At 42.4% G+C, this 98,143-nt stretch carries 95 protein-coding genes, 5 tRNA genes and 1 pseudogene; 54 read left to right on the top strand and 47 right to left on the bottom strand.

Annotated features, from left to right (window positions below; all coding sequences use genetic code 11):
- Nucleotides 1-2,654 (bottom strand): beta strand repeat-containing protein (locus AB8P51_RS02235; protein ID WP_369747139.1); only part of this gene is annotated, 2,654 nt, incomplete at its 3' end.
- A gap of 311 nt (nucleotides 2,655-2,965) precedes the next feature.
- Between AB8P51_RS02235 and AB8P51_RS02240 the strand changes: the two genes are divergently transcribed.
- The 6 genes from AB8P51_RS02240 to AB8P51_RS02265 all read left to right on the top strand — a co-directional run bounded on the left by AB8P51_RS02240 (nucleotide 2,966) and on the right by AB8P51_RS02265 (nucleotide 8,385).
- Complete coding sequence (locus AB8P51_RS02240; RefSeq protein ID WP_369747140.1) at nucleotides 2,966-3,715, top strand: carboxypeptidase-like regulatory domain-containing protein; 750 nt, start codon at nucleotides 2,966-2,968, stop codon at nucleotides 3,713-3,715.
- Nucleotides 3,702-4,502, top strand: coding sequence for a carboxypeptidase-like regulatory domain-containing protein (locus tag AB8P51_RS02245; protein WP_369747141.1), 801 nt, complete (start codon nucleotides 3,702-3,704; stop codon nucleotides 4,500-4,502). The genes AB8P51_RS02240 and AB8P51_RS02245 overlap by 14 nt, the downstream gene beginning before the upstream one ends.
- A gap of 55 nt (nucleotides 4,503-4,557) precedes the next feature.
- Complete coding sequence (locus AB8P51_RS02250) at nucleotides 4,558-5,052, top strand: DUF6702 family protein (protein ID WP_369747142.1); 495 nt, start codon at nucleotides 4,558-4,560, stop codon at nucleotides 5,050-5,052.
- A gap of 69 nt (nucleotides 5,053-5,121) precedes the next feature.
- Nucleotides 5,122-7,431, top strand: coding sequence for a M1 family metallopeptidase (locus AB8P51_RS02255; protein ID WP_369747143.1), 2,310 nt, complete (start codon nucleotides 5,122-5,124; stop codon nucleotides 7,429-7,431).
- A gap of 91 nt (nucleotides 7,432-7,522) precedes the next feature.
- Nucleotides 7,523-7,804: a twin-arginine translocase TatA/TatE family subunit gene (locus tag AB8P51_RS02260; protein ID WP_369747144.1), complete on the top strand. Its 282-nt coding sequence runs from the start codon at nucleotides 7,523-7,525 to the stop codon at nucleotides 7,802-7,804.
- Nucleotides 7,805-7,812: 8 nt separating this feature from the next.
- A complete protein-coding gene (locus AB8P51_RS02265; RefSeq protein ID WP_369747145.1) occupies nucleotides 7,813-8,385 on the top strand; it encodes a phosphatase PAP2 family protein in 573 nt (190 codons plus the stop codon).
- On the opposite strand, the gene AB8P51_RS02270 is transcribed toward AB8P51_RS02265, so the two are convergent.
- Nucleotides 8,345-8,992 carry an O-methyltransferase gene (locus AB8P51_RS02270; protein ID WP_369747146.1) on the bottom strand — a complete coding sequence of 216 codons (648 nt, stop codon included), beginning with the start codon at nucleotides 8,990-8,992 and terminating at the stop codon, nucleotides 8,345-8,347. The two genes, AB8P51_RS02265 and AB8P51_RS02270, sit on opposite strands and share 41 nt — an antisense overlap.
- 63 nt (nucleotides 8,993-9,055) lie before the next feature.
- Here AB8P51_RS02270 and AB8P51_RS02275 point away from each other — a divergent pair, with 63 nt between their 5' ends.
- The 3 genes from AB8P51_RS02275 (at nucleotide 9,056) to AB8P51_RS02285 (ending at nucleotide 12,041) form a co-directional block, all read left to right on the top strand.
- On the top strand, nucleotides 9,056-9,520 hold the full coding sequence (locus AB8P51_RS02275) for an N-acetyltransferase family protein (RefSeq protein ID WP_369747147.1): 465 nt from the start codon (nucleotides 9,056-9,058) through the stop codon (nucleotides 9,518-9,520).
- A 64-nt stretch (nucleotides 9,521-9,584) separates the two neighbouring features.
- The gene (kynU, locus tag AB8P51_RS02280; protein WP_369747148.1) at nucleotides 9,585-10,853 is read left to right on the top strand and encodes a kynureninase; all 1,269 of its coding nucleotides are present in this window, start codon (nucleotides 9,585-9,587) and stop codon (nucleotides 10,851-10,853) included.
- 30 nt (nucleotides 10,854-10,883) lie between these two features.
- Nucleotides 10,884-12,041 (top strand): MFS transporter, encoded by a 1,158-nt coding sequence (locus AB8P51_RS02285; protein WP_369747149.1) that lies wholly within the window; start codon nucleotides 10,884-10,886, stop codon nucleotides 12,039-12,041.
- A gap of 2 nt (nucleotides 12,042-12,043) precedes the next feature.
- Here the strand turns inward: AB8P51_RS02285 and AB8P51_RS02290 are convergent, their stop codons facing one another.
- On the bottom strand, nucleotides 12,044-12,712 hold the full coding sequence (locus tag AB8P51_RS02290) for a hypothetical protein (protein WP_369747150.1): 669 nt from the start codon (nucleotides 12,710-12,712) through the stop codon (nucleotides 12,044-12,046).
- 296 nt (nucleotides 12,713-13,008) lie between these two features.
- On the opposite strand from AB8P51_RS02290, the gene AB8P51_RS02295 reads away from it, so the two are divergent.
- Nucleotides 13,009-13,557: a ClpP family protease gene (locus tag AB8P51_RS02295; protein WP_369747151.1), complete on the top strand. Its 549-nt coding sequence runs from the start codon at nucleotides 13,009-13,011 to the stop codon at nucleotides 13,555-13,557.
- Between the two features lie 135 nt (nucleotides 13,558-13,692).
- Here the strand turns inward: AB8P51_RS02295 and AB8P51_RS02300 are convergent, their stop codons facing one another.
- From AB8P51_RS02300 to AB8P51_RS02315, 4 genes are read right to left on the bottom strand one after another with little or no spacing between them, the layout of a single operon-like run.
- Nucleotides 13,693-15,225 carry a cryptochrome/photolyase family protein gene (locus AB8P51_RS02300; protein WP_369747152.1) on the bottom strand — a complete coding sequence of 511 codons (1,533 nt, stop codon included), beginning with the start codon at nucleotides 15,223-15,225 and terminating at the stop codon, nucleotides 13,693-13,695.
- 14 nt (nucleotides 15,226-15,239) lie between these two features.
- Complete coding sequence (locus AB8P51_RS02305; protein ID WP_369747153.1) at nucleotides 15,240-16,535, bottom strand: DASH family cryptochrome; 1,296 nt, start codon at nucleotides 16,533-16,535, stop codon at nucleotides 15,240-15,242.
- Nucleotides 16,532-16,717, bottom strand: coding sequence for a DUF2256 domain-containing protein (locus AB8P51_RS02310; RefSeq protein ID WP_369747154.1), 186 nt, complete (start codon nucleotides 16,715-16,717; stop codon nucleotides 16,532-16,534). The genes AB8P51_RS02305 and AB8P51_RS02310 overlap by 4 nt, the downstream gene beginning before the upstream one ends.
- The gene (locus tag AB8P51_RS02315; RefSeq protein WP_369747155.1) at nucleotides 16,671-17,315 is read right to left on the bottom strand and encodes a flavin reductase family protein; all 645 of its coding nucleotides are present in this window, start codon (nucleotides 17,313-17,315) and stop codon (nucleotides 16,671-16,673) included. Before AB8P51_RS02315 ends, AB8P51_RS02310 begins: the two co-directional genes overlap by 47 nt.
- Before the next feature lie 130 nt (nucleotides 17,316-17,445).
- Here AB8P51_RS02315 and AB8P51_RS02320 point away from each other — a divergent pair, with 130 nt between their 5' ends.
- A complete protein-coding gene (locus AB8P51_RS02320; RefSeq protein WP_369747156.1) occupies nucleotides 17,446-18,798 on the top strand; it encodes an FAD-dependent oxidoreductase in 1,353 nt (450 codons plus the stop codon).
- 5 nt (nucleotides 18,799-18,803) lie between these two features.
- Here AB8P51_RS02320 and AB8P51_RS02325 read toward each other — a convergent pair whose 3' ends face one another.
- The 3 genes from AB8P51_RS02325 to AB8P51_RS02335 all read right to left on the bottom strand — a co-directional run bounded on the left by AB8P51_RS02325 (nucleotide 18,804) and on the right by AB8P51_RS02335 (nucleotide 21,178).
- Nucleotides 18,804-19,223 (bottom strand): DUF4174 domain-containing protein, encoded by a 420-nt coding sequence (locus tag AB8P51_RS02325; RefSeq protein WP_369747157.1) that lies wholly within the window; start codon nucleotides 19,221-19,223, stop codon nucleotides 18,804-18,806.
- Nucleotides 19,224-19,300: 77 nt separating this feature from the next.
- Nucleotides 19,301-20,080: a zinc ribbon domain-containing protein gene (locus AB8P51_RS02330; RefSeq protein WP_369747158.1), complete on the bottom strand. Its 780-nt coding sequence runs from the start codon at nucleotides 20,078-20,080 to the stop codon at nucleotides 19,301-19,303.
- 3 nt (nucleotides 20,081-20,083) lie between these two features.
- Nucleotides 20,084-21,178, bottom strand: coding sequence for a Nif3-like dinuclear metal center hexameric protein (locus AB8P51_RS02335; RefSeq protein WP_369747159.1), 1,095 nt, complete (start codon nucleotides 21,176-21,178; stop codon nucleotides 20,084-20,086).
- 47 nt (nucleotides 21,179-21,225) lie between these two features.
- Between AB8P51_RS02335 and lpxK the strand changes: the two genes are divergently transcribed.
- A complete protein-coding gene (gene lpxK, locus AB8P51_RS02340) occupies nucleotides 21,226-22,218 on the top strand; it encodes a tetraacyldisaccharide 4'-kinase (RefSeq protein WP_369747160.1) in 993 nt (330 codons plus the stop codon).
- On the opposite strand, the gene AB8P51_RS02345 is transcribed toward lpxK, so the two are convergent.
- The 9 genes from AB8P51_RS02345 to AB8P51_RS02385 form a co-directional block, all read right to left on the bottom strand.
- The gene (locus AB8P51_RS02345; RefSeq protein WP_369747161.1) at nucleotides 22,213-24,438 is read right to left on the bottom strand and encodes an ATP-binding protein; all 2,226 of its coding nucleotides are present in this window, start codon (nucleotides 24,436-24,438) and stop codon (nucleotides 22,213-22,215) included. The two genes, lpxK and AB8P51_RS02345, sit on opposite strands and share 6 nt — an antisense overlap.
- Nucleotides 24,435-25,445, bottom strand: a complete 1,011-nt coding sequence (gene gap / locus AB8P51_RS02350) for a type I glyceraldehyde-3-phosphate dehydrogenase (RefSeq protein WP_369747162.1) — start codon at nucleotides 25,443-25,445, stop codon at nucleotides 24,435-24,437. The genes AB8P51_RS02345 and gap overlap by 4 nt, the downstream gene beginning before the upstream one ends.
- 65 nt (nucleotides 25,446-25,510) lie before the next feature.
- Nucleotides 25,511-26,386: a lipoyl synthase gene (gene lipA, locus AB8P51_RS02355; RefSeq protein WP_369747163.1), complete on the bottom strand. Its 876-nt coding sequence runs from the start codon at nucleotides 26,384-26,386 to the stop codon at nucleotides 25,511-25,513.
- Between the two features lie 60 nt (nucleotides 26,387-26,446).
- Nucleotides 26,447-27,010 carry an RNA polymerase sigma factor gene (locus AB8P51_RS02360; protein ID WP_369747164.1) on the bottom strand — a complete coding sequence of 188 codons (564 nt, stop codon included), beginning with the start codon at nucleotides 27,008-27,010 and terminating at the stop codon, nucleotides 26,447-26,449.
- 41 nt (nucleotides 27,011-27,051) lie between these two features.
- Nucleotides 27,052-27,258, bottom strand: coding sequence for a membrane or secreted protein (locus AB8P51_RS02365; protein ID WP_369747165.1), 207 nt, complete (start codon nucleotides 27,256-27,258; stop codon nucleotides 27,052-27,054).
- 75 nt (nucleotides 27,259-27,333) lie between these two features.
- Nucleotides 27,334-28,092 carry an anti-sigma factor domain-containing protein gene (locus tag AB8P51_RS02370; RefSeq protein WP_369747166.1) on the bottom strand — a complete coding sequence of 253 codons (759 nt, stop codon included), beginning with the start codon at nucleotides 28,090-28,092 and terminating at the stop codon, nucleotides 27,334-27,336.
- Nucleotides 28,092-28,655 (bottom strand): RNA polymerase sigma factor, encoded by a 564-nt coding sequence (locus AB8P51_RS02375; protein ID WP_369747167.1) that lies wholly within the window; start codon nucleotides 28,653-28,655, stop codon nucleotides 28,092-28,094. The genes AB8P51_RS02370 and AB8P51_RS02375 overlap by 1 nt, the downstream gene beginning before the upstream one ends.
- Nucleotides 28,656-28,893: 238 nt before the next feature.
- Nucleotides 28,894-29,907 carry a UDP-N-acetylmuramate dehydrogenase gene (murB, locus tag AB8P51_RS02380; protein WP_369747168.1) on the bottom strand — a complete coding sequence of 338 codons (1,014 nt, stop codon included), beginning with the start codon at nucleotides 29,905-29,907 and terminating at the stop codon, nucleotides 28,894-28,896.
- Nucleotides 29,904-31,097, bottom strand: coding sequence for a pyridoxal phosphate-dependent aminotransferase (locus tag AB8P51_RS02385; protein ID WP_369747169.1), 1,194 nt, complete (start codon nucleotides 31,095-31,097; stop codon nucleotides 29,904-29,906). The genes murB and AB8P51_RS02385 overlap by 4 nt, the downstream gene beginning before the upstream one ends.
- A 224-nt stretch (nucleotides 31,098-31,321) precedes the next feature.
- Between AB8P51_RS02385 and AB8P51_RS02390 the strand changes: the two genes are divergently transcribed.
- Entirely contained in the window at nucleotides 31,322-32,590 is a 1,269-nt protein-coding gene (locus tag AB8P51_RS02390; protein ID WP_369747170.1) for an aspartyl protease family protein, read from the top strand.
- A 40-nt stretch (nucleotides 32,591-32,630) separates the two neighbouring features.
- On the opposite strand, the gene AB8P51_RS02395 is transcribed toward AB8P51_RS02390, so the two are convergent.
- Nucleotides 32,631-33,017 (bottom strand): DUF1573 domain-containing protein, encoded by a 387-nt coding sequence (locus AB8P51_RS02395; protein WP_369747171.1) that lies wholly within the window; start codon nucleotides 33,015-33,017, stop codon nucleotides 32,631-32,633.
- 193 nt (nucleotides 33,018-33,210) lie between these two features.
- Here AB8P51_RS02395 and AB8P51_RS02400 point away from each other — a divergent pair, with 193 nt between their 5' ends.
- The 5 genes from AB8P51_RS02400 to AB8P51_RS02420 all read left to right on the top strand — a co-directional run bounded on the left by AB8P51_RS02400 (nucleotide 33,211) and on the right by AB8P51_RS02420 (nucleotide 39,344).
- Nucleotides 33,211-35,847: a valine--tRNA ligase gene (locus tag AB8P51_RS02400; protein WP_369747172.1), complete on the top strand. Its 2,637-nt coding sequence runs from the start codon at nucleotides 33,211-33,213 to the stop codon at nucleotides 35,845-35,847.
- Nucleotides 35,848-35,918: 71 nt separating this feature from the next.
- On the top strand, nucleotides 35,919-36,581 hold the full coding sequence (locus AB8P51_RS02405) for a hypothetical protein (RefSeq protein WP_369747173.1): 663 nt from the start codon (nucleotides 35,919-35,921) through the stop codon (nucleotides 36,579-36,581).
- A 76-nt stretch (nucleotides 36,582-36,657) separates the two neighbouring features.
- Nucleotides 36,658-37,248: a hypothetical protein gene (locus tag AB8P51_RS02410; RefSeq protein ID WP_369747174.1), complete on the top strand. Its 591-nt coding sequence runs from the start codon at nucleotides 36,658-36,660 to the stop codon at nucleotides 37,246-37,248.
- A 53-nt stretch (nucleotides 37,249-37,301) separates the two neighbouring features.
- Nucleotides 37,302-38,570, top strand: coding sequence for a sterol desaturase family protein (locus AB8P51_RS02415; RefSeq protein WP_369747175.1), 1,269 nt, complete (start codon nucleotides 37,302-37,304; stop codon nucleotides 38,568-38,570).
- A 6-nt stretch (nucleotides 38,571-38,576) separates the two neighbouring features.
- Nucleotides 38,577-39,344: a creatininase family protein gene (locus AB8P51_RS02420; RefSeq protein ID WP_369747176.1), complete on the top strand. Its 768-nt coding sequence runs from the start codon at nucleotides 38,577-38,579 to the stop codon at nucleotides 39,342-39,344.
- Nucleotides 39,345-39,346: 2 nt separating this feature from the next.
- Here the strand turns inward: AB8P51_RS02420 and AB8P51_RS02425 are convergent, their stop codons facing one another.
- From AB8P51_RS02425 to rsfS, 6 genes are read right to left on the bottom strand one after another with little or no spacing between them, the layout of a single operon-like run.
- Nucleotides 39,347-39,616, bottom strand: a complete 270-nt coding sequence (locus tag AB8P51_RS02425; RefSeq protein ID WP_369747685.1) for an acyl-CoA-binding protein — start codon at nucleotides 39,614-39,616, stop codon at nucleotides 39,347-39,349.
- A complete protein-coding gene (locus tag AB8P51_RS02430; protein WP_369747177.1) occupies nucleotides 39,603-40,274 on the bottom strand; it encodes a phosphatidylserine decarboxylase family protein in 672 nt (223 codons plus the stop codon). Before AB8P51_RS02430 ends, AB8P51_RS02425 begins: the two co-directional genes overlap by 14 nt.
- Nucleotides 40,264-41,064: a phosphatidate cytidylyltransferase gene (locus AB8P51_RS02435; RefSeq protein ID WP_369747178.1), complete on the bottom strand. Its 801-nt coding sequence runs from the start codon at nucleotides 41,062-41,064 to the stop codon at nucleotides 40,264-40,266. Before AB8P51_RS02435 ends, AB8P51_RS02430 begins: the two co-directional genes overlap by 11 nt.
- Before the next feature lies 1 nt (nucleotide 41,065).
- On the bottom strand, nucleotides 41,066-41,680 hold the full coding sequence (locus AB8P51_RS02440; protein ID WP_369747179.1) for an LUD domain-containing protein: 615 nt from the start codon (nucleotides 41,678-41,680) through the stop codon (nucleotides 41,066-41,068).
- Between the two features lie 52 nt (nucleotides 41,681-41,732).
- A complete protein-coding gene (ftsH, locus tag AB8P51_RS02445; protein WP_369747180.1) occupies nucleotides 41,733-43,736 on the bottom strand; it encodes an ATP-dependent zinc metalloprotease FtsH in 2,004 nt (667 codons plus the stop codon).
- A 3-nt stretch (nucleotides 43,737-43,739) separates the two neighbouring features.
- On the bottom strand, nucleotides 43,740-44,117 hold the full coding sequence (gene rsfS, locus AB8P51_RS02450; protein ID WP_369747181.1) for a ribosome silencing factor: 378 nt from the start codon (nucleotides 44,115-44,117) through the stop codon (nucleotides 43,740-43,742).
- Between the two features lie 97 nt (nucleotides 44,118-44,214).
- Between rsfS and AB8P51_RS02455 the strand changes: the two genes are divergently transcribed.
- Complete coding sequence (locus tag AB8P51_RS02455; RefSeq protein WP_369747182.1) at nucleotides 44,215-44,940, top strand: biotin--[acetyl-CoA-carboxylase] ligase; 726 nt, start codon at nucleotides 44,215-44,217, stop codon at nucleotides 44,938-44,940.
- 18 nt (nucleotides 44,941-44,958) lie between these two features.
- On the opposite strand, the gene AB8P51_RS02460 is transcribed toward AB8P51_RS02455, so the two are convergent.
- Together AB8P51_RS02460 and pyrE are read right to left on the bottom strand one after the other, a co-directional pair.
- Nucleotides 44,959-45,351, bottom strand: a complete 393-nt coding sequence (locus tag AB8P51_RS02460; RefSeq protein ID WP_369747183.1) for an SRPBCC family protein — start codon at nucleotides 45,349-45,351, stop codon at nucleotides 44,959-44,961.
- A 4-nt stretch (nucleotides 45,352-45,355) separates the two neighbouring features.
- Nucleotides 45,356-45,997, bottom strand: coding sequence for an orotate phosphoribosyltransferase (gene pyrE / locus AB8P51_RS02465; protein ID WP_369747184.1), 642 nt, complete (start codon nucleotides 45,995-45,997; stop codon nucleotides 45,356-45,358).
- A 7-nt stretch (nucleotides 45,998-46,004) separates the two neighbouring features.
- Between pyrE and AB8P51_RS02470 the strand changes: the two genes are divergently transcribed.
- On the top strand, nucleotides 46,005-46,604 hold the full coding sequence (locus AB8P51_RS02470) for an NUDIX hydrolase (RefSeq protein WP_369747185.1): 600 nt from the start codon (nucleotides 46,005-46,007) through the stop codon (nucleotides 46,602-46,604).
- Here the strand turns inward: AB8P51_RS02470 and AB8P51_RS02475 are convergent.
- The 4 genes from AB8P51_RS02475 to AB8P51_RS02490 all read right to left on the bottom strand — a co-directional run bounded on the left by AB8P51_RS02475 (nucleotide 46,601) and on the right by AB8P51_RS02490 (nucleotide 51,294).
- Nucleotides 46,601-47,005: a response regulator gene (locus tag AB8P51_RS02475; protein ID WP_369747186.1), complete on the bottom strand. Its 405-nt coding sequence runs from the start codon at nucleotides 47,003-47,005 to the stop codon at nucleotides 46,601-46,603. The two genes, AB8P51_RS02470 and AB8P51_RS02475, sit on opposite strands and share 4 nt — an antisense overlap.
- Nucleotides 46,992-49,646: a PAS domain S-box protein gene (locus AB8P51_RS02480; protein WP_369747187.1), complete on the bottom strand. Its 2,655-nt coding sequence runs from the start codon at nucleotides 49,644-49,646 to the stop codon at nucleotides 46,992-46,994. The genes AB8P51_RS02475 and AB8P51_RS02480 overlap by 14 nt, the downstream gene beginning before the upstream one ends.
- Before the next feature lie 181 nt (nucleotides 49,647-49,827).
- A complete protein-coding gene (coaD, locus tag AB8P51_RS02485; RefSeq protein WP_369747188.1) occupies nucleotides 49,828-50,283 on the bottom strand; it encodes a pantetheine-phosphate adenylyltransferase in 456 nt (151 codons plus the stop codon).
- Nucleotides 50,284-50,313: 30 nt separating this feature from the next.
- A complete protein-coding gene (locus AB8P51_RS02490) occupies nucleotides 50,314-51,294 on the bottom strand; it encodes a D-alanine--D-alanine ligase (protein ID WP_369747189.1) in 981 nt (326 codons plus the stop codon).
- Nucleotides 51,295-51,404: 110 nt separating this feature from the next.
- Between AB8P51_RS02490 and AB8P51_RS02495 the strand changes: the two genes are divergently transcribed.
- From AB8P51_RS02495 to AB8P51_RS02510, 4 genes are all read left to right on the top strand, one after another.
- Nucleotides 51,405-51,992, top strand: coding sequence for a PASTA domain-containing protein (locus AB8P51_RS02495; protein WP_369747190.1), 588 nt, complete (start codon nucleotides 51,405-51,407; stop codon nucleotides 51,990-51,992).
- 4 nt (nucleotides 51,993-51,996) lie between these two features.
- Nucleotides 51,997-53,022, top strand: coding sequence for an RluA family pseudouridine synthase (locus AB8P51_RS02500; RefSeq protein WP_369747191.1), 1,026 nt, complete (start codon nucleotides 51,997-51,999; stop codon nucleotides 53,020-53,022).
- Between the two features lie 94 nt (nucleotides 53,023-53,116).
- Nucleotides 53,117-53,878, top strand: a complete 762-nt coding sequence (gene yaaA / locus AB8P51_RS02505) for a peroxide stress protein YaaA (RefSeq protein ID WP_369747192.1) — start codon at nucleotides 53,117-53,119, stop codon at nucleotides 53,876-53,878.
- Nucleotides 53,879-53,931: 53 nt separating this feature from the next.
- Complete coding sequence (locus AB8P51_RS02510; RefSeq protein ID WP_369747193.1) at nucleotides 53,932-54,297, top strand: hypothetical protein; 366 nt, start codon at nucleotides 53,932-53,934, stop codon at nucleotides 54,295-54,297.
- Here AB8P51_RS02510 and AB8P51_RS02515 read toward each other — a convergent pair.
- A complete protein-coding gene (locus AB8P51_RS02515) occupies nucleotides 54,294-54,422 on the bottom strand; it encodes a 30S ribosomal protein THX (protein WP_369747194.1) in 129 nt (42 codons plus the stop codon). The two genes, AB8P51_RS02510 and AB8P51_RS02515, sit on opposite strands and share 4 nt — an antisense overlap.
- Before the next feature lie 169 nt (nucleotides 54,423-54,591).
- Here AB8P51_RS02515 and AB8P51_RS02520 point away from each other — a divergent pair, with 169 nt between their 5' ends.
- The 3 genes from AB8P51_RS02520 (at nucleotide 54,592) to AB8P51_RS02530 (ending at nucleotide 58,493) form a co-directional block, all read left to right on the top strand.
- Nucleotides 54,592-55,197 carry a uracil-DNA glycosylase family protein gene (locus AB8P51_RS02520; protein WP_369747195.1) on the top strand — a complete coding sequence of 202 codons (606 nt, stop codon included), beginning with the start codon at nucleotides 54,592-54,594 and terminating at the stop codon, nucleotides 55,195-55,197.
- A 271-nt stretch (nucleotides 55,198-55,468) separates the two neighbouring features.
- Nucleotides 55,469-58,015, top strand: coding sequence for a phosphoenolpyruvate carboxylase (locus AB8P51_RS02525; RefSeq protein ID WP_369747196.1), 2,547 nt, complete (start codon nucleotides 55,469-55,471; stop codon nucleotides 58,013-58,015).
- Nucleotides 57,993-58,493: a BLUF domain-containing protein gene (locus AB8P51_RS02530; RefSeq protein ID WP_369747197.1), complete on the top strand. Its 501-nt coding sequence runs from the start codon at nucleotides 57,993-57,995 to the stop codon at nucleotides 58,491-58,493. The genes AB8P51_RS02525 and AB8P51_RS02530 overlap by 23 nt, the downstream gene beginning before the upstream one ends.
- Nucleotides 58,494-58,496: 3 nt before the next feature.
- On the opposite strand, the gene AB8P51_RS02535 is transcribed toward AB8P51_RS02530, so the two are convergent.
- The 13 genes from AB8P51_RS02535 to AB8P51_RS02595 form a co-directional block, all read right to left on the bottom strand.
- The gene (locus AB8P51_RS02535; RefSeq protein ID WP_369747198.1) at nucleotides 58,497-59,993 is read right to left on the bottom strand and encodes a M20/M25/M40 family metallo-hydrolase; all 1,497 of its coding nucleotides are present in this window, start codon (nucleotides 59,991-59,993) and stop codon (nucleotides 58,497-58,499) included.
- Between the two features lie 49 nt (nucleotides 59,994-60,042).
- Nucleotides 60,043-60,264, bottom strand: a complete 222-nt coding sequence (locus AB8P51_RS02540; protein WP_369747199.1) for a hypothetical protein — start codon at nucleotides 60,262-60,264, stop codon at nucleotides 60,043-60,045.
- 2 nt (nucleotides 60,265-60,266) lie between these two features.
- On the bottom strand, nucleotides 60,267-61,031 hold the full coding sequence (trpA, locus tag AB8P51_RS02545) for a tryptophan synthase subunit alpha (RefSeq protein ID WP_369747200.1): 765 nt from the start codon (nucleotides 61,029-61,031) through the stop codon (nucleotides 60,267-60,269).
- Nucleotides 61,032-61,064: 33 nt separating this feature from the next.
- Nucleotides 61,065-62,249, bottom strand: a complete 1,185-nt coding sequence (trpB, locus tag AB8P51_RS02550) for a tryptophan synthase subunit beta (protein ID WP_369747201.1) — start codon at nucleotides 62,247-62,249, stop codon at nucleotides 61,065-61,067.
- A gap of 2 nt (nucleotides 62,250-62,251) precedes the next feature.
- Nucleotides 62,252-62,911 (bottom strand): phosphoribosylanthranilate isomerase, encoded by a 660-nt coding sequence (locus tag AB8P51_RS02555; RefSeq protein ID WP_369747202.1) that lies wholly within the window; start codon nucleotides 62,909-62,911, stop codon nucleotides 62,252-62,254.
- Nucleotides 62,908-63,693, bottom strand: a complete 786-nt coding sequence (trpC, locus tag AB8P51_RS02560) for an indole-3-glycerol phosphate synthase TrpC (protein WP_369747203.1) — start codon at nucleotides 63,691-63,693, stop codon at nucleotides 62,908-62,910. Before trpC ends, AB8P51_RS02555 begins: the two co-directional genes overlap by 4 nt.
- A complete protein-coding gene (gene trpD / locus AB8P51_RS02565; protein ID WP_369747204.1) occupies nucleotides 63,693-64,685 on the bottom strand; it encodes an anthranilate phosphoribosyltransferase in 993 nt (330 codons plus the stop codon). Before trpD ends, trpC begins: the two co-directional genes overlap by 1 nt.
- Nucleotides 64,682-65,251 carry an aminodeoxychorismate/anthranilate synthase component II gene (locus AB8P51_RS02570; protein ID WP_369747206.1) on the bottom strand — a complete coding sequence of 190 codons (570 nt, stop codon included), beginning with the start codon at nucleotides 65,249-65,251 and terminating at the stop codon, nucleotides 64,682-64,684. Before AB8P51_RS02570 ends, trpD begins: the two co-directional genes overlap by 4 nt.
- 1 nt (nucleotide 65,252) lies before the next feature.
- A complete protein-coding gene (locus tag AB8P51_RS02575) occupies nucleotides 65,253-66,650 on the bottom strand; it encodes an anthranilate synthase component I family protein (RefSeq protein WP_369747207.1) in 1,398 nt (465 codons plus the stop codon).
- Between the two features lie 241 nt (nucleotides 66,651-66,891).
- A complete protein-coding gene (locus tag AB8P51_RS02580; protein WP_369747208.1) occupies nucleotides 66,892-68,433 on the bottom strand; it encodes an aryl-sulfate sulfotransferase in 1,542 nt (513 codons plus the stop codon).
- Nucleotides 68,434-68,542: 109 nt separating this feature from the next.
- Nucleotides 68,543-69,124 (bottom strand): YceI family protein, encoded by a 582-nt coding sequence (locus AB8P51_RS02585; RefSeq protein ID WP_369747209.1) that lies wholly within the window; start codon nucleotides 69,122-69,124, stop codon nucleotides 68,543-68,545.
- Nucleotides 69,125-69,160: 36 nt separating this feature from the next.
- Nucleotides 69,161-69,793 carry an NAD(P)H-dependent oxidoreductase gene (locus AB8P51_RS02590; RefSeq protein WP_369747210.1) on the bottom strand — a complete coding sequence of 211 codons (633 nt, stop codon included), beginning with the start codon at nucleotides 69,791-69,793 and terminating at the stop codon, nucleotides 69,161-69,163.
- 8 nt (nucleotides 69,794-69,801) lie between these two features.
- Nucleotides 69,802-70,248 (bottom strand): MarR family winged helix-turn-helix transcriptional regulator, encoded by a 447-nt coding sequence (locus tag AB8P51_RS02595; protein ID WP_369747211.1) that lies wholly within the window; start codon nucleotides 70,246-70,248, stop codon nucleotides 69,802-69,804.
- A 182-nt stretch (nucleotides 70,249-70,430) separates the two neighbouring features.
- On the opposite strand from AB8P51_RS02595, the gene AB8P51_RS02600 reads away from it, so the two are divergent.
- The 26 genes from AB8P51_RS02600 (at nucleotide 70,431) to AB8P51_RS02725 (ending at nucleotide 94,360) form a co-directional block, all read left to right on the top strand.
- Nucleotides 70,431-70,739 (top strand): rhodanese-like domain-containing protein, encoded by a 309-nt coding sequence (locus AB8P51_RS02600; protein ID WP_369747212.1) that lies wholly within the window; start codon nucleotides 70,431-70,433, stop codon nucleotides 70,737-70,739.
- A 56-nt stretch (nucleotides 70,740-70,795) separates the two neighbouring features.
- Entirely contained in the window at nucleotides 70,796-72,076 is a 1,281-nt protein-coding gene (locus AB8P51_RS02605; protein WP_369747213.1) for a DUF2851 family protein, read from the top strand.
- Between the two features lie 12 nt (nucleotides 72,077-72,088).
- Nucleotides 72,089-72,316: a PspC domain-containing protein gene (locus AB8P51_RS02610; RefSeq protein ID WP_369747214.1), complete on the top strand. Its 228-nt coding sequence runs from the start codon at nucleotides 72,089-72,091 to the stop codon at nucleotides 72,314-72,316.
- Nucleotide 72,317: 1 nt separating this feature from the next.
- Nucleotides 72,318-73,328 (top strand): TrkA family potassium uptake protein, encoded by a 1,011-nt coding sequence (locus AB8P51_RS02615; RefSeq protein ID WP_369747215.1) that lies wholly within the window; start codon nucleotides 72,318-72,320, stop codon nucleotides 73,326-73,328.
- A gap of 91 nt (nucleotides 73,329-73,419) precedes the next feature.
- The gene (locus tag AB8P51_RS02620; protein WP_369747216.1) at nucleotides 73,420-75,483 is read left to right on the top strand and encodes an amino acid carrier protein; all 2,064 of its coding nucleotides are present in this window, start codon (nucleotides 73,420-73,422) and stop codon (nucleotides 75,481-75,483) included.
- Nucleotides 75,480-77,093, top strand: a complete 1,614-nt coding sequence (locus AB8P51_RS02625) for an alanine/glycine:cation symporter family protein (RefSeq protein WP_369747217.1) — start codon at nucleotides 75,480-75,482, stop codon at nucleotides 77,091-77,093. Before AB8P51_RS02620 ends, AB8P51_RS02625 begins: the two co-directional genes overlap by 4 nt.
- 13 nt (nucleotides 77,094-77,106) lie before the next feature.
- Nucleotides 77,107-77,949, top strand: coding sequence for a ComEA family DNA-binding protein (locus tag AB8P51_RS02630; RefSeq protein ID WP_369747218.1), 843 nt, complete (start codon nucleotides 77,107-77,109; stop codon nucleotides 77,947-77,949).
- An 11-nt stretch (nucleotides 77,950-77,960) separates the two neighbouring features.
- Nucleotides 77,961-79,124 carry an acyl-CoA dehydrogenase family protein gene (locus AB8P51_RS02635; protein WP_369747219.1) on the top strand — a complete coding sequence of 388 codons (1,164 nt, stop codon included), beginning with the start codon at nucleotides 77,961-77,963 and terminating at the stop codon, nucleotides 79,122-79,124.
- A gap of 70 nt (nucleotides 79,125-79,194) precedes the next feature.
- Nucleotides 79,195-79,389 carry a 30S ribosomal protein S21 gene (gene rpsU / locus AB8P51_RS02640; protein WP_019671394.1) on the top strand — a complete coding sequence of 65 codons (195 nt, stop codon included), beginning with the start codon at nucleotides 79,195-79,197 and terminating at the stop codon, nucleotides 79,387-79,389.
- Between the two features lie 90 nt (nucleotides 79,390-79,479).
- Entirely contained in the window at nucleotides 79,480-80,370 is an 891-nt protein-coding gene (locus AB8P51_RS02645; RefSeq protein WP_369747686.1) for a tyrosine-type recombinase/integrase, read from the top strand.
- Nucleotides 80,371-80,409: 39 nt separating this feature from the next.
- Complete coding sequence (gene hpf / locus AB8P51_RS02650) at nucleotides 80,410-80,727, top strand: ribosome hibernation-promoting factor, HPF/YfiA family (protein ID WP_369747220.1); 318 nt, start codon at nucleotides 80,410-80,412, stop codon at nucleotides 80,725-80,727.
- 85 nt (nucleotides 80,728-80,812) lie between these two features.
- A tRNA-Thr gene (locus AB8P51_RS02655) sits at nucleotides 80,813-80,886 on the top strand.
- A gap of 21 nt (nucleotides 80,887-80,907) precedes the next feature.
- Nucleotides 80,908-80,989: transfer RNA gene (locus AB8P51_RS02660), tRNA-Tyr, on the top strand.
- Nucleotides 80,990-81,093: 104 nt separating this feature from the next.
- Nucleotides 81,094-81,166 (top strand) — tRNA-Gly (locus AB8P51_RS02665).
- Nucleotides 81,167-81,255: 89 nt separating this feature from the next.
- Nucleotides 81,256-81,327: transfer RNA gene (locus AB8P51_RS02670), tRNA-Thr, on the top strand.
- 54 nt (nucleotides 81,328-81,381) lie between these two features.
- Entirely contained in the window at nucleotides 81,382-82,569 is a 1,188-nt protein-coding gene (gene tuf, locus AB8P51_RS02675; RefSeq protein ID WP_369747221.1) for an elongation factor Tu, read from the top strand.
- 65 nt (nucleotides 82,570-82,634) lie between these two features.
- Nucleotides 82,635-82,707, top strand: a tRNA-Trp gene (locus tag AB8P51_RS02680).
- 64 nt (nucleotides 82,708-82,771) lie between these two features.
- A complete protein-coding gene (secE, locus tag AB8P51_RS02685; RefSeq protein ID WP_369747222.1) occupies nucleotides 82,772-82,957 on the top strand; it encodes a preprotein translocase subunit SecE in 186 nt (61 codons plus the stop codon).
- Between the two features lie 8 nt (nucleotides 82,958-82,965).
- Nucleotides 82,966-83,517: a transcription termination/antitermination protein NusG gene (gene nusG / locus AB8P51_RS02690; protein WP_369747223.1), complete on the top strand. Its 552-nt coding sequence runs from the start codon at nucleotides 82,966-82,968 to the stop codon at nucleotides 83,515-83,517.
- 70 nt (nucleotides 83,518-83,587) lie between these two features.
- Nucleotides 83,588-84,025: a 50S ribosomal protein L11 gene (gene rplK / locus AB8P51_RS02695; protein WP_369747224.1), complete on the top strand. Its 438-nt coding sequence runs from the start codon at nucleotides 83,588-83,590 to the stop codon at nucleotides 84,023-84,025.
- A gap of 21 nt (nucleotides 84,026-84,046) precedes the next feature.
- The gene (gene rplA, locus AB8P51_RS02700; protein WP_369747225.1) at nucleotides 84,047-84,736 is read left to right on the top strand and encodes a 50S ribosomal protein L1; all 690 of its coding nucleotides are present in this window, start codon (nucleotides 84,047-84,049) and stop codon (nucleotides 84,734-84,736) included.
- An 18-nt stretch (nucleotides 84,737-84,754) separates the two neighbouring features.
- Nucleotides 84,755-85,270, top strand: a complete 516-nt coding sequence (rplJ, locus tag AB8P51_RS02705; RefSeq protein WP_369747226.1) for a 50S ribosomal protein L10 — start codon at nucleotides 84,755-84,757, stop codon at nucleotides 85,268-85,270.
- A gap of 32 nt (nucleotides 85,271-85,302) precedes the next feature.
- Complete coding sequence (rplL, locus tag AB8P51_RS02710; RefSeq protein WP_369747687.1) at nucleotides 85,303-85,704, top strand: 50S ribosomal protein L7/L12; 402 nt, start codon at nucleotides 85,303-85,305, stop codon at nucleotides 85,702-85,704.
- 131 nt (nucleotides 85,705-85,835) lie between these two features.
- On the top strand, nucleotides 85,836-89,645 hold the full coding sequence (gene rpoB, locus AB8P51_RS02715; protein ID WP_369747227.1) for a DNA-directed RNA polymerase subunit beta: 3,810 nt from the start codon (nucleotides 85,836-85,838) through the stop codon (nucleotides 89,643-89,645).
- Nucleotides 89,646-89,690: 45 nt separating this feature from the next.
- Nucleotides 89,691-93,989 (top strand): DNA-directed RNA polymerase subunit beta', encoded by a 4,299-nt coding sequence (gene rpoC, locus AB8P51_RS02720; protein WP_369747228.1) that lies wholly within the window; start codon nucleotides 89,691-89,693, stop codon nucleotides 93,987-93,989.
- 59 nt (nucleotides 93,990-94,048) lie between these two features.
- Nucleotides 94,049-94,360 (top strand): DUF3467 domain-containing protein, encoded by a 312-nt coding sequence (locus AB8P51_RS02725; protein ID WP_369747229.1) that lies wholly within the window; start codon nucleotides 94,049-94,051, stop codon nucleotides 94,358-94,360.
- Nucleotides 94,361-94,414: 54 nt separating this feature from the next.
- Here the strand turns inward: AB8P51_RS02725 and AB8P51_RS02730 are convergent, their stop codons facing one another.
- The gene (locus AB8P51_RS02730) at nucleotides 94,415-96,004 is read right to left on the bottom strand and encodes a peptide chain release factor 3 (RefSeq protein ID WP_369747230.1); all 1,590 of its coding nucleotides are present in this window, start codon (nucleotides 96,002-96,004) and stop codon (nucleotides 94,415-94,417) included.
- 390 nt (nucleotides 96,005-96,394) lie between these two features.
- On the opposite strand from AB8P51_RS02730, the pseudogene AB8P51_RS02735 reads away from it, so the two are divergent.
- Nucleotides 96,395-98,143: pseudogene (locus tag AB8P51_RS02735) on the top strand (hypothetical protein); the annotation flags it as partial.

Genomic DNA, 98,143 nt, shown 5'->3' on the forward strand with positions numbered 1-98,143 from the left:
TGATCCGGTGCTGTGTTGACAACTTCAAAATTTTGTCCCACCTGATTCACCGTGATGGCTGTACCTGCTGAAACGGTTTGATTTTCATTGGTGGGGTCATTATCGTTGTCGGCCACAGAAATTGTACCTCCTCCGTCAGATAGGGTTACATTATTTCCTGCCTGGGATAAAGTCTGTAATTCATTCGTAGGATCAGAATCTGCATCGTCCACGTTCAATGTGAGGGTACTTCCATTTTGTATAGAAATATTACCTGGACTATTATCCGTGCTGATATCCTGACTGTCGCTCCCCGCAGCCAATTCATCCAAAGCACCCTGCACATCTGAGGCAATGAGAAGTCCAGTAATCGTATTATCATATGGATTGCTGGCTGCCCGGGTGTCGATGGTTTCGTCACTCCCATCATTATTAGTAAATGTGTAAGTGCCATCGGCATTATCTATGAGATCCGCTTTTGAAATTATTTCTGCGGCCCCAAGTTCATTCGTGTAGGTAAAAGTGCCATCTCCATTGTCCAGAATAGTAGTATTGGTCTCCCCGCTCGCTGCAGCATCTACATTTACGTAAAGTCGGCCATCTACCCCAAAAAGCAGGTCATTATTTGCATCTGTACTAATTAAGCTTTCTGAAAGTGTAGCCCCGATATCTGTTATTTCAAGGGCTCCTGCATTCATGGCTAAAGCTGTATTGTATTCATTTGTAGGATCTGCATCTGCATCATCAACTAAACTGGAAAGGTCCACTATTTCATTTGTACCATTTTCAATACCGATGGTAAGGTCTGTTCCAATTAGTACGGAACCTGAGATATTTTGATCATCAGACCCCCCGGCTACAGCTGTACTTACTTCATCAATCGCGGCCTGCACATCAGTAGCGGCCAGATTGCCGAGAATTGTATTATCAAAAGGCAGAGCAGCTGCATTGAAATCGAGAATAACATCCACACCATCGTTGTTGGTAAAGGTGTAAGTACCATCGGTATTATCAGTGATATCGGCCTTGGCCACAGTATCCTGAGTGCCGTCTTCTTTGGTGAAAGTGACAAATCCATCTCCGTTGTCAACTAAAGCTGTAATGGTCTCATTGATATCCGTATTACTTCCATCGGCCTGTGTGAGGGTGGCAATCAAATTTCCGGCCACCGTATTGGTAACAACCAGGCCATTGGTTGTAATGGTTACGTCCACTCCATCATTGTTGGTAAATGTATAGGTGCCGTCAAGGTTATCCGTGATATCCGCCTTGGCCACAGTATCCTGAGTGCCATCTTCTTTTATAAAGGTGACAAATCCGTCTGAATTATCAATGATACTGGTAACGGTCTCATTGATATTTGTACTGCTGCCATCAGCCAGAGTAAGAGTGGCAATCAAATTTCCAGCTATAGTATTGGTCACAGTTAAACCATTAGTAGATAAGATTACGTCAGATCCGTCATTATTCGTAAATGTATAGGTACCATCAAGGTTATCAGTGATATCGGATTTGGCCACTGTATCCTGAGCACCATTTTCCTTGGTAAAAGTGATAAGACCGTCGCCATTATCTGTAAGGGCCGTTATGGTTTCATTTACAGAAGTACTACTTCCGTCTGCAAGGGTAAGTGTTGCAATTAAATTACCGGGTACCGTATTAGTTATGGTAAGTCCGTTGGTATTAAGAATTACATCAGTACCATCATTATTGGTAAAGGTATAAGTCCCATCTCCATTGTCTGCCATATCAGACTTGGCTACAGTTTCCTGGGTTCCATCTTCCCTGGTATAGGTAATAAAACCGTCGCCAGCGTCAGTAAGGCTGGTAATAGTTTCGTTGATATTCGTACTACTGCCGTCTGATAAAGTAACTGTTGCGATAAGGTTACCGGCCACCGTATTGGTAATTGTTAGTCCGTTGGTAGTTATTAACTGAATATTTCCCATCGAATCGGAAAAGCTATAGGTCCCATCCCCATTATCCACTAAGGAGATGGTCGTGACCGCTACATCCAGATCGTTTAAAGCGGTCTGTACAGGGGTGAGGTCTAAAAATGCCCCGTTATCGCTACCGGGGATGATGGAATTCCCTGCATCTCCACTTACTATAGCCGCACTGGTAATATACCCTGCGTCATTGGTGAAGTCACTCAAAGTGACCTGTGAGTAATCCATTTCGTCATCGGTGATTGTATTGTCCTGTAATTCCTCGTTCCCTACAGAATCGGGCGCAAGTTTTGATGAAGTAATGGCATTGTTTTGAATATCAACACTGGTTATCGTAAAATCGACAATGTTTTGTCCCCGTATTTCGAGTACTTCAAAATTGACATTATCCGCACTTTCTGTGATTGCAATCGTGCTGTAATCGTTGACAATAGGGTCTGCCGTAAAGGTGAGCCTGAGCGCATCACAGAGATTGATCCATTCTATACCTTCATAATAAAAGAGGCACTGTTCATCTGTGTTGTAAACCATGGCCCCGGGCAAGGGAGTAATAGCATTCATTTCAGCTGTGCTGATACGCGTTATGACAAATACCCGGTTAGAGCTTTCCAGCTCTAGGACAGAAGAAGGATCCAAATTTTGTGGATTGTCACCGATCTTAATCTGTGAATAAAGTCCGGCAGACAGGACCATGAATAGTAAGCTCAGTAAAATTCTTCGTTTCATCATCAAAAATTTACATCAGAAAGATGGCAATTACAAAAGTAGGATTATATCGGAATCGGACTAAAGATACACCCCGAAATACATAATTAATGGGTAAATCACCATGTATCGATTATAAAGCAATTATTTCCCTAAAATTTCGTAATTTCTTGAATAATACCCTGGTTACGGATAAAAGGAATAGTACTTTTTAACATAAGTTTTATGACACATTATTTTTTTATAAGTCGAACTTATTTTTTCTTTATCCACTCAAGGGATTTCGGTCTCAATTATAATTCAACTGGGTGCTCTATGCACTGATGCCACATATGAAACAACTGTTAATTCTTTTACCTGCACTCTTTTTTCTCTCCTTTGGCTTTTCTCAAACCGATGATCGCAGACCTTTACGGGGGCAGGTGATCTACCGGAATGTACCGGTACCTAATGAAAACGTTATCAATACAACTACCGAAAAAGCGACGATCACCAATAATAAAGGTGAGTTTCTGATCTATGTTGCAGAAGGAGACGAATTGGTTTTTACCGCCATCAACTACCAGATCGAGATTTTAAAAGTAACAGCCGATATTTTAAAGAAAAACCGTCTGGTGGTAGAGGTCAACGAAAAAGTGACCGAACTCGACGAGGTTACCGTAAGCCCGGAAAATCAGAAAAAATTCCTGCAGTTGCAAAATGAGGAATTCAAGCAGTACGCTTATGAAACCGACGCCACCGCAGAGGTGCAGAATATCGCTCTGGATCCCACGGTAAGGGGGATGCAGGACGGACTTAATTTCAAGAATATCTTTAAGGCCTTGTTCCTGTCTTCTAATGACAATGCGGATGCAGCAAGAACTCCGTTAAAGGTTAGTGAAGTACTTCGGCAGGTCTATGACGATGATTTTTTTGTACTCGATCTTCAGCTACCTCAGGACAAGATCGATGCATTCCTGCTGTATTGCGACAGCAAACTTCCTGCCCAATCTCTTCTCAGGAAGGACAATGAATTTCAACTGATCGAATTTCTGGTCAACCAAAGTAAGGAATTCAGAAAGGGACTCGATGTGGAAGAATAATTACCTTTTCCCTGTTTTTCTTTTTTGCTGTTCCCTGCTGAGCGGACAGTCTTACTTCAATTTTCAATTGGAAGGACAAACCAGATTTGAAGGGAAGGGAGTACCCGATGTGCATATCATGAATATAACGGCCGGGGAAGCAACGATTTCTGACCAGAATGGAAGGTTTACCATCTCCGTCACCATGGGGGATACACTTCTTTTCTCAGCCGTACAATATCAAAGAAAGAGCCTGGTCATTTCAACCTCTATTTTAGAAAGTAGTTTCGTCTATGTAACCCTTGAAGAATTTGTAAATGAACTCGATGAGGTGGTGGTACGCCCATATAACCTGACAGGTGATTTGATAAGGGATATGAATGGGATGAAAACAGAGCAGGTGGTAACCGCATCAACCCTTGGTTTGCCCAATGCCTATGTAAAGCCCCTGATGCAAAGCGAACGTCTTCTCAAAGAAGCCTCCATGGGACCTTTTCAAATAGGTATGCTCACTGCGGTTCCTTTTAATCCTTTGATCAATATGATCACGGGACGAACAAAAATGCTCAAAAAAAGAGTGGCGAGAGATAAAAAATACTTGCTTACAGAGCAGGTTAGAAATTATTATCCCGACAGTATTTTTGTAAAGCGGCTGGGAATTCCCGCCGAGCGTATTGACGATTTTATGTACTATTGTGAAGTGGATGAGAAGTTCGATTCTATTGTCGCCACGGACGATCATATAGCGATCTTAAACCTCCTAAGGTTGAAAAGCAAAACCTACAGAGAAAATAATCAGCTCGAATGAGCATGCCTGGCACAGGAATTGCTCTTAAAACAAGTGAAACTTTAGACAAACAATCTTGAAAGGACTTTACCTCTTTATCATACCGCTGTTTATCGCCATTGGCGTTCATAAATTCTATGTCAGTGTAACCCAGGTTGAATATTACGCACAGGACGAAGCTATCCAAATTACGAGTCGGGTTTTTATTGACGATCTGGAAAAGGCTCTCGTTGAAAGATATGATGTTCAAACATTTTTAGCGACCCCAAAGGAGATACAGGAAGCCGATCGCATTGTAGAAAGGTATCTCAAGGCAAAATTCGTGGTTCGTATTAACGGAACTCAGGTAGAATACAAATATCTGGGAAAAAAGACTGACAGTGATCTTATGATCCTCTTTCTTGAGATTCCGGGTTTTTCTTTGGACAAACTGAAATCTATTGAAATTCAAAACGAACTGTTGATGGATGTCTTTGAAGAACAGAAGAATATCCTTCATTTCAGAATAGGGGATAGAAAAAAGAGTTATGTACTGATCAGGGAAAGCAATGTGGGAATGTTAAATTTTTAAAAAGTCGAGGTTAATTCTCCCTGAAAAATCCTATTTTCCGCGCCGGAAAATAAAATCACAATTAATTATATGGATCAGATAAAAAATTATGCTACGGCAGTCCTTGTTCTTGTTGCGACTGTCTTGTTTGCCCAGGAAGAGAAGATTTATGAAAGAGATCCTGGCCACCTCAATGAAAGTAAATTCAGGCAGATGTACCAGGAGTTTGCAACGCCGAATATGTACAGATCTGCTTCCGGTACTCCCGGGCCTGATTATTATCAGCAACAGGCTGATTATAAGATGGACATCGAGCTTGATGATAAGAATGCAAGATTATATGGGGAAGAAACCATAACCTATCACAACAATGCTCCCGAAGCTCTGGAATTCCTTTGGCTGCAACTCGACCAAAACGTCAGATCCAGAGATTCTAAATCTCCACTTAGAAATTCAAGCAGCCTAAAAGCGGCTTATACCACAGAATCGTTTTCAAAGACATATCTCAAGGAAGATTTTGACGGAGGGTTTAATATAGAATTTGTAAAAGATAGCAACGGCAATCCACTTCCTTATACCATTAACCAGACCATGATGCGAGTAGATTTACCCGAAGCGCTGAAATCTGGAGAGAAAGTATCTTTTTCGGTAAAATGGTGGTATAACATACCAGACCATACTGTAGACAGGGCGCGATCAGGGTATGAGTATTTTGAAAAAGACGGAAACAGAGCCTATGTGATCGCCCAGTTCTTTCCCCGTATGGCAGTTTACAGCGATGTGGAAGGCTGGCAGAACCACCAGTTCTGGGGGAGTGGCGAATTTGCACTTCCTTTCGGGAATTACGATGTGAATATTACTGTGCCGTCAGACCACATCCTCGATGCCACAGGTAAGTTGCTTAACCGAAAGGAAGTCTTCAGTAAGGAGATGATAAATCGTTATGAGCAGGCAAAAAAATCCTATGATAAACCGGTGCTGATTGTAACTCAGGAAGAAGCAGAAGCAGCTGAAAAGGGTTTTTCAGAAAAGAAAAAGACCTGGAAATTCAGGGCTGAAAATGTCAGAGATTACGGATTTGCCACTTCCCGTAAATTTATCTGGGACATGCAGGCGGTAAAAATTGGCAATAAGGATGTCATGGCGGTTTCACTTTATCCCAAGGAAGGAAATCCGCTTTGGGAAGAATTGTCTACCAAGGCAGTTGCCAGTACGCTGAAGTCCTATTCGGCCCATACGTTTGATTATCCTTACCACAAAGCCATTTCCGTACACGCTAAAAACCAGGGGATGGAATACCCCATGATATGCTGGAATTACGGTCGGCCTAATGAAGATGGGACCTATTCAGACAGGACAAAATACGGGATGATTAGTGTGATCATCCATGAAGTAGGTCATAACTTTTTTCCTATGATTGTAAATTCAGATGAACGTCAATGGGGATGGATGGATGAAGGACTTGATACATTCATGCAATATCTGGCAGAACAGGAATTCGGGGAGGCCTTTCCGGAAGTTATAGCCCCAAACAAGAAATATCCTTCCAGAAGGGGAGATCCGTCCAAGATCGTGCCTTATATGAGCGGGGACCAAACTACGATAGCGCCTATCATGTCTAATCCGGAAAACGTTTTTAAACTGGGGCCTAACGCCTATGCCAAACCGGCAACCGCCCTGAATATTCTCAGGGAAACCGTGATGGGAAGGGAATTATTCGATCACGCTTTTAAAACATATGCACAGCGCTGGATGTTTAAGCACCCCACGCCGGAAGATTTCTTCCGCACCATGGAAGATGCTTCAGCAGTAGACCTGGATTGGTTCTGGAGAAGCTGGTTTTATACGACTGATTTTGTCGATATCGGAGTAAAAGGGGTAAAGAAATTTGTGGTCAGTGATAAGCCCGGAAAGCAAATGCAGGAATATATGGCATCGAGAAACCTGACGGAATCAGACTTTCCGCCTCTGGTGTATCTCGCGGAGGAAGATACTGATGAAATAGACCCGACAATGGTTGGCAAAGCACCGAGTGAAGTTTCATCTTCCCTAAAAGAATTCATGATGGACAACCTCACGGCAGAAGAAAGAGCAAGGGTAAAAGAACCCAAGTATTTTTACGAAGTAACCTTTGACAAACCAGGAGGTATCCCAATGCCTTTGATCGTGGAGTACACTTATTCGGATGGAAGTTCAGAACAGGTTACCTACCCACCGGAGATCTGGCGTAAAAATGATGCCGAGTTCAGGCGTGTCATTGCTTCACAAACCGAAATTGTGGCCATTACAGTAGACCCACGGGCCGAGACTGCAGATATTGATGTCACAAACAACAGCTGGCCCAAAAAAGAAGCACCTTCAGAATTTAACCAGTTTAAGGAGGGGATAAAAGGCGACTAAAACAAATCTGTTGTAAGTATTACGATCCCGACAATTATGTTCGGGATCGTTTTATTTTATAAAAGGGCTCAAACTTGATTATATTTGTACTATGAATTTGATCCTGGTCTTATTTATCAGCGGCGCTGAAATTTTCTTTATCATGTTTATCGTGGTAATGGTTTTTGGCGCAGACAAAATCCCGGGAATTGCCAAGGGACTGGGGAAAGGTATGCGTCAATTGAAAGATGCAACCGAAGATATCAAACAGGAGATTCAGAAAAGTGCCGAAAAACAAGGGATCGATACTAGTATTACTGATGACATTAAAAAGGAGATGAATCAGGTGAAGAAGAATATCGAAGACGTCTCCGGAACCATCAAAAGAAAGTAAAGGACCGGATGTGGGAGAGGTTGTTACAATGGGATCGCAATGCATTCATCTACCTCAATAGCCTTGGCATTGAAGAATACGACTGGTTCTGGTCACTGGTAACCCAAACTACCACCTGGATCCCCCTGATAATCCTCTTTTTTATTTTATTTCTACGCCATTTTAAAGGGAAAGACGCCCTGGCCATGATACTGATGACCCTCCTGCTTTTTGGTTTTGTGATGGCCCTGATGTACATCACCAAGGAATATGTAGGACGCCTCAGGCCGAATAATACTGAAGAACTCAGCGGACTTGTACGTATCCTGTTCAGACCGGAGGACTACAGCTTTTTCTCAGGTCATGCCGCCAACTCATTCGCGATCGCAACCCTGGTAGTTCTTTTTCTCCGTTCCAAGCTCTCCTGGGTATGGGTCTTTTACCTTTGGCCCTTCTTGTTTTCCATGAGCAGAATTTATGTAGGGGTACATTATCCCCTGGACCTGATCGCAGGGGCGCTGGTCGGTTTGCTGATGGCATTTATTTTTTACCGCATTTTTACTAAGATCCTCGTACCCTACTTAGGGTTAAGCCATCCCTGACGGGGAGCATTACAGTTTCTATTCTGGGGTCTTCCTTCAACATTTTATTATAGTCTAATAAAGCTTTGGTCGCTTTATCAGAAGGATCGAGGGGTTCTACGACCTTCCCGGACCACAATACATTGTCTGAAAGGATAATACTTCCGGGTCTCGTCTTTGGCAGAACTACCTCAAGATAACGCTTGTACTCTTTTTTTTCTGCATCGATAAAGACCAGGTCGAAATCCATTTGCAGTTGGGGAATAATTTCCAGGGCGTTTCCGGTGTGTTGTTTGATCTGATTACTGTAGCCCGATCGATCAAAATACTTCCTTTGAATATCCACCAGTTCTTCATTGATGTCTATGGTGTGCAATTCGCCGGTATGCGGGAGGCCTTCTGCAAGACAAAGAGCGGAATACCCCGTGTAAGTACCTATTTCCAGAATGCGCTGAGGCATTATTATTTTGGATAACATACTGAGTACCCTGCCCTGGTAGTGCCCGGTGATCATTCTTGGTTGTAGCACTTTCATATGGGTTTCTCTGCTTAAAGCAGCCAGGTATTCCGGTTCATTTTCTGTATGATCTGTGAGATATTGTTGCAGGCTGTCTGATAAAAAATGCATGCCATTCTTTTTGTAAAAATAGGCTTTTTGGGCTACTTTGATGGCGGTTAAACATACCCTGATATGAAAGAAATCCTGATTCGTGACGCTGTTTTAGATGACCTGCCTGTTCTTTTGCAATTTGAAGAAGAACTGATTGAGGCCGAACGACCCTTCGACCCTACCATCCGAGATGGAAAAATCCATTACTACGACCTGCAAAGCTATATTGAGAGCAAGGAGGTTAAGGTAGTGGTTGCAGAAGACAAAGGTACTATTGTGAGTTCAGGATATGCTTTAAGTCGCCCTGCCAGGAATTATCTCGATCATGAAAATTACGCATATTTAGGATTTATGTATACCCTTCCCGAGTACAGGGGAAAGGGTATCAACCATTTGATAATAGAGGAGCTAAAGGCCTGGGCTTATCAAAACAACTTGAATGAAATTCGTCTTACAGTTTATGAGGATAATATCCCGGCTTTAAAGGCCTACGCCAAAGCTGGTTTTAAGAAGCATATAGTGGAGATGCGACTGCCTTCACATTAGCACGAATTCTTTATGAGAATAGCTGATTCATAAGTGTTGTTGTATTTTTGAGAAAAAGAAGTCTATGACATTTCAGAATACGCTTTCCTTTGCTCAACAACTCGATGCGCAGGATTCATTGGCGGTTTACCGGGATCAATTCCATTTTCCAAAAGTAAATGGGAAGGATGTCATCTATTTTACGGGAAATTCCCTAGGGCTGCAACCCATAAGAACTTCAGCCTTTGTAGAGGAAATTATGAAAGACTGGCGGGAACTTGCTGTGGAAGGTCATTTTCATGCAGAAAAATCCTGGTGGGATTACCATGAAAGGCTGGCAGCACCACTTGCCAAAGTTGTTGGAGCTAAAGCTTCTGAGATTTCGGTAATGAATACACTCACGGTTAACCTGCATCTATTGATGGTTACTTTTTACCGACCTACACAAAAACGATACAAGATCCTTTGTGAAGAAAAAGCATTTCCTTCTGATCAGTACATGTTCCAGAGTCAGATAAAATTTCACGGTCTTGACACCTCCGACACCCTTGTGGAAGTGAAGAAGCGGGAAGGCGAACACTTCTGGCGTACAGAAGATGTACTGGCAAAAATTGAAGAAGTTGGAGATGAACTTGCCCTCGTCCTCCTCGGAGGAGTGAATTACTACAACGGGCAGGTATTCGACATGGAAGCCATAACACTGGCAGGGAAAGCGGCAGGAGCATTTGTAGGATGGGATCTTGCACATGCTGTTGGAAATGTGGAACTAAAATTGCACGACTGGGGTGCTGATTTTGCGGCCTGGTGTAGTTATAAATATATGAACAGTGGCCCCGGAAATGCCTCTGGTGTTTTTATCAATGAACGCTATCACGGCCGTACTGATATTCCACGATTTGAAGGCTGGTGGGGAACTAAGAAAGAAACGCGATTCCTGATGCAACCGGAATTCGATCCAATGGATAACGCCGATGCCTGGCAAATCAGTAACGCCCCTGTTCTTGCCCTTGCCCCGTACCTGGCTTCCCTTGAAATGTTTGAAGAGGTTGGAATGCAGGCACTGATTGAAAAAAGAAATAAAATAGTTACCTATCTTGAATTTATCCTTGGTGAAATTGATAAGGAAGTAGACAGCTCCTTTGAAATCATTACACCAAAGGCCCGAGGTACTCAGCTTTCAGTATTTTTACACGGAGAAGGCAGGTCGCTTTTCGATTACCTTATGAAAAATGGTGTGATCACAGACTGGAGGGAGCCCAATGTTATCCGTCTGGCCCCCGCACCCTTTTACTGTTCTTTTGAAGATATGTATCATTTTGGACAGATTCTCAAGCAAGGAATCGAGGAGTCCTAAAAAGAAGGCCTCTTTAATACTTTTACACCTATGAGGTCGCTCCGACTCATCTTAACAAATCCCAGATATTTTGGCCCGGCCTGGGCCTTCGCCAGCCTGAACATTCTATTCGGTACCTGGGCCATTTATATACCTGTTGTAAAAGAGGATTTGGGAATCGATAAGGCGACCTTGGGAATTGCCTTGTTCTTTCTTTCTCTGGGGGTTTTCATGGTGTTCCCTGTAGCGTCGCGAATCGTGAATTTTCTGGGGGTGGGAAGGGCGACCTGGATCGGAATCTTATTGTTGTGCTTTACTGCTTTGTTTCCCCTGATGGCCAATAGTTTTATCACCCTGGCCCTTGCCCTGTTCTTTTTTGGATCGGCCAATGGCTTTCTCGATATATCCATGAATACGCTGGTTACGGAAATCGAAAAGGAAGACCAGCAAAAATTTATGTCTGCATCTCATGGCTTCTTTAGCCTCGGGGGTGTTTTGGCAGGGCTGGGTAGCTTTTTAATCCTTGTATTTGAAAGCAGGATGCTGCATATGCTGGCGGCAATTCTCCTTGTCTTATCAATCAATCTCGTTTTTCATAAACGCTACCGGCATATAAAAGCAGCACCGATTGAAAAAGAACCTTTTAAGCTAAAGAATTTTAAACCTCTTTTGCTTCTCGGAATTGTCTCTTTTGTAGTTATGGGAAGTGAAGGTGCTATAGTAGACTGGAGTGGCTTGTTTCTCAAAGAAGTAACGCTGGCACCAGAAACTTTATGGGGAGCAGGTTTTCTCGGATTTCAGATCACAATGACCCTGGGTCGATTTCTGGGAGATGCTATCAGTGCGCGTATAGGTTCAGTTAAGATCGTGGCACTAGGTGCATCCATAGCCATTTTAGGATATTTATTCGTGCTCTTAGCCAGTACCTATCTGGCTATAGCAGGATTTGCCTTAACCGGACTCGGATTTTCGGTGATTATTCCTGAACTCTTCAGAATCGGGGGAAATGTAAAAGGGGTAGAGTCTTCTCAGGGGGTTGCCTTTATTGCCGGAACCGGATATTCAGGATTTTTAGTCGGACCTGTGATCCTGGGATTTCTGGCGGAACAATTTTCCCTCAACACGAGTTTTACAGTCTTGCTGGGATGTGTAATCCTGGTACTGGGTACAACTGTTCTTCTTAGGCGTAGCCGGGTAAAACAGAGTTGAGCTTATTTTAAGATCTCAACATCTGTGAAATACAAGGAAAAGTTTCCTTCTGCATTTTTGTGCATTGTAGAAATTTTAAGGCCGTCTACCTCTTCGTATCCTTCCCAGGTAGCAGAACTCGTGGGGTCATCGCTATTTCCCTTTCGGAAATTCCACTCCTTTACGAGGTGATCCTCACTTAAGTAAAAATCATAGGCATCTCCGGGCGTATATCCTCCATCATTTCCATAAACGACAGTAAGCTTAGGCAAGGAATCCTTGCTGATAGGGGCAAGGGATCTTTCCTCGTAGGTATAAGTTAGATTGTCCTTATCCCACAGTATGTTGATCGGGGCAAGAAGCCAATACTTGTCATTTATAAAGGCGGCGTCGGCCCTTGCAGAAAGACTATCCACAGCTTTTCTGTTGTAGAGAATGGTATCTCCCCTGGAAATTCCACGCACCTCCTGAGTTTTCGTATTCCAGGTCCATTTGCGTTCAAAATGCATGGTATCCCGGTCAACATTAAAAGTAAAGCGGATCTGTTGAATTTTGTTCCAGTTCTCAATACCATGAGCCTTGGCTACTTTTTCCAATATGTTTTCTTCCTTAACAATTTCGATTTTCTTCTCTGTTTTACAGGCTACAAGAAAAAGCAGAAGGGAAGCCAGAGGGAGTAAATTCTTGATCATAGTATTTTTTTTCAAAGATAAGGGTTTGATCCTTGTTTTAGAATTTTCTGAAATTACAAGGTTGAATTTAAATTATTATGGTTCGTACGGTACTAAGGATTTCGATATAAGTTATTGTCGCTTTACAAGAAATCCGATGAAATGCACATTTTGATCCATATGTTAAAATCGAAGTTTAATTGCAGCTGTTATAAATTACTGATAATTAGAGGGTTGATAAGCCTATTTTTTGAAGCAAACTCACTTGGTAAAACTTGGGGTAAATGTGTACCTTTGAAGTCAAATAAAATGTGATTATGGGTGCTAAAAAGGGAAAGGTACAGGAAGCAATTGACGACAAATTACTGCAGGAGAGAAAAGTTTTTCTATGGGGTATGGTTGATGATGATTCAGCCAAGCATGTTATTGACAGATTGCTGTATCTGGATATGCAGAATAACAAGGAAATTCAGCTTTATATCAATAGTCCGGGAGGATATGTCACCTCCGGATTCGCAATTTACGACACCATAAAATCTTTGAAAAGCCCGGTTTCTACAATTTGTACCGGTCTGGCGGCATCTATGGGTTCTATACTATTATCTGTAGGAAAGAAAGGAAGACGATTTATACAGCCGCACGCAAGGGTGATGATCCATCAGCCCAGTGGTGGAGCTAGAGGACAGGCTTCAAATATCGAAATTCAGGCCAAGGAAATCATTAAAACCAAAGAATTGGGGGCTAAGATTCTTGCTGAAAACTGCGGACAAACCTTTGAAAAAATCATGAAAGATTTTAATCGTGATTACTGGATGGGTGCCGAAGAATCTGTGGAATACGGCATTGTAGATGGAATTATGAAATAAGGCTCCAATAGTTGATAAGAAAAAAGTCCGGTGTAAGAGTACACCGGACTTTTATTTTATATGGACGCCACTGGCGGATGGTATAGTATTTACGATTAAAACGATTAGTTTGGATGATATTTCTTCAAATATTGATTAAAACTGATCGGGATTTTCAATGATCTGCCTGGCCCTGGCTCTTATTTCTTCCATTTCTTCCTCCTCCTTCTTTGATAGCAAATTAAGCATCATTCCCATTCGGGGATTGTCTTTAAATGATTCTTTTTTGGCATCCAGAAAATTCCAGTACAAAGCATTGAAAGGGCAGGCATTATCCCCTGTTTTCTTCTTGTGGTCATAGGTACATCCGGCACAATAATTTCCCATTTTATTGATGTAATTAGCACTACTTACATAAGGTTTGGTGGCTACAATTCCCCCATCCGCAAACTGACTCATTCCCCGGGTATTTGTGATCTCCACCCATTCAATCGCATCGATATATACTCCCAGATACCATGCATCCACCTCGTCGGGGTGGGTCTGGGTGAGCAGGGCGTAGTTTCCCGTGATCATCAGGCGTTGGATATGATGCGCATAAGCCTCTTCCAGACTCTGGTTTATCGAATGGCTTAAACAATTCATTTTGGTATCCCCGGTCCAGTAGAAATCCGGGAGTTTATTTTGGTTGTCAAGAGCGTTTTTTGATTTGTAATCAGGCATTTCCCTCCAATATACGCCCCTCATAAATTCGCGCCAGCCAAGAATCTGACGGACAAATCCCTCTACCTGACTAATATCAATCTCTGTCTTTTTCTTTCGGTATTCCTCAAGAACCCTATCAATCACCTCTTTTGGAGAGATCATTTTACTATTCATGGCAAAGGATATACGAGAATGAAACAGGAATCTCTCTTCGGTGTGAAGTGCATCCTGGTAGTCTCCAAAATGCTGTAATAAATTCTCGGCAAAATAATTCAGCACTTCCAGACTTTCTTTTCTCGATGTAGGCCAGTTAAATGCCTGAGGATCTATCTTCCCTATGGTTTTGATCCCTGCCTTCTCTATTTCTGTAATTATTTTTCGCACGTCTTTACGGAGATCGTACTCAGGGGGAATGGCCGGACTACCTTTCCATTTTTTTCGGTTGCTCTGGTCGTAGTTCCATTTTCCACCTTCGGGTTCCCCATCCTGCATCATGATATTGTACTTTTTTCGCATCATGCGATAGAAGGATTCCATGACCAGTTGTTTCTTTCCCTCAAAAAACTCCTCTAGGGTATCCCTGCTGGTTAGAAAATGATGAGTATCAGAATAATCATTGCTAATGTCAAGGGAAGTCGTAATTTCTTTCAATTGCTGATCGAGGCGGTATTCATCGGGTAACTGGTACTCAAATTTATCTGCCTTTAGTTTGTCGATGTATTTATGGATGAGTTCATTCAGGTCCTGTGCATTTTCCTCATCATTGATTTTCAAATAGATCACTTTATGGCCCTGCTCTTTCAGGGAGGCTGAAAAATTTCGCATAGCAGAGAAAAAGGCAACTATTTTCTGAATATGGTGCGTAACATAGTCGGTTTCCTGCCTCATTTCGGCCATGAGGTATATACAATCGGGGTCCACCTCCTCAAACCATGGATGTTGAAGATTTAGTTGGTCTCCTAATATTAGACGTAATTTTTTCATCTGTTACTTGTCTTTTAAAACAGGCTCGGCTGCAACCAGCGATTCTGGAATTTACCCTGAGGGTCGTACATTCCTGCCTGTCTCGGTATATTGAATTTTCTATCTCTGGGATCGTTACCTACCCCACTGTTGTACATCCAGTTGCCCCAGTTGCTGTGAACGTCGTAATCGATCAGCATGGCTTCAAAATAGGAAGCGCCTATCCTCCAGTCCTGTTTCAGTTCCTTTGCCCAGAATGAAGCAACGTTTTGCCTCCCACGGTTACTCATCCATCCTGTTTTTGCCAATTCAATCATATTGGCATTTACAAAAGGCTCACTGGTAGTACCATTAATCCAGGATGTTCTGGCGGTCTCGGAGTTGTTCCAGGAATAATCCTTCTTCAGGATACCTCCAAGCTGAAATATAGAGTCTCCGTATTTTAAGGAAACATATTTAAAATAATCCCTCCAGATCAACTCAAAGATGAGCCAGTAGGTATCCTGATTCTTTTTAATTTCCTTTTCAAATCTTTTGACTTCCCGGTAGATCGTCCTTGCCGATATACTTCCATTCGCAAGCCAGGGGGAAAGTTTTGAACTGTAATCTTTACCCAGCAAGCCATTTCTTGTTTTTTTGTAGTAAGCCAGTTTTTTGGTCTCCCAAAAATATTCTTCTATTCGTGCAAGGGCTGTATTTTCACCCCCCTGAAATGGAAAAGCAGTATGTGGATGAGGCTCAAAAGGGGAGAAACCCAGATCTTTTAATTCGGGAATGGGGGTGGATTCAGTGAGTATATTTTCGGGACCTTTGGCCTCTGGTATGTCTAGACACTCCCTAACCCTTGCGTATTTTTCACATTGCTTTCTGAATTGGGTAAAGATATCGGGGAGATCTGATATATTCTTAAAGGGAATATCCTCCGGATGGAAGAGAAATTGATCATAGGTCTCAATAAATTCAATATTCTCTGAGCATTTTTCCCTTACTTCTGATAGCTCTTTTAACTCGTCCCTGGTCCATTCTTTTTGCAAACAGACATGGTCTACTTCGTATTTCTTTATCAGATCCGGAATTACGTCTTTTGCTTTCCGGGGGTAGATCAATAAACTGATATTGAGTAAAGCCAGGTTTTTTTTGAGGTCCCCCAGGGTTTGAAGAAGGAATTTCGCCCGGTATTTCTCCATCTTCCTGAAACCATATGGACCTGTTTCAAAAAGGGCAGGGTCTATGCAATATACTGCTATAACACTGTCGCCCTGGCAAGCCTTTTGCAGGGAAGAGTTATCTGCGACACGCAGATCGTTTCTGAACCAGACTAATGATTTCATTTTTTTAGTTTACGATTATTTCTGCGACATCTCTCACTGCAATACCTTACTTCTGCCCAGTCTCTTTTCCATTTCTTCCTCCAGCTAAAGGGGCGGCCACATCGGACACAGACTTTTTCGGGGAGACTAAGTTTCTTATGCGCCATTTTTGATAAAATGCGGTTTAGATTCCGGCCTTGCATATGACAACCGGCCTAAAAAGTTAGGTAGGGCATATCCGTCCTGGCCCATGGCTGCTACGGAGTTGATTTTATCCAATTCTAGAAAACCGTCAGAGTCCTGAATATGATCAGGAAAATAAATATGCTCAATCGCCCCGATCACCAGGATACAATCATTTTCTTCCAGGAGGTAATGGTTTTTATAGCTGCATCCAATTTTGATTTTGCTTTCCGCCACATAGGGGGCTGTAAAACCATCTAGATATTGTTCGTTTAACCCCACTTCTTTGAACTCTGACGCTTGCTGCTTGTATTTTGCTGCAGTTTGGTGAGCTTGATTTAGGAAATCAGAAGCGACCTGATTTACGGTGAATTGCCCTGTTTGTTTAATATTTTCAAATGTATCCCGGCGCACCGTCAGGGGACGAAGAACAAATCCCAAAAGTGCTGGCGAGCTGCCAATATGCACCAGTGAACTAAAGATCGCAAGATTCGATTCCCCCTTTTCGGAACGAGTTCCAATAAGGTTGCACGACTTGTAGCCTGTAAGACTGTTTATAAAATTCGCTCTGAATCGCGAATCGAGTTTATCAATACGTTCGAGATCAATATGTGTCATATTATCAAATGTTTAACAAAAATATCTAAAAGTTAAACATAATGGCGTTAAGGGTATAATAAAATCAGAAGAAGCGCTCTGATGATAATTTCTTACTTTTATCATCTTTAATTGGTCTAGCTGAAAATTTATGGCTCAAAGCCCCAAGAACATTGCGATTGTAGGATCAGGATTAGTGGGTTCTCTTTTGGCGATCTACCTACGTCGTTTAGGACACAGCATCACTGTTTTTGATAGAAGACCCGATATCAGGACTGTAGAATTTTCTGGTCGATCCATCAATCTTGCCATGAGTGATCGTGGGTGGAACGCCCTGAAGGAAGTTTCCCTGGAGGAGGAGATAAAGAAAATTGCCATACCGCTCGAGAAAAGGGCGATGCACGTTTTGGGGAAACCCCAGTATTTTCAGAAATACGGGAAAGAAGGAGAGGCCATCTGGTCAATTTCAAGAGGTGTATTAAACAGAAGGATGATCGATCTGGCCGAGGAGGCGGGGACCAAATTTAAATTTAACGAGAAAGTGTGGGATGTTGACCTGCCCACTGCTACCCTTTACACCGGCGATTCCGAAAAAAGTGAGTGGCAGGAATACAAATTCGATATCATTTTTGGCTGTGACGGGGCATTTTCAAGAGTTCGGCATAAAATGCAAAGAAGGAGCCGGTTTGACTATTCGCAGCATTTCCTCGAGGTAGGATACAAGGAACTTACTATTCCCCCTAACAAGGACGGATCTCATAAACTCGACAAGCATTCATTTCACATCTGGCCCAGAGGAAAATTTATGTTTATCGCAATGCCCAATCTCGACGGGAGTTTTACCTGCACCCTCTTTCTCCCTTTCGAAGGAGAGGTGTCTTTTGAAAAGATCACAACTAAAAAGGAGGCCAAGGAATTTTTTACCACCTATTTTCCGAATGTAATGCAGGACATAGAGAATCTGACCCGGGATTTCTTTAAAAACCCCACCAGTGCCATGGTAACTATGAAATGTTATCCCTGGACATACTGGGATAAGGTAGCGCTTGTAGGGGATTCTGCCCATGCTATAGTCCCGTTTTATGGCCAGGGAATGAATGCCGGGTTTGAAGATATCTATTCCCTTAATAAGATCATAAAGCAATTTGGAGATGACTGGGAGACTATTTTCCAGACCTTTCAAAAACAAAGAAAACCCAACGCAGATGCTATCGCCGAGTTGAGTTACCGTAATTTTATCGAGATGAGTAGTAAGACCGCCGACCCCTCATTTCTCTTACAAAAGAAGATCGAGAAGTGGTTTGCTGAGAGACATCCCGACTTATGGGAACCCACGTATTCGAGGGTGACTTTCTCTGACAGGTCCTATGCTGAGGCACTGGCTATTGGAGATTTTCAGGAAGCCATCATGCAGGAAGTCATGAAAATACCTGATATTGAAAAGGAATGGCAAAGTAAAGAGGTGGAGGATAGAATGCTTCAGCTCCTCAGCAAAAAGGGATAAAAGAATTACGGATTGTTCTTTTTTCTCATTTCCCCACGCCTCATGGGCATGCTGTCTATCAAATCAAAAATAGCAATAGGATCAGCGTAAAATCCGGATTCGAGTTTAACTCCCCCGTCTTTTCCAATAAGGAATACGCCTTCTTGTTCAAATTCGATTTCATTTTTGGAAACTCCTGAAACCGTTCTGAATTTCTTGTCTTTGACAGTGTTGCCATCGTAAATCAGAATAATTAGATCACGTTCTTCCAACTCCTTCTGATAGGAACTAAACAATTGGAGCTGAGCTTTGGTCTTTTCAAGCCCTTCGCCTGAATCACATAAAAGGAGAATCCGATTTTTCCAACGGTAAGCATTTAGATCCTGGGAAATCATAGTATAGTTGATCAATAAAATAAAACTCAATAAAAGACTGAATTTCCGCATACCTCACTCATTCTGAATCAAATGTATAAAAAAAGCCATCCCGAAGGATGGCTTGTGATTTAATAGGGTGAGAATAATTAAATCTTGTCAAACATTTTATGCATTTTTTGCTGCTCTTCTTCAGCGAGGACAGGATCAACCAAGATACGTCCACTGTGTTCATCAGTGATGATTTTTTTTCTCGATGCGATTTCTACCTGCACCTGCGGTGGGATTGTAAAAAATGATCCTCCGGAAGCTCCTCTTTCAATAGGAACAACTGCCAGGCCATTTTTAACGTTGGTGCGGATTCGTTTATAAGCTTTTACCAGTCGCTCTTCGATCTGCTTCTCAAATTTTCCAGATTGCTCCAGCAGAGCCTTCTCTTCTTTTTCAGTTTCCGCAAGGATTGCATCCAGTTCACTTTTTTTATGCTTGAGGTGCGCTTCGCGTTCTGCCAGCTTTTCTTTAGTATCAGCGATTACTTCCTTCTTTTGCTCGATCTGTGCCTTAAATTCCTTGATGTTTTTCTCAGCCAACTGGATTTCCAGTTCCTGGTATTCAACTTCCTTGGCCAAAGAATTGAATTCGCGGCTATTTCTTACGTTTTTCTGCTGTTCAGCATACTTTTTAATAAGAACCTTTGCCTCGTCAATAAGATTTTTCTTAGCAGTTATCTCGTAATTAATGGTCTCAAGATCTGTTTTTAGCTTATCCATCCTGGTTTTTAGTCCCAGTACTTCGTCTTCCAGATCCTCCACTTCCAGGGGTAACTCCCCCCTTACATTGCGAATTTCGTCTACTCTTGAATCGATGAGTTGAAGATCGTAAAGAGCCCTTAATTTATCCTCTACTGTAGCTTCTTTCTTTGCTGCCATATATTAAAAATACTTAATGGGATTGGTTTTGCTTTCTGATAAAGCGATTGCAAAATTAGGGATTTTTTTTGTAAGATAATCTACTAGAAGATTTTTTGTGTATTGTTCTGATTCGTAGTGCCCTATATCCGCCAGGACAATGGCTCCCTCAGCCTCAAAAAACTGATGGTATTTCAGGTCTGCAGTGAGAAAAATATCAGCGCCTGCAGCCTTTGCAGCTGAAATTGCAAATGCGCCACTTCCACCCAGAACGGCCACTCGCCGAACTGGTTTATTTAACAGTGCTGAATGTCGGATGGATTCCACTTTCATTTTCTTCTTTACCATAGAGAGAAATTCCCTTTCCGGCATAGGTGCAGCCAGCAGTCCGATCATCCCCATTCCCTCCAACTGGTTTGTATTGTCTAATATAATTACTTCATAAGCAACTTCCTCGTAGGGATGACTTTCAAACAAAGCCCGGATTATTTTTTTCTCCAAACGTGCAGGGAACGTCATGTTGAGCTGGAATTCTTCTGTTATCTCAATTTTTCCCTGTTTTCCCTGGGTAGGCTGTGCCCCTTCCTCCGGTTTAAAACTGCCTTTCCCCTCAATTGAGAAACTACAGTGACTGTAGTTTCCAATGGCGCCGCCTCCAGCAGCGAATAAGGCTTCTTTTACTTCTTCCGTAGCTTTTTTTGGAATATAGGTACTCAATTTTTTAATACCTCCTGATTTGGGGAGGAGGATACTGGGGCTCTCAATCCCGAGAACTTCACAAATTTTACCATTGACACCCCTGGAGACATTGTCGAGGGCTGTATGTATGCTATAAATATTGATCTTATGTTCAATGGCCTTGGATACCACTCTTTCGACATAAGTTCTACCCGTGATTTTTTTTAGTCCCGAAAAAATAATGGGGTGGAAGCTAACAATAAGGTTGTATTTCCGGTCAATGGCTTCATCAATTACGTTCTCAAGGGTGTCCAGGGTAACCAGTATACCACTTACTTCCCTCTGGGGGTCTCCCACTAACAGTCCGACATTATCAAAATCCTCCGCAAGGCTCAAGGGGGCCAGCTCTTCCAGAATATCCGCAACTTCTTGTACAATCATGCTTAAATAACCAAGCTTCAAAGATAAAATATTATATTTTCGTTCCGATGCAACTCCTGAGAAAAATAGCCTTTCCTTTTTCCCTGCTTTATGCCATGGTAGTTTATGTACGTAATCTGTGCTACGATATAGGGGTATGCAGGTCGAAAAGCTACCGCACACCAACGGTTTGTATTGGTAATCTCAGCACAGGAGGAACCGGGAAAACTCCCATGATAGAATGGGTGCTAAGACAGCTTCATCAAAACAAAAAATGCGCAGTGCTGAGCCGGGGTTACAAAAGAGAATCCAAAGGATTTTTAATCGTTGAACCGGGGTCAGCTCCTGAAGAAGCAGGGGATGAGCCCTTGCAGATTGCAATGAAATTTCCAAAAGCGATTGTCGCTGTAGATCGAAACAGGCAAAGGGGTATAGCCAATCTGGAAATGCGGTATTCTCCTGAACTTATACTGCTCGATGATGCCTTTCAGCATCGAAAGGTAAAGGCAAGCTTATATGTCCTTCTCACAGCCTATTCCCAATTGTATTCAGAAGACTGGTATCTCCCTACCGGAAATCTGAGGGATCACAAGAATCAGTCTAAAAGGGCAAAGATTATCATTGTAACCAAATGCCCTGTTGAACTGGATAAGGACGAACAGCATAAAATCATCAGCAGCCTTAATCCCGATCCCGCTCAAATGGTATTATTTTCAAGTCTGGCATACAATGATCAGGTTATTGGGAAAAACGATTCCCGCTTACTGAGTAGTATTGCTTTGGAGGAGGTTTTACTGGTTACGGCCATCGCCAATCCTGAACCACTGCTAAACTACCTCAGGCAAAAAGGGATTCAATTCAAACATAGAAATTTTCCAGATCATCACTATTTTACTGAAAAGGAGATTGTGGAATTTAACAATGTGCCCTTTGTACTGACTACAGAAAAAGATTTTACCAGGATGGGAGGGAAGGTGTCCGGGGCCTATTATTTACCCGTACAACATCAATTTCTGAATGATGGAAAAGAGAAGTTTCTAAGTATATTGAATACATTATGAGGCAGATTTTTTCTGCTTGGCGTCCACAAAGTTCTCTCCGATTTTCTGATAGAACACTTCCGGTTTAAAAGGCTTTGTTACTACGTCATTACATCCGGCTGCATAAAAAGATTCCAGACTATCGTCTAAAGAAATGGCCGTTAATGCTATGATCGAGGTTTGGCGATCAAATTTCCTGATTTCGATGGTAGCTTCAACCCCGCTTATTCCGGGCATGTGGATGTCCATTAAAATACCGTCATACTGGTTTTTGTTGGCCTTGTCGATGGCTTCCATGCCATTTTCGGCAATATCGCAGCCAATACCTCGCTTAGCCAGCATTTTCTTGGTAATTACCTGGTTGATTTTGTTGTCCTCAACCACAAGGACATGGAGGCCATTGAGATCGTACTCCTTCTGTTCCAGTTCAAATGGCACATCATCCACGACACTATCTTTTGCTTTAAGTTCCAGTTCGAAAAAGAAAGAACTGCCCTTTCCTATTTCACTTTTCAGTTCGATCTGACTGTCGAAGAGTCCCAGAAGACTTTTTACGATAGTAAGTCCAAGGCCCGTTCCTCCGTATTCCCTGTTGATTTGAATAGATCCCTGTTCAAAACTGTCAAAAATACTTTGCTGCTGTTCTTTGCTGATACCGATACCGTTATCTCTTACTTCAAAATAGACAGTGACATTTTCTTCTTCCTTTTTAAGCAACTTGACTATAACCCGAACTTCTCCGTTTTTAGTGAACTTTATGGAATTTCCTATTAGATTGATCAGGATCTGAGAGAGTTTTAAAGGGTCACTCATCAGATGCTGGGGTATATTGTCATCGTATTCGAGAATGATCTTGGTATTCTTTTCCTTGGCACTTTGTTGCAGCGAATCTATCACCTCACTGATAATCTTTTTCAGATAGAATTCTATGCTTGCTGGTTCCAGTTTATCAGCATCAATTTTATTGATCTGGAGGATGTCATTGATAAAATTCAGGAGATAATCCCCTGAAAATTTAAGAGATTTGAGATGTTCTTTCTGATGATCCGGGGGGTTTTCTTCCAGTAGTAAATGTGTTAATCCGGTAACGGCGTAGAGCGGCGTACGTAACTCGTGACTCACCGTTGACAGGAAATTTGTTTTAGCCTCCATAGCCTGTACAGCAGCATCCCTTGCGGCCTGCAATTCCCTGTTCTTGGTTTGCAGCAAATCGTTGGTCTTGAGTTTGATCTGGTTATTGCGATACAGGGAAACAGCAAGGAGTGAAATAATAGTTAAAAAGGCCGATGTGAGTATAGCGGTAATCTCAGATCGGTTGGCCGATTCACTGAGTTCCTCAATCCGTTCATCCTGTCTTGTAATAACAGCCTTGGCATCTTCCATAGCCAACTTATCGGCTTTGTTGGTTTCAGCCTTTAATTTATCTATGGTAAAAATTGAATCCTTGATTTTAACAATGTTCTCTTTGTATTGAAGTGCCAGCTTGTACTGCGCATCTTTTTCATAGGCCTGGGCAAGATATTCGTTGGCTTGCAGAAATTCGGTCTTAAAATTATTGCGCTGAGCCAGCTCAAGGGCATTTATACTATTCTTGATACTCTCTTTAAAATCCTCGGTTTGCAGGTAAAGTTGAGCCAGACCCAGGTGTGCTTTGGTAGTGAGGAAGTTCTTTTCTATAGGATCTGTGTTTACCAGGAGGGCATTAAAACTTATTGAGGCTTTTTCATAATCCTGGATCCTCATATATATCATCCCCTCTAACAAAACCATATTGTTTAAGAGGTTTCTGTCATTGCTGAGCTTTTTAGCATCAATAAGCTCTTGTAAAGCTCTGAAATTGAGATCTGAACTAAAGAGTAGTTTAGCTTCCACAAACTTAGAAAACCCTTCCCCTGAGGGATAAGACAGGTAACTTTCCAGCATACGATTGGCTCTTGCCAGGTAAAATTCGGCCTTTTCTCTGTCTCCCCTTAACAAATTCAGCAGTGCAAAACGATTGTAGGTGCCAATCATTCCTTTTTCGTTCAGGGAAGATTCTGCAAATTGCTGTGCCTTATCGAGCACATCAAAGGCCATATCAAGTTGATCCTGGTTTTTATAAGCAGTGTATTCCTCAAAGTATTCGGAAAGAGTGGCTTCAACAGAGGCGTTGTCCTGTGACCATATGGGCATAAGAAAGGTAGCCAGTACAAAGAGTACCAGAAAGCCTAAGCGTCGTTTATATGGTCTAAGATCGATCAAATATATTCTTTACTCTCTAAAAATTGAATTACATCGATGATCCTGCTGCTATATCCGGTTTCATTATCGTACCATCCTATAACTTTTACCATTTTACCCAGTACAGATGTCATCATAGAATCAAACGTACAGGAATAGCAACTATTGTTTATATCTATAGAAACTATAGGGTCTTTCGTATAAAAAAGTACGTTTTTTAGTTCATTTGCCGCCAATCTCTCAAAAGTATCATTAATTTCCTCAATGCTGGTATCTTTTTTAACGTTTAGTGTGATGTCGGTCAGAGAGCCATTAGGAACCGGAACCCTGATCCCACAACCGCCAATAACTTCTGCGAGATTGGGAAAAATACGCGTTAAAGCTTTGGCCGCGCCTGTTGTAGTCGGGATGATCGATTGTGTAGCCGCTCTTGCCCTTCTCAGATCGCGATGTGGCCGATCGTGAAGGCTCTGATCTGAAGTAAAGGAATGTACCGTGGTAATATAAGCCTGTTCTACTCCCCAGTGATCATCGATGACTTTGATCATAGGTGCTGCGTTATTGGTGGTACAAGAGGCATTTGAGATAATGTGATCTTTGGCAGTCAGCGTTTTGTGATTTACCCCATATACAATCATTTTGATGTCATCGCTTTCCGGGGGCACCGCCAGAATAACTTTCTTTGCCCCATTAGTCAGGTGATTGTTTAGATCACTTTTAGCTTTAAACTTTCCCGTGGCTTCTACAACCAAATCTACTGCAGCTGTGGTCCAGTTTATTTTTTCCGGGTGGTCATGCTGGGTCATAAGAATTTCCTGCCCGTTCACCAGTAAGAGGTTTCCCCGGGCTTCAATCTCTTTACTGAAAGTTCCATGGATACTGTCGTATTTCAATAAATGAGCAAGGGTAATTGGATCCGCTAGGTCATTTATTGCGGTAACCCTAATACTTGGATGGCCTTGTAGTAGACGAAATAAGGTGCGGCCTATACGACCAAATCCATTGATGCCGATATTTATCATTTTCATGGGATATTAAATATGTCCGGGCAGAAGATCCTGCGCCCGGGTTTGGTCTTCGCCCGCCTTGGCGATCAGAGGATATGTTTATGAGCCTTATAAGAAGAACGAACCAAAGCACCACTCTCCACATGTCGGAAGCCTAATTCAAGGCCTATGGTTTCGTATTTCTTAAATTGCTCAGGGGTAATAAATTCCTTTACTGGAAGATGCTTTTTTGACGGTTGTAAATACTGGCCAATCGTTACCACATCAACATTAGCTTCTCGAAGATCTTTCATTGTGTCAATAACTTCTTCTTCAAGCTCTCCCAGCCCAAGCATAATACCTGATTTGGTCCTGTTGACTCCTGCATTCTTGAGGTAGCGCAATACTTCTAAACTACGTTCATATTTGGCCTGTATCCTTACCTCCCGGGTTAGCCTTTTAACAGTTTCCATATTGTGAGAAACTACTTCAGGGGCAACTTCTACTATCCTGTCGAGATGTCGTTCAATTCCCTGGAAGTCAGGAATAAGGGTCTCTAATGTAGTCTGTGGGTTCATTCTGCGAATCGCCTTTACGGTCTCTGCCCAGATAATAGAACCCATATCTTTTAAGTCGTCCCGATCTACAGAGGTAATCACCGCGTGTTTAATTCCCATGATCTTGATAGACCGTGCAACTTTTTCGGGTTCTTCCCAGTCTACTTGTTCCGGCCGCCCTGTTTTTACACCACAGAAACCGCAGGATCGGGTACAGATATTCCCGAGGATCATAAAAGTGGCAGTACCTTCTCCCCAACACTCTCCCATATTAGGGCAACTCCCGGATGTACAAATGGTATGCAGGTCATACTTATCTACCAAACCTCTCAATTGGGTATATTTCTTCCCTGTTGGAAGTTTAACCCTTAACCATTTTGGCTTTCCTTTAGGTGGTGCTATCGTAGCCGTACTTTCCTCACTCATAGGTAAAATTTGTACAAATATACGAACAAAAATAATCGTAATTTTCCTTTACAAAGGGGGTTATTTCGCCTTAATCATTTCAGCGAGAAGTTTTTTAGCTCTTAGTAATTTAACTTTTACATTGTTGATTGGTTCATTTAATTCCTCAGCAATGGCAGCATAGGAAAGTTCCTGAAAATATCTCAGGTTAATCACTTCTCTGTAATGTGGCTTAAGATTCCTGATATGACCTAAAAGACTGGCCAGATTTTGCTTTTGAATCAACTGATCTTCAGCACTGGGAGCACTGTCCAGGACTTTTTTAATCACTTCCTGATTCCCGCGATGACTCTGTTCCCAAACATTTCTTTTACGTTTTCTTACCAGGTCGATGTGTATATTTTTGGAAATGGTAAAAAGCCAGGTTTTAAACTCGTAAGAATCGTCATAGCTATGAATTTTGTCGAAAGCCCTTGAAAATGTCTGAATAGTGATGTCTTCAGCATCATTTTCATTCTGGGTCCGACTTAGCTGAAATCCGTAAACCTCATTCCAGAATCTGTCGAGAAGAGCACTGAAGGCCATCTGATTACCCGCCTTGGCTTTTTCAATGTTTTCCTTGAGGTTTTGGGAGGAAGTATCCAATTTAATTGATTAGGGAAGTGAGGATGATCGAATCATATGGTCTACTGCAAATGCGAGGCTTCGTTTCTGCATTCCTGTTCATCCGGTAGTTTACCGCACATCCCACAGGCTTCCCCACTTTTATTAAGAAAGGGGCTTTGACTTGCACAGGTACCGGCAAATTTGCCGTCTTTCTGCGTCCAGATTTTAATGGCGATGCCTGCAAAAGCGAGCGCTAACAGACCAATTGTCAATAAAACTAACTTCATGATTAAAGTTTGTACAAAGATATAAAAAATAAGCCCCCGAAGTGGGGGCTGAAAAGTTAATGAATCACCAAAAAACTAATAAGAAATATTGGCTACGATGTTTTGTACAGTCGGACTTGGATTTCCGCCCATCGGTTCGATGGTAATATAACTTATCGCATTTTCACCATAGGGTAATGGAAGTAATTTGTCCTTGTCTTCAATATTTTTTATGATGCCGAGATTCACCATATCTCCGTTGACCTCTGCCCACATTTGATAGCACTGATCTTCAGGGAGGTTGGGTAAATTCCTGACATTGATATAAGACAATTTTTTAACAGGGTTTACATATGCTACGGCCTTTAATTCCCTTGCTTTTTCATTCCCATTAACAAGATATTTCTTGGTCTGTGGATTGTTGAGAACGATAAATTGGTTGCGAACGTCCTCCAGTTGTTGTTTCATATCCGCTTCCAGATTCTGAATTCGGTTGTTCACCATGGTATTCTCATCCTGCAGGTTCATATTCTGATTCCAGAAAAAATAGGAAGACCCTGCAAAGAGGAAGGCCGCAATACTCGCAGCAATAGCGAAACGACGCACTTTTCTCCTTCCCAGGTCCTGCTTCCTGATTCTGTGAAAGATTTTTGCTTTCAGACCATCTGGCGTGGGTATAGCATGCATTTTTGCAAAAATCTCGAGGTTTTCCTGAAGTTCTTCAAATTGCTTCCGTACCTCGGGATACATGACGATATATCGCTCCACCCGGGCTGTCTCAACAGCAGAAGTTGTTCCCAGAAGATATTTCTCCAGAAGGTCCGACTCTAAAAAAATCTTTATTTTGTCTTTCATCACTTTAGCATTATTAGGATCAATATCATCAGAGTGCTGCCGTAAATTTTCCCTAATTCTCTCAGGCCTATTTTTAATCGTGATTTGATAGTGCCAAGGGGAATATCTAATTCGTCACTAGCTTCCTGCTGGGTCATTCCCTGAAAGAAAAGTGCGTCAAGTACCACCTGGTATTTGTGCTCGATCTTTTCGAGGTTCTCCCTGACATCCATAAACTCTGGTCTGATGGCGTCAATTCCTAAATTATATACGTTGGAAACGTCTAATTGGATTTCCTTGTCCGATTTTGTCTGAACACTTCTGAGTTTGTCAATTGCCGTATTTCTGATAATTCTGAAAAGCCAGGTAAACAATTTTGCTTTGGAAGGGTCGTAAGTGTCAGATTTTTTCCAGATTTTAACAAAACTTTCCTGCACTACGTCCTGAGCCAGTTCTTCATCTCTGACAACCTTTAGCGCTACGCCGTAAAGCGTATCTCCGTAATGGTCGTATAAGAGTGAAATGGCCTTTTCATTGCGTTCCTGCAATAACTCTACAATGTGTTTTTCAAGCAGTATGCTCATGGCTGGATGAGATATTAAAAAATACCCCGGGGGCATCCAAAAATATCATTTTTCACGTATATAGTGGAAACGCTAATTTATAAAATTGATTCTTATTAAAACGGGATCTCACATTTAATTAGAGAAATGAGCAACTGATTATTGCTCATGTAGTTTTTGGTTAGTTTGGTTTGAAGTAACCTCCGGGATAGCAGATTCCGGGGGTTATTTTTTATGATGTTCTATCCAATTAAGAAAATTAAAGGACGTTTACCTCTGGCTCAATGGAAATGCCGAAGTTTTGCTTCACTTTTTTCTGAATCTGCCTTGCCAGATTAAGTATTTCCTGTCCGCTTGCATTTCCATAATTGACAAGGACAAGTGCCTGATGCTGATGAACCCCCGCATCGCCCTGTCGAATTCCTTTGAATCCACTAGTATCGATCATCCATGCTGCGGGGATTTTGATCTCGTCTTCGGAGACCTTGTAAGAAGGGATCTCAGGGTAGCGCTCCTTCAGCTGCTCATAAGTCCGGGCCGAAACCACAGGATTTTTAAAAAAACTGCCACTGTTTCCCAGGATGGCGGGATCAGGTAGTTTACGTTGCCGGATGCTGATCACAGCTCTTGATATATCCTGAATAGTGGGCTGTAATAATCCTTTGTTACTTAACTCTTCCCCAATAGTGCCATATCCAATCCGGAGCTTGTGATCTTTGGTGCTCAACCTGAAATTTACAGAAGTAATGGCGTATTTCCCTTTTCCCTCATGCTTGAAATAAGACTCGCGATATCCAAACCTACAATCCTGCAATGAAAAAGTGTAGATTTTCTGAGTTTCGATTTCCATTGCTTCACAGCTCACAAAATGATCCTTTAATTCAACACCATAAGCGCCTATATTCTGAATGGGAGCACTTCCCACACTTCCGGGTATTAAAGAGAGGTTTTCCAGTCCGCCCAGATCTTTTTCCAGTGTCCACAGAACCAGATCATGCCAGTTTTCTCCTCCCATTACCTTAATCTCCGCATAGTCATCCTGTCGCGTCGTGATTTCTTTCCCCATCAGACCTATGTGAATAACCAATAAATCAAGGTCTTTGGTAAGGAGCATATTGCTGCCACCCCCCAGAATCATTTTATTTGGATATTTATCCTGTTGAAGAACCCATGTCAACTCCTCAAGAGAAGTGACTTCCGCGAAGTATCGCGCTTTTACATCAATACCAAAGGTATTATAGGGTTTAAGGGAAACGTGTTCCAGTATTTTCACGTCTGAGGATATTTTTTAAGTGCCTCTCTGAGAATTTCAACGGCTTTGATAAGCTGTTTTTTTTCAAGAACATAGGCAATTCTGATCTGATTTTTCCCCAGGCCTTCTGTGGCATAAAAGCCGGCAGCAGGGGCCACCATCACGGTCTGGCCATTTAGTTCGAACTTCTCAAGTAGCCATTGGGCAAAATCATCTGCATCTGCAACAGGTAATTCTACTATACAATAAAAGGCACCCTGCGGCCTGGCGATCTTGAGGCCTTCTATTTTCGATAATTCTTTTAACAGAATATCCCGACGTTCAACGTATTCTTCTATTACCGCATCAAAGTAGCTTTGAGGCGTACTCAGGGCAGCTTCACTCGCAATTTGAGCATATGTGGGCGGGGAAAGCCTTGCCTGGGCAAATTTTAGGGCTGTTTGGATAACCGACTTGTTTCTGGTTACCAGAAAACCAATCCGGGCACCACACATACTGTACCTTTTCGATACTGAGTCAACTACTATACTGTGATCTTCCATTCCCGGTTCCTGCAAAATGGAATAGTGTTCTATTCCATCATAGGCAAACTCCCGGTAAACTTCATCGGCAATTAGAAATAAGTCGTGTTTTTTCGCCAGAGCAGCCAGTTTCTTAATTTCTTCTTTTTTGTATAAATAACCGGTTGGATTCCCGGGATTACAAATCAAAATGGCTTTGGTTTTATCGGATATGGATTTTTCAAAAACTTCCAGGGGGGGCAAAGCAAAATTATCCTCGATTTTAGATACAACAGGTACCACCTTTATTCCTGCGGCTACGGCAAATCCATTGTAATTGGCATAAAAGGGCTCGGGGATAATGATCTCATCATCGGTGTCTGCAATACTACCCATTACAAAGGCAAGTGCTTCCGATCCGCCTGTGGTAACAATGATATCCTTATGCGTTACCTCAATATCGTTGGCTTTGTAGTAAGAAGCAACTTTCTTGCGAAACTCGTCCGTTCCCTCTGTCCTGCTATAAGAAAGCACCTCAATATCGTTGTTTTTAATCGCATCAAGGGCTGCCTGAGGCGTTTTAATATCGGGCTGCCCGATATTGAGATGAATGACATCAACTCCCCTCTCTTTGGCATCCTCAGCAAAAGGAACCAACTTCCGGATCGGTGATGAAGGCATTAACTGGCCTTTTCTGGATATAACAGGCATGTATTTAATTTTCAGCAAAAATGGGAAATAAGGAGGTACAAAACAACTGCAATTCGTTTATTATTGGGGAAATAAGGGAATGTTAAAAGCAAGACAACCTAAGAATTTAATTCGTACCTTAGAGAGGTATGCCTTAGGTACTTAGCATGTTAAAACATAGATTTTGGCTGGGCCTTTTACTACTGTTGTGCTTCCCGATTTCAGGATTAGCACAGAGATTTCACATGCCCGAAGGGGTGAAGTCGCAAAAAATCAATTTCCAACTGATTAACAACCTCATTGTTATTCCACTGGAAATCAATGAAGCCAAACTGAATTTTATCCTGGATTCGGGTGTCAGCAAACCCATACTGTTCAATCTTTCTGATCAGGATTCCATACAGCTGAAAAATGTTTCCGAAATCACCATCAATGGCCTGGGAGCCGGGGAGCCAATTAAAGCGCTGAATTCCAAAGGGAACAATTTTAAACTTAAAAAAATCCGAAATAACGATCAGCAAATTTTTGTCGTTTTGGACAAGGATATTAATTTTTCGCCCACCCTGGGGATTCCGGTTCATGGGATCATTGGCTTCGACCTGTTTCGGGATTTTATTGTGGAGGTGAATTACGGACGGAAGACGATCAGGTTTTACAATCCCGAATATTACAAGGAAAAGTCTTCAAACAATGCTCAGACCATTCCTCTTTCCATCGTCGACAGGAAGGCCTATATCACAGGTAAAGTGAGTTTTGAGGACCAGGACAATGTCCCTGTTAAGTTACTGGTCGATACAGGAAGTAGTGATGCGGTCTGGTTGTTTCAGGATCTGGAAAAAGGCATCAATATCCCCGAAAAGCACTATGTAGATTATTTAGGGAAGGGTCTTAATGGGAGCATTTTTGGAAAACGTACAAAAGTAAGGAAAGTACAAATCGGCGATTACGTCCTGAAAAATGCCAAGGCTGCCTTTCCAGATATGTTTTCTTTTAGTAGTATTAAAGACCACGGCGACAGGAATGGCACTCTGGGTGGTGAGATACTTAGGCGTTTTAACATCGTCTTTAATTATCGCGAGAATAGTATACAATTAAAAAAGAATAGCTTCTTTAATGAACCCTTTAAGTTTAATATGAGCGGACTCGAATTACAACACAATGGGGTTCGGTATATTGCTGAGAGAATTACCGATAGCCGCGGGGTTGTCAAGAATGACGAACGCAGTTTCGGGGATGTTCAGATTCTGATGGAAAACAGAACCCGACTCAGTTTGGTTCCCGAGATTATTGTATCGGGTATCAGAGCGGGTAGCCCTGCGGATGAGGCCGGACTCAGAGAAGGAGATGTCATACTGGCAGTAAATGGAAAGCGAGTCCATAAATACAAACTCCAGGAGATCATGAACATGATTAATGAAAAAGAAGGCAAAAAAGTTCGGCTTCTGATCGAAAGATACGAATCGGATCTGCTCTTTTCCTTTACGCTCAAAGATGTCTTCAACAAAAAACCCTGACCGGTCGGCCAGGGTTCTTCTATAAAGTTAATTCTAATTTTTACTTACCATCAATGGGCTTTACTTCGCCTTTGATTTTTAAAACTTTTGTTGGGGTATCGGCATTGGAAATCACCGTAATGGCTTTCCTGATAGGTCCAACTCTGTTTGTATCATATTTTACCTGGATTTCCCCGGTAGCGCCTGGCATAATGGGTTCTTCCGGTTTTTTCGGAATCGTACATCCACAGCTTGAACTCACCTTAGAGATGATCAAGGGGGCCTCTCCGGTATTGGTAAATTCGAAAATTCGGACTCCATCACTACCTTTTTCAATCTGACCATAATCAACAGTTTCAGTCTTGAACTGTATTTTGGCCATTTTTTCCTGAGCCTGAACGCTTAAGGCCAGAAGGCCAACAAACAATACTAATACTATTTTTTTCATCACATTACTTTTTGAGGAATCTCAAATGTAGCATATTTGCAACAACATCCAAAATTCTTTTGTTATCTACTAACGTTACTTATTTTTGTTTCGTATTTCACATTTAATTTTTGTTCGGTTTTCAGGTTAAAATCCCTGATCAACCTATAAAATACGACACATTCACCCCCTAAAAGTCAAGAATCATACCAAAATGGATATTCCTTCAAAATACAATCCCGGCAAAATAGAAGACAAGTGGTATGATTACTGGTTGAAAAACAAGTATTTCCACTCTGTTCCTGACCATCGGGAACCCTATACCATTGTAATCCCGCCTCCAAATGTTACGGGGGTATTGCATATGGGTCATATGTTAAATAATACGATTCAGGATGTACTGGTAAGAAAGGCACGTCTTCAGGGAAAAAATGCGTGCTGGGTGCCGGGTATGGATCACGCTTCCATCGCTACCGAAGCAAAGGTAGTGGGGAAACTCAAAGAAGAAGGTATCAATAAATCAGATCTCAGCAGGGATGAATTTCTTGAACACGCCTGGGATTGGACGCATACTTATGGGGGTGTAATCCTGGAGCAGCTAAAGAAACTGGGATGTTCATGTGATTGGGACAGGACGAAATTTACCATGGATGAGGATATGTCCGCCTCTGTAATCAGGGTTTTTATCGACCTTTTTAATAAGGGCTTGATTTACAAGGGCTACAGGATGGTCAACTGGGATCCCGAAGCAAAGACTACCTTGTCTGATGAAGAGGTTATTTACGAAGAAAAGCAAGGTAAACTCTACTATATCAAATACAATGTAGAGGGAAGCGAGGAGCAACTTACCATTGCGACCACCAGGCCGGAAACAATTTTGGGTGATACAGCCATTTGCGTGCATCCCGAGGATGAACGTTTTGTACATCTTCACGGGAAAAATGCGATCGTTCCTGTATGTAACAGGGTAATCCCTATCATTATTGACGAATATGTCGATATGGAATTCGGGACAGGTTGTCTGAAAGTTACACCGGCCCATGACGAAAATGACTGGCAATTGGGAGAAAAACACCAATTGGAGACTATTGACATTTTTAATGAGGATGCATCACTTAACAGCTACGGACTCCACTATGAGGGGAAAGATCGTTTTGTGGTAAGAAAGGAAATCAGTGAGGAACTCAAAGAGCTGGGCGTTTTAGAAAAAGTTGAGCCGTACACCAATAAAGTGGGTACATCGGAACGTACTAAAGCTGTTATTGAACCCCGTTTGCTAGATCAGTGGTTTCTGAAAATGGAAGACCTGGTAGGTCCAGCATTGAAGGCAGTAACCGAAAAGAAGGAAGTAAAATTTTTTCCAAAGAATTTCGAGAATACCTACAAGTACTGGATGGAGAATATCAGGGACTGGAATATTTCCCGCCAACTGTGGTGGGGACAACAGATTCCAGTATTTTATTACGGAGATGGCCCTGATGACCTTGTGGTAGCCGAAAATGCAGCGGAAGCCCTGAAAGCGGCCAGAAAAAAAAGTGGAAATACTTCCTTAAAGCCCGCAGATCTGAGACAGGATGAAGATGTCCTCGATACCTGGTTTTCATCCTGGCTATGGCCAATAAGTGTTTTTGGGGGTATACTGGATCCCGATAACAAGGAGGTAAGCTATTACTACCCAACTAACGACCTGGTAACCGGTCCGGATATCATCTTTTTCTGGGTAGCCCGAATGATAGTGGCAGGTTATGAGTTCAGGGGAGAAAGACCTTTTGAAAACGTGTATTTCACCGGACTTGTAAGGGATAAGGAGCGACGTAAAATGTCTAAGCAACTCGGGAACTCCCCGGATGCATTAAAACTAATTGGAAATTACGGAGCAGATGGTGTGCGGGTAGGATTGCTTCTTAGTGCTCCTGCAGGAAATGATCTGCTATTTGATGAATCGCTCTGTCAGCAGGGGAAAAATTTTGCCAATAAGATCTGGAATGCGTTCAGACTGGTTAAAGGCTGGGAAGTAAAAGATATACCACAACCTGAAGCGGCAGCACTGGGCATAAAGTGGTATCAGGCGAAAATGAACGCAACCCTGGTAGAAATTGACGATCATTTCTCAAAATATCGTATCTCCGATGCCCTGATGGCTATTTATAAACTCATCTGGGATGATTTTTGTTCCTGGTTACTGGAAATTGTAAAACCTGCGTATCAGCAGCCTATTGACCGGAGAACCTATGAGCAGGTCATTGGTTTGTTTGAAGAAAACCTGAAGGTCCTGCACCCATTCATGCCCTTCTTGTCAGAGGAAGTATGGCAATGTATGGCTGAAAGGACTCCGGAACAAGCCCTGGTGGTTTCCTCCTGGCCAGAGCCCGGGAAACCAGAACCTGAAGTACTGAAGGCTTTTTCCTATACGGCTGAGGTCATTTCGGGAGTCAGGACAATCAGAAAAGACAAGAATATCCCTGTAAAAGAGGCTTTAAACCTGGCGTGTATAATTTCACAGGAAATAGACCCTCAATGGGATACTATTGTGAAAAAACTGGGGAATATCGAAGAAATCACAACAATTTCAGAAGCTCCGGAAGGTGCACTATCGTTCCGGGTAAAGAGCAATGAATATTTTATTCCAGTGGCTGGTTCGGTAGATATTGAGGCTGAAATCAAAAAAATAACGGAGGAATTAAATTATACTAAGGGGTTTTTGCAATCTGTCGAGAAAAAACTCGCGAATGATCGCTTTGTAAATAATGCCCCGGAAGCTGTTGTGGCAATGGAAAGAAAAAAAGCCATGGACGCAGAGGAAAAGATCATTACCCTCGAGAAAAGCCTTGCCTCCCTCTCCGGAGCGTAGCAAATCCTAATAAAAAGCTAATAAGAAGCAGGTTTTCAACTACTTGTGATATATTTATCCAAAAAGGAACTATGAAAAAATTTAATTTAATCCTCCTGGGAATTCTTTGGGCCTCATTGCTTTCATGTTCAAATGACGGCGATAATTCAGATACAGATCAGGAACAAATGGCACCGGCGCTTCGAACAAACATCGTCGATGCAGCATTTGAACAGGCTCTCGTGGATTTGGGAATAGATGATGTTGTAGACGGATCAGTACTGACCAGTGAAGCTGAAATGGTTACCTCTCTTATTATGAACGATAAGGGTATATCGAGCCTGCAAGGCATTTCTGATTTTGTTATGCTCGATAATCTTTGGGTAAATGACAATCAGATAAGTAGCCTGAATCTCTCCGGAAATACACTTCTGAAGTTTATTTACGTTCAGAATAATGCATTAACAAATATCAATGTGTCTAATCTAAATGTCCTGGAGAAGTTGTCTGTTCCGGGCAACAATCTTACCCAACTAGACATTTCTGATAGCAGTACTTTACAGCTCCTGGAAATCAATGACAATACTTTAGGGGCAATTGATCTGTCGGCCATTCCCAATAGCTTGCAATTAAACACATTCGCGGTTGAGAATAATCCACTTACCTGTATTAAGGTCAATGAAGAGATTCTAAATGACATCCCAGCTCAATGGACAAAGGATATGGACGATAACTACGCCCTGAATTGTAATTAATCTCGTTCTGTATCTAAAAAATAAACAACCTCCAAATTGATGGTTGTTTTTTTTATCTTTAGGCAAAGCGAATCCAATGAAAATAATTGTATCCTTATTCCTTGTATTGCCGTTTTTTGTAGGTGCACAAGAGGAGAATGTAAAAATTCTGCCTGAAGAAGTTCAGATTACAACTGCTGTATTGCCCTTACCAGAAAATCAAAAGGAGGGTGCCATGGTCTATGGTTACAATACTGATGGAGAATTCGTAGTCCTGAGAAAAGGAACCAATAATATGGTTTGTATCGGGGATAATCCTTATAGAAAAGGAATCAGTTCCAGTTGCTACTCCGTAAAACTTGAACCTTTTATGGCAAGGGGAAGGGAGTTGAATGCTGAGGGTAAATCCCAGGATGAACGCAATGAAATCAGGGGTCGGGAAATTGAATCAGGTGCTCTTCCTATGCCCAGGGAACCCAGTATGCTTTATGTGTTCTTTGGCAAGGAGGAAGACTATGATGCTACTACCGGAGCCCTGACAAATGGCAAGTTTCGATATGTGATCTATACTCCTTTTGCTACAACAGAGTCAACAGGCCTGCCAGATAAACCGCACGCTCCGGGAATGCCATGGCTGATGGATCCGGGAACCCACAGGGCACATATTATGGTAGGGCCATTTAATTAGTTTTATACCTTCTTTGAATTTGTTATTTTATCTCTGACAGACAGTATCACAAAATGGAAACTTACGCTAATGCCCTCTTATACGCTATTCCTTTTTTTATAGTCTTGTTGATAATAGAGATTTTGTACGGGCATTTTGTTAAAAATCAGCATCATAAGTTATTGGATACAGTAAGCAGTATTAGTTCCGGACTGACCAATATTGTTAAAGATTCTCTGGGACTGGGGTTGATATTGGTAAGTTATCCTTTCCTGCTGGAAAACCTTGCTATAACAGAGATTGAAGCTACATGGCTGGTCTGGTTAGTGGCCTTTCTGGCTATTGATTTTGCCGGATACTGGAACCATCGTCTCAGTCATCATATAAATATCTTCTGGAATCAGCATGTGATCCATCACAGCAGTGAGGAATTTAACCTGGCCTGTGCCTTACGCCAGTCCATTTCAAATTTACTGGGCTACTTTCCTCTTTTTCTCTTCCCTGCTGCTTTTCTGGGTGTTCCTGCTGAGGTGATTGCCATAATCGCACCTGTACATCTGTTTGCACAGTTCTGGTATCATACCCAGCATATTGGAAAAATGGGTTGGCTCGAATACATCATCGTGACACCTTCACAGCATCGGGTACACCATGCGATCAACCCGGAATATATCGATAAGAACCTTGGGCAGATCCTTTGTGTCTGGGATCGGTGGTTCGGTACTTTCCAGGAAGAACTGGAGCAGGTACCTCCTCAATACGGGGTTTTAAAACCGGCTCATACCTGGAATCCCATATTGATCAATTTCCAGCATTTATGGAGACTATCTGTGGATGCCTGGCGGACTAGGAGTATAAAAGACAAATTCAGGATATGGTTTATGCCTACCGGTTGGAGGCCCTCAGACGTGAGTGAAAAATATCCTACCGAGGTGATAAAGGACGTTTACGGTTTTAAACGTTATCAAACATCGGCCTCCATATATTTAAAAGGCTATGCCATTTTTCAGATGGTTTTTACCCTGGCATTAATCCTCTTTATGTTTTATAACTATACGGAGATCGGATTTTCCGGGCTACTTCTTTGTGGGGCATACATCTTTCTGGGGATTTTTGGGTATACCAGCCTGATGGACCGTCAGAATTTTGCGTTTTATATCGAATTTTTCAGGGGCATTGCCGGTATCGCTCTTATCTGGGTAACAAATGACTGGTTTGGAATTAATTCGATCTGGGAATCCGGTAGCCTTGTAATTACAGTCTATTTCGGACTTTCCATTTTAGGTGGATTCTACTTTACCTTTGTGGAAAGAGCAGGCATAGAACAACAAATCGCTTTATAAAATAAAATGGGAATAAGACCTTATATCCTTGCTGAAACTAACTGGCTGGCCTTAAAGCAAACTCAATTTGAACTGGCAATTTTGCCCTGGGCAGCGACCGAGGCACATAATTACCATCTCCCATATGGAACGGATATCTACGAGGCCGATCATCTGGCTGCTGAAGCTGCTAAACTGGCATGGGAAAAGGGAGCTAAGCCCATAGTGCTGCCAACCATACCATTTGGTGTCAATACCGGACAGTCTGATATCTATCTTGACATTAACTTAAATCCAAGTACACAACTAGCCATACTGGCAGATATCATCACCGTCCTGGAGAGACAGGGGATACATAAATTACTTCTTTTCAACAGTCACGGGGGTAATAATTTTAAAGCCCTGGTAAGAGAATTAGGCCTGAAATTTCCCACTATGTTCCTCTGTGTCTCCAATTGGTTCAAAGCCCTAGAGAATGCCGATTATATTGTTGAAAAAGGAGATCACGCCGATGAAAGAGAAACCAGTCTGATGCTGTATTTCCGTCCCGATCTGGTCCTCGATAAAAACCAGTGGGGTGATGGAAAAGCGAAAAATTTCAGGATTCAAGCTTTTTCTGAAGGATGGGCCTGGGCAGAAAGAAGATGGTCTGAAATATCAGAAGACACCGGGGTAGGGGATCCATCGAATGCCACTGCAGAGAAGGGTGAACGTCTTTTTAAAGATGTAACTCTAAAAATGTCTGAATTTATCTTCGAGCTGTGTAAGGCGGATATTAAAGATCTCTATGCCTAAAATTAAAAAGAGCTTATTCCGAATTCTTTTTTAACCAGAACAATGTATTTTTCCATCGCTTCTTCTGGTTGTAAATTCTGTGCCTGGAAAAGTGCATTCGCTTTAAAGGCATTAATAAGGGGAGTCTTACTTCCGGGATTGTTGTAATTCTGATTAGCGATCTTGTAGTATGCGTATAGTTTTAAGAGCAGATCGGGAGGGAGAGGGTCAGTGTAGTTACTGATATAGTTAACTGCTTTTTCAAATTCGGTATACAGCCTATCCTTCTCCATCATCTTCTTTAATTGTAGCCAGGCAGGTGATGGCACCTTTTACCTTTTGATTGAGTTTTACGGCCACCTGGGCATCTACCGGGAGAAGTACGTCAACCCTGGAGCCAAATTTAATAAAGCCGCTTTCTTCACCTTGTTGTGCACTTTCGCCTTCTTCCGCGTAATTCACTATGCGTCTGGCCATGGCCCCGGCAATCTGACGATAGAGAATATCTCCGAATTTTGGAGTTCGTATGACCACGGTGGTTCGTTCGTTTTCTTCGCTCGATTTGGGATGCCAGGCTACCAGGTATTTCCCCGGATGGTATTTTGAATACTGAATGACTCCACTGGCAGGATATCTCGTCACATGTACGTTTACCGGAGACATAAAGATAGAAATCTGTAGTCTTTCTTCATTAAAATACTCCTTTTCCATGACCCGTTCAATCACAACAACTTTTCCATCAACCGGTGCATGAATCTCGTTAAAGTTTTTATTGGATATTCTTTTTGGATTTCTGAAAAACTGGAGAATAAGGATAAGTACCACTAATGCAAGACCCTGAACGATTAGTTTATAGGTAGGATTAGCCATATAAAAATGCGCCAGAAGAATGATGATGGCTACCGTGAAGAAAGTAAGGAGGATAATGGTGCGTCCCTCTCTATGAAACATAGGTAAAAATATTTAATACAAGATATGCAAATGGTGCTGCAAATATAAGACTATCCAAACGATCGAGCATCCCACCGTGCCCGGGAAGAATTGCACCACTGTCTTTTACTCCTGCCAATCTTTTTAGTTTTGATTCAATAAGATCTCCCAGACTGCCCATTATGACAATTACCGAAGCGAGAATTATCCACTCTGCCGGCTTTAAAATGGGTTCGTAAAGGGAAAGAATATAGGCAGCAATAAGTGTAAAAATAAAGCCTCCCAAAGTTCCTTCTACGGTTTTCTTAGGGGAAACAGAGGGATATAATTTTGTTCTTCCAATGGATGATCCTACCAGGTAAGCAAATGAGTCGTTCACCCAAATTAGGATAAAGATTCCCATAATCAACAGCTTGGCAAAATCATCGTCTTTGTAGGGGATCATAGTCAGGAATATACATCCACCACCGATGTAAAAGAGACCTATGACAAATTTTTCATAGGCTCTGTAGAATTTCTTTTTAGTGAACAGGAAGTATATCATCGTTATGTTGACCGTAATGGAAAGAAACATCAGGATATTAATAAGAACTGCATCCCTGACGATATAAATAAACAGCCACCACAGACCGAGATAGGCTGCAAATAGGTAGTAGCCTCTTAAGCCCACAAGTTTTTTGAATTCGTATAAACAGGCAAGCCCGAATACCATAAAAAGGAAGTCGAAGGCGTCTGAACTTAAAAAAACGGCTGAAAGGAGTAAAATCACGTAAACAACCCCCGTAAGTAACCGCCGTAGAAGTTCCCTCATCCTATAAATCTTCCAGTAGTAAGAGGTATAGATGCTTCGAACTGCTGCCGTATGTCAGGAAGTCATCGGCATTTTCATTTGTAGCCTGAAAGTGCTTTAAGGTGGTAATGTTGGCAGGAATGCCCTGCTTGTATTTTTTCTTGATCGCCTTAAGGCCTTCTCCGATATTTTCTACGAGCTGACTTGTAGTAGCAAAGACAATAACGTTCTCCGGGAGCTCGTTGAGCTTCTTTTCCTTTAATTGATTTGAACAAACGAGGATGGAACCATTTTGGGCGATCAGATGTTCACAGGTGGTAAAAAAGATCTCGCTGTTACTAGCCTTTTGTGTAAAAGATAAGTCTTCTTTTGAGAATTTTTGTTCCAATCTCTCATCCATGATAAAGAAAGGCGAGTTCTTCCATTGATTTTCCTCAACGATATTCCGGAGTGCTTCAGACACTTCTCTAAAGGAATCACAGTAAAGGAATTTCCCTCCATTCTTTTTAAAATGGATGGTGAATTTTTCATCAATGGGCAGATTGAGGTCGGGCATATGTACCCCCCTGGTTTCCACGGTAGCTTTGGAAACTTTCTTTTTCTTACCTCCTCCGAATAAACTGGAAAATAGTCCCATTTCTTGATTTAATCAGCTGTAATGTACTAATTTCTAGAACGAACCGGGAACTTTATTTATTATCCTCGGTCAGTTCTTCAGGTTCTTCTGTTTCTTCTTCATTGACGGAGATCTCCTGGCCTTTTTTATCAAACTTCTTTTCAAAAGGTCTCTCACCAAAGATTTTTTCAAGGTCTTCTTTAAAAATAACCTCCTTTTCTAATAATCGTTCCGCCAATTCGGTGAGTTTATCCTTGTTTTTTTTCAGAACTTCAATTGCTCTGGAATACTGTTCCTCTATAAGTTTAGAGATTTCTTGATCTATCTTTTGAGCGGTCTCTTCGCTATAGGGTTTGGTAAAGCCATATTCATTCTGCCCTGAGGAATCGTAATAGGTTAGATTCCCAATCTGATCATTAAGACCGTAAATGGTCACCATGGCTCTGGCCTGTTTGGTCACTTTCTCAAGATCGCTCAAAGCTCCGGTGGAGATTTTATTGAAGATGACTTTTTCAGCTGCCCTGCCTCCTAAGGTGGCACACATTTCATCTTTCATTTGCTCGGGCCGCACAATTAGGCGTTCTTCAGGCAAATACCAGGCTGATCCCAGAGACTGCCCCCGGGGTACTATAGTTACCTTTACCAGAGGGGCTGCGTGTTCCAGCATCCAGCTCACAGTAGCGTGCCCTGCCTCGTGATAGGCGATCGTACGTTTTTCTTCCTTGGTAATGATCTTATTCTTTTTCTCGAGTCCGCCTACTATTCGGTCAACCGCATCGAGGAAGTCCTGTTTGGTAACCGCCTTCTTTTCCTTTCTGGCTGCGATCAGGGCAGCTTCGTTACAGACATTGGCAATATCGGCACCTGAGAAACCTGGTGTTTGACGTGCGAGAAAATCTAAATCGAGGGTTTCAGCCGTTTTGATAGGCCTTAAATGTACCTCAAAAATCTCCTTCCTTTCCCTGATATCCGGCAAGTCGACATAAATCTGCCGGTCAAATCTACCTGCTCTCATAAGGGCCTTATCCAGGACATCAGCCCTGTTGGTAGCTGCGAGCACAATAACGTTGGTATTGGTTCCAAACCCATCCATTTCCGTTAAAAGCTGGTTGAGGGTGTTTTCACGCTCGTCATTAGACCCGGTAAAATTATTCTTACCTCTGGCGCGACCAATGGCGTCAATCTCATCAATAAAAATGATCGCAGGAGCTTTGTCCTTGGCTTGTTTAAACAAGTCCCTTACCCTGGATGCTCCAACTCCCACAAACATCTCAACAAAATCAGAACCTGACAAGGAGAAAAACGGAACTTTCGCTTCACCGGCGACGGCCTTGGCCAGTAATGTTTTACCTGTTCCCGGAGGGCCCACCAATAATGCGCCTTTGGGAATTTTACCTCCCAGAGAGGTATATTTATCAGGATTTTTCAGGAACTCCACGATCTCTTCGATCTCTTCCTTGGCACCTTCCAGCCCGGCAACATCTTTAAAAGAAGTTCTCGTATCTGTTTTTTCATCAAAGAGTTTAGCCTTTGATTTACCAATATTAAATATCTGTCCTCCGGCACCTCCGGCACCTCCGCCAGACATTCGCCTCATCAAATAAATCCAGATTCCGATGATGAGAACAAAAGGAAGAATAGTAATCAGAAGGTCCATGAACAAATTCGATTCTTTGTCGAATTCCACAATGGTATTAAGTGAATTTTCCTTCTTTATTTCCGTAATCTCATTCTGAAAAATCTGTAGATCTCCGTAATCAAGAACATACTGAGGAATTTCTGCCGTGGTCGGAAAGAAAGGTTTATTCGCTACCTCCTTATGCACGTCTTTCGCCAGGGCTTCCTCGGTAAGAAAGACCTTGGCCTGATTGGTATTTGTGATGATAAGGATCTTAGAAATGTCACCAGCTCTCAGATATTGTTGCAACTCCGAGGTGGTTGTTTTTCTGGTGGTCCCCAGACTTCCGCTCCCAAAAAAATTGAATGCAATCAGGAGAACGGCGATAAGGCCATAAATCCACCATGAGCTGAATTTTGGTCTTTTTTGCGGGGTATTATTATCTTTTTCTTTAGCCATTTTTTATTGATTAAAACTACTTTCTACCAGCGTCACTTTCGCATCGCCCCAAAGTCCTTCAATATCGTAGAATTCTCTCACCTGTTTTTGAAACACGTGAACCACGACGTTAACATAATCCAAAAGCACCCACTCGGCATTGTCAGAACCTTCAACATGCCAGGGTTTATCTTTTATGCCTTTGCTAACTGTTTTTTGGATTGAATTTACGATCGCATTGACATGCGTATTGGAGGTACCGTTACATAAAACAAAGTAGTCGCAAACAGTATTTTCTATGTCCCTAAGGTCGAGTAAATTAATTTCTAGTCCTTTAACTTCTTCTATTCCTTGTAATATTAAAGAGATTAACTCATCTGCGCTAGGCTTTCCTTTCTGCATCCAAAATATTTAGTTTCTACAAAGTTATTATTTTTTTATTTTCTTGCCCCTAGTTTTTAACATAACATTGTACAGTTCTCAGGGGTATTTATACACTATGCAAGTAATCAAAGTTAATGCCACGGATTCCACTAACCTCCATCTGAAGAGATTGATGGCGGAAACTACCTTGAGTGACTTTACCGTTTTGGTCGCTGATTCCCAGTTGCAAGGGATAGGACAGGCAGGGACTAATTGGACTTCTGAACCCGGTAAAAACCTGACAGTTAGTGTTTTGAAATATTTTAAAGAGCTAAGAGCAGATCAGGGATTTTCAATTTCAATGGCCTTATCCCTTTCCTTGATTGAGCTATTCGAGGAACTGGAAATCCCTGAATTAGCTATCAAATGGCCTAACGACATTATGTCAGGTAATAAAAAGATTTGTGGTATTCTGATAGAGAATACCCTAAAGGGATTTATGTTAAAACAATCCGTTCTTGGAATCGGAATTAATGTAAATCAGGAAAAATTTAAAAACCTTCCCAATGCGGCTTCTCTAAAACAGATTACCGGAAAGTCTTATCCCCTCGATAAATTACTTAATCGATTGCTCGATCTGATTCAAGAATCAATGGAGGAAGTAGAACAAGTTTCAAAGGACCTTAGCCCGAACTACGAAAGCCTTTTGTATATGAGAGATCAGCAGATGAATTATGAAATTAACGGTAAGCAGATAGTAGGGGCTATCAAGGGGGTCAGCCCGGAAGGACGGCTCATGGTGGAAGCCAAAGGAGGCAAATTATTATCCTGCGGTCTCAAAGAAATCAGGTATCCTTTGTAATTCCTGAAATAAAGCTGCTTACATTTTAGAAAGGTTTTCCGAGAGCGTACCGATAAAATTCGTGATGGGATTTTTTATCATCATTGCCATCATTGCGTTGAATTCACCTTCAAAACTAAGGGTGACCTCGCTGCTGTTCGCGTCTATTTCATCTATTTGAGCACTAAGGGTAAAGGGCAGTTTCTCACTTGCAGCGCCGAGAACAACACGCTCATAAGGAATTTGCTCCTTTCGTTTCAGAACAATCTGAGGCATGCCGTTAAGGGCAAAAAGGAAGGTGTCATCATCCAATATCTCGAATTTGTCAATGGATTCGGGCATCAACTTTTCAAAGTTTTTTAGGTCGGTAAGAAAAGAAAATACCTCCTCTTTGTTTTTCCCAACAGTTTTTTTAGGGCTTTCTATATGCATAAGTTCAGGGTTTCCAGAGGGAAGGGTTTTTTCTCCACTCCATTAGCGTATTAAGTTGTTCTTCTTTTATATAATGGCTGTCCGAGGCCAATTGAACAAGTGTTTCATAATTACTGAGGGTGTGGAGTTCAACACCTTTTTTCTTAAAATTTTCAATGGCGACATCAAAGCCGTAGGTGAAAATCGCGATCATCCCTTTTACTTTGGCTCCGCTTTTCAGGAGTGCATCCACCGCATTCAAACTGCTTTTACCAGTACTGATAAGGTCTTCAATAACTACGACGGTCTGATCCTGTTCAAGCAGCCCTTCAATCTGGTTTTGTCTTCCATGGGATTTTGCTTCCGGCCTTACGTAGATAAAGGGAAGGCCAAGGTATTCTGCCACCAGGGCGCCAATTCCGATTGCCCCCGTAGCCACGCCGGCGATAATATCCGGTTTTCCGTACAACTCCTCAACCTGCTTGGCAATCTCTTCTTTGATAAAGTTTCTGATTACTGGGAAGGACAACAAAATTCGGTTATCACAGTAGATGGGGGATTGCCATCCGGATGCCCATGTAAACGGATTTTCGGGTCTCAACTTAATTGCATTAATTTGCAGAAGAAGTTCAGCAGTTTTACTCGCAGTATGCTTATCCAAAATCATTTCGCAAATGTATAAAGTTTTTGTTAATGACGCTCCCCTGGTTTTAACAAACAAACTGTCGGAAACTGTTAACGGAGAATATTTTCCTCTTAATGGGTCTGCGATCAAAACCGCGATCGATGCCCTGGCCAAAAAAAAACTGGAGGCGGCATATATTTATCATCCCAACCACGAAGAAATCCTCAAAAAATTCACCAAAAAGATTCCGCTTGCAGTGGCGGCAGGAGGGGTGGTCACTAACAAAAAAGGGCAAGTACTCTTTATCTACAGGAACGATAAATGGGATCTTCCCAAAGGGGGGATAGATAAGGGTGAAACTCTCGAGGAATGTGCGATAAGGGAGGTGGAAGAGGAAACCGGGGTGAAAGGACTTAAAATAGAGAATTACCTTAAGACCACCTACCACGTTTTTAAAAAAGGCGGGGTGTACAAACTAAAGGAAGTCCACTGGTATGCAATGAAAACATCCTACAAAGGAAAACTTGTGGGGCAGAAGAGTGAGAAGATTGAAAAGGTGAAGTGGAAAGGCCCCAGAAAGATAAAAAAGGCACTTGAAAACTCCTATACGAATATCAAGAGTCTGTTCGAAGTGGATAAATTCCACTAAGCTGCCTTTGTAATTTCAAGAATATCATTCTTTCTGATAGGTTTGTTTTTGAATTCCAACAGGTGGTGAGTAATTTCCTTAAATCGTTCCCACTGCTGCTTGTCATAAGGATCGATGGAAGAAGTAACGATGTTGATTCTTATCTTTTCCTCAACTTCGAGTTCAAGAAACTTTTCAAGAAATTGCCATCCATCCATTATGGGCATATTGATATCCAGGAAGATGACCTGTGGAATGGTTTCCTGATTTTTAACCCTCTTACTGATATCGTCTATTGCCTCCTTACCATTGACATAGGTTTTGATTTCCTCCGCCAGATCTAGAAGACTCAGCATTTTCTTTATTCCAAATACGGTAATCGGATCATCATCAATGATGCAAACACTTTTAATTTTTGTCATTGAAGTAGATTTTAAATGTTGTGCCTTTCCCGACTTCACTATCAACAGTTACTTTTCCGTTCATTGCCTCAACCTGATTTTTGGTAATATATAGTCCGATCCCCCTGGCGTCAGGATTCTCGTGAAATGTTTTGTACATCCCGAATAATTTACTGCCGTGTTCTTCCAGATCAATTCCGAGCCCATTGTCTTTGATGCTCAACACAGTATAATTTCCTTCCGTTTCGGCTGTAAGCCTGACGACGGGTTTTCGCATCGGATTCCTGTATTTTATTGCATTGGTGATAAAGTTCATCAGAATACTCTCTGCATAGGCTGGTACTGCTTTAACTTCAAGCTCCTCCGCTACATCATTGATGATCACAGCATTGTGGTTTTTTAAGTAGGCCGTGAGGTTTTTCTCTACATTCTGGATTTTTTCAAAAAGACAAACCGGTTTTTTATCCAGGTTGATATTAGTACTTATCGCCACCACCTCATTGAGGTTTTCGAGTGTTTCCAGAAGATTGTCGGAAGCCTCCATCAGCATTTTTATAATTCTGTTTTTTTCTTCTGCATCCGTTTCACTCACCAGGAAGTCGAGAAGCATAGAGAAATTAGCAGTATGCGACCTGAGGTTATGGGAAACGATATGAGCAAAATTGACAAGCTTTTTATTTTGTATGGAGGTGACATTAATAAGGTCGTGTAATTCGTTCTCCTTGCGCTTGAGGTCTGAAATGTCCAGACTGATACCGATCAGACCTTTCACTTTGTTATCACTGCCCACCAACGGGATTTTTGAACTTAAAAAGGATGTTGCTGTACCATCTTTTTTTACACTTGTTGTCTCCTTACGCAACATCGGTTTACGGGAATTGATCACTTCCAGGTCTTCATCCCTTGAGATTTGGGCCGACTTTTTATCGTAAAAGTCGAAATCGTTTTTCCCGATAACATCTGATTCTGTTAGGCCTACATAGTCTAGTTCGGCCTTGTTTACCAGTATTTTCCTCGATTCGAGGTCCTTGATAAAGACATTCAGGGGCAAATTGTCAATTAGGGTTTTTAATAATTGTTTCTCTTCCCTTAGCTGTGCTTCTGTGAGTTTACTTTCGGAAATATCCTGGGCGGTTGACCAGAGTAATTTTCTTCCCTTTTTATTTCCTACCAGGGAGCCACTGACCAATACTGGAAACTGTGTACCGTCCTTTTTGATATATTCCTGTTCTTCAGGACCGAAGGTGCTAGTTGTTTCAATTTCTTTTTTGATCCTGTGCAGCTGGGTTTTGGAAACGGTCAATAGGATGTCCTGTACCTTGAGTTTTCCAAGATGCTCTCTGGTATATCCGGTCGTTTTTTCGAAAGAGGAGTTAAAGTCCAGGATCTCGCCGGTTTCAAAGTCACTCAGGATATAGCTGGTAGGAGACAATTCGTAAAGTGCACGGAATTTTTGTTCACTTTCCTTTAATTTACGTCTGGCTGCAACCATTTCTTTGATCATTCGTCCTTCAGCCAGAAGCGAAAAAATATTCCCATGCTCGTCGTAAACGGGTTTTAAACTGAAATCGACAGGGATAGGATTCTTATCCTTGTCGAGTACAACGATCTCGCTTCTCATCACTTCTCCTTCCGAGGCGGCCCTGATGATTTCTTTAAGTCCGTCCTTCACATAATCCGGAGTTGGCCACCAGTAGGCATCCCAGAATTTTTTATTGACAACTTCTTCTTCTTTAAGGCCTGAAAATTGCAAGGCCGTTTCATTGACCTCAAGAAAAGTACCCTGAGTATCGAGGATTCCCGTAAACTGATACGAGGAATTAAAAATACTTTTAAAGTGGCGCTCCTGTCGTTTGCTTTTTAATTCGGATTTAATCTTGGGTGTAATATCCCGGAATGTACCTACAAGCCCTAGCAGTTTACCTTTTTTAAAAATTGGTTTTCCGGTTGCTATCACTGTAATCTCATTTCCTTTAGCGGTAATAAGTTCACAGCTGACTTCGTAGTCCTCGCCTTTCTGAATGGCGTTATCAAAGGCCATTGCAATTGTATTTCTACCGTAGCCTTCCTTGTAGAAGTTTATCGCTGTATCTATATTTGGTTCATAGGTTGGGACAACTTCGTGAATTTTTTTTGTGATCTCACACCATTTAAGTCGATTGCGTTCCAGATCAAATTCCCAACTGCCTACATCTGTAATCTCCGATTTTGCCGCCAGAAGGGTTTCCAGTTTTTCGGCCTGTAATTCTACATTGATTCGTTCGGTGACATCTTCTGCTTGCAGGATTACCCCTACGATATTTTCCTTTTCGTCATACCAGGGGATATTTTGCCATTCAAACCACTGAAGAGATCCATCTGCTCTAAGGTGCTGATGGACACTTTCTCCACTTGCAATCCCCTTAAGACAATCCTTTAGCGCTTTTCCCCAGTCCTTATCAACACTGCCAAAGAGTTCTGTCAGGTTGCGTCCCATAACGTCCCTATTATCAAAGTCAAAATCATTGATCCACTTATCAGAAACATGGACCACCTCGTAATTTTTATTAATAAAAGCAGTTGCCGTTGGCAACTGTTTTACGAGGTAGTTTAAGGTTACTGTAGGCGTTCCACGCAACATATTGTTGTAATTTCCTACTAAAGTATTCTGATTATTCATCATTCCTTAATGATTGTTGTGAACCTGCCTAAAGACGTTGTGTGCGTACAATATTCTATGGAATGTAGGCAAATACAACACAAAAGTAAGAAAAAACCTACAATATTGTATTATAAGGGAATGATCTCAGATGTTGAATCCTTTCGGTAAAGTCACTGCTATTTCCTTATCTACCGGAAATAAATCACTTAAACCTCACCGTATCAGGAACAAGGGAGGTGTAGTCACCTCCGTTTCTAATGACATCGCGAACTATGGAAGAGCTGATGTAAGATTTCCCTGAGGATGTAAGAAGGAAGACCGTTTCAATACCAGAAAGTTTTCTGTTTGTATGTGCAATGGCCTTCTCAAATTCAAAGTCGGCCGGATTTCTGAGACCGCGAAGAATAAAATTTGCGTTTACTTTTTTACAATAGTCGATAGTTAACCCCTCATAGGTATCAACCTTGATCTGATCCTGGTTTTTAAATGCTTTTTCAATAAAAGATTTGCGTTGATCCTCATCAAACATATAGGTCTTTTCAGCATTGGTTCCAATGGCTATGATGATCTCATCAAAGAGATGTATACCTCGTTCAATGATGTCGTAATGTCCTAAAGTGATGGGGTCAAAAGATCCCGGGAAAATAGCGCGTTTCATGTACCGACTTCTATGTAGGGATAAAGGTACTTAATTTTCATGTAAAGCCTCCTCCACGGCACTTTCGAAGAGTTCAGACAAAGAAATACCTGCCGCAAGGGCCTGCTGTGGTAAAATACTTTGCTCTGTGAGTCCGGGAGTTGTATTCATCTCCAGCATATGAGGAACTCCGTCTATCAATATAAATTCACTTCTTGTATATCCTTTCATCCCCAGGGTGTTATAGATCATTTGGGCAACCCCTCTCACTTCTTCACTCTCTTTTTCAGAAATTCTCGCCGGTGTGATTTCCTGCGATTTTCCCTGGTATTTGGCCTCATAATCAAAAAAGTCATTTTCACTCACAATTTCGGTGATGGGCAGTACCTTTGTTTCACCCTTGTACGTAATGACGCCTACAGAAACTTCTGTTCCTACAAGACAGGATTCTATGATTATCTCCGGATCTTCCCTGAAGGCGTGTTCAATCCCTTTGCTCAACTCTTCGGGCTTGTGGACTTTGGTGATCCCGAAACTACTTCCTGCTCTGTTCGCTTTTACAAAACAGGGAAGCCCTACCTTTTTTAGAATTTCCTCTTCGTTTATTTTGTCCCCCTGGTTCAGGTAATAGGAAGTAGCCATTTTAATACCGTAAGCTTTTAAAACACTCAAAAGATCTCTTTTGTTAAAGGTAAGTGCAGCCTGATAATATCCGCATGATGTCTGCGGCAGGCTGAGCAATCTGAAATAGGCCTGCATTAATCCGTCTTCGCCCGGCGAACCGTGTATGGCATTAAAAACGCAGTGGAAGGAGATCTTTTTCCCTTCTATCTCAACTGAGAAGTCGGCCCGGTTTACCGGGTATTCCTTATCCGAATCGTCCAGGCATACCCATTTATTCGTAGATATCACAACCCGGTATGGATTATATCGTTCCCTGCTGAGGTGATTAAAGACATTTTGCCCGCTTAGTAGAGAAATCTGGTGCTCACTGGAATAGCCGCCCATGATTATGGCAATATTCAATTTCATAAGTACTGAGGTGATAACATTTGAATGATATAATGAGCCGTTATAACTCATTCAAAGTAAAGAAAAAAGCATTCGGTTTCCTATCTTTGCCAGGCGTTAAGCTAAACTTTATGAGGAATTTTATTGATTTTCTTCGCAGCAAGACATTTCTGATTAACCTGGGCCTGGCCCTCCTGGCCGGATTTTTAATCTCCTGGCTGGCGCTCGAATGGTTAAAATCGTCAACTCAGCACGGAGAACTCGTAGAGGTTCCCAATGTTTCAAAAATGTCGGTGATGGAGATGCGGGAGGCCATTGAGGAGTCCAATCTGAGATATGAGGTTCTTGATTCAGCCAACTACGATCCTGATTACCCCCGTTTTTCAGTTATTGAACAGAATCCGCCTGCGGGAAACATGGTTAAGGAGAACCGAAAAATTTACGTTACCATAAACCCCTCTGGCTACAAAAAAGTCACTGTCCCTAATATAGTCCAGGTTACACAACGCAATGCAGCCTCCATGCTCAGGGCAGTGGGTCTCGACATTGAACGCGTCACCTATATTGATGAATTGGGAAAAGACATGGTCTATTACGCCAGGTATAAGGGGAAGAATATTCAGCCCGGCGACAAACTACCAAAAACTTCAAAGATCGAGCTCATCTGCGGGAATGGCAGGATACCGAGTCAGGCCAGGATCAGATCAGAAGCCCAATAAATTTATGGAAAGCAAAGCCGCCCAGGACCCCGGAGAAGACGATCTTTTTGAACACCACCGTTTTATTGCCGGAAAGGGTCAGGAACCCCTCAGGGTTGATAAGTTTCTGATGAACTTTATTGAAAATGCTACCAGAAATAAGATTCAGCAAGCGGCCAAAGGTGGGAATATCTGGGTAAACAACAAGGTGGTAAAACAGAATTACAAGGTAAAGGCTGAAGATGAAGTACGGGTGCTCTTTGAACATCCCCCTTATGAATTCCTTCTTACACCTGAGAACATTCCTTTGGATATAGTATATGAGGACGACTCCCTATTGGTGGTAAACAAAGCTGCGGGCATGGTTGTTCATCCGGGACACGGAAATTATTCGGGGACGCTATTAAATGCTTTGGCCTATCACATAAGTGATCTTCCGGAAAATTCAAGTGGACGCCCCGGACTTGTTCATCGTATAGATAAGGATACTTCAGGACTCCTGGTAATTGCGAAAACCAGTGAAGCAATGACCAATCTGGCAAGACAGTTTTTTGAGAAATCGAGTGAAAGACAATACGTTGCCCTGGTATGGGGAAGCATTGAAGAGGATGAAGGTACCGTAGAAGGGAATATCGCCCGGAATCCAAAAAACAGATTACAGATGCAGGTATTTCCTGAAGGGGAGCAGGGGAAGGAAGCGATTACTCATTTTAAGGTTTTGGAACGACTTGGTTATGTAACCCTGGTCTCCTGCGAACTTGAAACCGGCCGAACCCACCAGATCAGGGTGCATATGAAATATATTGGTCATACCCTTTTTAACGATGAGCGATACGGGGGCGATAAGATTTTAAAAGGCACAACTTTCACCAAGTACAAGCAATTTGTTGAAAATTGTTTCAAAATTCTACCCAGACAGGCCCTTCATGCAAAAACGCTTGGCTTTATCCATCCAAAAACGGGAAAAAAAATGAAATTCGATACAGATATTCCAGAAGATATGGCTGCCTGTATTGATAAATGGAGACATTATTCCCAACATAGTCGATAGTATAAGTCCTTTCAATATCTCTATCAGAAACAATTTGGTAAGGCTTTGTACAATTTTAATTTTCCTTTATATTTTCGTCTGAAATTGCACCTATATGAAAATTGTTATATCCCCGGCAAAGTCTCTTGATTTTGAAACAAAAGTGCCTGTAGAACAGCACAGCATTCCATCCTTCCTGAAAGAGACGGAAAGGATTCAGAAAGTTATGGTTAAAAAGAAGCCCAGGTCGCTGATGAAGTTGATGGATATTTCAGCATCCCTGGCAGAACTCAATTGGGAACGCAACCAGAATTTTAGCCTGCCTTTTACGCCAGATAATGCCCGACAAGCTATGTACGCCTTTGACGGTGATGTTTATACGGGCCTTGATTCATATACAATTGCAGAGGATAAATTAGCCGATGTTCAGGAAAAATTGCGCATCCTTTCCGGTTTGTATGGAATTTTAAAACCACTAGACCTTATTCAGCCCTATCGTCTTGAAATGGGAACATCCCTGAAAATTGGCAGGAAAAAGAATCTTTATGAATTCTGGAAACCTACCCTTACCAATGCCCTGAATGATGAGATGGAGGATGGCGAAATGCTGGTGAACCTGGCGAGTAATGAATATTTTTCTGTCCTGGATTCCAAAAAGCTCAAGGCGAAGATCATTACCCCCGTTTTTAAAGACTGGAAAAATGACAAGCTTAAAGTGCTGAGCTTTTTTGCCAAAAAGGCCAGGGGTTCCATGGTAAGGTATCTGATAGATTCGGGTGCAGAATCAATTGAAGACATAAGGGGATTTGCGGAAGACGGATACCAGTTTAGCAGGGAACATACCCTAAAAGAGGATCAGCCGGTCTTTATTCGGTAATATTTCGCAGAAGTTTACGTTTTATTTCTTGTAACCTCCTTTAAATTCTCTATATGAAAAAGGTACTCTTTCTTTTTGTCACAATGGCTGTTGTTAACCTGGGCTGTACAGACAGGGATGACGATTTGTCTGCGGTGAATATCAGGATAAAGAACTCGAGTTCCCTTGCATTCGACGAGGTTGTCGTAGCAGATGAAGAACATATATTTGAAAATCTGTCTCCTGATTCGTATTCGGAATATCAGGAATTTGAAATGGCATACCGTTATGCCTATATCAGGATAACTTCAGGAGAAGAGTCTTTTGTGCTGCAACCAATCGACTTTGTAGGAGAAGAAGAGTTACCCCTTGGCCTTTATACATATGACCTCAACCTCACAGAAGAGGGCGAGGTTATCCTAGAATTTGTAATCGATTAAGTTTTACTTTTTGTATTGATTTTTTCCTCAACTGTAGGTCTTTTCTTTATTTTTCTGCGTCGTCTTACGCCGTAGGATTTATTAGCTATTTTACCGCGTTTACTGCTCTTGTCTCCTTTACCCATTTTTTAAAAATTTCTATAAGTTAATTATTGTTTCTCAAAGCAACAAGTTGCAAGGGGAGCTGTATTTGAACTAGTCGGCGAGAAATAGTACCTTGTTCCCCAAGTTCCAGATTCTTTGTTCCTGCATACTCATCCATATCCGCCCTTCCTTTTTCATCGAGCCACTAAGATGATTGTCGGCACATTACCTCCGCCACGTTTTACTCAGGGAGCGTTGAAACCCGGAGACGTAAATTTCTGCTACGGCAGCCGAGACGGGCAACTTTGGCGTATTCTGGACACTATTTTCGATCTCAACCTCAGTTATGAAACCTCTGAAAAAGCAATTGAAGAACGCAAGCAGTTTTTGCTTGAGAGGGGAATTGCCATATGTGATATTGTAGCCAGTGCACGACGACAAAAAGTGGATGCTTCAGATCTGGGGATGAAGGACATTGAACTTCGTGATATTGTTGGTTACCTCAGGGAATACCCCAATATTAACACTCTGATATTTACAGGGGGAAATAGTGTCAACGGCCCTGAATACCTATTCAGAAAACAAATTAAAGAGCAGGGATTACGCTTAAAAGCTGTTGTGACCGAAGTTCCCCGGATTCACGAGTTTCAGCTCGACCTTCCCCGGAGGACCATTCGTACGGTTTCACTCACAGCACCGTCGGGGGCAGCGAATCGCGCAGTAGGCAGCATGGAGGCTTATAAGGCAATCAAAGCGACTCGTCCTGATTTTAATACATTCGACTTCAGAGTGATGCAGTACAAATCCTTTTTCTGAACAAAAAAAAAGAGCCCTGCTTTAAAACAGGACCCTTTAACGAGAACACTATGTGAAAATGAAAAATTGTTATCAATAATTACATCTGCAATATAGGACCGGGGATGGGAAAGGGATAATCATTGTTGTGAAGGCTGTTGGTTTTGTTGTCAGTATGCCTTATTTTGTTATTTCGGTTCTCCAAAACAGATTAGAATCGGATTATTGATGATATTTACCGCGCTAAATCCGATTAAATTATCGGTTCAACCAAACTAGTACAGCTAATCATATGCCACAAAGCAAACGCCTGGAAGAATTTAAAAAACTGGTCACCAACAAGTTCTATGTATACAACAGCTTGTTTCTCAACCTCCCTTACCGGAATATTGAGAATATCGGGGTAATGATCCCCCTTCTTTTCTACCAATGTGAAAAAGGACTGCAAGCAGGCCTGAAGCCGCAGGAAATACTCGATCATTTTTTTGAAAATTATGCCGAGATTTCCAGCGAAAAGGATAAAATCGACTTTATGTTCAGGATCATACAATACGTGGAACGACAAGTTGTATTGTACGATAGTGTAGAGGATGCTGCTTTTCCCAAATTACACGAATACAGCACTTCGAGATCTATCAGGGACTACTTCCAGATGGTCGACAAGACGAAGAACTGGAATGCAATATCGAAACAACTGGAGTCCTTTAGTGCCCGGATCGTCCTAACAGCGCATCCCACACAATTCTATACTCCGGCTGTGCTTGACATTATTGAAGAGTTAAGACAATTGATTCTCGAAGATAAAATCAACGACATTGATGTGGTGTTGCAGCAACTGGGCCTTACTTCTTTGATCAATGCCAAAAAACCAACCCCCCTGGAGGAAGCCAAAAATATTATCTATATCCTGAGGAATATCTACTACGATGCGGTTGGGGAGCTCTACAGCTATATAAAAGCCAATGTTCACAAGGAAAATTTCGTCAACTATGATATTTTAAAACTCGGATTCTGGCCAGGGGGAGATCGCGATGGGAATCCGTTTGTAACGGCTGAAATTACTAAAAGTGTAGCCGATGAGCTTCGAATTACCCTGATGAAGTGTTATTACAATGAACTAAAAAGGCTCAGGAAGAAACTAACTTTTAAAGGACTTCAAAAACCACTAAACCAATTGCAGGACCAGCTCTATGTTGCTATGTTCGACGCAGGGAAGGCCCTGAGTTTCGATGAGATCATGGCCCCCCTGAAGGAGATCAGTGAAATGCTTGAAAGTCGGTATCAGGGTTTATACAGTGAGGACCTCGAAAAGCTTATGGATAAGGTAAGTATTTTCAGAACTCATTTTGCTACCCTTGACATCAGGCAGGACCACAGTAAGCATTATCAATTGATTGAGCAAATTCTTTTAAAGCAGGGAATCGTAAAAGAATCTCTTTCTGAAATATCGGATAAAAAACTCATGGACATCTTGCTGCATAAGGAGATACGTTTAGAGGAAAAGGATTTCGATGACGAGATTCATCAAGATACGATTCGCAATATTAAACAGTTAAAAGCTATCAAAGCAAAAAATGGTGAAGACGGGTGTAACCGATATATCATCAGCAATTCTGAAGATGTCAATTCGGTGCTTTTTGTTTATGCCCTGTTTCGCTGGTGTGGTTATGCGCCTGAGGACATTTCCTTTGACATAGTCCCACTTTTTGAGACTATGATAGGGATGGAACGATCTGAGGAGATCATGAATACGCTGTTTTCACTTCCGGAATACCAAAGTCATCTGACCAGACGCGGTCAGAAGCAAACCATGATGCTAGGTTTCTCAGATGGTACTAAAGACGGAGGCTATCTCAAGGCTAACTGGTCTATATTCAAAACGAAAGAAACTCTTTCCAAAGTATGTTCAAAACACGGGTATAAGGCCATCTTTTTTGATGGCAGGGGCGGTCCTCCTGCCAGGGGTGGAGGAAAAACACATCGCTTCTATGCGGCACAAACACGGGATATCGCCAATAATGAGATTCAGCTTACAATTCAGGGGCAAACGATTACCAGTACCTACGGGACAAAAGAGCAGTTTATCCATAATTCCGAACAATTGCTTACTGCAGGACTATCTAATAACCTCTTTGGTAAAGAACATGTGATCAATGCGGCCTCGCGGAAACTCATAGAAGAGTTGTCCCAGTTGAGTTATGAGAAGTACGACGCCTTAAAACAGCATCCCAAATTTATTCCTTATCTGGAGAATAAAAGTACGCTGAAGTATTATACCAAGGCCAACATTGGGAGCAGACCCGGCAAGAGAGGACAAAAGGCCAAACTGGAACTTTCCGATTTACGTGCGATATCTTTTGTGGGCTCCTGGAGCCAGCTGAAACAGAATGTTCCGGGCTATTACGGCATTGGAACAGCCCTCAATACCCTTGTGGAACAAGGAAGGCTCAGTGAACTGAAAAAGCTCTACAAGGAAGTGCCTTTTTTTGAAGCTTTGATGCTCAATAGTATGATGTCTTTGTCTAAATCCTATTTTGAACTTACCGCATATATGAAAGATGATCCGGAGTTCGGAGCGTTTTGGGAATTGCTACATGAAGAGTACGAACTCTCTAAACGTATGCTACTTAAAATCAGTAACTTTAAAATCCTTATGGAGAATGAGGTAGTTTCTCGTGAATCTGTAAAAATCAGAGAAAATATTGTATTACCATTGTTGGTCATTCAGCAATACGCCCTTTATAAGATCAGCCAGGAAGCATCAAACAGAGATGTTTACGAGAAAATCGTAACTCGGTCTTTATACGGCAATATTAATGCGAGTAGAAATTCAGCCTGATAAAAGAGTCATGAATTCGTATGGTATAAATAAAAGTATATTCCAGCTAACCTATCGCTCCAGGGCAGCAGAGGGCCTCACCACCTCGCAGATCATGGAGATTGTTGATGAGGCTGTCGCCTTTAATAAAAAGCATGATATTACAGGTTGTCTGGTGTTCGATCAGGGTTTTTTTATACAACTCCTGGAGGGTGAAAAAGAAATCGTTGAAGAGTTATACACCAAAATAAAAAAAGACCAGCGTCACTTCCAGTTTGAAATTTTATCAAAAGGGTGGACTTCAGAGCGACAGTTTCAATCCTGGGACATGGGATATATTTCGATGGAAGAGTATGACCTGGGGGAAAAGGCCGAATTGGTTAGTAAAGCCAGAAACGCATTAGATACTATTTCCACAAAGAACGATTTTACCCCAAAAGTATTCTGGTATAATATATATACGCTGCTAACGGCTTCAAAATTCTACAAAAACCTCTGATTGTTACAGGGTGTTGCTCAGAATTTGATAAAATGCCTGAATACCATAGGCGAGTTGCCCAATCCTGAGATTTTCATTCGGACTGTGCTGGTTGTTATCCGGATTTACCATGGGAACGATAAAAGCCGGGATCTGCAATTCATTTACAAAGGGGGCGATTGGCACTGTACCTCCCATAATCCTGATTTGAACCACTTCCTTATCAAAAGCATTCGCCAGACTACGGACTAAAAAATCACCGTATTTATTCTTCAAATCAGTCCTGAAAGCATCAGTTACAGGTCCTTCCTTCACAGTTATGAGCCTGGGGTAATTTAAGCGCTCTTCCCGGGTAGGGATGGAGTCGGTTACATAAAAGCCCTGCTCTTTAATAAAAGAACGAACCAGCTTTTTAAGAGTAGTGCCATCAGACTCCGGTACGAGTCGGATATCGATTTCGGCTGTAGCAGTAGCAGGAACAATGGTCCTGGCTTTTTCTCCAATCCAGCCCGACCCCAATCCGCGGATATTCAGGGAAGGGTATTGCAGCGATTCCTGGTAAAAGCCACCTACTTTATCGGGGGTGTTGATGGCCAGATGTTCTTTAATCTTTGAATCGTCATCGGGTACGCTTTTTAAAACAGCCATGGTAGCCTCATCGATCTCAATCCCCTTGTAAAAACCTGGGATGATCACTTTTCCATCAGCATCTTTCATCCCTGCCAGTAGTTGCGCCAGCTGAAATCCCGGGTTAGGGGCATAATTTCCGTAATGGCCGCTGTGTTGAGGTAATTCAGGCCCGTAGGTGGTAAGACTCAAGGATGTTATACCACGGCAACCGTAAACCACGGTTGGGCTGCCCGAGGGATGCACAGGTCCATCATTAATTATAAGAAAATCGGCGGCCAGAAGATCCTTGTAAACCTTAACTGCTTTAGGCAATGGCTTACTGCTTTTTTCTTCCTCCCCATCGAGGATGACCTTGATATTGAACGGGATTTCTTTGTTATCCTTCTGCAGTAAATCAATGGCATTCAGTAACATTACAATCGGTCCTTTGTCATCCGAAGTAGACCTGCCAAAGAGTCGCCAGTCATAATTGACATCTTCCTGCAAATCATCAAACGGCCTGGACGTAAACACCCCGTTTTCCAGGGATTTTAATTCTACTTTATAGGGATTGGATTGGTTCCATTTTGCAGGATCGACTGATTGCCCGTCAAAATGCATGTAGAATAGTATGGTAGGTTTGTCGTCTTCCATTGGGAGGGCCGCAAAAAAAAGTGGTCTCCCTTCTGTGGGAAGTACAGAAGTATTAAATCCCCTATCATTAAATCGAGTGGTAAGCCAGCTGAGGTTTCGATTGATGTCGGCTTCTTCAAGCGCATCATTAGGGATAGCGACAAATTGGACTAACTCGTCAATGGCATGTCTTACCTGTGATTTTATAGCAATATCGGTCTGGGGATAGGCCATTATCCCAATACAGATAATCGTAATCAATGTAAAAAGCTTCTTCATAGTACCAGGGCTCTAATAAAAAAAATTAAATGTAAACAATTCTCAACTCCTATTGCTTAGGGGTTCTTAATTTAATAATGACTACCCGAAGCAATAATAAAAATGGGGTGCCGTGCAGAAGAAGGTCGAACCAGTCCATAAAAGCCATTCCGGTAGCACCACCGCCTACCCATTTGAGTTTGCCCCAGAGATGAGGTTCGGGGAAATAGGGTGCTAAGCCCAGGGTAAGGCAGAGCAAAAGCATCAATTTCCAGTTATTAAGTAGTTCCAATTTTACGATTTTATGGATTTAATAAAAGAGTCGATTCCCTGGGTTCCTTTTTCGGTCAGCATTTTAATAAAGGCAGAGCCGATGATGGCCCCTTTTGCTTTCGAAGTCGCCTGATTAAAAGTGGCCGAATTACTTATTCCAAACCCGATTATTTGAGGATTTTTTAGTTCCATTGCCGCAATGCGATCAAAATACTCATTTTGCTCCTCACCAAAACCGGACTTGGCCCCGGTGGTACTGGCAGAACTCACCATATAGATAAATCCTTCCGAACCATTATCTATTTTTCTGATTCGATCATCACTTGTCTGAGGTGTGATCAGGAAGATATTGAGTAAACCATGAGCCCTGAAAACCTCCTCGTATTCCTCCTGGTAGACATCCAGGGGAAGGTCGGGGAGAATGAGTCCGTCAATTCCAATCTCCTCACATTTTTCGCAAAATGCTTTTACTCCATACTGAAGAACAGGATTAAAATAACCCATGATAATAAGGGGTATGGATACTGTTTTTCGAATATCCTTTAGTTGTTCAAAGAGGAACTCTGTATGCATTCCATTTCTAAGGGCAGCGGTTGAACTCTCCTGAATGGTAGGTCCGTCGGCCAGGGGGTCGCTGAAGGGCAAACCAATCTCAATCATGTCAACCCCGGATTTCTCCAATCTTTCAATAATGGTTACCGTGTCCTCTAATTCAGGATAACCGGCTGTGAAATAGATCGACAGTAATTTGTGGTCTGCTTTAAGTTTTTCTTGAATTCTGTTCATGTTTTTATCAGATAAACCGGATTTGTCTACTCCCTACAAGTTAAAATAGTCGATATAGGTCTGCAGGTCTTTGTCCCCACGTCCCGATAAGTTGATGACCACTATGTCATCTTCTTTGAATTTTTTATAATCGAATATGGCGAAGGCATGGGAAGTCTCAATAGCGGGGATAATCCCCTCCAGTTTGGAGACCATTAACCCTGCTTCCATAGCTTCTTCGTCGGTGATTGCAATAAATTCGGCCCTACCTGTTTTGTACAAATTGGCATGCATGGGTCCAACCCCGGGATAATCAAGTCCGGCAGAAATTGAGTAAGGTTCTGTGATTTGCCCGTCTGCGGTTTGCATAAGAAGCGTTTTACTCCCATGAATAATCCCTACTTTTCCAAGGGCTGAGGTGGCTGCGCTTTCACCGGAATTCACACCTTTTCCTGCGGCTTCCACGGCTATAATTCCCACTTCTTCATTATCGAGGTAATGGTAATAAGTGCCTGCGGCGTTACTTCCCCCACCAACACAAGCCACAAGATAGTCCGGATTTTCCTTTCCCTCCTTCTCTTTTAGCTGCCATTTAATTTCTTCAGAGATCACGGCCTGAAACCTCGCTACCATATCGGGGTAGGGGTGAGGACCAACCACAGAACCAATGATGTAGTGTGTATCAACAGGATTATTGATCCAGTCGCGTATAGCTTCATTAGTCGCATCTTTTAATGTTCTGCTTCCCGAGAGTGCAGGTCTTACTTCAGCACCCAGCATTTTCATTCGTGCAACATTGGGCGCCTGACGGGCAATGTCGATTTCCCCCATATAGACTATGCACTGAATTCCCATTAACGCACAAACTGTAGCTGTAGCAACACCGTGCTGTCCGGCCCCGGTTTCTGCGATGATGCGGTTCTTTCCTAACTTTTTGGCCATCAGGATTTGCCCGATGGTATTGTTTACCTTATGGGCTCCTGTATGACAAAGATCTTCCCGTTTCAGGTAGATTTTGGTATGATATTTCTCGGATAATCGTTTGGCGAAATAGAGCGGAGTAGGCCTTCCCACATAATCTTTTAATAGTTGATGGAATTCCGACTTAAATTCCGGGTCTTCCATAATACTGAGGTAATTCTGCCGAAGTTCTTCTGTATTGGGATAGAGCATTTCGGGAATAAAAGCTCCCCCAAATTCTCCGTAATAACCTTTCTCATCGGCTTGATATGTATTCATTTTCATTGCTTTAATTTTTTAGTAAAAGCATCTAAGGCTTCTTTTTTCTTTAATCCAGGTTCGATTTCAAAGGCACTGTTTACATCAACAGCATGACATTTTGATGCCAGAGGACTATCGAGGAACTTCTTAAGTTTCTCCAGGTCGTTTAATCCAATTCCGCCGCTCAGAAAAAATGGGGTTTGCAAGGTGTAGGAATTCAGGAGTTCCCAGTTAAACGCATAGCCATTCCCCCCGGGTAACGGACCCTTTGTATCAAATAAAAAGTATTCTACGACCTCCTCATAGGGCTTCAGTTTCTCAAACGGAAAAGAATCACCGACTCCGATAGCCTTGATAATTCCAACGCTCTTCCGGACTGAATCTTTCAATTCATTGATTGTGGATAGCGCCTGTTTCAGCTGGGAACAAAATTCCGGAGTTTCAGCGCCGTGCAATTGAACATAATCCAGTGACATGGCCCGGACTTTTTCAACTATTTCGCGCACAGGGGCATCCACAAATACGCCTACTTTATTCAAGGTTTTGGGGAGGGAGCTGATTTCACCATCAAAAAATCTGGGAGATTTCTCCCATAGGATAAATCCCATATAATCGGGATGCAGATTTGTGATCTCTGCTATATTCTCCGCAAATTTCATCCCGCAAACCTTGATCTTCATAGTTCAAGTGTTTTTATAAATTCGGCAGCCTTCCGCCCTGGATCTTCTGCTACCATAAAGGTTTCCCCGATGAGGAATCCACGATATCCCATTCCCCTCAGTTCACGAATCGACTCAATTTTGGCAAGGCCGCTTTCTGAGACTTTTACAATCTCGCCGGGAATATCGGGAGCCAGTTTTCTGCTGGTTTCAAGGGAGACTTCAAAAGTTTTTAAGTTCCTGTTATTAACTCCTATCATATCGATATCCGGTAGGAGGGACCGTTTTAATTCTGCTTCGTCATGGACTTCCAGTAATACTTCTAAATTCAGTTGGTGTGCCAGATCTGTAAATCTCCTGATCGTATTTTTATCAAGGATGGCCGCAATCAGTAAAATGACGTCGGCGCCGTGGGCCCTGGCTTCAAAGAACTGGTATTCATCGATCATAAAATCTTTTCTCAGCAACGGCAGATTTGTGGTCGCCCTCGCTATTAGCAAATCGTCCAGACTGCCCCCGAAGAAATGTCCATCTGTAAGTACAGACATCCCACAGATACCGGCTTGCTCATAACCTTTAGCTACCTCGTCAACAGGGCTTTGATGGTTGATAACCGATTTTGAAGGGGATCTTCTTTTGAATTCAGCTATAACACCGGATGCACTTTTTCTCAAAGCAGCCGATAGGGATAGAGTAGGGCGTTGAAACAGACGACTAGCCTCCAGCTGATGAACCGGGACCAGCTCTTTTTTTAAAGCGACCTCGCGCTTTTTGTGTTTAACTATTCGTTGAAGGATATCCATTATTTACTAAGTTCTTGAAGTGTTCTCAACGCTTTTAAACCGGCGCCGCTCATCAGGGATTCACGGGCTGAATCAAATCCCTCACTTGGAGTCAGACCCTTGACGGTTGCGATGGCAATACCCGCATTTGCACATACCACATGGTTCTGGGCTTCGGTCCCTTTTCCCTGTAAAATATCGATAAATATCTGAGCTGAGTCTTCTATAGTTGCCCCTCCCCGGATGTCTTCCTTATCAATTTTTGATATACCAAAATCTTCTGGTGAGAGCATGGCTTCGGTTGCATTGGAAATAGTTTTAGTGAGTCCGGTAAGGGAGATCTCGTCATAGCCGTCGAGGGCATGTAAGATGGTATATTTTTTGTCTGTATTCTGATAAAGATACCCGTACATCCGGGCTAATTCGAGATTGAAGACCCCTACGATCTGATTCTTTGGAAAAGCGGGATTAACCATGGGTCCCAGCATATTAAAAAAGGTCTTCACGGCAAGTTCACGGCGTATGGGTGCTACATTCTTCATTGCAGGGTGGAACAGAGGGGCATGGAGAATACAAATCCCGGCAGAATCAATACTCCTGCGTAAAAAATCGGGTTCATTGCTAAACCGGATCCCCAAAAACTCCATCACATTACTGCTTCCACATGTTGAAGAAACACCGTAATTACCGTGCTTAGTTACGTTTATTCCCGCTCCGGCGGTGATAAAAGATGCCAGGGTGGAAATATTAAAGGTGTCCTTGCCGTCCCCACCGGTTCCGCAGAGATCAACAGGATTGTATTCTTCCAGATCGACAGCCAGGCATAGTTCCAGGAGGGCGTCTCTGAAACCTTCCAATTCCTCTATGGTGACACTCCTCATCATATAGACAGTAAGAAAGGCTGCGGTCTGGGAAGGATTGTATTTTCCCTTCGCCATATTAATCAGGATTTGCCTGGCGTCTTCCTTGCTCAGGATTTCCTGGTTGATCAAACGATTTAAAGTCTCTTTCATACCGTACTATGTATCCAGTTATCTAATATTTTTTTGCCCTCGGGAGTCAGTACTGATTCCGGATGAAACTGAACCGCAGACACATCGTACTTCCTGTGTCTCAAAGACATCAACTGACCGTTGGAGTCAAATGATGTTGCGATCAGATCGGCAGGAAGTTGAGGGTCGACTACCCAGGAATGGTATCTGCCAACGACTATTTTTCCAGGAAGACCTTTAAAATTTGGATCTTCTTTTGTGATCTCAATTTCAGTGGCTACCCCGTGGTAAACCTTATCGAGATTGATAAGTCTTCCCCCAAACACTTCACCGATAGCCTGCTGACCCAGACAAACCCCAAAAATACTCTTGGTTGGGGCATAAGTCTCGATAATTTCTTTTAGCAGTCCGGCTTCATCCGGAATTCCCGGCCCCGGAGACAAGACGATTTTATGAAAAGCCTCTACTTCCTTCAGGGTTAGTTTGTCATTCCTTTTTACCACTACTTCGCAATTCAACTCTTCCAGGTAATGAACCAGGTTATAGGTAAAGCTGTCGTAGTTATCGATTACCAATACTTTTGTCATATCAGAGATCTTCAGCGATTTCGAGTGCCTTATTTAAGGCCCCCAGTTTATTATAAGTTTCCTGCAATTCATCCTCCGGGTCCGAGGCTGCAACCAAACCGGCACCGGCCTGGTAATACAGGGTGTGATCCTTACTGAGGAAGGTCCTGATCATAATGGCATGGTTAAAATTGCCATGGAAATCCATGAATCCTATGGCGCCTCCATAATAGCCGCGGTTGGTGGGTTCGTAATCTTCTATCAGTTGCATAGCCCTGTGCTTGGGAGCACCACTAAGGGTTCCTGCCGGGAAAGTATCCGCGACTACTTTTAATGTTGGGATATCTTTTTTCTTCTGAGCACTTACTTTGGATACCAGATGAATAACATGTGAAAAAAACTGAACTTCCCTGTAATTTTCTACATGGACCTCAGAACCGTTTCTGCTGAGATCATTTCGTGCCAGGTCTACCAGCATGACATGCTCACTATTTTCTTTGGCATCTTCTGATAACTTTTTGGCCAGAATGGCGTCCTCCTCATCATTTCCCGTTCTCCGGAAGGTTCCTGCAATTGGGTGGATTTCCGCTTTGCCGTCCTTTACTATAAGCTGTGCCTCAGGGGAGCTGCCAAAGATTTTAAAATTACCGTAATCAAAGTAGAACAGGTATGGGGAAGGGTTGATAGACCTAAGTGCTCTGTAGACATTAAATTCATCCCCCTTAAATTGCTGTGAGAACCGCCTTGAGAGAACCAGCTGGAAAACATCGCCCCGATGACAATGCTCCTTGGCCAGGTTAACAAATTCTTTGAATTTGTCATCCTGGAGATTGGTTTCCCTTTCCCCTGTTTTACTAAAGGTATAGGAAGCAAAATTACGGGCATTGAGTAATTGCTCAATCGCATCCACATTGCTCTCGCACTCATAACAATGGGCAAATATATAAGCTTCGTTTTTAAAGTGATTGATGGCAATGATGTTCTGGTAGACAGCGTAAAAAACATCCGGAATTTGATTCCCGTCGCCCTTTTTTTTGATATCAACGTCTTCAAAATACCTCACGGCGTCGTAGGCAAGATAACCAAACAAACCATTGTTGATGAATTTGAAACCCTGCTCCGATACTTCAAATTGTTTGGCAAAGTTGTCTATAGCACCAGCTACCTCGGTAGTTTCAGTAATTTCGGATTCTTTAAGTGTGCCGTCCGGAAATTCCTCACGGATCTTTTCATCTTCAACCGTAATGGAAGCAATGGGATTGCAACAGATATAGGAAAACGTGTTATCATTTGCCCGGTAATCACTGCTTTCCAGCAGAATGCTGTTGGGGAACTGATCCCGGATCTTGAGATACACGCTAACCGGAGTAATGGTGTCTGCCAGGATTTTCTTGTAATGGGTCTTAAGTTGATACGGCATTTTATTATGCTAAATTCGTTGTGTTTACTAATGCTTAAGAATGCAAAAAGGCTTGTCGTGACAGACAAGCCTTTTCGTACAGTAGTACTTCAATGTGCTTCGCTCACGACATCTGACGTAAGTTACTCCACCACCAAGTATTTACTGTAATTCTTTTCATGGCCTCAAATATAGAAAGGAATTTGAAATATTCAAATCTATTTAAGTGAATCTTGGGAAACTCTTTTTGGTTAATATGTATTTAATATTTCAAGGGCATCCGCTCCGATCTGTAAAGGATGTCTGTTTGGCCCCATGAAGGGGTGCTGTTACCTTTTAAACTCTTTAAATATAGGGTAGCTTCAAAAACTTCCTTTCCACTGCTTCGGTCTACTTCCACAATTTTAGCAGCCAGGCGTCCATTTTCCTTAAGATACCCCGAAGTCACAAGAATATTTTGAGTTTCGGTTAGGTAGTCCACGTCACTTACAATAGTGGAAAAGAAATTAACGCCCCTTTCCTTCCCATACTGCCAAAGCTGTTCTACGGTCTTATTTTCCTGATCTATGCTGTATTCCACAGCTCGTGAATATTGAACTTCGGGCTTGTAATTCCTGTAGGTTCCATTATCAAAAACCAGCAAAGTACCGTCAGGTGTGAGTTTTGGAGCGTGGGTCCCCCATGAAAAGTCGAATTCCTCCGAACTGTCAATCCCCTGCTGGATATTTTCCGGATAGGGTTCTCCTGCGCCATTCACTGCGGTAAGTAGGAAAGGAGCGGTTTCAAATCCATCGCCATTTCTTCCAGACTTCCCCCAGCTTTTTGTCGGAGCCAGAATCCATTGCAGTTGGTTATTCCACGAAATTTTAAAGAGCCCCTGGTTCTTTCCAGAGACGATGATGGAATTATCTCGGGGGTCAAATGCCAGGCCATTCATATGCAGCCAATCTCCTGGTCTGAAGAAATTGAGGTCTTTCCGACTTACATCTAATACTTTTGCGACGTCCCACTCTCTGACAATCTTAGATTTTTTTCGATCGAACAAAATGATAAAATCACTATCCGATTCAACGTAATTACCATCGAGTTTAATAAAGTTATTGCGCTTTCCTACGCAGATAAGTAAATTTCCATCGGGCAGTTCAACCACATCGTGATGCATTCCATAATTATTATTGATGGAAGTTTCCCTGACGATTTTTCCCAGCATGTCAAACTCGTAAATCACATGCCTGCTCACCATCAATATAGTTCCGTCCCTGAGGCGTTGGAAGGGACTTACCATTTTTCCGGCAAAACTCAAGTCGAGATACCACCGTACTTCCCCCTGGTCATCAAAAATTAATGGCCCAGAACTGAATTTACCCCTGTTGGCGAAATGGAAATCGCAGCCGTGCATCCCGGAAGTCATTTTGGTGCGATCCAGTGTGTTAATTACGATTTGGGGAATTCTCGTAGGGAGTTTGCCCGTTTTGATCTCAAGGGTGTCGTGGATCACTCCTCCTTCATACTCCAGTTTTACGGCCACCTGGTTGTTCTTATCAGGGTACAGACCTAGTACTGGTATTTCAGAATTCGTGAACTCTTCATCAAATTGCTGTTCCCATGGAATATCACCCAGAACTTTTACACTTGCTTTTATCGGCTGTTCAGCTTCAATCTTTAAAACTGCAGTCAGCGGAGCAATGTTATTAGGATTTAAAATGGGTTCTACTGAATAATCAAAGCCTGAACTACAACTGCTCAGGATCGATAGGCCAATGAGGGAAATAAAAATTGATGAAATTGTTTTTTTTGGTGTCATCTTTAAAAGCATGCCCAAAAATAGAATTTTGAGATGATATTCTCTGGATACCTTAAAAAAAATCCCGGACAGAAAGATGCCCGGGACTTTAAATTAGAATCTTTATTACTTAGAATTCCAGGTCAACCACAAGATCAAATTCATCGTAGATGGTTTTGTCTCCGAGGTTGTCGAAGAAACTACCTGATCCGTAACGTACGTCGTATTCAGCTCTGTCAATCTTGGCTGTAGCAGTGGCTTTGCTTCCGTAAACTGATACATCAAATGTGATCGGCTTGGTGATACCTTTTATGGTTAGGTCACCGGTAACTTCATATGAATTTTTTCCAACCGCTTTCACTTCGGTAAATACCAGCGTTGAGGATGGATGATTCTCAACACTGAAAAAATCATCTGATTTCAGGTGACCTTCCAGTTTAGCTTTGGATCCGCCTTCCAGATCTGTAGAGATTAAAGAGGTCATGTCTACAGTAAAATTTCCACCCACCAGTTTATCGCCGTCAAAAGACAACTGTCCTTCTTTAAGCTGAACGATTCCGGTATGCGACCCTGTTACTTTATAGGCTTTCCACATTACCGAACTCTCTTCGGTTTTTACTGTTTTGGTGATGACATTTGTCGGTTCGGTAGCTGCAGAGGCAAAACCTCCGAATACAAGAGCCATGGTAATACTAAGAATTGTTTTTTTCATGATTTTAAATTTAATAATTGAACTGTTTTTAAATAATTATATATGTGTAAATAAACTTTCTTTAGGTCTGCGCACCTTTTTAAGGTGCTGGGTTTCGTCCAGTTCTGAACGATATCCCAGAGCAACAACCACAGAGGTTGTCAGATCTTTTCTATCCAGGTTCAGAATGCGGTCGTAAGCCTCTGCTTCAAATCCTTCCAGAGGGCAGGCATCAATATGCATTGCCCCTGCAGCCGAAAGCAGATTGCCCAGGGCCAGATAGGTTTGCTTGGCGGTCCAGTTTTGCTTGTCCTCTTCAGGCAGGTTTACCAGTTTAGACTTCATAAATTCCCCGTAAGCTTTTAAACCTTCTGCGGGAATTTCACGAACATCGCTTACTTCCTTCAGGTAACTGTCAATCAGTTCAGGGCCAAAAGTTTTGATATTGGCAAAGACAAATAAATGGGAGGCGTCTGTGATTTGCGACTGTCCCCACGAGACTTCTCGTAAAGAGCTTCTTATTTCAGCATCAGTGATTACAAATACGTGATATGGCTGAAGTCCAAAGGAGGAGGCACTCAAACGAGTGGCTTCGAGCAATAGTTCGAGATCTCTTGCCGATATTTCTTTTTCGTTGTCGAATTTCTTTGTGGCATACCGCCATTTCAAACTTTCTAAATATGAATTCATAGCAATTTTTAAAATTTATCCAAAAGGGAATTGAGTTGTATTAGTTCTTTTTCATTCAGGGCTAAAACCAGAGATTCCTCGGTCTTCTTTATTACTTCATCCATTTCTAGAAGAAGGGCAAGACCTTTTTCAGTGATCGTTATTTCGACTTTCCTTCGGTTGGCCGCACAAACGGAGCGGTCTACAAGTCCCTTGAGCAGGAGTTTGTCTACCAATCTTGTTGTATTGCTCATTTTAGTTACCATACGCTCATTGAGGGTAGAGAGATTCGCGGGCTTGTCACCCTGACCTCTTAATATCCTCAGAACGTTGAATTGCTGTAATGATACTCCAAAGGGCTTGAGCGCATTGGTAATGGTTTCAACTACCTTGTTATTAACCAGCATCAGGTGTATCAGCGTTCTGCTCGTGAGCGGAATCTCTTTCTTCGTTTTTATAATAGCCTCAACATTCATGTAACTACAAATATTGTATATACAAATGTATTTGATCTTTCTGATTTAAAAAGAATTCGAATGATAAAAATCTGTTAAATTATGTGGGAGTTTTATTCGATGACCTAACAGATTGGATGTCGAACCAACAAATCCTTTCTATATAGGGAAGTATTGCTATTTTTGCAATTCAAAATAGAACCATGGCAGATCTTACTCAGGAAGAATGGACCAAGAAGTTAAGTGAAGACTCTAATGCAGTCATTCTGGATGTGCGTACTCCGGAAGAAATTGAAGAGGGAATTATCAAAGATGCGATGCACATAGATATCTATACAGGGCAGGCGTTTGTTGATGAATTGCAGAAACTCGACAAAAGTAAAAACTATTATGTGTACTGCCGTTCCGGGAATAGGAGCGGGCAGGCTTGTGCTATCATGAACAGTCTGGGTTTTGACAATGCCTACAACCTGCAGGGTGGAGTCCTCGAATGGGAGGGCGACTTGTCCTGATTTACCTACTTTTCTTTTCTGAATTCTGATTGCAGGCTGCGATCTTACATTTACGGATGCATGAGATCATTCTGCACCGTATTTGGGAATCTCAGAATTTTCCCATTAATGCTCTTATCACCACCAGGGGAGAAAGAATACATGTAGTTTCGGCCGGAGAACCCAATTCGCTTTCGGGCCCCGATTTTCACCATTCGAAAATAAGAATTGGTGACAGCGAATGGAGTGGTCATGTGGAATTGCACATAAAGGCTTCAGACTGGTACTTGCATGGACATCACAGAGACGATGCTTATAATACGGTGATTCTTCACATTGTTTGGGAAGCTGATACCGAAGTCCTCCGAAAGGATGGTACCGTGATTCCCACCTTGTCACTTTCTGAGCTTGTTTCGCAAAAAGTGTTGAACAGGGTTCGGAATTCCACTGTCCGAAACCCACCTAAGGAACTAGCTTGTAAAGGATTACTTTCCGGCCTTCCTGATGATATACTGAGTTCATGGAGGGAAGAGCTGTTCTGGCATCGCCTGGAGGTGAAATGCTCTCAAATAGAACTTTGGCTACACGAATCGGATAACGATTGGGAATACGTATTGTTTAAGGCGTTGTTAAAGGGCTTTGGTCTTAATCTCAACGGACAGGCATTTCTCAGCCTGGAACGTGCACTTCCATTTTCCGTATTTCGAAAATTAACACCGGATCCTCTCGCTCTGGAGAGTGTACTCTTCGGCCTGAGTGGTTTGCTGAGAGAGGATAAATGCGACAGTTCATATTTTTCCTCTTTAAAAAGGGAGTATTTGTTTTTAAAAGTAAAATATAATCTGATTGCTGATGCCTGCCAGCATCCTGAATTCTTTTCGCTAAGGCCCCATAATTTTCCAACGATCAGGCTTTCACAATTTGCCCAGTTATATCATAAGAGGCCCAATCTCCTCGATAAGATCAGAAAAGCAGAATCACTGTCGGCATTAAAAAACCTGCTTCATGCCAAGGCCAGTCCGTATTGGAACTCTCACTATACGTTTGGAAGGAAAGGCACTTATAGCGTTAAGGAACTTAGCGATTCTTTTAAGGATATACTCCTTTTAAATGCTGTTTTTCCTATATTAATATGTTACGGTGCATCTGTAGGGAAAGCTGTGTACCTCAGAATAAAACAATGGGCAGAGCAGATGAAAGCAGAAGAGAACAAAGTGATCCGAATATTTAAAAAAGAAGGAATCCTCTCAAGAAATACTCTGGAATCCCAGGCGATAATCCACCTCTATCAAAACTTCTGCAGAAAAAATAAATGTCTACAATGCCACTGGGGCAGTTATTTATTGTATGGAAAATAGTAATTTTAAGGCATGAATTTGTTTTATCGCCTGCTATACTTTTTTCAAAAACGGGGGTTTGAGGTTTCAAGACGAATAGCTGAACGTCTGGGAATAAGAGCCCGAGTTGTGCGTACAACATTTATATATCTGACCTTTGTGACTTTGGGTTTCGGATTTGCTTTGTATCTGTTTTTGGCATTTTGGCTGCGAATAAAAGACTTAATGTACACCAAACGCACTTCAGTTTTTGACCTTTAATATGTTACGACTCTTTCGTTCCAAGATCTACCTGGCCATCGGACTGATGATTACTGTACTGATCATTGGAGTTATGGGATATCGTTATATATCAGATTATAACTGGTTAGATGCCTTGTACATGACGATCATTACGGTAACGACCGTCGGATTTATGGAGGTAAAACCATTAGATGCCGAATCAAAGATTTTTACCGTGATGCTCATTATAAGTAGTGTCATTATCTTTTCCTTTGCGCTTTCGGTAATCTCAGAATACATCCTGAGCAGAAATTCTTTACAACTATTAAAAAAGAAAAAAGTGAGAAATCAAATCAACAGTTTATCTAACCATGTAGTGGTCTGTGGTTTCGGGCGAAATGGAATGCAGGCTGCAGAACGATTAAAGGCTTATAATCGTCCGTTTATTGTCATTGAAAGAGACAGGGATGTCATAGAAAAACATGAAGAGGACGTACTTTTTATTGAAGGCGACGCCAATGAAGACAGTGTATTGATAGAGGCAGGTGTAGAACGTGCCAGTTACTTGATAGCTGCACTTCCGGATGATGCAGAGAATTTGTTTGTCGTTCTTTCAGCCAGACAACTCAATAAAGACCTATTTATCATCAGCAGGGCATCAAAGGTTACTTCTCAAAAAAAATTGCAATTAGGCGGTGCCGATAAGGTGATCATGCCCGATAAGATTGGAGGGGACCATATGGCTTCCCTGGTAGTAATACCAGACCTTATCACCTTTATGGATAAACTCTCGATGGAAGGGGAGCATACTACCAATCTGGAAGAGGTTGCCATCGAAGACTTTTCTGATCAGGTGGAATGTAATTCACTGAGAGATCTCGACCTGAGAAGAAAAACCGGCTGTACTATTATTGGCTATATTGAACCAAATGGCAAGTATATCATCAATCCCGAAGCTGATATGCCGCTGGAACCCAAGAGTAAGGTAATTGTCCTGGGTAGACCCGAACAGATACGGAAACTAAACGAAATGTTCCATATCCAGGCCTGACATTTGGGAAAGAATATTTGATTGGGATTATATTTTTTAGGATATTGCCCGACAGTTCAACCGACTGCCTATTTTAATCCTATATCACTTTATGAAGTTATCTCCTTTCTTTTTTCTGATCTTTTTCAGTGTTTCCATGGTATCACAAGACCTGGACGTCAAAGGCAAGACGATAAATCCATCCGATAATATTAATGACGGGGTGATCCGATTAGAAGTGGAAGGGGGAACGCCTCCTTACACTTATAAATGGAGTAATCAGCAAACTCCCCTTACCTCAAATGCGGCGAGCGGACTCGTAGAAGGAGTACCCTACACGGTAACTGTTAGCGATAATGCGGGAACTTCGGTTACTAATGAATACACCATAGAAACTCAGTCCATTACCGAGATTTTTAATGGGAATATGGCTCCGGCAGTTAGTGCCCTTGGAAGCGTTCTCTTCTGGGACCCATTTGAAGCCACCGGAATTTATGATCCTGTGGTTTATGCCGATGTAAAACTCATAGCCACTCCGGGTTGGTCGGCAACTGTTGAAGACCGTTTTGTATTGAAGCAATGGTTGGTGGAAGAGGGTGCTCATGTTTCGAAAGGACAGGAAATTGCCCTTGTATCGAGCAGGAATGGAACTGTGGATACGGTAAGAACTTTGGCAGATGGAAAACTTAAATACTTGGTAGGCGAGGGGAAAGTGATTTACAATTCAGATAATAAAGAACATGTCATTGAACAAGGGGCTCATTATCTGGCCGAAGTGGAATACGATACCCCCGAGATTATAAGGCATCCAAACGGTGACCCCGTAACAAAGAATATCCCGTTTATTGTGATCTGGCTGGTCCTTGGTGCAACATTCTTCACCATCAGAATGGGCTTTATCAATATCCGGGGATTCAGACATTCTATCAGCCTTGCAAAAGGAAAATACGATGATCCTGATGCACCGGGGCAGGTAACGCACTTTCAGGCCCTGGCTACTGCGGTGTCGGGTACAGTGGGTTTAGGAAATATAGCAGGAGTGGCAGTTGCCGTTTCACTGGGAGGTGCGGGTGCAACCTTCTGGATGATTGTTTGTGGCTTGCTCGGTATGTCTTCCAAGTTCGTGGAATGTACCCTTGGGGTAAAATACCGGGATATCCTTCCTGATGGTCGCGTTTTTGGTGGACCAATGAACTATTTGCGTTATGGCCTTGAAAAAAGGAATATGAAAGGGTTTGGAAAAGTACTGGCAGGTTTATTTGCGGTACTTGCCGTGGGTGCTTCGTTTGGCGGGGGCAACATGTTTCAGGCAAACCAGTCTTTTGAACAACTGGCAGGACAATTTTCAATGCTCGAAGGCAACGGATTCTGGTTTGGCGTTATAACAGCAATCCTGGTTGGGGTAGTCATTATCGGGGGAATCCAAAGTATAGCCAAAGTAACAGGTAGGGTAGTACCAATTATGGCATCCATTTACATCATTGCAGCCCTGGCCGTAATCATTGTGAACATAGAAAATATAGGTCCGGCATTCTCTGCTATCATAGACGGAGCTTTTAGCCCCAGCGCTCTCAAAGGCGGTGTGATCGGGGTGCTGGTTGTAGGATTTCAACGAGCGGCATTCTCTAATGAGGCAGGTGTAGGTTCGGCGGCTATTGCACATAGTACGGCCAAAACAAACAACCCTCCCTCAGAAGGTTTCGTTGCTCTTTTAGAACCCTTTATTGATACGGTTGTTGTTTGTACCCTTACTGCCCTGGTTCTTATTTTTACCGGAATGCACGAAGTGGAGGGCATGGCAGGAGCACAACTTACGTCAGACGCTTTCGGTAGTGTGATTTCCTGGTTTCCTTATGTGCTCGGAATCGCGGTTTTCCTCTTTGCTTTTTCAACAATGATTTCCTGGTCGTATTACGGGATGAGGGCATGGACATATTTGTTTGGAAAGAGCAAACGTTCCGAAATGCTTTACAAAATATTATTCCTTGTGTTTGTGGTAGTAGGTGCTTCAGTGAGTCTGGGTGCCGTTCTCGACTTCTCAGATATGATGATTCTCGCTATGTCATTCCCGAACATTATCGGACTCTACATTATGTCTGGAGAAGTAAAAGGAGATCTTAGGGAATACTGGACCAAACTAAAAAACAATCAACTCTACAAGAAACAAAATACATGAAGAAGCTATTAGTTGCCCTGCTTGCCTTGCTATTACCTTTATCCGGGTTTTCACAGGAAACAGGTGAAATGGGACTTGATGAACGCATCAACGCATGGTTTGAACCTATCACCGCAGTTTGGGAAGCAATTGTATTCTGGCAGGTGCCCGGTACGGGTATTCCTCTGGTAGTGATAATATTAGTCCTTGGTGCTGCCTTCTTTACCCTTTACTTTGGCTTTGTCAATATCAGAAAATTTCCCCTCGCGATCAATGTGGTTCGTGGGAAGTTCGACGAGGTAGAAGGTCCGGATGGACACGGTGTGGAAAAAGCTGAAGTCAATATTGTGGATGGGGATTTACCCGATACGATCAGAGATGAAAGCAAACAGGGAGAAGTAAGTCATTTTCAGGCATTGGCCACTGCAGTTTCAGGGACAGTCGGACTGGGAAATATAGCTGGTGTCGCTCTGGCCATTGCCATTGGCGGACCTGGGGCAACTTTCTGGATGATTGTTTGTGGGTTGATAAGTATGAGCACCAAGTTTGTAGAATGTACACTGGGTGTAAAATACAGGGATGTAGATGAAAATGGAACCGTGTATGGCGGTCCTATGTACTATCTATCCCGCGGTCTTAAGGAGCGTGGTTTTACCAATCTGGGTAAAGTATTGGCTGTTGTTTTCGCAGTTTTATGTGTAGGTGCCTCCTTCGGTGGAGGGAACGCAGTACAGTCTAATCAGGCAGCCGAACAATTGGCAGCCATGATGGGCTTACAAGGAGGATCAACGGGTTTTATCATAGGCGTTATTTTAGCCATTATAGTAGGAATCGTGATCATTGGTGGTATTAAACGTATCGCCTCTGTTACCGAAAAAATAGTGCCTTTTATGGCGGTCATTTATGCCTTGGCATGTTTGGCAGTAATTTTTGCCAATTTCTCATATATCGATGGCGCTTTTGTGCTTATTTTTAAAGGAGCCTTCACCCCTGAGGCCGGACTTGGTGGATTATTCGGGGTGTTGATCGTTGGCTTCAGACGAGCTGTTTTTTCAAACGAAGCAGGAGCAGGTTCGGCGGCCATAGCTCACTCAGCCGTAAAGACAAAATACCCAGCTAGTGAAGGTATTGTTGCTCTTCTCGAACCTTTTATTGATACAGTTGTTATCTGTACGATGACCGCTCTGGTGATTATTTTTTACAACAGTGGCGGCGTATTTGAATACGGAGGCGACGGGGCAGGAAATGTAATCGTCAACGGTGCATCCCTTGGAGGTGTAACATTGACGTCTCTCGCATTCGAATCGGTACTCCCATGGTTTCCGTATGTACTTACCCTGGCAGTTGTTTTATTTGCCATTTCAACCATGATATCCTGGTCTTATTACGGCCTGCAATCCTGGAAATATTTATTCGGACGCAGTAGAACTGCAGATTTAACCTATAAATTGCTGTTCATTGCATTTGTCATCATAGGGGCATCTGCTTCAATGGGCGCTGTCTTTGCCTTTTCCGATGCGATGATTCTGGCTCTTGTTTTCCCTAATATGCTGGGACTGATGTTTCTGTTTCCTAATGTCAGGGATGAACTCGCAAAATACCTGGATGCCATTAAGGCTTTAAAAAAATAAAGGATAAAGAAAAATGAAATCCCATTTCCGGTTCAGCAAACAGGAAAAACGAGGGATCTTCTTTTTACTCTTCCTGATTGCCTCCTTGCAATCCGGATTTTATTTTATCAATTTAAAATCGACTCGGGAAAAAGAGCCGTATTTTACTGTGGATACCCTCGCACAGGCATTTATCGACAGTGTTAAAGCATCTTCGCCAAAGAATGACAGGTTTAAACTAAGACCCTTTAATCCTAACTTTATTACAGATTACAGGGGCTATGTCCTCGGCATTTCTTCGGAAGAACTCGACCGACTTTACGCCTTTCGAAAAATAGGGCAGTACATCAGAACCGCAGAAGAATTTCAGGCAGTCACCCAAATTTCTGATGAGCTGCTCACGCAGGTAGAACCTTATTTTAAGTTTCCCAGTTTTAGACATAATAATAAAACCCAATCAGGCGCTGTCGAGGTAGTCAATCCCAAAGACCTGAATTCGGCAACGGCCACAGATTTACAGCAGATTTCCGGGATCGGACCGGTTCTGTCTTCCCGTATCATAAGGTTCCGTGATCGTCTGGGTGGATTTATAGTTACCGAACAACTTCTGGATGTTTATGGCCTCGACAGGGAAGTCGCGGAAAAAGCGATGAAAGTATTTCAGGTTTTAAGTACTCCTGAGATTCGGAAGATTAACCTGAATAAAGCTCAGGTGAACGAGCTCACAAGCCTGGTCTATTTAAATCGGGAAATCGCCAGAAAGATTGTAGCTTACCGTGAGCAGCATGGCAGATACGACTCAATCGAACAATTAACAAAAATTGAAGATTTTCCAACAGAACGGATTCAGAGAATTAAGCTATATTTGGCCCTGTAAAAATTGCTATTATGATCACTGGAACAATGACTGAATTTGGGTTCGACTATTCGGAAACCCAGCGTATGATTGCTGAGTCAGCAAAGCAATTTGCTGAGCAGCACATCAAACCCTTTGTAATGGAATGGGATGAGTCTCAGGAATTTCCCGTTGACGTTTTTAAGAAAGCCGGAAAAATGGGCTTTATGGGGGTTCTCGTGCCGGAGACACTTGGAGGATCTGGCCTGGGATATCACGAGTATATCGCCATCATTGAAGAGATTTCCAAGGTGGATCCGTCGATAGGATTGTCTGTTGCAGCTCATAATTCGCTTTGCACTAATCATATTTTAACTTTCGGGAATGCCGAGCAGAAGGATCGATGGATCCCCAGACTTGCATCTGCAGAGTGGATCGGAGCCTGGGGTCTTACCGAGCACAATACAGGGTCAGATGCAGGAGGGATGAACACCACGGCGGTTAGAGATGGAGATGAGTGGATTCTCAACGGAGCAAAAAATTTTATTACCCATGGCATCAGCGGGGACATTGCAGTAGTAATTGCCCGCACTGGCGAGAAAGGAGACAGCCACGGGATGACAGCCTTCGCCATTGAAAAGGGTACCAAAGGCTTCTCTAGTGGTAAAAAGGAAGATAAACTGGGAATGCGCGCCAGTGAAACAGCTGAGCTCATCTTTGACAATTGCCGAATTCCGGATGAAAACAGAATTGGCGAAGTGGGCGATGGATTTATTCAATCCATGAAAATTCTCGACGGAGGAAGAATATCTATCGGAGCACTCTCTCTGGGCATCGCTAAAGGAGCTTATGAAGCAGCCCTGAAATACTCCAAAGAGAGGATTCAGTTTGGGAAACCTATTAGTTCGTTTCAGGGGATTTCCTTTAAACTGGCAGATATGGCTACCGAGATTGAGGCTTCAGAATTGTTGCTGCACAAGGCCGCATTTTTAAAAAACCAGGGCAGGAAAATGACCAAGTGGAGTGCCATGTCAAAAATGTATGCATCTGAGGTCTGTGTAAAAGTGGCTAACGAAGCTGTCCAGATCCATGGTGGATATGGTTATACTAAGGATTTTCCCGTAGAAAAATTTTACAGGGATTCCAAGCTCTGCACTATCGGGGAAGGCACTACTGAAATCCAAAAAGTGGTCATTGCGAAGAATATTTTAAAATAAGTTTGTTTCTAACCGATTTTTCGTTTTATCTTTGCAGTCCCGAATCCCTAAAGAAAGGAGGTTGTAGCCCATGTTAATAATACCAGTTAAAGAAGGAGAAAATATAGACAGAGCGCTGAAGCGTTTTAAACGTAAGTTTGACAGGACAGGTACGATGAGGCAATTGAGAAAGCGCCAGCAGTTTACCAAACCTTCTGTAGAAAGAAGACAACAGATCCAAAAGGCTCAGTACATTCAAGGCCTTAGGGACCAAGAAGAGATATAATACTCAAAAATTACACTCAAAGAAAAATCTTGCTCAGGCGAGATTTTTTTTTTGCCCTAATCTCAAATGGGGCTTTTGTATCTTTGGAATATGGCCGTGGATGCATTCATATCTTACCTCTCTCTTGAAAAAAATTATTCCCCTCATACCCTGAAGGCCTACGGGAAGGATTTACAGGATTGTAGTTCATTTTTGCAATCTTTACAAAATGAACTCTCCCTTGAGGAAGCTAATTATAATGACATCAGGAACTGGATCGTCTCCCTCGTTGAAGAGGGACTAAGTAATCGAAGTGTAAACAGAAAGATCACTTCTCTAAAAACCTATTACAAATTTCTGCTGAAAATAGGTGCCATTCAGACGAATCCCCTCGCCAGGCATAAGGCGTTGAAAACGTCAAAAAAAATTGAAATTCCATTTTCTCAGGCCGAGATGTCCACCTTATTCAACGAGTTTCCTTTTACAGATGATTTTGAAGGTATCAGGGACAGATTGATCATAGAATTGTTCTACGCTACCGGCATCCGCCGCTCCGAACTGATAAACCTCCGATTATCCGACCTGGATCTCCCCAATGGAAATATCAAAGTGCTGGGCAAGCGCAATAAAGAGCGAATTATTCCCCTGCTGGCAAGTACAAGAGGTCTTTTTGAGGCCTATCTCACAGCGCGGGAGGAGGTTGAAAATTCAGCCCTGTCTGAATACCTGTTTATAACATCAAAGGGGAAGAAAGTCTACGAAACACTTGTTTATAGAATTATAAATGGATATTTTAGTAAGGTGTCAAGTAAGGTAAAAAAAAGCCCACATATCCTTCGGCACACATTTGCCACCCATATGCTCAATCAGGGAGCCGACTTAAATTCGGTTAAGGAATTGCTGGGGCACTCCAGCTTGGCATCGACACAGGTTTATACACACAATAGTATAGCCGAACTTAAAAAAGTTCATTCCAGGGCACACCCCAGGAATAAAAAGTGACAGAATTCCATCATTGTTTAACTCAAAATTTTTTAATGTATGAAAGTAAATACGCAATCTGTAAATTTCAATGCTGATATTAAATTGATAGAGTTTATACAGAAACGCCTGGACAAACTCGAATTGTTTTATGATAGGATCATCAATTCGGATGTGTATTTAAAAGTTGAAAATACAAGTGAAAAGGAGAACAAAATTGTTGAAATCAAGGTGCATATTCCCGGAGACACTTTTATCGTAAAAAAACAGTGTAAAACCTTTGAAGAAGCAGTTGATTCTGCCTGTAGCTCCGTCGAGAGGAAACTATTGAAAAAGAAACAAAAACCGAGGGTTTCCCCTGCTTTAAAATTTTTGTAAAATAGTTTTGTTTAAAATAAAAATTATCTACATTTGCAGTCCGTTAGAAATAGCGGACTTTTTTATGCATTTAAAGGCGCTTAAAGCCGATGTAGCTCAGCTGGCTAGAGCAGCTGATTTGTAATCAGCAGGTCGTGGGTTCGAGTCCCTCTATCGGCTCAAAAAAAGGAATAAAAAAGAGGGGAGATACTCAAGCGGCCAACGAGGGCAGACTGTAAATCTGCTGACTATGTCTTCGCAGGTTCGAATCCTGCTCTCCCCACGAGAATGATCTGAGAGCAGTGCCACATTGAATTGCGGAGCATTGCGGAAGATAAAAAAGCGTTCGGGATTAATTCCCTGACATATTGGAATACCAAAATTAATGCGGGAGTAGCTCAGTTGGTAGAGCGTCAGCCTTCCAAGCTGAATGTCGCCGGTTCGAACCCGGTCTCCCGCTCTAGAACTTTGAGTAAACGTTTGCTGTTTGGGGTGATGGTTGCAAGGGTGTGGTCACAAGTCCCTGAACATAAACTAAACACCCAAAATGCCGACGTAGCTCAGGGGTAGAGCGTTTCCTTGGTAAGGAAGAGGTCACGGGTTCAATTCCCGTCGTTGGCTCTGCGAAGAAAAACATTTGTACACTAATATAAACTAAGATTAAAATCCACAAAAATGGCAAAGGAAACTTTTGATCGTTCCAAACCGCACTTAAATATTGGTACTATTGGACACGTAGATCACGGTAAAACTACATTGACAGCAGCTATTACTACAGTATTATCCAACGCAGGATTATCTGAAGTAAGAAGCTTTGATTCTATTGATAATGCTCCTGAAGAAAAAGAAAGGGGTATTACGATCAATACGTCACACGTTGAGTATCAGACTGCAAATCGTCACTATGCTCACGTAGATTGTCCTGGTCACGCTGACTATGTAAAGAACATGGTTACAGGTGCTGCTCAGATGGACGGAGCGATCCTTGTTGTTGCTGCAACTGACGGACCGATGCCACAAACTCGCGAGCACATCCTTTTAGGACGTCAGGTAGGTATTCCACGAATCGTTGTTTTCCTTAACAAGGTTGACATGGTGGATGATGAAGAATTGTTGGAGCTTGTTGAAATGGAAGTAAGAGAATTGCTTTCTTTCTACGAGTACGATGGAGACAACGGACCTGTAATTTCTGGTTCTGCTCTTGGAGCCCTCAACGGGGAGCAAAAATGGGTAGATACCGTAATGGAGTTGATGGAAGCTGTTGATACATGGATCGAATTGCCGGAAAGGGATGTAGACAAGCCATTCCTGATGCCAGTTGAAGATGTATTCACTATCACAGGACGTGGAACAGTTGCTACCGGAAGAATTGAAACCGGGGTGGCCAACACAGGAGATCCTGTAGATATCATCGGAATGGGAGCTGAAAAATTAACTTCTACAATTACAGGGGTTGAAATGTTCCGTAAAATCCTTGACAGAGGAGAAGCTGGTGATAACGTTGGTATCCTTTTAAGAGGAATTGAGAAGTCTGACATCAAAAGAGGTATGGTTATTTGTAAGCCGGGATCGGTTACACCACACGCCAAATTTGAAGCGGAAGTTTATATCCTTAAAAAAGAAGAAGGCGGAAGACACACTCCATTCCACAACAACTATCGTCCACAGTTCTATGTAAGAACAACCGACGTTACTGGAACTATTAATCTTCCTAGTGGTGTTGAGATGGTAATGCCAGGGGATAACCTTACCATTACTGTTGATCTTCTTCAGCCTATTGCCCTTAGCGTCGGACTGCGTTTCGCTATCCGTGAGGGAGGTAGAACTGTAGGAGCCGGACAGGTCACCAAAATTTTAGATTAAAAAGTAAAAGTTTATATACTTAAGGGTATCCCGCTACGGCGGGATGCCTTTCAATGTAAATAAATACGGGTGTAGCTCAGTTGGTAGAGCACTGGTCTCCAAAACCAGGTGTCGGGAGTTCGAGTCTCTCCTCCCGTGCACAAACAGAGACGGTTGGAAAAATTATCGAAGAAGAATTTCACAACCCAAAAACAAGTACAAGATGATTACCTATATTAAAGAATCTTTTGAAGAATTGAAGCACAATGTTACTTTGCCCACCAGGGCAGAGTCTTCAAACCTGATGGTAATTGTCGCTGTATTTTCCATTTTATTCGCCTTGGCTACCTGGGGTGTGGATACGGTTTTTAGCAAGTTAATTCAACTGTATTTTGATACCTTAAATTAATCGGTTCTATGTCTGAAGTATTGGAGAAAAAATGGTATGTGGTAAGAGCCGTTAGTGGTCAGGAAAACAAGATCAAAGGCTATATCAAATCTGAAGTAGAAAGAGCCGGTTTTGGTGACTATCTGGAAGAGGTTCTTGTACCAACAGAAAAAGTTGTTCAGATCAGGAATGGAAAAAAGATCAACAAGGAGAGAGTATACTTTCCTGGATACATTATGATCAAAGCCAACCTGGGAGGAGAAATGGTACATATTATAAGGTCTATTACCAATGTAATTGGCTTTTTAGGAGAAACTAAAGGTGGTGATCCTGTCCCGCTGAGGAAATCGGAAGTAAACCGTATGCTTGGTAAGGTGGATGAACTGGCTGTAAATACAGACAGTGTAGCCATACCTTTTGTTTTAGGTGAGACCGTAAAAGTAATAGATGGTCCATTCAACGGCTTTAATGGAACCGTTGAACGTATCAATGAAGAAAAGAGAAAGCTGGAGGTGATGGTAAAGATTTTTGGGAGAAAGACTCCTCTGGAACTCAGCTATATGCAGGTAGAAAAAGTTTAATACAAGTGTTACATATATAAGAGCTGTGTTGCTTCCAAATTAAACACGGTTTGAAATTTAATTTTAAACAATGGCAAAAGAAGTAAGTAAAGTAGTTAAACTACAAGTTAGGGGAGGTGTCGCGAATCCATCGCCACCGGTTGGACCCGCTTTAGGTGCTGCCGGCGTTAACATCATGGAGTTCTGTAAGCAATTTAATGCCAGAACTCAGGACAAGCAGGGTAAGATCCTGCCTGTGGTTATCACCGTGTATAAAGACAAGTCGTTCGACTTTGTCGTAAAGACACCGCCAGCGGCAGTACAACTTATGGAAGCGGCTAAGATTAAAAAAGGATCTGGCGAACCTAACCGAGTAAAATCAGGAAACGTTACCTGGGATCAGGTTAAGGCAATTGCAGAAGACAAAATGGTAGATTTAAATGCATTTACTGTTGAATCAGCAATGAGCATGGTCGCCGGTACTGCGAGATCTATGGGTCTCAAAGTTGCAGGTAAAAGACCTTTTTAAAATCTTATAAAGCATTTTTTTATGGCAAAGTTAACTAAGAAGCAAAAGGAAGCCAGGGCTAAAATTGAAAAAGATAAGCTCTATTCCATAGAAGAAGCTTCGTCCCTTATAAAGGAAATCACCAATACTAAATTTGACGCATCCGTTGATCTGGCTGTTCGCCTGGGAGTAGATCCCAGAAAAGCAAATCAGATGGTTCGTGGAGTAGTAACCCTACCACACGGAACAGGAAAAGATGTGAAAGTTTTGGCACTGGTAACTCCTGATAAAGAGGCGGAAGCTACAGAAGCCGGTGCAGATTTCGTCGGATTAGATGAGTATCTGGATAAGATCAAGGGCGGTTGGACCGATGTTGATGTGATCATCACCATGCCAAGCGTAATGGGTAAACTTGGACCTCTGGGAAGAATTCTCGGACCTCGTGGACTCATGCCCAATCCTAAGACCGGAACAGTAACCATGGATATCGCTAAAGCGGTCTCTGAGGTAAAAGCAGGTAAAATCGATTTTAAGGTAGATAAGACTGGAATTGTCCATGCGGCCATCGGAAAAGCTTCTTTTTCGGCTGATAAGATCGCTGGCAACGCCAAAGAACTTTTAGATACCCTGAATAAGATGAAGCCCACAGCGGCCAAAGGTGTGTACATGAAAAGCATTTACATGTCAAGTACCATGAGTCCCAGTGTACAATTAGATCCAAAAGCGGTTTAATTCTGAAAATGTAACGTAATGACAAGAGAAGAAAAAGCTATAGTAATAAAAGATCTGACTGCGCAACTGGCCGAGAATACTACCATTTATCTGGCAGATATTTCGGGCTTGGACGCTATGACCACTTCAGATTTGAGAAGAGCCTGCTTTAAGGCAAATATCAAGTTGTCAGTGGTGAAGAACACTTTATTGGCAAAAGCCATGGAGGCTTCTGACAAAGAATTTGGTGAACTTCCGGAGGTGCTTGCGGGCAATACCTCTTTAATGTTCTCCGAAACCGGGAATGCCCCGGCAAAACTTATCAAAACCTTTCGTAAAAAATCGGATAAACCCTTACTTAAAGGTGCCTTTATTGAAGAGGCCATCTTTGTAGGAGATGATAAGTTGGAAACCCTGGTAGGTATTAAATCGAAGGAAGAAGTAATCGGTGATATCATCGGATTGCTCCAGTCTCCTGCTAAGAATGTGATCTCCGGCCTTAAGTCGGGTGGTGGCAAACTGGCCGGTATCCTGAAAACCTTATCAGAAAAATAATCAGTACGCACTAAAACAAGCATAATTTTAAAATTTTATTAAACGATAGAAAAATGGCAGATTTAAAAGATTTCGCAGAACAATTGGTTAATCTCACTGTAAAAGAAGTGAACGAATTAGCTGATATCCTAAAAGAAGAATACGGTATTGAGCCCGCTGCTGCAGCTGTAGCTGTTGCTGGTGGTGCTGCCGGAGGTGGAGAAGCTGAAGCCGCAGAAGAGAAAACAGAATTTGATGTTATCCTTACAGCTGCAGGTGGATCTAAACTCGCCGTAGTTAAATTGGTGAAAGAATTAACTGGTCTTGGACTGAAAGATGCTAAAGACATTGTTGACAGCGCACCAAAAGCCGTTAAAGAAGCTGTGTCTAAAGACGAAGCTGAAGGCATCAAAAAATCTTTGGAAGAAGCAGGAGCAGAAGTTGAGCTTAAATAATTGCGACGACCATATGGTTTTGGTTTAGGTCTTTCCGCCCTCAGGGTGGCTAGACCTAAACCCTTTTATAGATAGTATACGAAGTCGTATACAACCCATTATAGTATTCACGTTCAAAATTTTGTCCATAGATGTTCACAAAACAAACTGAAAGAATAAGTTTCGCATCCGCTAAGAACATACCGGATTATCCGGATTTCTTGGACATTCAGATTAAGTCATTTCAAGATTTTTTTCAGCTTGAAACAAAATCTGACGAAAGGGGCAATGAAGGCTTGTACAACACCTTCATGGAAAACTTTCCCATCACCGATACGAGGAACCAGTTTGTGCTGGAGTTCCTTGATTATTTCATAGATCCGCCACGTTACTCCATCCAGGAGTGTATTGAGCGTGGTCTCACCTATAGCGTGCCACTTAAGGCAAGGCTAAAACTCTACTGTACAGATCCCGAACATGAGGATTTTGAAACCATCGTACAGGATGTATACCTGGGAACGATTCCCTACATGACCCCCAGTGGAACTTTTGTGATCAATGGAGCCGAGCGTGTTGTAGTTTCTCAGCTGCACCGTTCTCCGGGAGTTTTCTTCGGACAGTCGTTCCACGCAAACGGAACTAAATTATACTCTGCCCGGGTAATCCCATTTAAAGGATCCTGGATTGAATTCGCGACCGATATCAATAGCGTTATGTACGCTTATATCGACCGAAAGAAAAAATTACCAGTAACCACTTTATTCAGGGCTATTGGTTTCGAAAGAGATAAGGATATCCTTGAGATTTTCGACCTATCTGAAGAGGTAAAAGTTTCCAAAACTGGCCTTACCAAGGTATTGGGCAGAAAACTCGCTGCCAGAGTTCTCAATACCTGGCATGAAGATTTTGTGGATGAAGATACAGGAGAGGTTGTTTCTATTGAAAGAAACGAGATCGTCCTCGACAGGGATACTGTACTGGAAAAAGATCATATTCAGCAGATCATTGACGCTGATGTAAAAACGATTTTATTGCACAAGGAGAATAATGCGCAGAGTGATTATGCCATTATTCACAATACCCTGCAAAAAGACCCTACCAACTCTGAAAAAGAAGCGGTTGAACACATCTACCGCCAGTTGAGAAATGCTGAACCGCCGGATGAAGAAACTGCCAGAGGTATCATCGACAAGTTGTTCTTCTCTGATCAGCGATACAACCTGGGTGAAGTAGGAAGGTACCGGATGAATAAAAAACTGGGACTTGATATCGGGATGGACAAACAGGTCCTTACTAAAGAGGATATCATCACCATCATCAAGTATCTTATTGAATTGATTAATTCCAAGGCAGAGATTGATGATATCGATCACCTTTCTAACCGAAGGGTAAGGACAGTTGGGGAACAACTTTCTTCTCAGTTCGGTGTTGGTCTTGCCCGTATGGCAAGAACAATCCGTGAAAGGATGAACGTAAGGGATAATGAAGTATTTACCCCGATCGACCTGATTAACGCGAAGACACTCTCTTCTGTGATCAATTCTTTCTTTGGAACGAATCAGCTCTCACAGTTTATGGACCAGACGAATCCCCTTGCGGAAATTACGCATAAAAGGAGGTTGTCTGCACTAGGGCCAGGTGGTTTATCAAGGGAAAGAGCCGGTTTTGAGGTAAGGGACGTTCACTATACTCATTACGGCCGACTTTGTCCTATTGAAACGCCGGAAGGACCTAATATCGGACTTATTTCTTCACTGTCTGTTTTTGCAAAAGTCAATTCAATGGGCTTCCTTGAAACTCCTTATCGCAAGGTTGCTAAAGGAAAAGTTGATACCAAAGAATTTATCTACCTCAGTGCGGAAGAAGAAGAAGGAATGAAGATCTCTCAGGCGAATATCCCTCTGAAAAAAGACGGAACCATTGATCGTGAAAAGGTCATTGCCCGTGAAGAAGGAGATTTCCCCGTAGTAGATCCTTCAGAAGTAAACTATACAGACGTTGCACCTAATCAGATTGCATCTATTTCGGCTTCTCTTATTCCTTTCCTGGAACACGATGATGCCAACAGGGCTTTGATGGGATCAAACATGATGCGTCAGGCTGTACCTCTCTTAAAACCCCAGTCGCCTATTGTTGGGACCGGACTAGAAAGACAGGTGGCTTCAGATTCAAGAGTATTGATCAATGCTGAGGGAGACGGAGTAATTGAGTATGTAGATTCCAAGAAGATCACCATCAAATACAGCAGATCCGAAGAGGAACGTATGGTGAGTTTTGAGGACGATTCAAAGACCTACGAGTTGGTTAAGTTCAGGAAAACCAACCAGGGAACCAGTATCAACCTTAAGCCGATCGTTAAGAAAGGTGACAAGGTTAAGAAAGGTCAGGTTCTTTGTGAGGGTTATGCCACCGAAAGTGGAGAACTGGCCCTAGGTAGAAACCTGAAAGTGGCCTTTATGCCATGGAAAGGATACAATTTTGAGGATGCTATCGTAATCTCAGAAAAGGTGGTCCGTGAAGATATTTTCACCTCCATCCATATCGATGAATATTCTCTGGAAGTTAGGGACACTAAGCTGGGAGCTGAAGAGCTTACCAATGATATTCCCAACGTTTCAGAAGAAGCAACTAAGGACCTTGATGAATACGGAATGATTCGTATTGGGGCCGAGGTAAAACCGGGAGACATTCTAATCGGGAAGATCACTCCTAAGGGAGAATCAGATCCAACTCCGGAAGAGAAACTGCTCAGGGCAATTTTCGGAGATAAAGCCGGAGATGTAAAAGACGCCTCTTTAAAGGCTTCTCCTTCATTGAGGGGTGTGGTAATCGACAAGAAATTATTCTCCAGGTCGATCAAGGATAAGCGAAAGCGATCTGAAGACAAGGAAGCGATCAACGCGCTGGAACTTGAATACGAAGTGAAATTTCAGGAGCTGAAAGATGTTCTGGTGGAAAAACTTTTCAAAATGATCAATGGAAAAACCTCTCAGGGGGTTGCCAATGATCTTGGGGAAGAAGTATTACCTAAGGGTAAGAAATACACCATGAAGATGCTGAACGCTGTGGATGATTTCGCCCACCTGGTTAGCGGAAGCTGGACAACAGACAAGGCAACCAATGCGATGGTAGCTGATCTTCTGCACAATTATAAGATCAAGTTAAACGATCTGCAGGGGAATCTCAGAAGAGATAAGTTTACTATTTCTGTCGGGGATGAACTTCCTGCTGGGATCATGAAACTGGCTAAGGTATATATCGCCAAGAAGAGAAAACTGAAGGTAGGGGATAAGATGGCAGGACGACACGGAAACAAAGGTATTGTTGCCCGTATTGTTCGCCAGGAAGACATGCCTTTCCTTGAAGACGGAACGCCCGTAGATATCGTATTAAACCCTCTGGGAGTACCTTCGAGGATGAATATCGGGCAGATTTACGAAACAGTTCTCGGATGGGCAGGTCAGAAATTAGACAAGAAATTTGCCACTCCGATCTTTGATGGGGCCACCATTGAACAGATCGATAATCTGACAGAAGAAGCAGGTGTTCCTCAATTCGGGCATACCTATCTGTACGATGGAGGAACCGGTGAACGATTCGACCAGGCAGCAACTGTAGGTGTGATCTACATGCTGAAATTAGGACATATGGTCGATGATAAGATGCACGCACGTTCCATAGGACCGTATTCTTTGATAACGCAGCAACCCCTGGGAGGAAAAGCCCAGTTTGGTGGACAGCGATTTGGAGAGATGGAAGTTTGGGCACTGCAGGCATATGGCGCGTCGGCAACATTAAGGGAAATCCTTACTGTAAAGTCGGATGACGTTATCGGAAGGGCGAAAACTTACGAGTCGATCGTAAAAGGCGAAACCATGCCGGAACCTGGATTACCAGAATCTTTCAACGTATTGATGCACGAACTTAAAGGTTTGGGCTTGGATATCAGATTGGAAGAATAATTAGAGTACCTGTTACACATTTAATTTAGTATCACTAATAGCATTATGGCTAGACATCACGATAACACAGCAGTAAAGAGGTTTAACAAGATTTCCATTGGCCTGGCATCTCCGGAATCCATTCTGGCGGAGTCGAGAGGTGAAGTCCTCAAACCTGAAACAATTAACTACAGAACACACAAGCCTGAAAGGGATGGTTTGTTCTGTGAGCGCATCTTTGGGCCGGTAAAAGATTACGAGTGTGCTTGTGGAAAGTACAAAAGGATCCGATACCGCGGCATCGTATGTGATCGTTGTGGGGTTGAGGTAACTGAGAAAAAAGTACGTAGAGACCGGGTAGGACACATCAATCTGGTGGTTCCTGTTGCCCATATCTGGTATTTCCGTTCCCTTCCCAACAAAATAGGTTACTTGCTGGGCTTGCCCTCCAAGAAGCTCGATATGATCATTTACTACGAGCGCTATGTAGTTATTCAGCCCGGAATTGCACAAGGACCGGAAGGAGAAGAACTGAAGATGCTCGATTTCCTCACAGAAGAGGAATATCTGAACATCATGGAATCGATTCCACCGGAAAATCAATACCTGGAAGATTCTGACCCCAATAAGTTTATTGCTAAAATGGGTGCTGAATGTTTGATTGATTTGTTGTCGAGGATCGACCTTAAAGAGCTTTCCTATAATCTGAGACACAAGGCCAATACGGAAACCTCGAAGCAGCGTAAGACGGAAGCCCTGAAGCGACTTCAGGTAGTGGAGGCTTTACGTGAATCTCAGGATAACCGGGAGAACAGGCCTGAATGGATGATTATGAAGGTAGTTCCTGTGATCCCACCAGAACTGAGGCCATTAGTACCACTTGATGGTGGTCGATTTGCCACTTCTGACCTTAATGATCTGTACAGAAGGGTGATCATCAGAAATAACCGTTTAAAGCGATTGATGGAAATCAAAGCCCCCGAAGTCATCCTCAGAAATGAGAAAAGGATGCTTCAGGAAGCTGTTGACTCCCTTTTTGATAATACAAGAAAAGCATCGGCTGTTAAAACCGAGTCGAACCGACCATTAAAGTCTCTTTCCGATTCCCTTAAAGGGAAACAAGGTAGGTTCCGTCAGAACCTCCTGGGAAAACGTGTTGATTATTCTGCTCGTTCAGTGATCGTAGTAGGTCCTGAAATGAGTTTGTATGAGTGCGGTTTGCCGAAAGATATGGCTGCAGAGCTTTACAAGCCATTTGTAATCAGGAAACTGATTGAAAGAGGGATCGTTAAGACTGTAAAATCAGCCAAAAAGATCATCGATAAGAAAGAGCCGGTAGTTTGGGATATACTTGAAAATGTTCTTAAAGGACATCCTGTATTACTCAACAGGGCCCCCACGCTACACAGATTGGGAATTCAGGCCTTTCAGCCAAAATTGATCGAAGGAAAGGCTATTCGCCTGCATCCCCTGGTATGTACTGCATTTAACGCAGATTTTGACGGGGATCAGATGGCAGTTCACCTTCCGTTAGGCCCTGAAGCGATCCTGGAATCACAACTGTTGATGCTGGCATCGCACAACATACTTAATCCCGCAAACGGTTCACCTATTACGGTTCCTTCTCAGGATATGGTACTCGGATTGTACTATATGACCAAAGAAAGGAAGTCGACCAAGGAAACGCCGGTTAAGGGAGAAGGACTTACTTTTTACTCTTATGAAGAGGTAGTGATTGCCTTTAATGAGGGCAGGGTTGAACTCAACGCTGGTATTAAAGTAAGGGCGAAGGATTTTAATGAAGAAGGAGAGCTGGTTAATCAGATCATACAGACAACAGTAGGAAGGGTTCTATTTAATATGGTAGTACCTGAACAAGCTGGTTATGTCAATGATGTACTGAACAAAAAATCGCTGAGGGATATTATCGGAAAGATACTTTCTGTAACTGATGTGCCAACAACAGCTGATTTCCTTGACAAAATCAAGACAATGGGATACGAGTTTGCCTTTAAAGGTGGCTTGTCCTTTAGCCTCGGGGATATCATTATCCCACAGGAAAAACACGAAATGATCGATGATGCCAACCAACAGGTTGATGGCATTATGATGAATTATAATATGGGTCTGATCACCAACAACGAACGCTATAATCAGGTGATCGATGTATGGACCTCCACAAACGCCATGCTTACAGAGTTGGCTATGAAGAGGATTCGGGAAGACCAGCAGGGCTTCAACTCTGTGTATATGATGCTCGATTCCGGAGCAAGGGGGTCTAAAGAACAGATCAGACAGCTTACCGGAATGAGGGGATTGATGGCAAAACCAAAGAAATCCACAGCAGGAGGAGGAGAGATTATCGAAAACCCGATTCTTTCTAACTTTAAAGAGGGACTTTCTATTCTGGAATACTTTATATCCACTCACGGTGCACGTAAAGGATTGGCAGATACCGCCCTAAAAACAGCAGATGCTGGTTACCTTACGCGACGACTCGTTGATGTTTCTCAGGATGTAATCGTCAATATTGAAGATTGCGATACACTGAGAGGTATTGAAGTTGAAGCGCTTAAGAAGAATGAAGAGGTGGTGGAAACCCTGGGAGAAAGGATTCTTGGCCGGGTTGCCTTACACGATGTATATGACCCGCTGACAGAAGAACTTCTTCTCAAGGCAGGACAACAGATCATGGAGGCCGATGTAAGAAAAATTGAAGCTTCTCCAATTGAAAGGGTTGAAGTGAGATCAGCACTTACATGCGAAGCTCAGAAAGGAATCTGTGCGAAATGCTACGGAAGAAACCTGGCGACCAATAAAATGGTACAGCGAGGTGAAGCGGTTGGTGTTGTGGCTGCACAGTCAATCGGGGAACCGGGAACACAGCTTACGCTGCGTACCTTCCACGTTGGAGGTATTGCCGGTAACATTTCGGAAGACAATAAGCTGGAAGCCAAATTCGACGGCAAGGCTGAAATTGAGGACCTGCGTATCGTAAAAGGCGAGAATAGTGAAGGTAAGCCTGTAGATATTGTGATCTCCAGAACCTCTGAGGTAAAGATTGTAGATGGTAAAACAGGAATTACGCTGAGTACCAATAACATTCCTTACGGATCTCAGATATTTATCAAGAACGGAGCGAAACTGAAAAAAGGTCAGTTGATCTGTCAGTGGGATCCTTATAACGGTGTTATTGTTTCTGAATTCCCGGGTAAAATTGCCTATGAAAATATAGAGCAGGGAGTAACTTACCAGGTGGAAATTGATGAGCAAACCGGATTCCAGGAGAAAGTAATTTCTGAATCGAGGAATAAAAAGCTTATTCCAACACTGCTGATCAAAAATACCAAAGATGAAGTGCTGCGTTCCTACAATTTACCTGTAGGTTCTCACATCATGGTTGATGACGGAGATAAGATTAAGGAAGGTAAGATTCTGGTGAAAATACCACGTAAATCTGCAAAAGCAGGAGATATTACAGGAGGTCTGCCAAGAGTAACAGAGTTATTCGAAGCGCGTAATCCTTCTAATCCAGCTGTAGTTTCAGAAATTGACGGGGTTGTTTCCTTTGGTAAAATCAAAAGAGGAAACCGAGAGATCATCATTGAATCAAAGTTGGGCGAACAGAAGAAATACCTTGTCAAACTTTCGAACCAGATCCTTGTACAGGAAAATGACTATGTGAGGGCAGGAATGCCATTGTCTGATGGTTCTATCACGCCTGAAGACATCCTGGCCATAAAAGGTCCTTCTGCTGTTCAGCAGTATCTTGTAAATGAGGTACAGGAGGTATATCGTCTGCAAGGGGTGAAGATCAATGACAAGCACTTTGAAGTGGTTGTTCGCCAGATGATGCGTAAAGTGCGTATTGAGGATCCGGGAGATACAATATTCCTTGAAAATCAATTAGTCCACAAGGACGATTTCATTAGGGAGAACGACGAGATCTACGGCAAAAAAGTTGTTGAAGATGCCGGAGAATCTGAAAACCTTAAACCCGGGCAGATCATTTCTGCACGTGATTTAAGAGACGAGAATTCTATCCTGAAACGCTCAGATAAAAATCTGGTTACTGCCAGAGATGCCGTTGCAGCAACTGCTACACCGGTTCTCCAGGGTATTACCAGGGCATCACTGCAAACCAAATCGTTTATTTCGGCCGCATCCTTCCAGGAAACGACCAAAGTATTAAACGAGGCAGCGGTAAGCGGTAAGGTTGATGATCTTGAAGGCCTGAAGGAAAATGTTATTGTTGGGCATAAAATACCCGCCGGTACAGGAATGCGAGATTATGAATCTATCATCGTGGGCTCCAAACAGGAGTACGATGAGATCATGGCCCGCAAGGAAGAATTAAAATTCTAATACCAAAACCCTCAACCTTCAGGTTGGGGGTTTTTTGTTTAACTCTAAAATATCAGGCCATGGCCGAAAAAGACAAAAAGCAAAAACAGATCAATATAGAACTGGATGAAAAAATGGCCGAAGGGGTGTATTCAAACCTGGCTATCATCAATCATTCCGTGTCCGAGTTTGTTATAGATTTTATCAGTCTGATGCCGGGGGCTCCCAAAGCCAAGGTAAAGAGCAGGATCGTACTCACTCCTCAGCACGCCAAGAAATTCCTCAAGGCGCTGAGTGACAATGTTAGTAGGTTTGAAAACGCACATGGAACCATTAAGGACTATGAACAACCTCCTATCCCGTTGAATTTCGGGCCAACTGGGGAGGCATAAAACAAAAAATCCGGAATATGTTCCGGATTTTTTTTGCCTAATTTATACTGTATTTTATGCGAATTCAGACGTAAAATGCAATTTCACCTTAGGGTATTTCTGTTGAGTCATTTGCAATGAAAATGCCGAATCAGCCAGGAATACCAGCTGCCCTCGTTTATCAGTAGCGAGGAATTTTTGCTTTACTCTTTTAAATTCCCTGAATTCTTCACTACCAGGGTCCTCCGGTTCTACCCAGCAGGCTTTGTGTACCGGGAAATTCTCATAGGTGCATTTAGCGCCGTATTCGTGCTCGAGACGATACTGAATAACCTCATACTGCAGAGCTCCCACTGTACCGATCACCTTCCTGCCATTGAGTTCAAGGGTAAATAACTGGGCCACCCCTTCATCCATAAGCTGGTCGATCCCTTTGTACAACTGCTTCGCCTTCATTGGGTCGGCATTGTTGATATATCTGAAATGTTCCGGGGAAAAACTGGGTATTCCTTTGTAGTGTATACTTTCCCCTTCCGTTAGTGTGTCCCCGATCTTAAAGTTCCCGGTATCGTGAAGGCCAACAATATCCCCTGGAAATGAGGTGTCTACAATCTCTTTCTTCTCAGCAAAAAAAGCATTGGGACTGGAGAATTTAAGCTTTTTGTCATGCCTGACATGCAGGTAGGGTTTATTGCGCTCAAAAGTCCCGGAGACCACTTTTACAAACGCGAGTCGATCCCTGTGTTTAGGGTCCATATTGGCGTGTATCTTAAAGACAAAGCCGGTCATTTGTTTCTCATCGGCTTTTACCAGGCGCTCTTCAGCCATTTTGTCCCTGGGTGGCGGTGCGATCTCAATAAAACAATCAAGCAATTCCCGAACTCCAAAATTATTCAGTGCGGAACCAAAGAAAACAGGTTGCTGATTTCCGGCCAGATAGGCTTCCTTGTTAAAAGGGGGATAAACACCTTCAATGAGCTCGAGGTTTTCCCTGAGGGTATCGGCTGAAGTGTTCCCAATTATTTTATCGAGATCCGGATTGCTGAGGTCGTCAAAAGCGATGGTCTCTTCTATATTTTTTTTACTATCCCCGCTAAAAAGGTTAATGTTTTTCTCGTAAATGTTGTAGATGCCTTTAAAATCGTATCCCATACCAATGGGAAAACTCAAAGGGCTAACAGTAAGGCCTAATTTCTGTTCCACCTCGTCAAGAAGATCAAATGCATCTTTTCCTTCCCGGTCGAGTTTATTGATAAAAACGATCATAGGGATTTTCCTCATCCTGCAGACTTCCACCAGTTTCTCGGTCTGTTCTTCCACCCCTTTGGCAACATCAATTACGACAATAACGCTGTCTACTGCCGTTAAGGTTCTGAAAGTATCCTCTGCGAAATCCTTGTGACCCGGGGTGTCGAGAATATTGATCTTTTTATCCCTGTAAATAAATGCAAGTACAGAGGTGGCAACGGAAATTCCCCTTTGCCTTTCAATCTCCATAAAGTCGCTGGTGGCCGACTTCTTTATCTTGTTATTTTTAACTGCCCCGGCCTCCTGGATGGCCCCCCCGAATAAGAGTAATTTTTCGGTAAGGGTGGTCTTTCCCGCATCAGGGTGGGAGATGATCCCAAATGTCCGGCGTTTTGCTATTTCCTGTTTAAAATTCACTAAAAAAATTTTTGCAAAAGTAATGGATTTTATCTGGATGAGATCGGTATACCACCCTTATAAGAGGAATGGTTCCCTTATGTTTTTTCCAAATTTGAAATTTAGACCAAATACACAGCAAAAGGGATGAGCTGCAGATAACTTCGATAAAGGGAAGCAAACTGTTTGGGATTCAGCAAAATTCGAAGATATAAATTGTAAGAAAAAACCTACTTAAATTCAGTTTATCGATTATTCAGGTCGGTTAAAGATAGTCAGAAAAGAAAGGCTGGAAACAATTTGATGATCTTCCTGAATGCCATATCTTGCAGGCTACTGTTAGATTCCCAAAATCTTACCAAAAGTAATTTATCCACGTTATGGTGCTTGAGATAAACAAAGCTAGCCTATATGGAGAACATTACTTTTTATAAGGGACAAAAAACTCTTTTTGTCACTTTACTTATTTCCTTTTTCCTGTTAATACCTTCGCCTGATTCCTATGGAAGTATTGATCCGATCGCTGTTACTTTGGAGCTTTCCAAGGGTAAGGATACAGATGGTGATGGTATTAAGGACAAAGATGATATCGATGATGACAATGATGGTATTCTCGATACTGTAGAAGGAGAACAAACTGATACTGATGGTGACGGAATCCCTAACTCCCTTGACATCGATTCGGATAATGATGGGATTCTCGATAATATAGAAGCCCAGACTGACGCAGGTTACCTTGCTCCTTCGGGAATTGATGCGAATGGTGACGGACTTGATGACATATATGCCTGTAATAATGAAGGTGACGATGACGACGATGATGATGATGATGACGGAGACGGAGTCTGTAATTACAATAGTAAAGAGGCTAAGTATAAAGGTAAAGACAAGGTTACCCTTTGTCATAAAGAAGATAAAAGTCCAAACAACCCACGCAACGGGTACCACGAGATCACCGTAGCACCATCAGCTGTGCAGGCTCACCTCGATCATGGCGATACCTTGGGACCATGTCCTGAAGTACCTGAGCCATGCGGCCTAACCCCTGTTGATACAGATGGGGACGGTATTCCGGATTATATCGACATCGATTCGGATAATGATGGGATCCTCGACAACGTGGAAGCTCAGACAACCTCCGGATTTATACCTGTTTGTACCAACGACAGCGACGGCAACGGCCTTGATGATCATTATGAAAGTTCTCCCGGAGCTGGTGAAGGATTAGATCCTGTTAATACAGATGGTGACAACAATCCCGATTACAGGGATATCGATTCTGACAATGATGGAATTCCTGATAATGTAGAAGCTCAGACGACAGCCGGCTATGTGCCACCTACCGGGATGGACACGGACAATGACGGGCTCGACGATGCTTATGAGAATAATGGGATTACTCCCCAGAACACTGACGGGACAGATGAGGTAGATTTCAGAGACCTCGATACAGATAATGATACTGTTCCTGACAATAATGAAGGGAATGATTTTAATTTTGACGGTATCCCCGATCAGACCTTTACAGGAAATGATTCGGATGGGGACGGCTTGGATGACGGTTATGAAGGTTTAAATCCTAATGATGGATTTGATGTAAATGACGAAATAAATGATCCGGCCAATGACCTTCCCGATACCGATGGGACTGATGACGTGAACTACCGTGATCTCGATGATGATGGTGATGGTATTGATACTCCTGATGAGGACGATAATGAAAATGGGGACCCCACAGATGATGATACCGATGATGATGGTACACCAGACTATCTGGATCCCGATAATGATGGGGATTCTGACGGGGATGGAGTAACAGATGACGATGAAGAAGATGACGGAACCGATCCAAACGACCCATGTGATTTTATCCTTGCTAGTCAGACCGTAGACCCTTCAGACGATTGGAATGCCTCTGATTGCGATGGTGATGGAGTTACCAATAGTGATGAAGTTACCGATGGAACCGATCCCCTGGATCCGTGTTCCTATAATCCTGACAGTGTAACCCTTGATCAAAGTGGGGATTACCTGGTTGAAGATTGTGACGGTGATGGCGTAACCAATGGTGACGAACTAACCGATAATACAGATCCACTCGATGCCTGCGACTTTGTATTGGCAAGTCAGACGGTTGATCCTTCTGCCGACTGGAATGCC

It is taken from the genome of Muriicola sp. SD30 (assembly GCF_041205185.1).
Classification (GTDB): Bacteria; Bacteroidota; Bacteroidia; order Flavobacteriales; family Flavobacteriaceae; genus Muriicola.

Coding starts and splice junctions, on each gene's coding strand:
- AB8P51_RS02300 (WP_369747152.1), bottom strand. CDS start 15,225: ATGAAAAAATTACGTCTAATATTAGGAGACCAACTAAATCTTCAACAT.
- AB8P51_RS02440 (WP_369747179.1), bottom strand. CDS start 41,680: ATGGGACTATTTTCCAGTTTATTCGGAGGAGGTAAGAAAAAGAAAGTT.
- rplA (WP_369747225.1), top strand. CDS start 84,047: ATGGCAAAGTTAACTAAGAAGCAAAAGGAAGCCAGGGCTAAAATTGAA.
- AB8P51_RS02460 (WP_369747183.1), bottom strand. CDS start 45,351: ATGCATATAGAAAGCCCTAAAAAAACTGTTGGGAAAAACAAAGAGGAG.
- kynU (WP_369747148.1), top strand. CDS start 9,585: ATGACATTTCAGAATACGCTTTCCTTTGCTCAACAACTCGATGCGCAG.
- AB8P51_RS02255 (WP_369747143.1), top strand. CDS start 5,122: ATGGATCAGATAAAAAATTATGCTACGGCAGTCCTTGTTCTTGTTGCG.
- AB8P51_RS02285 (WP_369747149.1), top strand. CDS start 10,884: ATGAGGTCGCTCCGACTCATCTTAACAAATCCCAGATATTTTGGCCCG.
- AB8P51_RS02310 (WP_369747154.1), bottom strand. CDS start 16,717: ATGCAAGGCCGGAATCTAAACCGCATTTTATCAAAAATGGCGCATAAG.
- AB8P51_RS02725 (WP_369747229.1), top strand. CDS start 94,049: ATGGCCGAAAAAGACAAAAAGCAAAAACAGATCAATATAGAACTGGAT.
- AB8P51_RS02455 (WP_369747182.1), top strand. CDS start 44,215: ATGCAAGTAATCAAAGTTAATGCCACGGATTCCACTAACCTCCATCTG.
- AB8P51_RS02570 (WP_369747206.1), bottom strand. CDS start 65,251: ATGACAAAAGTATTGGTAATCGATAACTACGACAGCTTTACCTATAAC.
- AB8P51_RS02330 (WP_369747158.1), bottom strand. CDS start 20,080: ATGGCAGCAAAGAAAGAAGCTACAGTAGAGGATAAATTAAGGGCTCTT.
- AB8P51_RS02590 (WP_369747210.1), bottom strand. CDS start 69,793: ATGAATTCATATTTAGAAAGTTTGAAATGGCGGTATGCCACAAAGAAA.
- AB8P51_RS02290 (WP_369747150.1), bottom strand. CDS start 12,712: ATGATCAAGAATTTACTCCCTCTGGCTTCCCTTCTGCTTTTTCTTGTA.
- AB8P51_RS02375 (WP_369747167.1), bottom strand. CDS start 28,655: ATGAGCATACTGCTTGAAAAACACATTGTAGAGTTATTGCAGGAACGC.
- hpf (WP_369747220.1), top strand. CDS start 80,410: ATGAAAGTAAATACGCAATCTGTAAATTTCAATGCTGATATTAAATTG.
- ftsH (WP_369747180.1), bottom strand. CDS start 43,736: ATGGCTAAAGAAAAAGATAATAATACCCCGCAAAAAAGACCAAAATTC.
- AB8P51_RS02260 (WP_369747144.1), top strand. CDS start 7,523: ATGAATTTGATCCTGGTCTTATTTATCAGCGGCGCTGAAATTTTCTTT.
- rplK (WP_369747224.1), top strand. CDS start 83,588: ATGGCAAAAGAAGTAAGTAAAGTAGTTAAACTACAAGTTAGGGGAGGT.
- trpC (WP_369747203.1), bottom strand. CDS start 63,693: ATGGATATCCTTCAACGAATAGTTAAACACAAAAAGCGCGAGGTCGCT.
- nusG (WP_369747223.1), top strand. CDS start 82,966: ATGTCTGAAGTATTGGAGAAAAAATGGTATGTGGTAAGAGCCGTTAGT.
- rpoB (WP_369747227.1), top strand. CDS start 85,836: ATGTTCACAAAACAAACTGAAAGAATAAGTTTCGCATCCGCTAAGAAC.
- AB8P51_RS02415 (WP_369747175.1), top strand. CDS start 37,302: ATGGAAACTTACGCTAATGCCCTCTTATACGCTATTCCTTTTTTTATA.
- AB8P51_RS02245 (WP_369747141.1), top strand. CDS start 3,702: ATGTGGAAGAATAATTACCTTTTCCCTGTTTTTCTTTTTTGCTGTTCC.
- rsfS (WP_369747181.1), bottom strand. CDS start 44,117: ATGCAGAAAGGAAAGCCTAGCGCAGATGAGTTAATCTCTTTAATATTA.
- rpsU (WP_019671394.1), top strand. CDS start 79,195: ATGTTAATAATACCAGTTAAAGAAGGAGAAAATATAGACAGAGCGCTG.
- AB8P51_RS02405 (WP_369747173.1), top strand. CDS start 35,919: ATGAAAAAATTTAATTTAATCCTCCTGGGAATTCTTTGGGCCTCATTG.
- AB8P51_RS02530 (WP_369747197.1), top strand. CDS start 57,993: ATGCGAGTAGAAATTCAGCCTGATAAAAGAGTCATGAATTCGTATGGT.
- AB8P51_RS02270 (WP_369747146.1), bottom strand. CDS start 8,992: ATGCATTTTTTATCAGACAGCCTGCAACAATATCTCACAGATCATACA.
- coaD (WP_369747188.1), bottom strand. CDS start 50,283: ATGAAACGCGCTATTTTCCCGGGATCTTTTGACCCCATCACTTTAGGA.
- pyrE (WP_369747184.1), bottom strand. CDS start 45,997: ATGATTTTGGATAAGCATACTGCGAGTAAAACTGCTGAACTTCTTCTG.
- yaaA (WP_369747192.1), top strand. CDS start 53,117: ATGAAAATTGTTATATCCCCGGCAAAGTCTCTTGATTTTGAAACAAAA.
- AB8P51_RS02400 (WP_369747172.1), top strand. CDS start 33,211: ATGGATATTCCTTCAAAATACAATCCCGGCAAAATAGAAGACAAGTGG.
- AB8P51_RS02420 (WP_369747176.1), top strand. CDS start 38,577: ATGGGAATAAGACCTTATATCCTTGCTGAAACTAACTGGCTGGCCTTA.
- AB8P51_RS02595 (WP_369747211.1), bottom strand. CDS start 70,248: ATGAATGTTGAGGCTATTATAAAAACGAAGAAAGAGATTCCGCTCACG.
- tuf (WP_369747221.1), top strand. CDS start 81,382: ATGGCAAAGGAAACTTTTGATCGTTCCAAACCGCACTTAAATATTGGT.
- AB8P51_RS02470 (WP_369747185.1), top strand. CDS start 46,005: ATGTATAAAGTTTTTGTTAATGACGCTCCCCTGGTTTTAACAAACAAA.
- trpA (WP_369747200.1), bottom strand. CDS start 61,031: ATGAACAGAATTCAAGAAAAACTTAAAGCAGACCACAAATTACTGTCG.
- AB8P51_RS02315 (WP_369747155.1), bottom strand. CDS start 17,315: ATGACACATATTGATCTCGAACGTATTGATAAACTCGATTCGCGATTC.
- AB8P51_RS02585 (WP_369747209.1), bottom strand. CDS start 69,124: ATGAAAAAAACAATTCTTAGTATTACCATGGCTCTTGTATTCGGAGGT.
- rplJ (WP_369747226.1), top strand. CDS start 84,755: ATGACAAGAGAAGAAAAAGCTATAGTAATAAAAGATCTGACTGCGCAA.
- AB8P51_RS02390 (WP_369747170.1), top strand. CDS start 31,322: ATGCCCGAAGGGGTGAAGTCGCAAAAAATCAATTTCCAACTGATTAAC.
- lpxK (WP_369747160.1), top strand. CDS start 21,226: ATGCAACTCCTGAGAAAAATAGCCTTTCCTTTTTCCCTGCTTTATGCC.
- AB8P51_RS02240 (WP_369747140.1), top strand. CDS start 2,966: ATGAAACAACTGTTAATTCTTTTACCTGCACTCTTTTTTCTCTCCTTT.
- AB8P51_RS02610 (WP_369747214.1), top strand. CDS start 72,089: ATGAATTTGTTTTATCGCCTGCTATACTTTTTTCAAAAACGGGGGTTT.
- AB8P51_RS02365 (WP_369747165.1), bottom strand. CDS start 27,258: ATGAAGTTAGTTTTATTGACAATTGGTCTGTTAGCGCTCGCTTTTGCA.
- secE (WP_369747222.1), top strand. CDS start 82,772: ATGATTACCTATATTAAAGAATCTTTTGAAGAATTGAAGCACAATGTT.
- AB8P51_RS02295 (WP_369747151.1), top strand. CDS start 13,009: ATGGGTGCTAAAAAGGGAAAGGTACAGGAAGCAATTGACGACAAATTA.
- AB8P51_RS02435 (WP_369747178.1), bottom strand. CDS start 41,064: ATGAGGGAACTTCTACGGCGGTTACTTACGGGGGTTGTTTACGTGATT.
- AB8P51_RS02635 (WP_369747219.1), top strand. CDS start 77,961: ATGATCACTGGAACAATGACTGAATTTGGGTTCGACTATTCGGAAACC.
- AB8P51_RS02385 (WP_369747169.1), bottom strand. CDS start 31,097: ATGCCTGTTATATCCAGAAAAGGCCAGTTAATGCCTTCATCACCGATC.
- AB8P51_RS02500 (WP_369747191.1), top strand. CDS start 51,997: ATGGAAAGCAAAGCCGCCCAGGACCCCGGAGAAGACGATCTTTTTGAA.
- AB8P51_RS02480 (WP_369747187.1), bottom strand. CDS start 49,646: ATGATGAATAATCAGAATACTTTAGTAGGAAATTACAACAATATGTTG.
- AB8P51_RS02430 (WP_369747177.1), bottom strand. CDS start 40,274: ATGTTTCATAGAGAGGGACGCACCATTATCCTCCTTACTTTCTTCACG.
- rpoC (WP_369747228.1), top strand. CDS start 89,691: ATGGCTAGACATCACGATAACACAGCAGTAAAGAGGTTTAACAAGATT.
- AB8P51_RS02490 (WP_369747189.1), bottom strand. CDS start 51,294: ATGAAATTGAATATTGCCATAATCATGGGCGGCTATTCCAGTGAGCAC.
- AB8P51_RS02605 (WP_369747213.1), top strand. CDS start 70,796: ATGCATGAGATCATTCTGCACCGTATTTGGGAATCTCAGAATTTTCCC.
- AB8P51_RS02620 (WP_369747216.1), top strand. CDS start 73,420: ATGAAGTTATCTCCTTTCTTTTTTCTGATCTTTTTCAGTGTTTCCATG.
- AB8P51_RS02425 (WP_369747685.1), bottom strand. CDS start 39,616: ATGGAGAAGGATAGGCTGTATACCGAATTTGAAAAAGCAGTTAACTAT.
- AB8P51_RS02275 (WP_369747147.1), top strand. CDS start 9,056: ATGAAAGAAATCCTGATTCGTGACGCTGTTTTAGATGACCTGCCTGTT.
- AB8P51_RS02525 (WP_369747196.1), top strand. CDS start 55,469: ATGCCACAAAGCAAACGCCTGGAAGAATTTAAAAAACTGGTCACCAAC.
- AB8P51_RS02630 (WP_369747218.1), top strand. CDS start 77,107: ATGAAATCCCATTTCCGGTTCAGCAAACAGGAAAAACGAGGGATCTTC.
- AB8P51_RS02575 (WP_369747207.1), bottom strand. CDS start 66,650: ATGCCGTATCAACTTAAGACCCATTACAAGAAAATCCTGGCAGACACC.
- AB8P51_RS02615 (WP_369747215.1), top strand. CDS start 72,318: ATGTTACGACTCTTTCGTTCCAAGATCTACCTGGCCATCGGACTGATG.
- AB8P51_RS02370 (WP_369747166.1), bottom strand. CDS start 28,092: ATGAAAGACAAAATAAAGATTTTTTTAGAGTCGGACCTTCTGGAGAAA.
- AB8P51_RS02325 (WP_369747157.1), bottom strand. CDS start 19,223: ATGCGGAAATTCAGTCTTTTATTGAGTTTTATTTTATTGATCAACTAT.
- AB8P51_RS02475 (WP_369747186.1), bottom strand. CDS start 47,005: ATGACAAAAATTAAAAGTGTTTGCATCATTGATGATGATCCGATTACC.
- AB8P51_RS02495 (WP_369747190.1), top strand. CDS start 51,405: ATGAGGAATTTTATTGATTTTCTTCGCAGCAAGACATTTCTGATTAAC.
- AB8P51_RS02535 (WP_369747198.1), bottom strand. CDS start 59,993: ATGAAGAAGCTTTTTACATTGATTACGATTATCTGTATTGGGATAATG.
- AB8P51_RS02410 (WP_369747174.1), top strand. CDS start 36,658: ATGAAAATAATTGTATCCTTATTCCTTGTATTGCCGTTTTTTGTAGGT.
- AB8P51_RS02645 (WP_369747686.1), top strand. CDS start 79,480: ATGGCCGTGGATGCATTCATATCTTACCTCTCTCTTGAAAAAAATTAT.
- AB8P51_RS02625 (WP_369747217.1), top strand. CDS start 75,480: ATGAAGAAGCTATTAGTTGCCCTGCTTGCCTTGCTATTACCTTTATCC.
- trpB (WP_369747201.1), bottom strand. CDS start 62,249: ATGAATACATATCAAGCCGATGAGAAAGGTTATTACGGAGAATTTGGG.
- AB8P51_RS02395 (WP_369747171.1), bottom strand. CDS start 33,017: ATGAAAAAAATAGTATTAGTATTGTTTGTTGGCCTTCTGGCCTTAAGC.
- AB8P51_RS02305 (WP_369747153.1), bottom strand. CDS start 16,535: ATGAAATCATTAGTCTGGTTCAGAAACGATCTGCGTGTCGCAGATAAC.
- AB8P51_RS02555 (WP_369747202.1), bottom strand. CDS start 62,911: ATGAAGATCAAGGTTTGCGGGATGAAATTTGCGGAGAATATAGCAGAG.
- AB8P51_RS02515 (WP_369747194.1), bottom strand. CDS start 54,422: ATGGGTAAAGGAGACAAGAGCAGTAAACGCGGTAAAATAGCTAATAAA.
- AB8P51_RS02320 (WP_369747156.1), top strand. CDS start 17,446: ATGGCTCAAAGCCCCAAGAACATTGCGATTGTAGGATCAGGATTAGTG.
- lipA (WP_369747163.1), bottom strand. CDS start 26,386: ATGAGTGAGGAAAGTACGGCTACGATAGCACCACCTAAAGGAAAGCCA.
- AB8P51_RS02580 (WP_369747208.1), bottom strand. CDS start 68,433: ATGACACCAAAAAAAACAATTTCATCAATTTTTATTTCCCTCATTGGC.
- AB8P51_RS02600 (WP_369747212.1), top strand. CDS start 70,431: ATGGCAGATCTTACTCAGGAAGAATGGACCAAGAAGTTAAGTGAAGAC.
- AB8P51_RS02265 (WP_369747145.1), top strand. CDS start 7,813: ATGTGGGAGAGGTTGTTACAATGGGATCGCAATGCATTCATCTACCTC.
- trpD (WP_369747204.1), bottom strand. CDS start 64,685: ATGAAAGAGACTTTAAATCGTTTGATCAACCAGGAAATCCTGAGCAAG.
- AB8P51_RS02335 (WP_369747159.1), bottom strand. CDS start 21,178: ATGATTGTACAAGAAGTTGCGGATATTCTGGAAGAGCTGGCCCCCTTG.
- gap (WP_369747162.1), bottom strand. CDS start 25,445: ATGAAAATGATAAATATCGGCATCAATGGATTTGGTCGTATAGGCCGC.
- AB8P51_RS02520 (WP_369747195.1), top strand. CDS start 54,592: ATGATTGTCGGCACATTACCTCCGCCACGTTTTACTCAGGGAGCGTTG.
- AB8P51_RS02510 (WP_369747193.1), top strand. CDS start 53,932: ATGAAAAAGGTACTCTTTCTTTTTGTCACAATGGCTGTTGTTAACCTG.